This is a genomic window from Alkalihalobacillus sp. MEB130, from assembly GCF_032335535.1.
Classification (GTDB): domain Bacteria; phylum Bacillota; class Bacilli; order Bacillales; family Bacillaceae_D; genus Halalkalibacter.
Genome location: NZ_JAOANA010000013.1, coordinates 1 through 115,343 on the forward strand (window position 1 = coordinate 1; position 115,343 = coordinate 115,343).

At 37.2% G+C, this 115,343-nt stretch carries 106 protein-coding genes, 17 tRNA genes, 1 rRNA gene, 2 other RNA genes and 1 riboswitch; of the genes, 27 read left to right on the plus strand and 99 right to left on the minus strand.

The annotated features are described in order from the left end of the window. A 16S ribosomal RNA gene (locus N0O92_RS13755) occupies positions 1–64 on the minus strand; the annotation flags it as partial. 619 nt (positions 65–683) lie between these two features. Here N0O92_RS13755 and N0O92_RS13760 point away from each other — a divergent pair. Continuing rightward, complete coding sequence (locus tag N0O92_RS13760) at positions 684–1,637, plus strand: L-lactate dehydrogenase (RefSeq protein ID WP_315615245.1); 954 nt, start codon at positions 684–686, stop codon at positions 1,635–1,637. Between the two features lie 39 nt (positions 1,638–1,676). Here the strand turns inward: N0O92_RS13760 and N0O92_RS13765 are convergent, their stop codons facing one another. From N0O92_RS13765 to N0O92_RS13800, 8 genes are all read right to left on the minus strand, one after another. Then, a complete protein-coding gene (locus tag N0O92_RS13765) occupies positions 1,677–3,098 on the minus strand; it encodes an alanine/glycine:cation symporter family protein (protein WP_396334520.1) in 1,422 nt (473 codons plus the stop codon). 304 nt (positions 3,099–3,402) lie between these two features. Continuing rightward, positions 3,403–4,686, minus strand: a complete 1,284-nt coding sequence (locus N0O92_RS13770) for a homocysteine synthase (protein WP_315615247.1) — start codon at positions 4,684–4,686, stop codon at positions 3,403–3,405. 191 nt (positions 4,687–4,877) lie between these two features. Beyond that, positions 4,878–5,180, minus strand: coding sequence for a hypothetical protein (locus N0O92_RS13775; protein ID WP_315615248.1), 303 nt, complete (start codon positions 5,178–5,180; stop codon positions 4,878–4,880). Positions 5,181–5,262: 82 nt separating this feature from the next. Then, a complete protein-coding gene (locus tag N0O92_RS13780; protein WP_315615249.1) occupies positions 5,263–5,763 on the minus strand; it encodes a glycine betaine ABC transporter substrate-binding protein in 501 nt (166 codons plus the stop codon). Between the two features lie 468 nt (positions 5,764–6,231). Continuing rightward, positions 6,232–7,383, minus strand: coding sequence for an aromatic ring-hydroxylating oxygenase subunit alpha (locus tag N0O92_RS13785; protein WP_315615250.1), 1,152 nt, complete (start codon positions 7,381–7,383; stop codon positions 6,232–6,234). Positions 7,384–7,431: 48 nt separating this feature from the next. Continuing rightward, a complete protein-coding gene (solA, locus tag N0O92_RS13790) occupies positions 7,432–8,583 on the minus strand; it encodes an N-methyl-L-tryptophan oxidase (RefSeq protein ID WP_315615251.1) in 1,152 nt (383 codons plus the stop codon). 18 nt (positions 8,584–8,601) lie between these two features. After that, positions 8,602–11,025: a GcvT family protein gene (locus N0O92_RS13795; RefSeq protein WP_315615252.1), complete on the minus strand. Its 2,424-nt coding sequence runs from the start codon at positions 11,023–11,025 to the stop codon at positions 8,602–8,604. A gap of 290 nt (positions 11,026–11,315) precedes the next feature. Beyond that, positions 11,316–12,617 carry an MEDS domain-containing protein gene (locus N0O92_RS13800; protein ID WP_315615253.1) on the minus strand — a complete coding sequence of 434 codons (1,302 nt, stop codon included), beginning with the start codon at positions 12,615–12,617 and terminating at the stop codon, positions 11,316–11,318. 631 nt (positions 12,618–13,248) lie between these two features. On the opposite strand from N0O92_RS13800, the gene N0O92_RS13805 reads away from it, so the two are divergent. From N0O92_RS13805 to N0O92_RS13820, 4 genes are all read left to right on the plus strand, one after another. After that, positions 13,249–14,280, plus strand: coding sequence for an ABC transporter substrate-binding protein (locus N0O92_RS13805; protein WP_315615254.1), 1,032 nt, complete (start codon positions 13,249–13,251; stop codon positions 14,278–14,280). Between the two features lie 246 nt (positions 14,281–14,526). Next, positions 14,527–15,246 (plus strand): ABC transporter permease, encoded by a 720-nt coding sequence (locus N0O92_RS13810; protein ID WP_396334513.1) that lies wholly within the window; start codon positions 14,527–14,529, stop codon positions 15,244–15,246. A gap of 29 nt (positions 15,247–15,275) precedes the next feature. Then, positions 15,276–16,448, plus strand: coding sequence for a quaternary amine ABC transporter ATP-binding protein (locus N0O92_RS13815; protein WP_315615256.1), 1,173 nt, complete (start codon positions 15,276–15,278; stop codon positions 16,446–16,448). Between the two features lie 224 nt (positions 16,449–16,672). After that, positions 16,673–17,392, plus strand: a complete 720-nt coding sequence (locus N0O92_RS13820) for a lipase family protein (RefSeq protein ID WP_315615258.1) — start codon at positions 16,673–16,675, stop codon at positions 17,390–17,392. 178 nt (positions 17,393–17,570) lie between these two features. On the opposite strand, the gene N0O92_RS13825 is transcribed toward N0O92_RS13820, so the two are convergent. After that, the gene (locus N0O92_RS13825) at positions 17,571–18,359 is read right to left on the minus strand and encodes a class I SAM-dependent methyltransferase (RefSeq protein WP_315615259.1); all 789 of its coding nucleotides are present in this window, start codon (positions 18,357–18,359) and stop codon (positions 17,571–17,573) included. 192 nt (positions 18,360–18,551) lie between these two features. Between N0O92_RS13825 and N0O92_RS13830 the strand changes: the two genes are divergently transcribed. Then, entirely contained in the window at positions 18,552–19,322 is a 771-nt protein-coding gene (locus N0O92_RS13830) for a YwiC-like family protein (protein ID WP_315615260.1), read from the plus strand. 48 nt (positions 19,323–19,370) lie between these two features. Here N0O92_RS13830 and N0O92_RS13835 read toward each other — a convergent pair whose 3' ends face one another. Both N0O92_RS13835 and N0O92_RS13840 read right to left on the minus strand, forming a co-directional pair. Further along, on the minus strand, positions 19,371–20,438 hold the full coding sequence (locus N0O92_RS13835) for a TIGR04053 family radical SAM/SPASM domain-containing protein (RefSeq protein ID WP_315615261.1): 1,068 nt from the start codon (positions 20,436–20,438) through the stop codon (positions 19,371–19,373). 141 nt (positions 20,439–20,579) lie between these two features. Continuing rightward, positions 20,580–22,295 (minus strand): putative bifunctional diguanylate cyclase/phosphodiesterase, encoded by a 1,716-nt coding sequence (locus N0O92_RS13840; RefSeq protein WP_315615262.1) that lies wholly within the window; start codon positions 22,293–22,295, stop codon positions 20,580–20,582. 239 nt (positions 22,296–22,534) lie between these two features. Between N0O92_RS13840 and N0O92_RS13845 the strand changes: the two genes are divergently transcribed. Next, positions 22,535–22,678: a hypothetical protein gene (locus N0O92_RS13845; RefSeq protein WP_315615263.1), complete on the plus strand. Its 144-nt coding sequence runs from the start codon at positions 22,535–22,537 to the stop codon at positions 22,676–22,678. Between the two features lie 409 nt (positions 22,679–23,087). On the opposite strand, the gene N0O92_RS13850 is transcribed toward N0O92_RS13845, so the two are convergent. From N0O92_RS13850 to N0O92_RS13860, 3 genes are all read right to left on the minus strand, one after another. After that, positions 23,088–24,686, minus strand: coding sequence for an aspartate:alanine exchanger family transporter (locus N0O92_RS13850; RefSeq protein WP_315615264.1), 1,599 nt, complete (start codon positions 24,684–24,686; stop codon positions 23,088–23,090). A 180-nt stretch (positions 24,687–24,866) separates the two neighbouring features. Then, entirely contained in the window at positions 24,867–25,217 is a 351-nt protein-coding gene (locus N0O92_RS13855; protein ID WP_315615265.1) for an IDEAL domain-containing protein, read from the minus strand. 207 nt (positions 25,218–25,424) lie between these two features. Continuing rightward, a complete protein-coding gene (locus N0O92_RS13860) occupies positions 25,425–26,618 on the minus strand; it encodes an MFS transporter (protein WP_315615266.1) in 1,194 nt (397 codons plus the stop codon). A gap of 183 nt (positions 26,619–26,801) precedes the next feature. Between N0O92_RS13860 and N0O92_RS13865 the strand changes: the two genes are divergently transcribed. After that, the gene (locus N0O92_RS13865) at positions 26,802–27,230 is read left to right on the plus strand and encodes a GlcG/HbpS family heme-binding protein (RefSeq protein ID WP_315615267.1); all 429 of its coding nucleotides are present in this window, start codon (positions 26,802–26,804) and stop codon (positions 27,228–27,230) included. A 30-nt stretch (positions 27,231–27,260) separates the two neighbouring features. Here the strand turns inward: N0O92_RS13865 and N0O92_RS13870 are convergent, their stop codons facing one another. Continuing rightward, on the minus strand, positions 27,261–28,721 hold the full coding sequence (locus N0O92_RS13870) for an aldehyde dehydrogenase (protein ID WP_315615268.1): 1,461 nt from the start codon (positions 28,719–28,721) through the stop codon (positions 27,261–27,263). Between the two features lie 259 nt (positions 28,722–28,980). On the opposite strand from N0O92_RS13870, the gene N0O92_RS13875 reads away from it, so the two are divergent. Continuing rightward, positions 28,981–29,493, plus strand: coding sequence for an acyl-CoA thioesterase (locus N0O92_RS13875; RefSeq protein ID WP_315615269.1), 513 nt, complete (start codon positions 28,981–28,983; stop codon positions 29,491–29,493). 56 nt (positions 29,494–29,549) lie between these two features. On the opposite strand, the gene N0O92_RS13880 is transcribed toward N0O92_RS13875, so the two are convergent. From N0O92_RS13880 to N0O92_RS14000, 26 genes are all read right to left on the minus strand, one after another. Next, on the minus strand, positions 29,550–30,065 hold the full coding sequence (locus tag N0O92_RS13880; RefSeq protein WP_315615370.1) for an ABC-ATPase domain-containing protein: 516 nt from the start codon (positions 30,063–30,065) through the stop codon (positions 29,550–29,552). Continuing rightward, positions 30,025–30,249 carry an ABC-ATPase domain-containing protein gene (locus N0O92_RS13885; RefSeq protein WP_315615270.1) on the minus strand — a complete coding sequence of 75 codons (225 nt, stop codon included), beginning with the start codon at positions 30,247–30,249 and terminating at the stop codon, positions 30,025–30,027. The genes N0O92_RS13880 and N0O92_RS13885 overlap by 41 nt, the downstream gene beginning before the upstream one ends. Then, positions 30,246–30,644, minus strand: a complete 399-nt coding sequence (locus N0O92_RS13890) for a VOC family protein (protein ID WP_315615271.1) — start codon at positions 30,642–30,644, stop codon at positions 30,246–30,248. The genes N0O92_RS13885 and N0O92_RS13890 overlap by 4 nt, the downstream gene beginning before the upstream one ends. A 123-nt stretch (positions 30,645–30,767) precedes the next feature. After that, on the minus strand, positions 30,768–31,157 hold the full coding sequence (locus N0O92_RS13895) for a tautomerase family protein (protein ID WP_315615272.1): 390 nt from the start codon (positions 31,155–31,157) through the stop codon (positions 30,768–30,770). A gap of 172 nt (positions 31,158–31,329) precedes the next feature. After that, on the minus strand, positions 31,330–32,193 hold the full coding sequence (locus tag N0O92_RS13900; protein ID WP_315615273.1) for a VOC family protein: 864 nt from the start codon (positions 32,191–32,193) through the stop codon (positions 31,330–31,332). 105 nt (positions 32,194–32,298) lie between these two features. Beyond that, positions 32,299–33,123 (minus strand): histidinol-phosphatase, encoded by an 825-nt coding sequence (locus tag N0O92_RS13905; RefSeq protein ID WP_315615274.1) that lies wholly within the window; start codon positions 33,121–33,123, stop codon positions 32,299–32,301. Between the two features lie 175 nt (positions 33,124–33,298). Then, complete coding sequence (locus N0O92_RS13910) at positions 33,299–34,807, minus strand: tripartite tricarboxylate transporter permease (protein WP_315615275.1); 1,509 nt, start codon at positions 34,805–34,807, stop codon at positions 33,299–33,301. Between the two features lie 11 nt (positions 34,808–34,818). Beyond that, positions 34,819–35,304 carry a tripartite tricarboxylate transporter TctB family protein gene (locus N0O92_RS13915; protein WP_315615276.1) on the minus strand — a complete coding sequence of 162 codons (486 nt, stop codon included), beginning with the start codon at positions 35,302–35,304 and terminating at the stop codon, positions 34,819–34,821. 69 nt (positions 35,305–35,373) lie between these two features. Beyond that, positions 35,374–36,429: a tripartite tricarboxylate transporter substrate binding protein gene (locus tag N0O92_RS13920; RefSeq protein ID WP_315615277.1), complete on the minus strand. Its 1,056-nt coding sequence runs from the start codon at positions 36,427–36,429 to the stop codon at positions 35,374–35,376. Between the two features lie 322 nt (positions 36,430–36,751). Beyond that, positions 36,752–38,305, minus strand: a complete 1,554-nt coding sequence (locus N0O92_RS13925) for a class I adenylate-forming enzyme family protein (protein ID WP_315615278.1) — start codon at positions 38,303–38,305, stop codon at positions 36,752–36,754. Between the two features lie 88 nt (positions 38,306–38,393). Beyond that, positions 38,394–39,974 carry a class I adenylate-forming enzyme family protein gene (locus N0O92_RS13930; protein ID WP_315615279.1) on the minus strand — a complete coding sequence of 527 codons (1,581 nt, stop codon included), beginning with the start codon at positions 39,972–39,974 and terminating at the stop codon, positions 38,394–38,396. Positions 39,975–39,989: 15 nt separating this feature from the next. After that, the gene (locus tag N0O92_RS13935; protein ID WP_315615280.1) at positions 39,990–41,171 is read right to left on the minus strand and encodes an acetyl-CoA C-acetyltransferase; all 1,182 of its coding nucleotides are present in this window, start codon (positions 41,169–41,171) and stop codon (positions 39,990–39,992) included. 341 nt (positions 41,172–41,512) lie between these two features. Next, complete coding sequence (locus tag N0O92_RS13940) at positions 41,513–43,717, minus strand: helix-turn-helix domain-containing protein (RefSeq protein ID WP_396334521.1); 2,205 nt, start codon at positions 43,715–43,717, stop codon at positions 41,513–41,515. Positions 43,718–43,910: 193 nt separating this feature from the next. After that, entirely contained in the window at positions 43,911–45,233 is a 1,323-nt protein-coding gene (locus N0O92_RS13945) for a phenylacetate--CoA ligase family protein (RefSeq protein ID WP_315615282.1), read from the minus strand. 89 nt (positions 45,234–45,322) lie between these two features. After that, positions 45,323–46,462 (minus strand): acyl-CoA dehydrogenase family protein, encoded by a 1,140-nt coding sequence (locus N0O92_RS13950; protein WP_315615283.1) that lies wholly within the window; start codon positions 46,460–46,462, stop codon positions 45,323–45,325. Positions 46,463–46,512: 50 nt separating this feature from the next. After that, on the minus strand, positions 46,513–47,442 hold the full coding sequence (locus N0O92_RS13955) for an MBL fold metallo-hydrolase (protein WP_315615284.1): 930 nt from the start codon (positions 47,440–47,442) through the stop codon (positions 46,513–46,515). A 79-nt stretch (positions 47,443–47,521) separates the two neighbouring features. Next, positions 47,522–47,941, minus strand: a complete 420-nt coding sequence (locus N0O92_RS13960) for an acyl-CoA thioesterase (RefSeq protein WP_396334514.1) — start codon at positions 47,939–47,941, stop codon at positions 47,522–47,524. A 306-nt stretch (positions 47,942–48,247) separates the two neighbouring features. Next, positions 48,248–49,924: a ribonuclease J gene (locus tag N0O92_RS13965; RefSeq protein WP_315615286.1), complete on the minus strand. Its 1,677-nt coding sequence runs from the start codon at positions 49,922–49,924 to the stop codon at positions 48,248–48,250. A gap of 157 nt (positions 49,925–50,081) precedes the next feature. Beyond that, a complete protein-coding gene (locus N0O92_RS13970; protein ID WP_315615287.1) occupies positions 50,082–50,573 on the minus strand; it encodes a CBO0543 family protein in 492 nt (163 codons plus the stop codon). 89 nt (positions 50,574–50,662) lie between these two features. After that, entirely contained in the window at positions 50,663–50,929 is a 267-nt protein-coding gene (locus N0O92_RS13975; protein ID WP_315615288.1) for a hypothetical protein, read from the minus strand. Positions 50,930–51,128: 199 nt separating this feature from the next. After that, complete coding sequence (locus N0O92_RS13980) at positions 51,129–51,455, minus strand: DUF3895 domain-containing protein (RefSeq protein WP_315615289.1); 327 nt, start codon at positions 51,453–51,455, stop codon at positions 51,129–51,131. A gap of 92 nt (positions 51,456–51,547) precedes the next feature. Continuing rightward, complete coding sequence (locus N0O92_RS13985; protein ID WP_315615290.1) at positions 51,548–52,630, minus strand: NAD(P)/FAD-dependent oxidoreductase; 1,083 nt, start codon at positions 52,628–52,630, stop codon at positions 51,548–51,550. 144 nt (positions 52,631–52,774) lie between these two features. After that, positions 52,775–53,728: a PDR/VanB family oxidoreductase gene (locus N0O92_RS13990; RefSeq protein WP_315615291.1), complete on the minus strand. Its 954-nt coding sequence runs from the start codon at positions 53,726–53,728 to the stop codon at positions 52,775–52,777. 13 nt (positions 53,729–53,741) lie between these two features. Then, positions 53,742–54,728, minus strand: a complete 987-nt coding sequence (locus tag N0O92_RS13995) for a heme-dependent oxidative N-demethylase family protein (protein WP_315615292.1) — start codon at positions 54,726–54,728, stop codon at positions 53,742–53,744. A 36-nt stretch (positions 54,729–54,764) separates the two neighbouring features. Further along, positions 54,765–54,926, minus strand: a complete 162-nt coding sequence (locus N0O92_RS23840) for a hypothetical protein (RefSeq protein ID WP_396334515.1) — start codon at positions 54,924–54,926, stop codon at positions 54,765–54,767. Next, positions 54,868–55,299 carry a hypothetical protein gene (locus N0O92_RS14000; protein WP_315615293.1) on the minus strand — a complete coding sequence of 144 codons (432 nt, stop codon included), beginning with the start codon at positions 55,297–55,299 and terminating at the stop codon, positions 54,868–54,870. The genes N0O92_RS23840 and N0O92_RS14000 overlap by 59 nt, the downstream gene beginning before the upstream one ends. Before the next feature lie 362 nt (positions 55,300–55,661). On the opposite strand from N0O92_RS14000, the gene N0O92_RS14005 reads away from it, so the two are divergent. After that, on the plus strand, positions 55,662–56,075 hold the full coding sequence (locus N0O92_RS14005; protein WP_315615294.1) for a cupin domain-containing protein: 414 nt from the start codon (positions 55,662–55,664) through the stop codon (positions 56,073–56,075). Between the two features lie 119 nt (positions 56,076–56,194). Here N0O92_RS14005 and N0O92_RS14010 read toward each other — a convergent pair whose 3' ends face one another. The 23 genes from N0O92_RS14010 to N0O92_RS14120 form a co-directional block, all read right to left on the minus strand. Continuing rightward, the gene (locus N0O92_RS14010; protein WP_315615295.1) at positions 56,195–57,040 is read right to left on the minus strand and encodes a cytidyltransferase; all 846 of its coding nucleotides are present in this window, start codon (positions 57,038–57,040) and stop codon (positions 56,195–56,197) included. A gap of 113 nt (positions 57,041–57,153) precedes the next feature. Continuing rightward, positions 57,154–58,371: an acyl-CoA dehydrogenase family protein gene (locus N0O92_RS14015; protein WP_315615296.1), complete on the minus strand. Its 1,218-nt coding sequence runs from the start codon at positions 58,369–58,371 to the stop codon at positions 57,154–57,156. Between the two features lie 25 nt (positions 58,372–58,396). After that, the gene (locus N0O92_RS14020) at positions 58,397–59,131 is read right to left on the minus strand and encodes a hypothetical protein (protein ID WP_315615297.1); all 735 of its coding nucleotides are present in this window, start codon (positions 59,129–59,131) and stop codon (positions 58,397–58,399) included. A gap of 268 nt (positions 59,132–59,399) precedes the next feature. Then, positions 59,400–59,765 carry a DMT family transporter gene (locus N0O92_RS14025; RefSeq protein WP_315615298.1) on the minus strand — a complete coding sequence of 122 codons (366 nt, stop codon included), beginning with the start codon at positions 59,763–59,765 and terminating at the stop codon, positions 59,400–59,402. A 186-nt stretch (positions 59,766–59,951) separates the two neighbouring features. Next, a complete protein-coding gene (locus N0O92_RS14030) occupies positions 59,952–60,704 on the minus strand; it encodes an IclR family transcriptional regulator (protein ID WP_315615299.1) in 753 nt (250 codons plus the stop codon). A gap of 344 nt (positions 60,705–61,048) precedes the next feature. Further along, complete coding sequence (locus tag N0O92_RS14035) at positions 61,049–61,336, minus strand: hypothetical protein (RefSeq protein WP_315615300.1); 288 nt, start codon at positions 61,334–61,336, stop codon at positions 61,049–61,051. Between the two features lie 40 nt (positions 61,337–61,376). Continuing rightward, a complete protein-coding gene (locus tag N0O92_RS14040; protein ID WP_315615301.1) occupies positions 61,377–62,705 on the minus strand; it encodes an ammonium transporter in 1,329 nt (442 codons plus the stop codon). Between the two features lie 307 nt (positions 62,706–63,012). Beyond that, on the minus strand, positions 63,013–64,380 hold the full coding sequence (locus N0O92_RS14045) for an ammonium transporter (protein ID WP_315615302.1): 1,368 nt from the start codon (positions 64,378–64,380) through the stop codon (positions 63,013–63,015). A 41-nt stretch (positions 64,381–64,421) separates the two neighbouring features. Further along, positions 64,422–64,763: a P-II family nitrogen regulator gene (locus N0O92_RS14050; RefSeq protein WP_315615303.1), complete on the minus strand. Its 342-nt coding sequence runs from the start codon at positions 64,761–64,763 to the stop codon at positions 64,422–64,424. A 202-nt stretch (positions 64,764–64,965) separates the two neighbouring features. Beyond that, a complete protein-coding gene (solA, locus tag N0O92_RS14055) occupies positions 64,966–66,111 on the minus strand; it encodes an N-methyl-L-tryptophan oxidase (RefSeq protein WP_315615304.1) in 1,146 nt (381 codons plus the stop codon). Between the two features lie 33 nt (positions 66,112–66,144). Further along, entirely contained in the window at positions 66,145–67,497 is a 1,353-nt protein-coding gene (gene glnT / locus N0O92_RS14060; protein ID WP_315615306.1) for a type III glutamate--ammonia ligase, read from the minus strand. A gap of 29 nt (positions 67,498–67,526) precedes the next feature. Beyond that, entirely contained in the window at positions 67,527–68,885 is a 1,359-nt protein-coding gene (locus N0O92_RS14065; RefSeq protein ID WP_315615307.1) for an FMN-binding glutamate synthase family protein, read from the minus strand. Beyond that, positions 68,867–69,574 (minus strand): GltB/FmdC/FwdC-like GXGXG domain-containing protein, encoded by a 708-nt coding sequence (locus N0O92_RS14070; protein ID WP_315615308.1) that lies wholly within the window; start codon positions 69,572–69,574, stop codon positions 68,867–68,869. Before N0O92_RS14070 ends, N0O92_RS14065 begins: the two co-directional genes overlap by 19 nt. After that, positions 69,562–70,458, minus strand: coding sequence for a class II glutamine amidotransferase domain-containing protein (locus N0O92_RS14075; RefSeq protein WP_315615309.1), 897 nt, complete (start codon positions 70,456–70,458; stop codon positions 69,562–69,564). The genes N0O92_RS14070 and N0O92_RS14075 overlap by 13 nt, the downstream gene beginning before the upstream one ends. A gap of 179 nt (positions 70,459–70,637) precedes the next feature. After that, positions 70,638–71,387 carry an IclR family transcriptional regulator gene (locus N0O92_RS14080; protein ID WP_315615310.1) on the minus strand — a complete coding sequence of 250 codons (750 nt, stop codon included), beginning with the start codon at positions 71,385–71,387 and terminating at the stop codon, positions 70,638–70,640. Positions 71,388–71,426: 39 nt separating this feature from the next. Beyond that, positions 71,427–72,698, minus strand: a complete 1,272-nt coding sequence (locus N0O92_RS14085) for a Zn-dependent hydrolase (RefSeq protein WP_315615311.1) — start codon at positions 72,696–72,698, stop codon at positions 71,427–71,429. Between the two features lie 321 nt (positions 72,699–73,019). Beyond that, complete coding sequence (locus N0O92_RS14090) at positions 73,020–74,294, minus strand: TRAP transporter large permease (protein ID WP_315615312.1); 1,275 nt, start codon at positions 74,292–74,294, stop codon at positions 73,020–73,022. Then, positions 74,295–74,810 carry a TRAP transporter small permease gene (locus tag N0O92_RS14095; protein WP_315615313.1) on the minus strand — a complete coding sequence of 172 codons (516 nt, stop codon included), beginning with the start codon at positions 74,808–74,810 and terminating at the stop codon, positions 74,295–74,297. Positions 74,811–74,907: 97 nt separating this feature from the next. Continuing rightward, positions 74,908–75,969: a TRAP transporter substrate-binding protein gene (locus N0O92_RS14100; RefSeq protein ID WP_315615314.1), complete on the minus strand. Its 1,062-nt coding sequence runs from the start codon at positions 75,967–75,969 to the stop codon at positions 74,908–74,910. A 356-nt stretch (positions 75,970–76,325) separates the two neighbouring features. Beyond that, complete coding sequence (locus N0O92_RS14105) at positions 76,326–77,294, minus strand: sugar phosphate isomerase/epimerase family protein (protein ID WP_315615315.1); 969 nt, start codon at positions 77,292–77,294, stop codon at positions 76,326–76,328. A gap of 3 nt (positions 77,295–77,297) precedes the next feature. Further along, positions 77,298–78,332, minus strand: coding sequence for a Gfo/Idh/MocA family protein (locus N0O92_RS14110; protein WP_315615316.1), 1,035 nt, complete (start codon positions 78,330–78,332; stop codon positions 77,298–77,300). A gap of 4 nt (positions 78,333–78,336) precedes the next feature. After that, positions 78,337–79,428, minus strand: a complete 1,092-nt coding sequence (locus tag N0O92_RS14115) for a Gfo/Idh/MocA family protein (RefSeq protein WP_315615317.1) — start codon at positions 79,426–79,428, stop codon at positions 78,337–78,339. Between the two features lie 13 nt (positions 79,429–79,441). Continuing rightward, on the minus strand, positions 79,442–80,212 hold the full coding sequence (locus N0O92_RS14120; RefSeq protein WP_315615318.1) for a sugar phosphate isomerase/epimerase family protein: 771 nt from the start codon (positions 80,210–80,212) through the stop codon (positions 79,442–79,444). 205 nt (positions 80,213–80,417) lie between these two features. On the opposite strand from N0O92_RS14120, the gene N0O92_RS14125 reads away from it, so the two are divergent. The 6 genes from N0O92_RS14125 (at position 80,418) to N0O92_RS14150 (ending at position 84,074) form a co-directional block, all read left to right on the plus strand. Further along, the gene (locus N0O92_RS14125; RefSeq protein WP_315615319.1) at positions 80,418–81,188 is read left to right on the plus strand and encodes a helix-turn-helix transcriptional regulator; all 771 of its coding nucleotides are present in this window, start codon (positions 80,418–80,420) and stop codon (positions 81,186–81,188) included. A gap of 72 nt (positions 81,189–81,260) precedes the next feature. After that, positions 81,261–81,461 (plus strand): hypothetical protein, encoded by a 201-nt coding sequence (locus tag N0O92_RS14130; protein WP_315615320.1) that lies wholly within the window; start codon positions 81,261–81,263, stop codon positions 81,459–81,461. Positions 81,462–81,524: 63 nt separating this feature from the next. Then, on the plus strand, positions 81,525–81,929 hold the full coding sequence (locus N0O92_RS14135) for a (deoxy)nucleoside triphosphate pyrophosphohydrolase (RefSeq protein ID WP_315615321.1): 405 nt from the start codon (positions 81,525–81,527) through the stop codon (positions 81,927–81,929). Between the two features lie 183 nt (positions 81,930–82,112). After that, the gene (locus N0O92_RS14140; RefSeq protein ID WP_396334517.1) at positions 82,113–82,547 is read left to right on the plus strand and encodes a MarR family winged helix-turn-helix transcriptional regulator; all 435 of its coding nucleotides are present in this window, start codon (positions 82,113–82,115) and stop codon (positions 82,545–82,547) included. An 80-nt stretch (positions 82,548–82,627) separates the two neighbouring features. Further along, a complete protein-coding gene (locus N0O92_RS14145; RefSeq protein ID WP_315615323.1) occupies positions 82,628–83,188 on the plus strand; it encodes an FAD-dependent oxidoreductase in 561 nt (186 codons plus the stop codon). Positions 83,189–83,447: 259 nt separating this feature from the next. Next, on the plus strand, positions 83,448–84,074 hold the full coding sequence (locus N0O92_RS14150) for an FMN-dependent NADH-azoreductase (RefSeq protein WP_315615324.1): 627 nt from the start codon (positions 83,448–83,450) through the stop codon (positions 84,072–84,074). 47 nt (positions 84,075–84,121) lie between these two features. Here N0O92_RS14150 and N0O92_RS14155 read toward each other — a convergent pair whose 3' ends face one another. The 4 genes from N0O92_RS14155 to ssrS form a co-directional block, all read right to left on the minus strand. Then, entirely contained in the window at positions 84,122–84,277 is a 156-nt protein-coding gene (locus tag N0O92_RS14155; protein WP_315615325.1) for a hypothetical protein, read from the minus strand. 729 nt (positions 84,278–85,006) lie between these two features. Continuing rightward, a tRNA-Leu gene (locus N0O92_RS14160) sits at positions 85,007–85,092 on the minus strand. Between the two features lie 7 nt (positions 85,093–85,099). Further along, positions 85,100–85,364: signal recognition particle sRNA large type (gene ffs, locus N0O92_RS14165), an RNA gene on the minus strand. A 16-nt stretch (positions 85,365–85,380) separates the two neighbouring features. Next, positions 85,381–85,564: non-coding RNA, 6S RNA (gene ssrS / locus N0O92_RS14170), on the minus strand. Positions 85,565–85,826: 262 nt separating this feature from the next. Between ssrS and mgrA the strand changes: the two genes are divergently transcribed. Beyond that, positions 85,827–86,819, plus strand: a complete 993-nt coding sequence (mgrA, locus tag N0O92_RS14175; protein WP_315615326.1) for an L-glyceraldehyde 3-phosphate reductase — start codon at positions 85,827–85,829, stop codon at positions 86,817–86,819. 98 nt (positions 86,820–86,917) lie between these two features. Here mgrA and N0O92_RS14180 read toward each other — a convergent pair whose 3' ends face one another. Both N0O92_RS14180 and N0O92_RS14185 read right to left on the minus strand, forming a co-directional pair. Then, the gene (locus tag N0O92_RS14180) at positions 86,918–87,919 is read right to left on the minus strand and encodes an LLM class flavin-dependent oxidoreductase (protein WP_315615327.1); all 1,002 of its coding nucleotides are present in this window, start codon (positions 87,917–87,919) and stop codon (positions 86,918–86,920) included. Positions 87,920–88,055: 136 nt separating this feature from the next. Continuing rightward, positions 88,056–89,540 (minus strand): MDR family MFS transporter, encoded by a 1,485-nt coding sequence (locus N0O92_RS14185; RefSeq protein ID WP_315615328.1) that lies wholly within the window; start codon positions 89,538–89,540, stop codon positions 88,056–88,058. A gap of 189 nt (positions 89,541–89,729) precedes the next feature. Here N0O92_RS14185 and N0O92_RS14190 point away from each other — a divergent pair, with 189 nt between their 5' ends. After that, positions 89,730–90,623 (plus strand): TetR/AcrR family transcriptional regulator, encoded by an 894-nt coding sequence (locus tag N0O92_RS14190; protein ID WP_315615329.1) that lies wholly within the window; start codon positions 89,730–89,732, stop codon positions 90,621–90,623. Positions 90,624–90,711: 88 nt separating this feature from the next. Here N0O92_RS14190 and N0O92_RS14195 read toward each other — a convergent pair. From N0O92_RS14195 to N0O92_RS14270, 16 genes are all read right to left on the minus strand, one after another. Then, positions 90,712–90,793 (minus strand) — tRNA-Leu (locus N0O92_RS14195). A gap of 8 nt (positions 90,794–90,801) precedes the next feature. Then, positions 90,802–90,877: transfer RNA gene (locus N0O92_RS14200), tRNA-Thr, on the minus strand. A gap of 3 nt (positions 90,878–90,880) precedes the next feature. Beyond that, positions 90,881–90,956 (minus strand) — tRNA-Val (locus N0O92_RS14205). 7 nt (positions 90,957–90,963) lie between these two features. Next, a tRNA-Glu gene (locus tag N0O92_RS14210) sits at positions 90,964–91,038 on the minus strand. A gap of 20 nt (positions 91,039–91,058) precedes the next feature. After that, positions 91,059–91,149, minus strand: a tRNA-Ser gene (locus tag N0O92_RS14215). Between the two features lie 30 nt (positions 91,150–91,179). Beyond that, positions 91,180–91,256: transfer RNA gene (locus N0O92_RS14220), tRNA-Ile, on the minus strand. 16 nt (positions 91,257–91,272) lie between these two features. Then, positions 91,273–91,343, minus strand: a tRNA-Gly gene (locus N0O92_RS14225). Between the two features lie 329 nt (positions 91,344–91,672). Beyond that, positions 91,673–91,749, minus strand: a tRNA-Pro gene (locus tag N0O92_RS14230). 5 nt (positions 91,750–91,754) lie between these two features. Then, positions 91,755–91,831, minus strand: a tRNA-Arg gene (locus tag N0O92_RS14235). A gap of 9 nt (positions 91,832–91,840) precedes the next feature. After that, a tRNA-Leu gene (locus N0O92_RS14240) sits at positions 91,841–91,929 on the minus strand. Between the two features lie 25 nt (positions 91,930–91,954). Next, a tRNA-Cys gene (locus tag N0O92_RS14245) sits at positions 91,955–92,025 on the minus strand. Positions 92,026–92,038: 13 nt separating this feature from the next. After that, positions 92,039–92,110, minus strand: a tRNA-Gly gene (locus tag N0O92_RS14250). A gap of 2 nt (positions 92,111–92,112) precedes the next feature. Next, positions 92,113–92,187 (minus strand) — tRNA-Gln (locus N0O92_RS14255). A gap of 16 nt (positions 92,188–92,203) precedes the next feature. Next, positions 92,204–92,279: transfer RNA gene (locus N0O92_RS14260), tRNA-His, on the minus strand. A gap of 14 nt (positions 92,280–92,293) precedes the next feature. Beyond that, a tRNA-Trp gene (locus tag N0O92_RS14265) sits at positions 92,294–92,367 on the minus strand. Between the two features lie 3 nt (positions 92,368–92,370). Then, positions 92,371–92,446, minus strand: a tRNA-Ala gene (locus tag N0O92_RS14270). 311 nt (positions 92,447–92,757) lie between these two features. Here N0O92_RS14270 and N0O92_RS14275 point away from each other — a divergent pair. Further along, the gene (locus tag N0O92_RS14275; protein WP_315615371.1) at positions 92,758–94,155 is read left to right on the plus strand and encodes a protoporphyrinogen oxidase; all 1,398 of its coding nucleotides are present in this window, start codon (positions 92,758–92,760) and stop codon (positions 94,153–94,155) included. Positions 94,156–94,307: 152 nt separating this feature from the next. On the opposite strand, the gene N0O92_RS14280 is transcribed toward N0O92_RS14275, so the two are convergent. Continuing rightward, positions 94,308–95,138, minus strand: coding sequence for a DUF2935 domain-containing protein (locus tag N0O92_RS14280; RefSeq protein ID WP_315615330.1), 831 nt, complete (start codon positions 95,136–95,138; stop codon positions 94,308–94,310). 263 nt (positions 95,139–95,401) lie between these two features. On the opposite strand from N0O92_RS14280, the gene N0O92_RS14285 reads away from it, so the two are divergent. Further along, a complete protein-coding gene (locus tag N0O92_RS14285; protein WP_315615331.1) occupies positions 95,402–96,655 on the plus strand; it encodes an ATP-binding protein in 1,254 nt (417 codons plus the stop codon). A gap of 87 nt (positions 96,656–96,742) precedes the next feature. Here the strand turns inward: N0O92_RS14285 and N0O92_RS14290 are convergent, their stop codons facing one another. Continuing rightward, complete coding sequence (locus tag N0O92_RS14290; protein ID WP_315615332.1) at positions 96,743–97,078, minus strand: hypothetical protein; 336 nt, start codon at positions 97,076–97,078, stop codon at positions 96,743–96,745. 120 nt (positions 97,079–97,198) lie between these two features. Here N0O92_RS14290 and N0O92_RS14295 point away from each other — a divergent pair, with 120 nt between their 5' ends. Continuing rightward, positions 97,199–97,720 carry a DinB family protein gene (locus tag N0O92_RS14295; protein WP_315615333.1) on the plus strand — a complete coding sequence of 174 codons (522 nt, stop codon included), beginning with the start codon at positions 97,199–97,201 and terminating at the stop codon, positions 97,718–97,720. Between the two features lie 29 nt (positions 97,721–97,749). Here the strand turns inward: N0O92_RS14295 and N0O92_RS14300 are convergent, their stop codons facing one another. After that, entirely contained in the window at positions 97,750–98,619 is an 870-nt protein-coding gene (locus tag N0O92_RS14300; protein ID WP_315615334.1) for a DUF6671 family protein, read from the minus strand. 231 nt (positions 98,620–98,850) lie between these two features. Here N0O92_RS14300 and N0O92_RS14305 point away from each other — a divergent pair, with 231 nt between their 5' ends. Together N0O92_RS14305 and N0O92_RS14310 are read left to right on the plus strand one after the other, a co-directional pair. Continuing rightward, a complete protein-coding gene (locus N0O92_RS14305) occupies positions 98,851–99,672 on the plus strand; it encodes an alpha/beta fold hydrolase (RefSeq protein WP_315615335.1) in 822 nt (273 codons plus the stop codon). A gap of 22 nt (positions 99,673–99,694) precedes the next feature. Next, positions 99,695–100,906, plus strand: a complete 1,212-nt coding sequence (locus N0O92_RS14310) for a PP2C family protein-serine/threonine phosphatase (protein WP_315615336.1) — start codon at positions 99,695–99,697, stop codon at positions 100,904–100,906. A gap of 195 nt (positions 100,907–101,101) precedes the next feature. Here N0O92_RS14310 and N0O92_RS14315 read toward each other — a convergent pair whose 3' ends face one another. Both N0O92_RS14315 and N0O92_RS14320 read right to left on the minus strand, forming a co-directional pair. Beyond that, entirely contained in the window at positions 101,102–102,298 is a 1,197-nt protein-coding gene (locus N0O92_RS14315) for a phosphoglycerate dehydrogenase (protein ID WP_315615337.1), read from the minus strand. Between the two features lie 146 nt (positions 102,299–102,444). Then, a riboswitch (ZMP/ZTP riboswitch) is annotated at positions 102,445–102,523 on the minus strand. A 127-nt stretch (positions 102,524–102,650) separates the two neighbouring features. After that, positions 102,651–103,184, minus strand: coding sequence for a hemerythrin domain-containing protein (locus N0O92_RS14320; protein WP_315615338.1), 534 nt, complete (start codon positions 103,182–103,184; stop codon positions 102,651–102,653). 323 nt (positions 103,185–103,507) lie between these two features. Here N0O92_RS14320 and hmpA point away from each other — a divergent pair, with 323 nt between their 5' ends. Then, positions 103,508–104,740 carry an NO-inducible flavohemoprotein gene (hmpA, locus tag N0O92_RS14325; RefSeq protein WP_315615339.1) on the plus strand — a complete coding sequence of 411 codons (1,233 nt, stop codon included), beginning with the start codon at positions 103,508–103,510 and terminating at the stop codon, positions 104,738–104,740. 89 nt (positions 104,741–104,829) lie between these two features. On the opposite strand, the gene N0O92_RS14330 is transcribed toward hmpA, so the two are convergent. Beyond that, positions 104,830–105,519: a Crp/Fnr family transcriptional regulator gene (locus N0O92_RS14330; RefSeq protein WP_315615340.1), complete on the minus strand. Its 690-nt coding sequence runs from the start codon at positions 105,517–105,519 to the stop codon at positions 104,830–104,832. Between the two features lie 205 nt (positions 105,520–105,724). Here N0O92_RS14330 and ric point away from each other — a divergent pair, with 205 nt between their 5' ends. Next, on the plus strand, positions 105,725–106,432 hold the full coding sequence (gene ric / locus N0O92_RS14335; protein ID WP_315615341.1) for an iron-sulfur cluster repair di-iron protein: 708 nt from the start codon (positions 105,725–105,727) through the stop codon (positions 106,430–106,432). Between the two features lie 104 nt (positions 106,433–106,536). Continuing rightward, positions 106,537–106,992, plus strand: coding sequence for a DinB family protein (locus tag N0O92_RS14340; RefSeq protein WP_315615342.1), 456 nt, complete (start codon positions 106,537–106,539; stop codon positions 106,990–106,992). 110 nt (positions 106,993–107,102) lie between these two features. Here the strand turns inward: N0O92_RS14340 and N0O92_RS14345 are convergent, their stop codons facing one another. The 4 genes from N0O92_RS14345 to N0O92_RS14360 form a co-directional block, all read right to left on the minus strand. Beyond that, on the minus strand, positions 107,103–108,329 hold the full coding sequence (locus tag N0O92_RS14345) for a dicarboxylate/amino acid:cation symporter (protein ID WP_315615343.1): 1,227 nt from the start codon (positions 108,327–108,329) through the stop codon (positions 107,103–107,105). A gap of 391 nt (positions 108,330–108,720) precedes the next feature. After that, complete coding sequence (locus N0O92_RS14350; protein WP_315615344.1) at positions 108,721–109,986, minus strand: cytosine deaminase; 1,266 nt, start codon at positions 109,984–109,986, stop codon at positions 108,721–108,723. Continuing rightward, complete coding sequence (gene codB / locus N0O92_RS14355; RefSeq protein ID WP_315615345.1) at positions 109,987–111,252, minus strand: cytosine permease; 1,266 nt, start codon at positions 111,250–111,252, stop codon at positions 109,987–109,989. A gap of 314 nt (positions 111,253–111,566) precedes the next feature. Next, positions 111,567–112,478, minus strand: a complete 912-nt coding sequence (locus tag N0O92_RS14360) for a LysR family transcriptional regulator (RefSeq protein ID WP_315615346.1) — start codon at positions 112,476–112,478, stop codon at positions 111,567–111,569. Positions 112,479–112,726: 248 nt separating this feature from the next. Between N0O92_RS14360 and N0O92_RS14365 the strand changes: the two genes are divergently transcribed. Further along, positions 112,727–113,383 carry a phosphatase PAP2 family protein gene (locus N0O92_RS14365; protein ID WP_315615347.1) on the plus strand — a complete coding sequence of 219 codons (657 nt, stop codon included), beginning with the start codon at positions 112,727–112,729 and terminating at the stop codon, positions 113,381–113,383. Between the two features lie 129 nt (positions 113,384–113,512). Here the strand turns inward: N0O92_RS14365 and N0O92_RS14370 are convergent, their stop codons facing one another. After that, positions 113,513–113,818, minus strand: a complete 306-nt coding sequence (locus N0O92_RS14370) for a hypothetical protein (protein ID WP_315615348.1) — start codon at positions 113,816–113,818, stop codon at positions 113,513–113,515. Between the two features lie 109 nt (positions 113,819–113,927). Further along, complete coding sequence (locus N0O92_RS14375) at positions 113,928–115,274, minus strand: MATE family efflux transporter (RefSeq protein ID WP_315615349.1); 1,347 nt, start codon at positions 115,272–115,274, stop codon at positions 113,928–113,930. Between the last annotated feature and the right edge of the window lie 69 nt (positions 115,275–115,343).

A 115,343-nucleotide genomic window follows, 5' to 3' on the forward strand; every position in this document is an offset into this window, starting at 1 on the left:
CGACTTGCATGTATTAGGCACGCCGCCAGCGTTCGTCCTGAGCCAGGATCAAACTCTCCATAAAAGTGTTTGAGTTTCATCACTTTAGTGATGGAACATAGCTCAAAATGTATCGCTAACGATACTTTATCATTTTTAATAAAACGATGATAAAAATTGACGAGATTCAATAATCTCTTTAATTCGCTTGGCTTTTGTTCAGTTTTCAAAGAACTTGTCCGCTGCTCAATCAGCAACATTTAAGATCATAACACATCAATATGTTCCGTGCAACATCTTTTTCAATAACCTCTTGTGAATAAATAAAAGGCCAAGCAACAGAACATTGAATACTTTAACACACAATTCAATTCCACGCAAGGTCCTTCGAAATAATTATTCTCAGTATGTACCATACCCGAGATTTAATAATTTAACACATAACGACACCAAATGCAAACTTAAGAATCTAATTTTTTATTAGCTCTATTATAATAACAAAAAAACTGACAAGTTTCTTCTATAAATAAATCTGCATGACCAATAACACCTCCCTTCCTTCAACACACACAATTTAAGATTAACAAACACCCTTTTTGTGAAGAAGTTCACATATCATTCATAAATATTGTGATTATTTTCACAAAGTTTTGCTATAATAAATTTGTAAATAAGAATGGTGATAGAAAAAGGAGGCTTTATATATGAACGGAAAAGTAAATCGAGTAGTATTAATCGGAACAGGGGCAGTAGGTTGTAGCTATGCATATTCACTCATCAATCAAGGGGTAGCTGAAGAATTGGTTCTTATAGATGTGAACGAACTACGATCTGAAGGGGAGGCAATGGATTTAAATCACGGTCTTCCATTTGCTCCTACAGCAATGAAAGTTTGGAACGGTACTTATGCCGATTGCAACGAAGCAGATTTAGTAGTAATTACAGCAGGTCTCGCCCAAAAGCCTGGTGAAACTCGACTAGACTTGGTAACAAAAAATACAATGATCTTCAAAGAAATAGTTAGAAATATTATGGACAGCGGATTTGACGGGATATTTCTTGTCGCAACTAACCCAGTTGATATTATGACGTATGTAACATGGAAAGAGTCCGGATTACCGAAAGAGCGAGTCATTGGTTCAGGTACTACATTAGACTCAGCAAGATTACGCTACATGTTAGGCGATTATTTTGAAATTGATCCTCGAAATATACATGCCTATATTATTGGCGAACACGGTGATACCGAGTTACCCGTTTGGAGCCACACAACGATAGGGATTGACAAATTAGACTCTTATATAGAAAGAAATGAAATGTATACTAACGAGAAGCTCGAAGAAATTTTTAAAAACGTACGCGATGCCGCTTATCATATTATCGAGCGTAAAGGAGCCACTTATTACGGCATCGGAATGTCGTTAGTGCGTATTACAAAAGCGATTTTACAAAACGAAAATAGTATCCTTCCTATTTCCGCCTACCTTAATGGTGAGTACGGTCAGAAAGAAGTTTATATCGGAGTACCCGCCATCATTAATCGAAATGGAATTCGGAACATCGTAGAAATAGACCTAAACGAAAAAGAAAAAAAACAATTCGACCACTCCGTAAAAATACTACGAGAGACTATGCGAGGAATAACAGAAACGAACTAAAGAAACCCGACTTCCACTCCACGGAAGTCGGGTTCTTTGTCAACTAGACAATTTATCTTTATTCTTCTTTTGATCCTCTTCGTACTCATGTTCCCAATAATCAGCATTTTTAATGTTTAATTTTTTCGGATCAAAAACCGGATCAATTCCTTGCTTCTTTTGATCTTCGTAATCTTTCAATACACGCAACGCCGGTTTAGCAAGTATTAAGATCGCAATTAGATTTAACCAAACCATTAAACCTAATCCAACATCACCAAGCGCCCACGCTAAGTCTGCCTCTCGTATTGCACCAAAAAAGACTGCTAATAGTAAAACAACTTTTAATAGGAACATACCGTACTTCTTAAATTTCCCTCGTATTAAATAAGCAACATTGGTTTCGGCCATGTAATAATATGCCATGATCGTTGTAAAAGCAAAGAAAAATAGTGACACCGCAACAAAAGATGCACCAAAACCAGGAAGTACAGATTCAATAGCAGCTTGAGTGTACCCTGCTCCCGCAGGAATTTCGCTAATGTTATTAACAATGTAACCGCCGCTTGGACTTTCAACATTGTACATTCCTGTAAATAAAATCATAAATGCCGTAGCTGAACAAACGAGCAACGTATCAATGTAGACGGAAAATGACTGCACAAGCCCTTGTTTGGCAGGATGAGAAACTTCAGCAGCTGCCGCTGCATGTGGACCTGTACCTTGACCAGCCTCATTAGAATAGATACCTCGTTTAACTCCCCATGAAATCGCTAGACCAATTATACCTCCAAAAGCTGCATCTGCACCAAACGCACTGCTAAAAATCAAACCAATTACAGCTGGTAATTCTGTAATATTAACTAATACGATAATGAGAGATAACAAAATATAAGCTACAGCCATAAAAGGAACCACATACTGCGCAACGTTTGCAATACGTTTTACTCCACCGAAAATGATAATACCTATAATAGCAATTAAAATAAGTCCTGTTACATATGTGTTAACCGAAAATGCATTCTCCACAGCAATTGCAATAGAATTAGATTGAATACCCGGCATAAGTAAACTCATAGCTAGTAAGGTAGCAATAGAAAAAATAACAGCATACCATTTCCAACCTATTCCCTTTTCGATATAATAAGCTGGTCCACCTCGATATTGCCCATCTTGCTTTTGTTTATACATTTGAGCGAGAGTCGATTCTATAAAGGCACTTGACGCACCAATAAAAGCAATCATCCACATCCAAAACACAGCTCCCGGACCACCAAAAGCTATAGCCGTTGCTGTACCTGCGATATTCCCGGTACCAACACGTCCTGAAAGCGCAATCGCCAAAGCTTGGAACGAAGATATACCCGCTGCAGAACTCTTCCCACGGAACGTAAGCCGTACCATATCCTTTACATGTCTAACTTGTAAAAAACGAGTAAGAATAGAAAAAAGTAACCCTACACCTAAACAAAAAATAATCATAGGTGTACTCCACAATACTCCATTCAACCAATTAACAAGTTCGGTCACACAGATTCCCCCTAACTTATCGTTATATTTTTTTACATATCTTACTATTTCGAATTATAGGCGATCGGTCACTATATAACAATAGAAAAATGCGTAAAATTCTAAATTTTTTTTCATCATTATTCGCAATACATCGTCATGGATGCGTTTTCAAAAATAGTAACGTTCGTCAATTGGAATAGTAAGAATTACAACAAACCTCTTATATTGGAAAAATAAAGGCATCTCGAAATCTTTATCGAGATGCCTAAACTTTTTATAGCCGAAGTGCTCTTTCTAAATCTTGAATTATATCATCAATAGCTTCTGTGCCAATAGAGAGTCGAATCATTCCTGGAGAGACTCCTGCTTTGAGTTGATCATCTTCAGATAACTGCTGATGCGTTGTACTAGCTGGGTGAATAATGAGTGATTTTGAATCTCCTACATTGGCTAGGTGAGAGAATAGATTAACAGATTGAATAATCTTCTTCCCTTCCTCTAGTCCCCCTTTTATACCAAATGTTAAAATGGCTCCTTGTCCATTAGGCATTAGTTTTTTTGCTAAATCGAAGGATGGATGACTTTCTAATCCTGGATAACTGACCCACTCAACAGCTTCATGTTTCTCAAGAAATCTTGCTACCGCTAATGCGTTTGAGCTATGACGTTCCATCCTCAAATGAAGCGTTTCCAAACCTTGTAAAAGCAAAAATGAGTTAAATGGAGAAATAGCAGCCCCTAAATCGCGAAGCAACTGAACACGAGCCTTTGTGATATAGGCAATTGGACCAACAGCTTCTGTGTATACTACACCGTGATAGCTCGGATCAGGTTCAGTTAATCCTGGATACTTCCCACTTGTATTCCAATCAAACTTTCCACTATCAACAATCACTCCTCCAATTGAAGTACCATGCCCTCCTATAAATTTTGTTGCTGAATGTACAACAATATCAGCTCCAAACTTTATTGGCTGTAATAAATACGGACTAGGAAATGTATTATCGACAATTAGAGGAATGTGATGATCATGTGCAATCTTTGCAATTGCTTCAATATCTAGAACGTCTCCTTTTGGATTTCCGATCGTCTCCGCATAAATGGCTTTTGTTTTATTCGTTATCGCATTTCTAAAATTTTCCGGCTCTGACGGATCGACAAAGGTAACATTGATCCCCATTTTCGGCAAAGTGATTGAAAAAAGATTATACGTACCTCCATATAAACTAGATGCAGAAATAATTTCATCCCCAGCCTCTGCAATATTCAAAATAGAATACGTAATTGCAGCTTGTCCAGAGGCTGTTGCAAGGGCTCCTGCACCTCCTTCTAATGCAGCTACCCTCTTTTCAAACACATCTGTTGTCGGGTTCATTAATCTTGTATAAATATTCCCAAACTCTTTTAGAGAAAAAAGATTAGCTGCATGTTCTGTATCTTTAAAGCCATATGAAGTTGTTTGATATAAAGGAACCGCACGTGACATGGTTGTTGGATCAATCTCTTGGCCTGCGTGAATAGCTAGGGTTTCCAATTTAAAGGAATCTTCTAATGTCATAAACATTCACTCCCATTATTTTAATATGATACATTATCTACCAAATTACATTTTCATCATAGTAGTGAATAACTAGTCTGTCAATTGATTTTTCTGAAAATTCTATTACGAATTAGATCATAAAAAAAGCCTACCTCGTATAGACGTACAAGGTAGGGCTCACTATCCCTTCTATGTTCGTAACATGACATTTACATAGCTTGACCGCTATCACCTAACGATAGCGAATCATACACCGTAAAACCTTGATGATTGGAAAAATCAATGAGCAACGCCCCCTCAATATATAACACCGTAAAACGATCAATTCTTATGACAATATCATTGAACTCGAAATATTCATCTTTTTTGCGATATTCATCAAAGACGAGTTGAAGTGTAACCCCAATTTTAGGTCCTTCTAGTATTTTTGCATCTATTCTTGGGAGCATTTCTTTTTGCATTAACATTGTTTTCAGTTGACAGAGAGCTGCGTCAGTCATATGAATAACCATAAGTTTCTCACTTCTCCTTTATCAACAGGTTCTACAATTTGTTCACAAATCTGAAAAACTACTCGTGAGAGATTCGTAGCTATTACCTAAACCACTCATCTGTTACACTTTTATGATCTACCAACCAATTTTCGACACCTTCTACTTCATTTTCCGCTTTAATAATTTCAGCCTCTAGCAAAGCTAATTGTTCGGATGTAATAGAAAATTTACTTAACCACTCAGTAACCTCTGGATACTCATTAGCAAAACCTAAACGACCAATGGATTGAAGTTCCTCTACTCCATTTGGGTTCATTAAGCCTTTCGGATCTTCTAAATAGCGTAGATTAAATTCTTCAAAAGCCCAATGAGGGCTCCACAACGTCACAACAATAGGGTTTTTAGTGGAGACTGCTTTCTCTAATTCCGCTACCATACCTGGTGTACTACTTTCAACTAACTCCCAATCATTTAATCCATATCCCGGAATCGCTTCCTCTCTAGTAATTCTCATTAAACCAGCCCCTGGTTCAATTCCAATAACTTTCCCTTTAAATACTTCTTTCGCATCTAGTAACTCTTCTATGGACTGTGTTGCCATTTTTCCATCAATAACTAACTTGTGTTAGAACAAAGGTTTCCCCTTTATGGACTTCAAAACTTGCATTAAAAATAGCAACAGTCGTATTCGTCAAATTCTCTACCTCATACTTATTTTTCCCCTGACGCCGAAGAGTCAGTGCTTCGTCCAACTTTTTCCATAAACCTTTGATACTTGCTCAATTCGAATAAGTGGTTCAGACTCCTTTATTTTCGCTCTCATCATTGTCCTCCTCATGTAAAACGAATGGTTGAAACGAAGCAAGTGGATAGGGGCTCTTGCCTATCTTGATCACAATAAGTTTATACACGAGCCCCACCCTTTTAACATATATCCTGATTTGATATAATGGAAAAAGAATCTTCCTTGAATTAGATTGTATCCTTATGCCTGCCAGCTAGCGGATGTATGACATTTCAAGGGGATTCCAATTATTTCCTAGCACCCCCATTACAATATCTCCTTTCCTCATGTTGTTATCATTCCGATGGATTTCATTACATAATTGTAAAAAGCTGATACGTGATGTTCGATCGGTACCAAAATACCACCACTTTTATATGCTTTTGATCCCATATTTTCTTGACACCATTCACACGCTTCGAAATCTTGTTCATTTACACGGTGAAATAATTCAACAGCATCAGTTGGATCAAAATCCGACTTTTCTATTTCTTCAGGAGCAAACAACCAGTCACAAACTACTCTTGTTTTCGTTTCACTGATCGGAATTAATCGATGAATGATAACATGATCTGGTGTCAAATTAACAAACACGTGAGGCAATAGCGTTATACCAAAGTACGTACGATCATCTTCTGGGAGTAATCCTTTTAAAGGCTTGCGTTTTCCTTTTCCACTTAAGGAAAACGACTGTACACTTTCATGAAACGTAGCTCCTCCACCAACCGTATTTTGGGTTCCTACTCCAGAACGAAACTCTGGTAAAGTAGCTGTTAATTCGGGATGAATAGAGGAACAGTGGTAGCATTCTTGGAAATTTTCAATGATGAGCTTCCAGTTAGCATCAACCTCGTATTCTTTTTGCGCACCAATCTTCAAATCTTCAATTTGGTATCTAGCAAATGTTGAAAGCTCTCCGAACCTCTCAAATAATTGCGTATTCAATTGTTGTTCAACCGGAAGAGCCTGTTCGTCTAAATTAAGCCATATCATCCCATGCCATGTGCGTAAATGAACTTCATACAAACCATACTCGTCATTATTCACAAGTTCTTCTTTACAATCGCTCGTATTAGGGACAGCCATTAATGCTCCATTTAATCCATAACTCCAATTGTGATAAGGGCATCGAATGGTTTTTCCCACTTTCCCATTTTGTTCACTGCACAGAGTTGCACCACGGTGTCTACAAACATTTAAAAATGCACGAAGCTCACCATCCCTCCCACGAACAACCAAAACATTTTCATTTCCTATCTTTGTTGTCAAATATTGTCCAGGTTCTGTCACTTCATAAGAATAGCCAACAAACATCCAAGACTTAGAAAAGATATTTTCCTGTTCCAATTGAAACACATCCTGACTCGTATACAATTCCCCTGTTAATGTAGCAGCTAACTTTCCACGTTGATTTTCGTTATTTTCATTTAACAACATTAGATTTTCCTCCTTTAAATTCCCATCTTCATTTCGTGAACTTGTTCATTATTTATAAGCAAACCTTTGTGGCTGAAATAAATCAATTGGATGTTTTGTATTGCCTGTAATAACTAAATCTCCTATTACTTCACCCACAACGCTAGCAAATTTAAATCCATGACCAGAGAAACCTGCGGCTACGACTACTTGAGCATGTTCTGGATGTGGAGAAATAACAAAATGTTCATCTGGAGTATTCGTATACATGCATGTCTTGCCTTGTAAGAAACGACCATTTAACTGTGGCATTGCCTGTTGTAGATATTCTCGCATTCTATCCACTTCATAATCATAAACTTGCCGATCAATTGTCTCTGGAGTGCACGTTCGTCCTTTCCGAAAAAATGCTACCTTTGCCCCCTCTCCAGACATTCCGTATGATGGGAATCCATACAATTGGACACCATCTTCTGCTTCCCATATATAGATCGGGTGCTTTCCAACTTTAAACGGTTCAATCGTGTTAGTCGGTTCAAAAAACATTTGGATGTGTCTCTCTACTTCTAGACTCACTCCTAAATCTTGTAATATTTGTGGCGCCCATGCTCCCGGGGAAATAACTAGCTTGCCAGCTTCATAAACACCATTATTTGTAACAACACGAACCCCTTCTCCTGTTGGGGAAGCTTCCCATGTCTCTACTACTTCAAAAAACTTAAACTCCGCACCGTGTCTCTCTGCTTGCGAAAGGTGTGTGTATACACTGAGTTCTGGTCTGACAAAGCCTGCTTTTTCCTCGTACAGCCCGATCATCTGATCTGATGGGGTAAAAACAGGAAATCGTTGGCGAATATCCCTTGAATTAAGTACTTCATAAGATAGTCCCCATTTTTTCGCACTTTCAATACTACCTGAAACGGTTAAACTACTAGGGTTCCCTACCATGAGACCGCCCGTTATGGTTAAAATTTCTTCTCCGCTTTCTCGCTCGATTTCATCCCATAGTTCATAGGCACGTAATAATAAAGGAACATAAGCTGGGTCTTCAAAGTAAGATTGCCTTATGATTCTTGATCCTCCATGACTAGATCCTTGATCATGAGCCGGGGCAAATCGATCAATACCTAATACTTTCTGACCTCGTTTTGCTAATTGATAAACTGCAGTACTTCCCATAGCTCCTAAACCAATCACAATTACATCATATTTTGTTGACATTCGGTGTTCCCCTTTCTTTTAAATCGTTATAATTGATTCCGTTTCAATTGTGGCTTTAATTCGATTACCAAAATACTCAACCCACACTTGTTTCCCTCGCTCTACTTCCGCCTGCTCTAACCAGGCCTGTGCCACTCCCACTCCATTGCTATAGCCATAGTCCGCACTTGTGATAAACCCCTTCACTTCTCCATTAACATACACTGGTTCAAAGCCCATCACAGTCACTTTTGGATCTTGAAATGTAATAGCTATTAACAGTTTTTGTGAGCCCCTTTCTTTTCTTTTTTCTAATGCCTGCATTCCGATAAAGTTGGTCTTTCCGTCAGAAAGCATCTGAACTAATCCTGCTTCATATATATCGTGTTCACTCCAATAATCCTTTCCTCCTCTTGGGAGTTTTGATTCAATTCGTAAACTCTCATAAGCACGGTTACCAGCTGCTATAATTTGAAACGATTTCCCTATCTCGTCTATCAAATCCCACAAAGGTAGTCCATTATCCATCGTTACGATAAACTCCCAACCTTCTTCTCCTACATAGGAATCATGTATGGCAATTGCCAAGATAGATTGAATTGCCACCTCTTTTGCCTTGCCTTTATCCCATTTGGTAAGATCTAGCTCCGTTAGCAAAGCCGCTAACGCTGTCGACTTCGGTCCAACTAATCCAAATGAGCACGTTTCACTAGTAACATCGTTAATAAAAACGGAACTTCCTAGTTTGACGAAGCGCTTGATCCAACTTTCTTCTATTAAACTTGCACATAAGACGAGAAATTTCGTCACAGCCATTCGAATTACAGTTACCTCTCCTTTTATCGTCCCTCTATCTGTTAACATAACTGTATGAGTAACGTCTCCAATATTTGTATCGACATCGCTAACCGTTACCAATTGTAAAAGCTCAAGGGCATCCTCTCCGCTTATCTCGAGCCTCTTCTTCTTTGCTGTAAAATCATACATCGCAACATGTTTACGAGTATGCAAATGTTCAATTCCAATAGCTTGGGACCAATACTTCGCTTCCCACCCTTTACGCTCAGGAATGCAATCTTCATATTTCGGTAAAAGTACCTTATTAGCAGAGTACCATTGAGCTTGTTCCCATCCTGATGTTTCAGTAAAAGTAGCCTCTAGATCTTTTTGTCTAGTTAGATAGCTAGTTACTTGTATGTTTCTCGCTGTGTCCTGGGGCATAAACGGATGGTGGATATCGTATACTTTTTCAAATTGTTCCATTGAGCGTGTACGATAGTAGGCTGGCGTTAGGGCATATTGGTCAAAACGATTAATATCGCAGAATTCCAAATCAAGCGATGGAGTTCCATTTATTATCCATTCTGCCATAGCCTTGCCTACTCCAGCTGAATGAGTAACCCAAACTGCTTCCGCTACCCAAAAGCCTTTCACATTCCTTGATTCCCCTAAAAGCGGCATTCCATCTGGTGTAAAGGAGAAAATACCATTAATCCCTTTCTTTATTGCTGCTTTTTTTAACGACGGAAATAATGCTTTAGCATCTGTCCAAGGTTTTTCAAAGTCATTTACCGTAAAAGGTTTTACTGATGGCATGTCTTTTGTCTCTTCGCTCTTAGGAATCGTACTTAATTCAATTGGCATCGAACGATGTTGATAAGAGCCGATTCCGAGCCCAGAATAAATTTGACGGTAATATAACGCATGATCTTGCTGTCTTATGAGAGGCATTTCTACTTCCTCCGTTTTGTTTGTAAGTAATTCGAGATCACTTGTCATTACATATTGATGAGCCATTGGTAAAAGAGGGATTGTCACATTGACCATTTCGCCAATACGCGGACCCCAGAATCCCGCACAACAAATAATAAGATCTGCTTCAAACCTCCCTTTTGTTGTTTCTGCTGCTTTTACTTTCCCGTCAATAACTTCAACATCTGTCACCTCCGTGTTCCCGTAAAATGACGTTCCAGCTTTCTTTGTGTATTCGGCCATCTTTTCTATGGCTCTTAAAGGCTTAGCGATTCCATCTGTTGGTACGAACAATCCACCTTCAATCTGTTCTACATTTAAAAGTTCGCACTTTTCAGAACATTCTTCAGGTGTTAATAGCTTTGCTTGTATTCCCCATGACGCCGCTAAACCCGCTTTTCTTTTTAAGTCTTTCATTCGTTCCGGTGTACTAGCAATTTCTATGCTTCCTACTTGATAAAAGGAGGGTAAATCTTGTTCATTGCTTAAATTAAGAAAGCAATCTACTGTATCATTTGCTAGTTTCGTTAATAATTTCGATGAATTGAGTTGAAAGACAAGACCTGGAGCATGAGACGTCGAACCACCCGTTTCAAACAACGGACCTTGTTCTATAACTGTGATATCAGTCTGACCCATTTTACTTAAGTAGTAAGCTGTACTGCAACCAACAATTCCTGCACCAATGATGACAATCTTTTTTTGCTTCAAAGTTATTCCCTCCTTTTGGTAATTTTCATCTTGCTGAGCAAATTATAAATCTGAAATTTCTAAAAATAAATTGTTACTGTTAGAAAAAATAACACAAATTTTTCACCCCTTTTTTTTCTTTTGTTCGTGTTACTATGATTTATTGCTTTTTAATTACGTATTTCCAACACAGTCGTTATTAAATAGCGAATTTTATATAATTTATTAATAGTAAAAAAGACTCACACCACACAGCTACATAAATAGAAAGAAGCGTCTGCATATTGCAAACGCTTCTTTCTAGTCAAATTTCATAGTGAAAATGATACCTTAACTTCTGTTCCTTTTCCTAACTCACTTACAACATCAATAGAACCTTTAAAGTGTTTTACAATTTGATACACCATAAATAATCCTATTCCTTGCCCAGCAACCTCTTGATTGATTTTTTGATATTTTTGAAACAACCGTTCAAGATTTTCAGATGTCATTCCAACACCCTTGTCAGTAATATGTATATGCAAACGCTCCCCCTCAATGAAACTATTAATCGTAACTACTTCCCCTTCATGACTATATTTAATAGCATTACTTAGTAAATTAGAGATAATCAATTTAATTCCCATTATGTTGCCATTAATAATGGTATTAGGAGGCACTTGTAAATTAGCCCTCAGTTCAATATTCTGAGTTCTTGCCTTAATAGTCATCACTTCTACTACTTCTTCTATACAAGGCAATGCTTTAATTAATTTTGTTTTCCAAAATGTATCAATGGTAAGCATCTGTTCAGTCTGAATTATGTGATGAATTTCATGATCAATTGCCACAGAATAATCTTCAATTAAGCTTAACTTAGCTTGAATATCTTTGTCTGGTAATTCAGATTTTAATATTGCAGCAAATGACTTAATTACTGTCAACGGATTTCTTACTTCATGTGCGACGACATGAATAAAATCTAGCTTCTGACGATAAAAGTCCAATTCAGATTCTATCTTTTTTTGAGCGGCTAATGAAGGAAAAACCGTATGATCTTGATGATTATATAATGAAGATTTTACTAAATCAGTATCCGTCATTAAATATGGATGACTTCTCATCATATCTGTTTGAACAGAAGCCGGAACCTCTCGCCCGTCGTAAACACACACAGTCATATATCCAATCTCACTTACTGTCAAATCGCATTCATTTTCGTATTTATTTACATCACTTCTATCGTATGTTAAATCCTTCCATGCAACTTTCCCCCAAACCCGAATGGAAAGATCTTCATCAACGAATGGTTGAACTGCTATTTTAAAACTTTCCAACGCCCTTTCAAACTTAAAGTCTCCATATGTTTGGTAAAATTCTATGTTATTTTTGTAATGGAGAATTTCAGTAAGTCCTAATGATTCAATTTGAGTCCCCAGTTTTTCTAAAAGCGCATCATAACATTCATAGCTTTCAATAATAATTACATGTTGATTCATTGCTTTCGCAGAAAGTATATAGGAGACAAGATTTTCTAAATACCGTTCTTCTGATTCGTAAAAATATAGAATGTGCGATCCGTCTTGTACTTGTATATTCTTCGTTAGAGAAATGGATCTAGTTTGTATTGCCATAATCAACCGCCTTTCGATGCTCAAATCTATTGTAACGTAATTAAGAGAATAAAAGTATGAAAATCTATGCTTTTATTTCATTCCCTAAATGACATCCGACAAGCCTATTTCATCCCCTTCAAACTCATTATACTTACCCTCTTTTCAAATATTAAACTATATTATATACAAATTTTTAAACAATCAATGAAACTATGTCAGAAAACTTACTACACCACTCCTTACACGATTTCTACTTTCTAAAACACTACTTATTAGAAATCCTCTATATGACTCTAATACATCTGACAAAAACCATTAAAAATTGACTATGATGATATTAATTTAACTAGATTCAACTTTACTGAAACTACTAGTGCTTTAAGGTTTAAGTGAGATAATATACCGCTCATCTTTAAATCAAGTCTTTACAATTTTTTTAATTATGTTAAATTTATATTATTAAGAACGTTAAGTTTTTATTTAACGAATTTATTTTTCTTCATTCTATGCAAGTTAAACATGTCTTGCCCGGAACCTTTTCACACACGTACATAGTTTGAACTTTACAAAAGAGGTGATACGAATAGTACAGATAAAAAAGACAGTAAAAAACAAAAAATAGTTCATATTTCTAAGGAGGAGTTTAAAAATGAAAAGTATACGACATTTTAAAACTATCATTCTTACTTTCATGTTAGTAGGACTTATAGCTTTTATAGCTGCATGTGGTGGAAGTAATGAAACAGGACAAAGCGGTGGATCTGGATCAATCGATACGATCACATTCGCTGATGCTGGATGGGACAGTATTCGCATTCATAACACAATCGCTAGAAATATTATTGAAAATGGGTTTGAATACAACACCGAGTCAATGCCAGGATCAGAAACTGGTTCTCTTATTGGAATAGGAAACGGAAGTCTAGATGTCTATATGGAGATTTGGACAGGTAACTTTTACGACCAATATTCAGAAGCAATTGAAAGTGGGGATATTGTTGAATTATCCGTAAACTTTGACGATACAGCAGAAGGATTATATGTTCCTACGTATGTGATTGAGGGTGACGCAGAGCGAGGCATTGAGCCATTAGCACCAGGTTTAAAATCAATTCATGATTTACCTGATTACTGGGAAGTGTTTCAAGACCCAGAAGATGCATCAAAAGGGAGAATTTATGGCTCAATACCTGGCTGGGCAGCAGATAATGTATTAGAAGCAAAAATGGTCAACTACGGACTAGAAGATACATTCAATTATTTTCAACCTGGATCAGATACTGCACTGAACACATCATTAATTAATGCTTACGAAAATGGCGAACCTTGGGTAGGTTACTATTGGGAACCAACTTGGATTGCTGGAATGTATGACATTACTCTTCTTGAAGATGAACCTTACGATGAAACATTATGGAATGATGGATATTTAACAGAATTCCCTTCACAACGTTTGACTATCGCTGTCCAAAATCAATTGCCAGAACAAGCTCCTGATGTGGCTGAATTCTTAAGCAATTACGCAACAAGTGCGGCGATTACAAATGAGTTACTTGCTTACATGCAAGAGAACGATGCTGAAAATGAAGAAGTTGCCGAATTTTTTTTGAAAGAGTATGAAGATGTTTGGACAACGTGGGTTTCAGAAGAAGTAGTAGAAAAAGTGAAAGCAGGACTTTAAAACAAATATGGCTTGGCTAAAACGACTTTAGTCAAGCCTTTTGTATACCATTGATTTATCAACTTACTAGGAGGTGAATTGGTTGCATTTTTCAATGATTGCAACTGAAGAAGAATGAACAATTTCCCTGACTCGTTACGTTTTGAATTAGGAAAGTATATTGAAACATTTGTAAGGTGGCTAGAAGCCAATTTCTCTGGATTATTTGATGCGATTAGCGCTTCCCTATTATGGGTGATGGTCCACATGGAAAACTTTTTAATCATGATTCCTTGGTGGCTTGTTATTATTGTAATTTTTGTACTAGGTTGGCGTTGTGCATCCCTTGTTTCTGGTATCGTCTTTGCTCTTTTAATGATTTTAGTTGGCTCATTTGGTTACTGGGATTTTACAATGATGACTTTAGCGATCGTGTTAGCATCTGTATTTATTTCATTGCTATTTGGAATCCCAATTGGTATTGCTATGGCTTACAACCGTACTACGGAAGCAATCATGAAACCAATATTAGACGCAATGCAGACGATGCCAAGCTTTGTGTACCTAATCCCGGCTATGATTTTCTTCGGGCTAGGCAAAGTCCCTGCCGTCATTGCAACGATTATTTATGCAATCCCACCGGTTATTAGGTTAACAAACCTTGCTATTCGTAGAGTATCAAAAGACATGGTGGAAGCTGCCTATTCATACGGCTCCTCCCCAATGCAAGTACTAACGAAAGTCCAACTTCCTCAAGCTCTTCCAACCATCATGACTGGAATTAACCAGACAACGATGATGGCACTAGCTATGGTCGTTATCGCTTCAATGATTGGAGCTCAAGGTCTTGGAATGGAAGTATTGATTGCCATAAACCGAGTTGATATCGCTCGAGGTTTTGAAGCTGGTCTAGGCATTGTTATTTTAGCCATTATCATGGATCGTATTTCACAAGGTATCGCCAAAAATTCACAAGTGAAAGAATAAGAAGATATAAGGAAAGTAGGAGTTCGATTATGACAGAAAAAGTAAGAGTGGAAAACTTAACAAAAATATTCGGACGAAATCCCAAATCTGTATTACCGAAAGTAAAACAAGGCATATCAAAAGAGAAAATCCTAAAAGATACTAAGCACACGGTTGGTATTTACGACATTTCGTTACGTGTAAATGAAGGTGAAATGTTCGTGATCATGGGTCTTTCTGGTAGTGGTAAATCGACATTAATTCGCTGTTTAAACTTATTAAATAAACCAACAGATGGAAAGATTATTGTTGATGGTGAAAACATTGTAGAGTATTCAAAACAACAATTACGTACATTTAGACAGAATAAAATCGCGATGGTCTTTCAACATTTCGGTCTTTTCAGCCATAAAAACGTCATTGATAATGTTCAATATGGCCTTGAAGTCAAAAATGTAGATAAAGAAGAGCGTTATGAAAAAGCAAAGCAAGCTCTTGCCAATGCCGGACTAGCAGGATGGGAAGAAAAAATGCCTCATGAGTTAAGTGGAGGAATGCAGCAACGTGTGGGGCTCGCTCGCGCCCTAGCAACAGATCCGGATATTTTATTAATGGATGAGCCATTCAGTGCACTTGACCCTCTCATCAAGCGCGATATGCAATTAGAGTTAATGGAACTACAAGCAAAATTGAAAAAGACGATCATTTTTATTACGCATGATATCAACGAGGCATTTAAGATTGGGGATCGCGTAGCCGTTATGAAAGATGGTCAAATTGAACAAAGCGGGACACCGGAAGAAATTATCGAAAAACCGAAAAGTGATTATATTAAAGATTTCGTAAAAGATATTGATCGTTCGAAAGTTCTACAGGCAAGCAATGTCATGTACAAACCTTCTGCTGTCGTTTCTCTAAAAGAAGGGTTGAAATCAGCAGTAAATGAAATGCGTTCAAACGGTATTTCTAGTGTCTTTGTCGTTAATAGTGAGCGGAAATTACAGGGTCTCGTTACGATCGATGACACCGTAAAGGCCATTAAAGAAAACAAAACGTTAAAAGATATTTTAAATGATAATTACTTTACGACAGACCCTGATGCGTATTTACAAGATTTAATTCCAAAAGCTTCAGAGTCCAAATACCCTCTTGCCGTTGTTGATAATGATCAAAAACTTCTTGGCATTATATCAAGAGTATCGGTATTGTCTGCGCTGGTTTAATACAAAAAATCCCACAACCCTTTAATGTAGGTTGTGGGATTTTTTGTACAACGTTATCCCAAAGATTAATCAAGCTTTTGAGACACCCCTTGCCTTTTCTTCTCATCCCTCATAGATACACTTTAAATTAATTCATCCGGAAGACATTTTTAGCACGTCTAGATGGGGCGTATTGGGTCTTTTCAACATATGATATGGTATCCGTTTCTACAGGAGGAGCCGATATGACCTATACTCACTCTATCAAACGACAACTTCCATTGTTTTTAGCAAATTGTTGTTTACAAACTTACATTCAATATGCCAACCATGATGAGTTCACCATACCAAAAGGATTTAAGCTGCTGACTAGCTTCAAAGCCAACGCCTTCGGTTTTAAAGAATGGTTTGGATTTATTCTAGAGTCAAAAAAAAGCGTGATTATTGCGTTTAGAGGTACAGACTCAAATCCCGATTGGATGGTTGATGCAGAAGTCGCTCAAGTACCCTTTCCTTATACGAAAGAAACTTGTCACGTTCATGAAGGGTTTTCTGCTATTTACCAATCATGTCGAGATGACATCATGGACACTTTAGAAAACATTCCACTAAAAAAGCAAATCTATGTTACAGGACATAGTTTAGGAGCTGCACTTGCTACATTATGTTCAATGGATCTCACAACTCACGGCTATCATGTAACACTTTATAACTTTGCTAGTCCAAGAGTAGGAGACCCATTATTTGCTCAGCAGTTTAACGAAAAAATTGAAGAAAGTTACCGATTCGTTAACATTTATGATATCGTACCACTTTTACCACCAGAATCGATTTACAGTCCACTTACTGATCAAATGTATCAATACGAGCATATTAAAGGTGGACGCACGTTCGGTTTACAAACAGATACGTTAAGTGGAAATCATAGCATCTATACTTATATTAAAGGTGTAAAAGACTTGTAGCCACACTAAAAGAGGCCACTGAATTAGGTTTGGTTTTCACTTTTCAGTGGCCTCTAAACAATGAGCTAAACCGTTTCTTTTTTAAAACCTACTATGAGTGGGTTCCTGATTAGCAGGGACGCAACCGTGTGTAGCCATTACACTTCTCTCAATCTGCTAAAAGGAACTTTTTCTCTCATTATTCCTGAGGTTTAGTTGCTTTTAATAAAATAGCTTCCCCTTTAAACGTTTCTACTTTCTTGTTCCTTAAATGCAATCGAAACTTTTTATGAGCTGCTTCAGTCGCACCAATCATAAAATCCGATAAATGAACCCTCTTTTCATTTGCAAGATTCATCATGTCACACCATGTATCAAAATGAAACTTCTTATCAAACGAATAAGATTCCACTATTTCAAAACCTGTTACCTCTATTAGGTTATACCACTCTGATTTCTTCCACGCCCGAAAATGACTAGGGTCTCTATCCTTTTCAATTTTGTTATAAAAGAAGTCTAAATGATCTAACTCAGGGGCTACATTATCAATTAGTAACAACGTGCCTCCCTTTCTGGTAACGCGAAATGCTTCTTTAACAAAAGCATTCACATTAGGAAAATGATGAGCTGCAATTCGACATGTGACTACGTCAAAACACTCATCCTGAAACGGGAGTTGCTCCGCATCCCCTTGGATAAAGGAAACATTAGAATGTCCATTTTTTTCGATAAATTGTCTTGCTACTTTTAAAATCTCAGAGGTTAGATCAAGTGCGGTAACCTTTAAAACAAAAGGTGCTAAGAGATTGGCAACATGCCCCCCTCCTGTAGCGATATCAAGGCAATCTTCATCTCCGGTTATACCGGAAATATGTAATAACTTTTGGAGATCTTCCCCTTTGGCGTGAGTTTGACTCGTTACATAATTACTTGCATTATTACCAAATTGCGCTTGTACACTTTCTTTCATTCCATTGTCTTTCATCATCACCACATCCTCTTATTAAAATGGAAATAAAGTTACGATGATACTCTTCAAGATTATTCCACCTTTATCATATAGTAGGACAAATAATAAAATCAATTACAAGGCAGATTCTCTCCACCTGTGACTGAGTTAACAGAAAGAAATTTACACTCCATTTATAGTAATTATACGAAAACCAAAAGGGGTGCTTTTATGTTAGCAACAAAGTGTACACAGAAACCGTCTACCGCTAGAAAAAAAGTAAGAATCCTGTTGCCTAAAGAGCATGGCACTTGGATGATGTTCTTTTTACCTTATTTTTTAGGAACAATGATCATAGGTCTGACAACTTTTCATATTCCTTTTTTGATCGGATGGTTCTTTCTCTTTCTTGCCTCAACGCCACTTTTCTCTATTATCCGCAATCAAAAAGTAATAGGAAAAATGTTGCCTTGGCTTGTCTCATATTCAATTATTGCTCTTGTCATTTTGATTCCAATTATATGGCACTATCCTATCTTATTAGTACTTGGGATTATCCTTGTTCCTCTGCTTGCTATAAATCTATATTTTATTAAAAAGAAAAATGAAAGAAGTTTATTGAATAATATTAGTGGGATCATTACGTTTGGATTAGGGGGAGTAGCTGCGGTTATTCTCGGAGGAGGTTCAATTTTGGATGAAGCAATCTTTTTATTGCTTTATGTCACTTTTTATTTTACAGGAAGTGCCTTCTACGTTAAGTCCCTTATTCGTGAAAGAAAGAATCATCGTTTCAGAATAATATCACATACGTATCATGTTCTATTGTTACTCGTACCTGTCCTAATAGGGCAGCCGTTGCTTGCCGTTGCTTATTTTCCAGGATCCGTAAAAGATTGGATTACTACAAGAAAGAAACAAATGAAACCCATGCAAATTGGCATCATTGAAATTGTAAATGGCATCGTATTTTTTGTACTCAGTTTAGCCTTCTTTTTATGATCAAAAAAACAACCAGTGCACGTAGCATTTTCGTGACTGGTTGTTTGCTTATACTCGTTTGCGTTTGGGTACATAAATGCAGTATGGTTCTGCTTGTAAATAATCACCCGTTATAGCAAAGGCTCTTGCCCGTGACCCTCCACATATATGGCGATATTCACACACACTACACTTTCCCTTAAAAAGGTCAGGCTCACGTAACTGGGTAAACACCGGGTGTTCTCTATATATCTTTGCAAGAGGTTCTTCTCTTACATTGCCACAATGAATAGGAAGAAAGCCACTTGGAAATACGTCGCCGAGGTGAGAAATAAATAAAAAACCATTCCCGTCATTTACCCCTTTTGGCGCTCGTCCTAATATGTCGTGTTTTTTTCTTCCTTCCGCTTTTTTTGTTTTCTTTGATTGGCGCTGTAAGAGTACCCTTCTAAAATGTGGAGCTTCTGTCGTCTTAATATCAAACGAGGAAGTTTCTTTTACTTCTGCAAGCCAATGTAATACTTCTTCATGACGTTCTGGAGATATCGGCTCCATATTCGACGCTCGTCCAGTTGGAACCAAAAAGAATACACTCCAAAGTACAGTCTCTAATTGCTCCATTAATTTTGCCATATCTTTTAATTCATTTACGTTGTAGTGAGAAACAACTGTATTAATTTGAATTGGCATGCCTAATTCATGTAAATGCCGAATGGCTTTCATGGTTAAATCAAACGAACCCTTTGTTCCTCTAAAATGATCATGAATTTCTTTTGTTGGACCATCTAAACTAAATGCCCATCTTGATAACCCTGCTGCTTTCACTTTTTCAATCGCTTTTTTCGTCACTCTCGGAGTGGCACTAGGAGTCATAGAGACACGCACTCCCTTTTGAACAGCATACTCAATTAACTCGTAAAGGTCCTCTCTCATTAATGGATCTCCTCCTGTAAAAACAAGCAAAGGGTTATCCATCTCATATATTTGATTAATTAATTCCTTTCCTTCTTCCGTTGTTAGTTCCCTTGGATCACGAAGATGTTGAGCTTCTGCTCGACAATGCAAACATTTTAACGCACAGGCCCTCGTTATTTCCCAAATAACGATAAATGGATTTTCTTTATAATTACTTTCCATTCAACAGCTCTCCTCTAATTTTAACTAGTTTTAGAGTATCAAAACATATCAATTCCATAGGTGATAGATATCACAAAAAAAGAACGTTCATAAGTTTGTCATTATTTCAATAACACAAAAAACCAATTAATCCCTATGAGACTAATTGGTTAACACACGATTATAATCGAGATTAATAGGAAACTCATTTTCTCGTACCGGTTTGCTAAAGTAATACCCTTGCCCTTTATGACAATTTTGTTTCTTTAAATAAGCTAATTGTTTTTCGTTTTCAATCCCTTCAGCAATAACTGTAAAATTCAAATTAATACCCATTTGAATGATCGTATTGACGATCAATTCACCATCAAGGTCTAATTCATGAATGAATGATTTATCAATTTTAATTGTATCCACTGGTAAATGTTTTAGATAACTTAAGGATGAGTACCCAGTTCCAAAATCATCAATAGAAATCTTTACACCTAATTTCTTTAAAGCAGCTAATTTTTTTTGTGATGCTTCTATATTTAAGAGAATACCCTCAGTTATTTCCAGTTCCAAGCATGAAGGGTCAAGCTCCGTATCTGTTAAAATTTCTTTAATATCATCTACAAAATGGTTATTTCTAAATTGAACTGGAGAGACATTAACTGAAATTTTCCTGAAAAAACGGCCAGCATCTTGCCACTTTTTCAACTGTTGACAGGCAGACTGAAGGATCCACTTTCCAACAGGAACGATAGAACCTACTTCTTCTAGTACAGGAATAAATTCAGCAGGAGAAACAAAACCAAATGATGAGTTATCCCATCTTAGTAAGGCTTCAGCCCCTTCTATCTCACCGTTTGTTAAGTTTACTAGCGGTTGATAAACAAGATAGAACTCGTTACATTCAAGAGCTTGGGCTGCTTCTTGTTGCATTCTGTAGTATCTCTCCATTTCGAGACTATGTTTGGGTGTACTAAAACGATATGTATTCCCACCTTGTTGCTTTGCTTTGTACATTGCATGGTCTGCTTCCTTTACTAATGATTCAATAAACTTTTGATAATTATCAGTTTCAGCTGAAATACAATCCAAACTGACCCCAATACTAGTTGAAAGCAATATTTTGTTCTTGAGAATATAAAATGGCAAAGAAAGTTGATTCATTATTTTCTTAATGAAAGTGATGACTTCTTGTTTGTTTTTAACCTCATCTAAGATGATAACGAACTCATCTCCTCCTTGCCGAGTGATAAAGTCGTTTTTTCGAAGACAATCTTTTAATCGCTGCCCCGCTTCTTTTATTAACAAATCTCCAATATTATGTCCATATTGATCATTAATAGACTTAAAGCGATCTAAATCTAGAAATAAAATCGCGATTTGCTCATTTCTTTTTTGATCAATTTGAACATCACTTAGCCATTTATTTAATTTGTTTCTATTCGGCAACATCGTTAAGGGATCGAAGTAAGCCATGGATTTCATATTTTCTTCCATTTGCTTTCGATCTGTGATTTCATGACGGATTGATACATATTGATATGGAACTCCATCTTCACTTAAAAAAGGAACAATCGTTGTATCGACCCAATAATACGTTCCGTCCTTTGCTCTATTTTTAAATTCTCCCCTCCAGACACTTCCTTTTGTAATCGTTTTCCATAAAGTCTGGATGAACTCTTTACTATGGTAACCCGCGTTAATAATCCGGTGATCTTTCCCTATCAACTCTTCTCTACTATATTTAGAGATGTTACAAAATTTATCATTAACAAATTGAATGATCCCTCTGTGATCCGTAATGGCTACAATGCATGATTCATTTAACGCTGATTCAATGTTTCTCAGCTTTTTTAAAGCCTGATCTAGTTCAGTCTCTACACCCATCCTGTCCCCTCATTTCTGCTCAAGACTGCTTCTGTTATTTTACTTGATGAGGCTGTTTCTCGCTGTGACAAAAGTCACACTTTTTAGTGAAAGCTACATGTAGAAGTTTAATGTAGACTATTTGTCCAACCTTATCGCCCTTCTTCTTACTATCCTCATGAAAAAAGAAAAAAACTTGAACATAGTTTCATCCAACCAGGTAACTATAAGAAAATAGAATGCACATGGAGGAAGAATACATGAAAAACAAACATATAACGATAGCAGGTACAGATATAGATGAAGTGAAGAAACTCAACAGTCAATCAGGTCTAACTTATAACGAAGCGAAATTGTTGTTGGCTAAAAAACGAGGATTTACGACATATGATCAGAAAAAGTAATGAGCGTGGATTGCCAAGTGCTGATTAAATCAATAGAAGGACAACTATGGGCATAAGTTTATAATAAAGAATCCTCTTTAAAATAGTTGCACGGTTGATGTCACTTATTTTAAAAAGAGGATTCTTTACTGTATAAAAATAGCTTATTCTAACAAAATAATCATACAAAGATAATAGGAGGTTCATCAATATGGATGTAGCAGATACATTACTACTTGTAACATTTGGAGCATTCTTAGTTATTTGTATTTCATTAGCGATTTGGGTCAGTAAAAGAAAGAAGGGAAATAATTAGTTAAATATAATTCACAATCTTCCCCCAATACTCTATGGCATTTTGTTAACAAACAACATTATGCCCTCCGCTTTATAGCAACGTTTTTAATAACAAAAATCCTAAGTACCCATCTTACAAAAAGAATACAAGTAATTGGGCAGCAATCGCAACAAAAATAAGCGCAAAAGGGTAGGCGGCAGCATATGCGATGGACGCATCGTCTGTTTCGATTAATTGATTAACTGCACCCAGTCCGGGTGTACTAGTAAGCCCTCCACTCAAAGCTCCCAATGAATGAACCATACTTAATTTGAAAAATTTTCTCGCAAGCCAAAATCCTACAGCAATGGGGACAATTGTAATGAATGCACCCCCAATTATGAGACTTATTCCTTCTTTTTGTATTACCTCGACTAATCCTTGCCCAGCAGTCGTTCCTGCTCCAGCTAAAAACAAAACAAGTCCTATGTCGCGAATGACCTGATTGGACGGTTGAAAAAATCGAGCACGTATTGGACCTAATCGTCCAAAATGGCCAATAATTAAAGCCACAAACAAAGGACCACCTGCAACACCTAACGTAATTGTACCTAATTTTGGTAAATAAATAGGAACCATACCGACTATAATCCCCATTAACAATATCAAACTCAAAGAAAATATATGAACATTTGTGACCGTTAGCGTCTTTTTTGTAAATAACTTTTCGACAACATCCAACCGATCTTCGCTACTAACTAACGTAAGGATATCACCTCTCTCAAAACGCCATTTAGAATTTTGATTAAATTCAAAGCCTCCACGTTCAATACGCGTTACCGTTACACCGTACATGCGCCGCAGCTCCAGCTCCCTTACATTCTTCCCGATCATCTCTTCTGAATCAACCACTACTTTCCTGAGCTTTACATGATCTGCGTTCTGAAAGTTCGTATTAACCTCTCTTCCTATGTCTTGACAAAATGTATGCAAATCCTCTTTAATTCCAACAGCTACAAGATAATCTCCTTTTAAAATGACTGTATCGTTTAATGCAATAATATTACGATCTCCACGAATAACCCGACTGATAACGACCGATTTGTATTTATGAAAACGCAATTCCTTTAATGTACGCTTATTGACATTTGGATTAAGAACTTCAACAGTCATCACTTCAGGAGACCCTTCTGTTTTAGCCGGATCAATTGCAAGTTGTGCATCTTTCAACAGGTCTATTTTTAATAATCTTGGTAAAAGTTGAACAAACAGAACAACCGACACTACTCCAAACGGATAAGCAATCCCATATCCAACAGATGCTAATGGATCATTTGTCGCTTGAAGAGCAGCGGCTAAACCTGGTGTACTTGTTAAGGCACCTGTCATCAATCCAATACTTAATGCTGGAGATAAATCAAACAAATGCGAAACGACAATCGTGGTAATGGATGCAATAAGTACAATTAGAAGGCCAATCACACCAAAAATTAGTCCGCTTGAACGCATCATTCGAAAAAAACGTGGACCTGCTTGTAAACCGACAGCTACAATAAACAAACTAAGCCCAAGGTTTTGAACAGTCATAGAAACTTGATAGCCAAAATGACCAAATAACATGGCTACCAACAGGACCCCAGACGTCCCTAAACTTAAGCCTTTAATTTGGGCCTGCCCAAGCATGGAACCTAAAAACAATATAACAAATAATAACAGCAACGGTTCTTCCAATAAGGAAATAAGTAACTCCATGTTTCTTCCTCCACTTTCAAATGCAATTAATAAATGTTTTCAACTTATTATATATCTTCTTTCCCATTGAACCACCTCTTTATGCTCATCGTTTCACAATATATACTATTTTTTATTCATTATGTCAGTAAAAAAGCTTCTCTATTAGTAAGGACAAACCTTAAGAGAAGCTTTTTATACTTAATTATTTTTTTCTCGTTTACTAAAAGACAATGTATTCTGCTTCCGTTTTAACTTTATAGTTAATTCCATAAACCACTGTTCATCTCTTGTTGAAAGGGCCAAATCAATAAAGTTTAACAACTCTCCTTCAGAGTAATTGGTTAGTACTGTTTGTCTCTCAATATCTTTCTTATCAATCCGTATCGTTCTACCTATAAAATTCTTATTGTCGCTAAAGAGAACTTTCACTCTAGCTAATGGGTTAAATGATTCAATGCTTTCTATATATCCATGTACCCACTCATCGTTTCTCGTCTTCCCTTTAATCCAGTCACCAGGTTTATACCCTGTATTGTAGTTAGCTTCCATGCTATGTTCACCAACCTTTGTCATACCGACTTTAGCACTGACTGTATCCTTTGACTAAGTTGAGATCTTCATTGTTCATTTAAAATACAACGATCTGGCACAATCATTATATTCACTTTTTACCGTATCTTCTTGGGCTTTTTGGAATTTTGCAGTCCTTTTTTCGTTAGCCGTGCCCTCTATAAACATTTGTTCATGTATCTGTCATTATCCATTAACTCTACTTGATTCGTGATCTTGCGGTCGTACAGGCCTTTTTAACCTTTGAACTACCAAAATTAAAATACAAACAAATAAAAAAGCTGAAAAATAGAATTCAGTAAAAGGCCTCCAACTGTATAAAATAGTGCCAATCATAGGACCTGCCGCCATTCCGAGATATCTAGAAAAATTATAAGCACCAATCGCTGTTCCTCTTATCTGACTAAACGTTTGGACAAGGATGGTTGTTTGTATTGGCGAAGATACCCCCATACATAAGCCAAATAAGGCTGTCGTTAGCATAACAAATGGCAATGATAACGGTGCTAGTAAAACGTAAAGCAGGATGGAAAAAATATTACAGATAGAAGAAATAAGTAAGAGTTTACGCTGAGAAATCCATTCTTGAATTCTTCCTCCAAGAATGTTTCCCAAGACTACCGTCAATGTCAATGGAATAAATAACCAACCAACTTGACTTGTTGAGAGAACATAATTTTGTTGGAGCAAATGTGGCAAGAAAACAATGAAATTATAATACGTATAATATTGTATAAACCCATACAAAAGGACAACAGATCCTGTATGACTCATGAAAATGAGGCCAAAATCACCGAACCGGAATCGTTTGCTTGTAGCATTAGGCCTTCTAGTTTCAGGCAATAAATAGAAATTCGACAAAAATAAAATAATACCCATTATCGTCAAAAACCAGAAGACACCATTAAAAGTTGTATATCCTCCAATGAGTCCACCTGCAAGCGGACCCAAAACAGGTCCAAGCGACACACACATTTGAAAAGTCCCCATCGATCTTCCCAACATTTTCCCTTGAAATAAGTCACCAATAACCGTTGTTGCTACAACTGAACCAGCGGCAATACCCGCGGCTTGAACGACTCTAAAAAAGATTAAGACCCAAATTGTAGGAGAGAGTGCTGCACCTATTGAACCTACTATGTAAATGAATATAGCTGGAAGGAGTACCTTTTTTCGTCCATACCGATCAACCAAAGGTCCATAGACAATTTGCATGAAAGCCAGTACAAGAGTAAAAATTGAGATCGTTATGTTCACAACTAACTCGGACGAGCCAAAATGCTGTTGAACTTCAGGGATTAGCGGTACATAAATTGTCTGAGTAAACGGTCCAAAAAAAGCAGCAAGAGATACGAATAAGACAATCCATTTATTTTTCAATAGTTTCCCTTTCCTTTCTTATCAAAGTAATTACCATGTTCTTTTATAGGAAATTCCCGCATTTCTTCTCTTTTCTTAGTATGTTATAGTACTTTTACATACGTAAATAGATTGTTCTCCCTACATATGCAACAGTGAAAAAACAACTTAACTCTATGAATCAATTCTAGAAAGGAGATCGTAATGAGCCTTCCTCAAAAAAGTGTTTTAACACAACAATTAGTTTTGAAAATGCTTGAAAAAGCGATTGAAAAAGCAAAAGAACTAAACATCAAGATTAGTATTGCGATTGTAGATGACGGCGGGAATTTATTCGGTTTTTTGAGGATGGATGGGGCAAAGCTCCTTCCAAGTAACATTGCTCAAAATAAAGCTTACACTGCGGTAGGATTTGGTATTCCTACAGGTGATTGGTACGGTAGAATACAAGATAAACCAGCCTTATTGCATGGAATTGTTCATACCGAAAGAATGACGATTTTCAGTGGTGGGCAACCAATCTATGCTGGAGATGATCTTCTTGGTGGAATTGGTGTGTCTGGTGGAACCCAGGAACAGGACAACGAATGTGCGTTAGCTGCTCTAAGTGTGCTTCATACATTAAAAGACTGACTCCATTTATGCTGAGTCAGTCTTTTTCCTTTATAGTTTAATACAAATATTTTTCAATTCACTATAAAACTCAAAGCTGTGCATACCACCTTCACGTCCAATACCACTTTGCTTCATTCCGCCAAACGGCGTACGCAAGTCACGTAAGAACCATGTGTTTACCCAAATGATGCCAGCTTCCACTTCGTTGGCTACACGATGAGCACGGCGCAGATCATTTGTCCAAATCGATGCACTTAACCCGTAATGAGAATCATTAACTTGTTCTAGTACTTCTTCTTCCGTATCAAATGGGATAACCGTTACAACTGGTCCAAAGATCTCTTCACGAACACAACGTGCATTGCGATCGAGACCCGTGATGATCGTCGGCTCGATATAGTAGCCTTTCTCAAATCCTTCTGGACGACCACCACCAATTTGAATCGTTCCACCTTCTTCTCTAGCTAAATCTAAGAAACCTAGTACACGCTCATAATGCTCTTTTCCAATCATGGCACCAATTTTTGTTTTCTCGTCAAATGGATCTCCAACAACAAGCTCTTTCGTTTTCGCAACAAACTTCTCAACGAATTCATCGTAAGCAGCACGCTCAACATAAATTCTAGATCCACATAAGCAAACTTCCCCTTGATTAATGAAGCTTGATTTAATTGTTGTTTCTAGCACTTCATCAAGATCTGAATCGGCAAAGATAATGTTCGGGTTCTTTCCACCTAATTCATAAGAAAGTTTTTTTAGCGAATTCGCTGCTGCTTTCATAATTGCCGTACCTGTTGATGTTTCCCCAGTAAATGTTATGGCATCTACATCTGGGTGTTCTGTTAATGCAGCACCTGCTGATTCAGGACCGAATCCGTGAACAACATTTACTACACCATCAGGAACACCAGCTTCTTTACAAATTTCAGCAAGAACTGTTGCAGTCATTGGTGTCCACTCAGCTGGTTTCAAAACCGCCGTATTTCCAGCAGCCAAACAAGGAGCTAACTTCCAAGTTAAGAGAAGCATTGGTAAATTCCAAGGATTGATTAAACCAACAACCCCTACTGGTTTACGAACAGCATAGTTGATTGCTACATCATCATGCTGGTACGCTTCTGTTCCCATTGTAGTCATATAATCCGCGAAGAAATGGAAGTTATATGCTGCACGCGGAATATCAATTGTACTTGATAACCAGATTGGTTTTCCTGTATCTAAAGATTCTAAACGAGCAAGCTCATCTTTTCTTTCTAAAATTAAGTCACCAATTTTGCGCAACACTTTCGAACGCTCTGTAAGGGGCATCGTTTTCCATGGACCGTTTAGAGCCTCTCTTGCAGCAGATACCGCAAGGTCAATTTCTTCTTTACCACCTTCAGCTACGGAACCAAGCACCTCTTCATTAGCTGGATTGGTATTCAAAAAAGTTTTCTCATTTGCTGAATCCACATAGCGTCCATTAATAAAATGTCTACAATCAATTCCTGTTACCGTTACTGTTTCCATTCTCAATACCCTCCCATAACTATATTTATTTACTTCTTACGTATACCTTACTTTAAATTTGTACCATATAAAACACTCAAGTTCCTCTATACGCAACATCCGGAAAATTTAATAAATCTTTATAACAGCTATATTTCACACACTTATTAGCAGAAAAAACAAATAAAACAATTAATTTCCCTAATCAAATGAAATCAATCTGATATAATCTAGTAATAATAAAGTAAAATAAGATAAAAATGGATTGGTGGAATGAATGATGGAAAAGAAATTAATCAGTGAATCAAAAGTTGTTCGAACAAGTCGTGTATTTCCTAATGATGTTAATAACCACAATACATTATTTGGCGGGAAGTTAATGAGTGATGTTGATATGATTGCTTCAATATCTGCCACAAGGCACTCAAGGAAAGAATGTGTGACAGCTTCTACTGATTCAGTTGATTTCCTTTCTCCAATTACTCCTGAGGATTCTGTTAACTTTATTTCTTTTGTGACTTATACTGGAAAAAGTTCAATGGAAATTTTCGTCAAAATTATTGCGGAAAATTTGTTAACAGGACATAGAAAAATTGCAGCAACGGCCTTCTTAACCTTTGTCGCGCTTGATGAATCAGGAAAGCCTACTGAAGTGCCACAAGTTGTCCCTGAAACAGACGAAGAAATAAAATTACATGAAACTGGGAAAGAAAGAGCTGAGAAGCGGAAAGCTCATCGTGCAAGGAGTAAAGAGTTAGCTAGTTTTATTACAACAGCAAAGCCCTGGCAATAGATCTCTCAAAAAAAGGAAGGCGAACACACATGTGTCCCCTTCCTTTTCGTTTTATTTTAATGTGGAACAGAAATAGAAACCTCCATCTCTTTAGGACTTCTAAAAGGGATAGCATCACTAACCAATGGTTTGTCACTCACCCCACTCCCTCTCGGTAATATCGATCCATTCCCAATAAAAGCAACATATCCATATTTTTTTAATAATTCTCTAATAGCCTGTTGCTGATCAATTAATTCCACTGCTTCTTTTAATTCATTCTCCCTTATAACGAATACAGAGTTCATGATTACATCTGACAGCAATTGAAAAAAAAGTTTTTCTGCTTCTTTAGCTAAAACTCGTCGCCCATTCGCTGGCAGTCCTACCGACAAACAAATCGTCACTTCATTCTCTTCTATTTGAACAGCAGTCCTCTCCATCACCTTTTGATTTGGAATATCAATCGTGACGATTCCACTTTTCCCAGTACCAGCTACCCGATTTTTTATTTTCATTAATGCAGTATGAACTTTCCTTACAAGTAGGTCCTCACAACAAACTTTGCGATAAGAGGTGTTCTGTAAAATGATGAGAGATTTCTGTCTTTTTTCTAGGGATAACGATCCTTACTTTGGAGGGACTAGCAAATGGATCCCCTTGAACATAATCAATATGTAGCAGGTATGTTTGAAACGCATACTCTCCTTGAATGTCTTTATATGCTTTATATCCTTTTTGATCAATTTTATTTAATTTGTCTTTCAGTACGTTCACAATGATTCCTCCTGCTTTTCTTCAACAAATTGTAGCATTTCTTTATTTGGTCCTCTAAACCTCATTGTCTTTCGTCCGTTCATACCCTTTTTCACAGGACCCATTTCCAAATGTATTCCTTTTTTATTACACATCATGATCACTTCGTTAATATCGTCTACTACAAAGGCTACATGATTAACTAGTCCATTCTCGAAATAAATATCTGGTGTTTGGCGATCAAGAATAAGTTCAATGTCAAATTCACGTAACCCTTCATGACTTAAAAAGACAAGCTCTTTATCACCACGATCTAACCTAGCGCGAACACTAAAACCTAAAATATCCTTATAAAAAGAGACTGATTTTTCCATATCTTTTACCATTATCCCTACATGTTCGACTCTTTTAATCATTTCTTCACTCCTCACGTTTCCCTTTTTTACAATTAAGCAAGGATACAAGGAAAAAGTAAAGTAATTTGGATTTGGATGAAAAAAAGTACGTCTCTAGGAATGTAGACGTACTTGAATAGCTTATTATAGTTTTCCTGTTAGAAATTGAGCTTCACCCAACCCAAAGCTCCAATCTGCATCTCCATTAGTAACAATATTAATCATAATATCATTTGGTTGGATACCACACTTTTCACCAAGCTCTTGGACCAATAATTCATACAACTTTTGTTTTTGCTCTTCTGTTCTTTGCTTACTTGTTACACTGATAACTACGACATGTTTGCTACGCTCAAAACCTAACCCTGTATCTTCTATAATCATTTCATGAGCTCGGTGCTGATGAACAATTTGATAGCGATCTCGCTCAGGTACATTAAACGCTTGAACCATCGCACTGTGAGAAGCATCTAATAGCGTTTTAATTTCTTCTTCCGTTCTTCCTTCTATTAGATCAAATCTTAGTAAAGGCATGCGCCCTTCCCCCTTTTCTTCTTTGGATAAAAGCCTTATGCTGACAAACTTTTCTCTTCTTTGTTCATTTTTCCACGTACATAGTAAATTTATAACAAAATACTATGAAAAAGCACTGTAGAAAACGTTACCCTATTAACCGAAAAGACAAACATCTATATACGTATCTATTCTATTCTTTGCCTATTAGACGGATAGCAATACCTGTTGGATCTTGAACAAAACACTGTTTATCATTTTCCTCCAAGATAGGTATTCCATTTCCCTTCAACTGCCGTATAAGCTTTAACCATTCTTCTCTAGTAGGTAGTACAATCGTATAATACGAAATTCCAACGCTATTAGCTCTTGAGATTGCATTGGGTCCTGCCCATACATTCAAACCTATATGGTGGTGATAACCTCCAGCTGCCAGAAAAAGCATCCCCATTTTTGTCATATTTCCAACTGTCACATCAAAACCTAACTGTTTATAAAACTCTTTACTTTCAGCTAGATCATGTACATGAAAATGAACATGTCCAATCTTGGTTTTCTCAGGAAGCCCTTTCCATGTTAGATTTCCCGCTTCTCTTATTAACCCCTCCCCATCAATTCTTTCTGTCACCATCTTGTAATTCGTATCATCAACTTTTATCCAGCCTGTTTTTGGACGGTCCCAATAAATTTCAAGTCCATTGTGATCTGGGTCGGCTAAGTAAATCGCCTCACTAACAAAGTGGTCAGCTGACCCAATTTCTAATCTGTGCTCAATGACATGTTTTAAGAACGCACCTAAATTTTTGCGCTCCGGTAACAAAATCGCAACATGATAAAGACCAAGCGTTGAATTAGGAGGATAGATTTGAGCATTGGGCTCTTCTTGTAAAATAAGTAGTGGTTCTTTCCCATCAGCTGTTAGTTGCACAACATCCTCGTTCCTTGTCAAAATGGTCAAACCAATTATTTGCTCATAAAAAACTAATGAGCGTTCCAGATTACTTACTTTCAGTTGGACTGATCCCAACTCAGTATCAGGATGTAATTGAAAACCCATCATATCTCCTCCAAAGTTTCAGTTCGTATTAGTAGTATATAGATGGAAGGCACACAAAAGTCAATTAAAAAAGGGTTGTGCTTTTTTACACTACCCTTTCTTCACTTATATTTTAATTGACTGTTTCTTTCTTTGCCTAAAAAAGTAAAGTTCCGTAAAGCCAATTTCTTTTAACCGTTGCTGAACCTCTTCAAACTCGTCTCCTACTCGTTCAGGATCATGAGCGTCAGATCCGAATGTCACACCTACATTATGATAAAGAGCTCGCTCTAATATATCATCTTCAGGATACCAGCCGCCTGAATCTTTCGTTTTACCAGATGTGTTAATTTCGATAACTTTCCCATACTCTCCAACAATTTGAAGCGTTTGATCTAGAGTCTTAATCTCTATATTAGAAAAATCCGGATAAAAACCTTTCATCGCATCAATATGACCAAGTATATCAAACATATCACTACTTGCTGACTGCTCTATAAGAGAAAAGTACCTTTCTTTCAACTGTACCTTCTCTACATTCGTTAATCCATCCCAGCGACCTTTTCTAAAAATACTAATGTCATCCACGTAATGCACAGAACCTATAATATAATCCAATGGCTGCTCTATTAAATGACGCTTATACACATCAGCCTGTTTCGGAAAAAAATCACTCTCTATTCCAAGTAAGACCTCAATTTGATCTTCATATTTCTTTTTTAATCGTAACACTTCTTGAATGTACATGGAAAATTCCGATTTAGCCATTGTAATTCCGGGGTAAGGCTGGTCTTCACTTCTGTGAAAGTAAGGTGCATGATCTGATATCCCAATCATTTTTAACCCTTTATGTACCGCAGCTTTTATATAATCTTCAATCGTCCCTATCGCATGACCACACATTTTATTATGCGTATGTAAGTCAAACTTAGGCATATTTTCTGTTGTCATAATAACTCCTTTCCATTTTACCCTTATTCTATATTTGGCTATTGTACGTCAATTTTCCTTTCAGCATACAAGGGCTAACTTTGCTTTTCCAACATTGATATTTTTACCTCTAAAAAAATGCCTCATCCATATTTCAGGAGTTCGAGGCATTTTATGCGTTAGTATATCATTTTCATCATTTCGGAAGCGAAATACTATCATCTGGTTTTTCTTTGCTTTCCCGAAATTTTTTAATTAGCGGAAGAACGAGAGAAAGAACAATTAAGATGATGAAAAATAACGAAATAGGTCGTTGGAAAAAGATCAGCAAACTCTCATTTGAGAGAACGAGAGAGCGTCTTAATGACGTTTCTGCTAAAGGACCAAGTATAATTCCAATTAACATCGGTACAACAGAATACCCATATTTGGGAAGGATATATCCAACAATCCCAAAGAAAAGAGCAAACCATACTGATCGCATAGAATTATCATACGCAAATGATCCAACGAGACAACAAACGAGAACGATTGGAAATAGGATGGATGCTGGTACACGAGACACTTTTGCAAATTGCTTAATCGCTAACTTAGCAACAATAAATAAAATAATATTGACTAAGATAAAGCCAATCATGATCGTGTATACTAATCCTCCATGATTTTGAAATAACTGTGGTCCCGGTTGTAATCCTTGTATTAATAAAGCACCAAGTAGTACGGCTGTTACGACATCTCCTGGAATTCCTAACGTCATCATTGGGATAAGTGTAGCGCCTGTTGTACCGTTATTTCCTGCTTCAGAAGCTGCTACCCCGTCTAGATTGCCTTTGCCATAACTATCAGGATCTTTTGAAACCCGTCGCGCTTCATTCACAGCTAAAAAAGAAGAAATTGATCCTCCGGTACCGGGAATGGCCCCAATGATGACTCCTATTAAACTAGATTTTAAAATCGTTTTTCGAAACGGAATGACATTACGCCAGCCGAACCCGTTGTCATCAACATCCCCATTTACCGAGAGTTTATTTATTCCTATTTGACTTTGTTTTAATATTTCCGAAATTGCAAAGAGGCCTAGCAATGCAGGTATTAAGCTAATTCCAGCCATTAAAAACATCGTATCAAATGTCAATCTAGTATTTCCATTAATTGGATCAATCCCAACTGTGGAAATAAGAATTCCAAGACATGCCATGACTAAACCTTTTGCTAAAGACTTTCCACTAACCGCTGCAATAATCGTTAAACCAAATAGCGCTAATGTGAAATATTCTGGCGGCCCAAATCCTAATGCAAATTTAGCAATTTGTGGGGCAACGAACAGTAATACAACTCCACTAAGTAATCCTGCTATAACTGAGGCATATAACGACATCCCAAGAGCTTGGCCTGTTTTTCCTTTTTGAGTTAGAGCAAAACCATCCGCAGCTGTAGCTGCTGATGCCGCTGTTCCTGGTGTATTCAGCAAAATGGCTCCAATGGAACCACCATAAATGCCAGAGCAATAAACAGCTAGAAGCATTAAAATTGATAATGCAGGGTCCATGCCGAACGTAAAAGGTAGGATTAATGCGACGGCTATCGTAACACTTAACCCAGGCATTCCGCCTACGACAATCCCAACTACTACCCCTAGTATCATAAACAAGATAATCTTAAGGTCAAATACATGCGTTAGTGCATATAAAACATTGTCTAACATTTTATCCCTCCTTATAAAAAGATTCCTGATGGAAGATTTACCTTCATAAATACTTTTATCCCAAAGTAAACGACAGTCGTAACAGCAATTGGAACAATCAATATTTGGTATTTATTCCTATTACCGAGTAAAAGCATGACACCGAGAACAAAAAGATACGTTACGATAACAAAGCCTAAATACGGAATTAAAACTGCCCATAAAACTAACAAACTAAAAATAGCAAATACTTTTCCATATTGCTTTTGATCTAGTGTTCGAGACTTTTCTTCTTCACCTGTTTCCTCAGATGTCATATCTTTCTTTATAAATTCAATAACAATAGATATCACACTTAAAATGACAATGAACCATCCCATTAAATAGGGTATAAATTGCGGGTTAACGTAAGAGCGACTTCCCCCACTACTAATCTGGCCGGGTATAATTAAGAGCAACACGAAACCGAAAATGAGCATAACCAGCGGTGGTATGGCCGCTTTCACTTTTGTAGTCATTTCTTACCTCCTATAGAGGAAACCGCCAAACAAGTTGTTGGCGGTTTCTATTGATTTTGAAGAACGAACCTATTCGTCAGCTAACCCAGATGTTTCAACGACTTCTTTGTTCACTTCAAATTTCCCTTGAAGTAATTCAGCCAACCCATCTGAATCACGGTAATCAGGAGTAGCCATAATTTTCTTGAATGTTTCGTCTGCTGCTGGATCTTCCATTGCTTGTTTGAAGATATCGTGTATAATGTTACGGACTTCTTCTGGCATGTCACGTGGTCCCGCTACGAAGAAACTATTTGTAAAAGCTGGAATACCATATTCTGTTACAGATGGGATGTCCGGGAAGTCAGGGTGTCTTTCAAATCCAAAGTATAAAAGACCATTAAGTTCTCCACTTTCTAAATATGGGAGCACATCGCTTTCTACATTATGAACTGCATCTATGTGATCACCTAACAAGGCTGCTCTAGCAGGTGCAGTACCTTCAAATGGTACTTCAACAAAATCAACTCCTGTTTCTAGTGCGACTGATCTCATTGCCACAGAGGATACAGAACGGGCACCTGCTGTACCAAAATCAACATGATTCTCTTTCCCATATTCTAGTAAGTCTTCGTAACTTTCAATTTCAGATGTTCCATTCACGACAAGAAAGTAACTATCAGTTGTTATATTAATAATAGGAGTTAACCCTTCTAAATCTTTGTACGGCGTATCACCAAAATGTGGAGTAAGCGTTAGCGGACCACTAGGTGACATAAGAATGTTATAACCGTCTGGATTATGATTCATGACTTCGGCAGCAGCTACGACTCCACCAGCACCTGGCTGATTGACAACAACAATATTTTCATTATTAGGAATGTAATCTTGAGCTAGCTCCACAACAGCACGAGCTAAGACATCAGTTGCTCCGCCTGCTGCAAACCCTACATTAAGATTAATTGGTTTTGTAGGAAAATCTACCGTTACTTCTTCCTCTTCTGCCTCATTCGTTGTTTCACTAGGTGGCGCCTCAGCACTTTCTCCAGAGCTTGTTGATTCTGTTGATCCCCCACAAGCAGTTAGTACGAAAAGTAGCATCAAGACAAATGCTAATAATAATGTTTTGATTTTACCTTTTCCCATGGTATTTCCCCCTTGAAATATCAATTCTTTTTTACTTGCTATCCTTCCTTCTCTTTCCTTTCCTCCTTCTATTAAATTGTAGTCTATAAAACAATTTCTTAAAGCACCAAGTGAAAGCCCTTACATTTTCCATCAAATTAATAAGAATTTATTAAATCCCTTTCTATAAAAATAATACAATAATTCTGACATCTGGTTCTACCTTCACCGTGTAGGAACTCTCTATTCATTAGTCCTACATTTGTAGGGGAGGAACCTCTCAATCTTATTTTTCGAAGGCTTCTAATATAAAGCCTCAAACAATAATACTTTATTTTTCACTCTACTTCTTCTCTTGTTGTTGGCTAACTATGTCTTTAAGTTTTCCTTTTTGAATCTTGCCACTAGCAGTTACCGGAAAATCTTTAACAAATACAACTTCTGAAGGTACTTTATAACTAGCTATCTGCTCTTTCAAGAAAGATTTTATTTCATCAGATGAACACTGTTGACCGCTCTTCACCTTAACGATCGCATAAACAAGTTCACCTAGCACTTCATTCGGAACCCCTACAACAGCGCACTCCATTACTTTTGGGTGTTTAACTAATAATCCCTCTATTTCCTGTGGATAGATGTTATATCCACCACGTATAATCATTTCTTTCTTACGGCCTACAAATCGAAGATAGCCATCCCTATTTAACATACCTAGGTCTCCCGTATAATACCAACCATCATCATCCAAAACTTGTTCGGTTTGCTCTTTCATTTTGTAATACCCTTTCATCGTGCCAAAACTTTTACAAGCAATTTCACCAATTTCACCAATTGGCAATGGTTCACGGTTTTCATTTACAATTTTCACTTCAACCCCATCGATTGGCTTTCCAACTGTTTCAAAATTAGCTTCGTCTTCATGATAATCAGTTATTGTAACTGTACCGGTTTCCGATATTCCAAAAGAGATTAAGAGATTAAGGCCCATCTTCTCCCGAACAGCTTTTACCGTTTCTGGTGGACACGGAGCTGCGCCAACCATCCCTGTTCGTAACGTTGATAAATTGTAATTAGCAAAATTAGGATGATTTAATTCCATTACAAACATAGTAGGAACTCCTTGATGTATTGTCACCTTTTCTGATTCTATAAGTTCTAATGTATGTTCTGGTTTAAATCTCTCTTGCAAAACAAGCCTAGCCTGACACGAAAACGCAGCCATAAGATTACAAGCGATTCCAAATATATGAAAAAGGGGAGCAGGCACGATAAAAACATCCTCGGATGTACATTGTAAGCTCGTTGCAATTGCAATCCCAGATTGGACAATACTGCGATGAGGAAGCATAACCCCTTTGGGTATTCCCGTCGTACCTGAGGTATATAATATACAAAATATATCATTGTTTGCATCAATTACCGGAAGCTTGATCTCCTCTTTCTCTTCACTATGAAACAGAGAGTCATATGAAATCGTATGTTCACTCTCAAACCTAACGGAAATAATTTTATCTACCATTGATTGAAGAGAAGGCAGTTTAACCATTTCTGTAACCTTTTCACATAAGAATAGAAATTTAGGTTTGGCATTATTTATAATGTAGGTTATTTCGTGTTCTCTATAACCGGGATTAAATGGGACTACAATTGCACCTAGCTTCGCAACAGCAAAGAAAATAACGGGTGTTTCGTTCCAATTAGGTAAGCAGACGCCTATACGATCGCCCTTTTGGACTCCCAAGTTTGCTAAACAATAGACTAACTGTTTTACTTGATCATCCAACTGCTTATATGTGATTCGTTCATTTAGGTCATAAAGAGCTTCTCGATTCGGATTCGCTTCTACTGCTTGGGTTAAAAGTTGAGAAACAGAGATACTATTATCCTTTACAATCATTAACTTCCCTCCAGCCTCTCTTGGACTCTCCAAAAGAATTCGAAATACTCTGATAAAACAAACAAGATAGCAGAGCAAATTTGTTGATTCATTGGAACTTTACTAGTCGTCTTAACTTCCCGATAAGTGATTCCTCAAGATCTTTTTGTTTTATTTTCCCACTCCCTGTCATTGGAAGTTCGTCTAAGAAAACAATGTAATCAGGAATTTTGTATGATGCTACCTTATTTTGAATAAAGCTCTTCATTAATTGTTCATCTTCTTTGTGACCAGGTCTTAACTTAATTGCTGCACAAATAACATCACCTAGCACCTCGTCTTTAAATCCTATAACAACTGCCTCTAATATACTTGGGTGTTGACAAAAGTAGTGTTCTATTTCTTTTGTAAACACCCTCTCCCCCTCATGAATCATCATTTCATTCTTACGTCCTAAAATTCTTACATAGCCTTTCTCATTAATCGTTCCAAAATCCCCTGTATAAAACCAACCTTCATGATCAATGACTTCATTTGTTTTCTTAGGTAATTGAAAGTAGCCTTTCATCACACCAACACTTTTAACAGCTATCTCTCCTATTTCACCAAAAGAAACCTCTTCTCTTTTATGATTCACGATTTTGATTTCAATTCCTTGAAGAGCCTTTCCTACTGTTTTAGAGCGAAGGAGATCTTCATCATCAAAATTGGTCATTGTTACACCTGCTGATGTTTCAGTTAAACCATAAGACACAACAATGTCGCACCCCATGGCTGTACGAATTTGTCGAACGAGTTCTTCTGGACATGGTGCAGCTGCAATAATTCCCGTTCTTAGTGATGATAAATCGTACTTTTCTAAATTAGGATCGTTTAACTCAAGAACAAACATGGTAGGTACTCCATGATGAATAGTTACCTTTTCTCGCTCAATAAGTTTTAAAGCTTCACTCGCCTGAAATTTTTCCATTAAGACTATTTTCGCGTTAGCTATAATTGCCGATAAAATACCTGGAACGAAGCCAAAGACATGAAAAGCAGGTACGGCAACAAGTAAAACATCTTCCTTTTTACATCTCAAGGCTTCAGTAGTAAGTTTTGCAATATGAATCACATTTTGATGGGTCAACATCACACCTTTTTGTTTTCCAGTCGTTCCAGAAGTATAGAGGATTGTAAACACATCTTCGATTGGATCGATGTCCACTTCAGGAAGGTGCTTTGCTGAACCAAGTTCTAAGAGCTCGTTAAACGAGAGATAACCCTCTGTTTCTGAACGAACCGTGAATATATTTCTAAGAGTCAATTGGTCATTCTCTCTTTTTAAGTAGTGCTTAAACAGATCGATGTGTCCAAATTCATCTGTTAAAAATACCGTGTTAGCCCCACAGCTTTCTAGAATGTACTCTAATTCTTCATTATTAGATCGAGGGTTACAGGGGACAAAAACTGCTCCGATTGTTGCTAATCCAAAATAGATGACGACAAATTCGTACCAGTTTGGCAAACATGCCAAAACGCGGTCCCCTTTTTCCACTCCTTTTTGAGTTAGCGCTGAGGCTAATTTTTGGACATCATCACGAAGTTGTTGATAACAGATTCGCTTCGTGCCATCATATACGACCTCTTTACTTTGGTGAGATTTCGTTATTTGATCTAATAAGTTAGACAAAGAAAGACGTTCGTTCATAATGTCCCCCTATTTTTAGAGGCGCTCCCAAATTGCCGCAATCCCTTGACCACCACCAATACATAGGGAAGATACGCCGTACTTTTTCCCTCTACGTCCTAATTCACGAATTAAAGATAACGTAATCCTTGTTCCAGACGCTGCTAGTGGGTGACCTAGTGCGACAGCTCCTCCATTCACGTTTCCGATAGTAGGATCAAACCCTAGTTCTTTTTGACATGCTAGATACTGAGCAGAAAATGCTTCATTAATTTCAACTAAGTCCATATCTTCCATTCTCATTCCAGCTTTTTTCAAGGCTTGCAAAATGGCAGGTACAGGCCCAATCCCCATCACTTTTGGTTCTACTCCTACAACTGCATAAGAAACTAAACGGGCTAATGGCTTTAGTGCATTTTTCTCTGCATATTGAGAAGACGTTAAGACAGCTGCTGCTGCTCCATCATTGATCCCACTAGCATTTCCTGCCGTTACTACCCCATTTTCTACAAATCTAGCTTCTAGCTTACTTAACTCTTTTATTGTAGTGTTTCTCGGATGTTCATCCGTATCAATCACCACGTCACCTTTTCTCTTTTTGATGGTTACGGGGGCAATTTCTTCCTTGAAATAGCCTTTATCCATAGCTGATACTGCTCGTGCGTGGCTTAATTGAGCATGTTGATCTACTTCCTCGCGAGTTAATTCATACTGCTTTGCTAAATTTTCAGCTGTTACAGCCATCGTACAATCTCCATAGGAGTCGTAGAAGGAATCCCACAACCAATCCTCTGCTCCTGTTTGACCTAGCCCTAGACCCCAGCGAGCTCCTCGAATGACGTGAGGGACCTGACTTAAATTTTCCGCACCACCAGCTAAGGCCACTTGAGATTCACCTGTCTGAATAAGTCTTGCAGCTTGAACTATCGATTCTAATCCCGACCCACAGAGACGATTCACAGTTAAGCATGGTGTGGGAATAGAAACACCCGCTTTTAACCCTACATGACGTGCTATAACGTGAGCATCCGTACTAGATTGCATTACATTTCCAATAAAGACTTGATCTACTTCTGTTGCGTTAATTTGAGCACGTTTAATAGCTTCTTTAGCAGAAATTGCTCCTAGATCCGTAGCTGTAATCTCTCGAAAAGAACCACAGAACTTAGTAAAAGCTGTCCTTGCTCCATCAACTAAAACCACTTCATTTTTACTCAACTCTCATCATCTCCTCGTAGATCCTATAAAATTCAAGAAAAAACAGAATACATTCCTTTTCTTAACCAGCTCAATAAGGAAAGAATTTTTATTCTCCTGTGAGCAGTAAGGTTAGCCATTCACTAGTCCATTAATCCAGTCCTACTCCTCCTCAAATAGACATTTACCTTTCTATAGTTGCATTATAGGATAATCTGTTTTCTAAGAATACCTTCACTATGTAGGAAACTTTGATTCATTTTCCGCCTTTTTGTAGAAATTTTACTAGTCAGTAAGAAAAAGAAGCAAGCTCCCACTAAAAGGCCTGCCTCCTTGTTCAATACAACTTATGATTCCTGTTTCTACGTAAGAGCTGTATTTGAGTAGTAAAGGTCATATAATTTGTAAGCCATCATTAAATCAAAGCGGTGTTCAGCAAAATTAAGGGATACCTCCAATAAACTTTCAATTTTCTCTAAACGGTATAGAAGTGAACTTCTGTGAATATATAGTTCATCTGATGTTTCTTTAATGCTTCCATTATTGTTTAAATAAACTCTCAACGTATGAAATAGATCCATGCTTTTCCCTTCTGAATATTTAAGCAATGGTTCCAAGTGTTTTTGAATAAAAAGGGTAGCGATAGAGGAGTCTTTTAAATGGTGTAATAGCGTATAGGACCCTAATTCCTCAAACATCGCAAATCCTACATTCGAGAATCGGTGGGACACGACGTTAAGTGCTTGTACAGCCTGTTGATACATTATGAAGTAATCATTGATGACTTCGGTCTTCCCACTTATCCCTATTAAGATCTTGCTTTTGTCTCCTTCAAGCGCTAACCATTTTTTTATTTCTTCATATAACTTTGCCCAGTATACCTTTGGTTTCTCCTTTTCTTTTTCTATTGGAATAATTAAAATAAATTCCCCTTCTTTGTTCGCAAATAGAATATCTTGATCATAAAATAAAACTCTAGTTTTTATTTGATCCCATAACAATGATTTCTTCGCTTGATGTTCTAATATGTTATCCTTTGTTCCTTCTTCGAGAAGATCGATGGATAAGACAGCAACCCGGTGTTGATGAAACAAATTCCAATTAAATAGATTGGCATACTGAATAATACTTTCCTCATCTTCAATTTTCTCTACAAGCAACTTAGTAATAAAACTATCCTTCACTTGCTCCTTTGCATCTAAGACAATTTTCTGTTTAATAAATTGAATGGATGCTATGTTTCTAGCGAGATCAATGCTTAATTTAAAGAAATCATCGATCTCTTCTCCTGTAATGTCAATAGCTAAATAGCCTAATAAATCACTCCCACCATTAACTGACCATACCCCCATATTCCTATCATAATCTACCGAAAACCATAGATCTCTATTCTTTTTTTGATAAACCTCGAATGTTGCTAATTCCATGAGTGTATGTAATTCGTCTTCGGCTACATCAAATAATTCATAGGAAATCGGTCTCATAAATCGATCGAAAATCATAACGGTCTTTGAAAAGAGTCTGCTAAGAGTAAAAACAATTCCATCGAAAGTGTCTTTTTCTACAGTCTCCTTCACAAGAGCCTGTTGGTAGTCCAGTAAATGATGAAGTCGTTGCTTATGATCTTTTTCATTATTGTACAGGCGGGCATTTTCCAACATAGCAGCCACATGATTTGAAAGCAGCTCTAAAATTTCTTCATCCTCTTTTGTGAAGACTAAGCTTCCTTTGTTCTCTACATGTAAAACTCCAATCGTTTTTAAATCAATTACTAAAGGGACAGTGAGCTGAGGTCCCCCCGGAGTTTCTAAGTAAGGGAAATATTCTTTCAGAACATAGTTTTTTTCTATTAATATTTTGTTCAGTCTTGTTTTTTCTCCATATGCTGGTGTTTGGAGAATAAAACAGTTTTCTCGCTCATTATATAAATAGATACAAGCAAACTGTGCATTTGTACCTTTTCCAGCTCGCTCCACTAATTTCCCTACAATTTGGTCCATTTCGGTATCCAACGTTAGATTTTGACTAATCCACTCGACACCCATCATTTTGTTTTTTTGAACTTCCTTGCGCCTTGATAATGAAATTGCTACCGCAACATCCTTCCCAAACTCTTCGAACACCCTATTCATTTCATCTAATAGAGGGACATAATTCATAAAGCCGATAATACAAAAACCATAGGTGTTTGTATCGTCTTTTAAAGGAACAGTGAACCATGTCAGTATGTTTTCTTCCAACAGCAACTTCGAGAATTCACAAATGGTGTCCTTATCCACCTTATCAAAAGTAATGCTTTTATTTAAAAAAGTAGGAGAACAGTTCTCTATTTTGATTGGGAACGATTCTGAAATAGAAACACAACTGCCACTCCAAACTTTTGAGATTAAATAATTACCTTCTTTCAAAACAATTCCAACGAAATCACATTTTAATTCGGATCTGGATGAATCAATTAAATATTGTAATGTTTCTTCTTCTGTATCAAATTTCACGAGTTGACGGGCAGTGATTCGCAAATGGTTTTCTATTCGTTCAAATAGCTTTTCGCGTTTAGTGAGCTTCATCATCTTTTCGCCCCTTTTGATTAAAAATAAGAAATGCAAACTTATTAACCGCTTTCATTTTTTTCGTTCCAGCACATTACCTTAATCATACTATTCTTCTATTATAAATCTTTTCCTTTAATAATCTATATATAATAATTTCAACATACTGAAATAGTCCTTAGGATTTTTAGAATCCTAAGGACTAGAATATCTACTTTAATTGGTCTACTTGTTGAATGAGTTTGGCTTTCATTTCAAACCGTGGTAGTGAGCCTTTTGGTACTAGTTGAACGTCTGACGTAAAGGTTAACTTAGAGCGCAGCACTCCTTCTATTTCTTTTTTCAAAACGGTTAATTCATTCTCTTTCAAATCTGGTTCATGTTCAACTTTAATAGACAATGGAGGATGAACCAATGGTGGTTTTTCCTCAAGGATAATACTCATTTCACCGTTTGTTCTCGGTCTAAAACTATTTATGACATCTTTGATGGCTGATGGAAAGACGTTCACCCCTCGTATAATCAACATATCATCGGTTCTACCCACACATTTTAGTCTAAAGCTTTTTCGGCCACATTTACAAGGTCTAGTATCAACTTGAACGAGATCTCTCGTTCGAAATCTAAGTAGTGGGGAACACTCTCGATCAATAGCTGTATATACCAGTTCACCTTCCATATGATCAGATTGAGGCACAACTTTTCCTGTTTCAGGGTCAATAATCTCACAAATAACATAGTCGGATGCAACGAAGTGCATTCCTTCCCGTTCTTGACACTCACTAAATAAAACTGGGGCCATATCCGCATTCCCCATTGCCTCTACTACTTTCGCACCCCAATCTTGTTGAATTTTATTTCTCACCTCAGGGAGGCCACCACCTGGTTCTCCTCCCACTGAAATGATTTCCAATCCGAGATCACTAGGTTCAAAATCATAGTTTTGCCGAACATATTCTGCTAAATAACTAGCATAGGAAGGTGTACAAAACAACACATCAGCATTGAAATCTTGAATACTCTGTATCACCCTATCTGAAGCACCCGTTCCTATTGGTATAAACGTCGCACCTAGGCGCTCAATACCATCTTTCATTGAACTTCCAACAAAAAACGACAACCCCATTGCAAAGACAATTCTACTATCTTTCCGAATTCCATGAGTATACAAGACCCGAGCAAGTATTTCTGTCCATACGTCGTAATCATGCCTAGTTATTCCAACATAGGTTGGGCGCCCTGTTGTTCCCGAAGATGAGTGAACACGAATAACATCTTCTAAGGATACAGCTGCATGTCGCCCTAATGGTCCTTGTACACGCTGACTTTCTCTAATTTCATCCTTATACGTAAAAGAAAGTTTTTCTAGGTCTTCTATGCAAGTAATATCCCCAGGTGTTAAAGAAAGCTGCTCAAACTTTTCACGGTAAAAGGGAGAATGGTTATAAACATATTGAACTTGTTTCCTAAGTTTTTCCTCTTGAAGGTCGATTACATTTTGATAAGGTTCATTGAATTCCGTTTGTTTTTTCATATGGCGCCATTCCCTCCTTGTTTTGTTTGCGTTTTCATTTTAAGGATACTTTGTGGATTCTAATGAGATATTGATAGAATACATAGTGTCTACTTCAAGATCTCTTTCGCAATCACGACTCGCTGTATTTGGTTTGTTCCTTCATAGATTTGCATGATTTTTGCGTCTCTAAAATACTTTTCAACACCGTACTCACGAATATAGCCATATCCGCCAAATATTTGTACAGCATCCGTTACAACTTTCATCGCTGTATCTGAGGCAAAACATTTAGCAAACGAAGCAGCAGTAACAGATGGTACTCCTTCTTGTAATAAATAGACTGACTTATGAACAAGCAATCTCGAAGCTTCAATGGTCATCGCCATATCCGCCAACATAAATTGGATACCCTGAAAGTCCGATATTAGCTGACCAAATTGCTTTCTTTCTTTTGCATAAATTAATGCTTCCTCATAAGCTCCTTGTGCAACTCCCAGTGCCTGTGCACCAGCCATCGGTCGTGCGTGTGAAAGGGCCTGCATAAATATTTTAAATCCATCCCCCAAACTTCCAATGATGTTTTTTTCTGGCACTCGAACATCATTAAAAGTTACAGACGCTGTATCAGACGATCTTAACCCTAACTTCTTTTCTTTTGGCCCTATCGAAACTCCATCAGAATCTCGTTCCACAATCAAAGCATTAAAAGATTTTGATCCTCTTTCTCCTTTTAATTTTGCTAATACAACAAAAAAGTCCGAGTGCGTAGCATTTGTTATAAAACATTTCTCTCCATTTAAAACATACTCGTTTCCCACTTTTTCGATGTTTGATGACATCCCCATTACATCACTTCCTGATTGGGGTTCTGTTAAAGCAAAAGAAGCATACTTTCCATCATGTGTAAGGCGGCTTAAATATTTCTTTTTCAGCTCTTCACTTCCACCAACGAGAATAGGATAAGCTGACAACGAATTCGCATCAGCTGATGTAGCTATGCCTGCACAACCTCTTGCCATTTCTTCAATAATGAGGGCATGTGACAACTTATCGATCCCCGGTCCTCCATATTGTTCTGGAATTCCTAGATTGAATAAGCCATACTCTCTCAATTTCTCCATCACAACCACTGGAAAGGCTTCTTCTTCGTCATATTTTCTTGCCACTGGCACAATTTCTTTATTTACAAATTCTCTAGCCATTTTTTTTATAGCTACTTGTTCATCGTTTAAAGTGAAATTCATCATTCATTCCTCCACTAGCAAAATCTTACTAGTCAAACAAGTGTTTTAATTCCTTACATATTCTTGGAATAAACCCAATGTCCATTAACCAATTCCTTCTTACACTCACCTTTGTTTACTAAGTACTCAAGATGTGACAACGTTTCTCCTAACGCAAACCGTACTTGCTTCGTATGATAATGCTTAGGAAACATATCCTCACACACTTGAGAAGCCGTCCTAGGAACCTTAATAAGTTCCAATACCATAGCTAACCTATCCATATGATGATGCTCTAACTCTTCAATTCTATCTTTTACATTTTCAAAAGGATTTCCATGAGAAGGTATTACATAGTCAACCTCAAGTTCTTTCACTTTAGAGAGAGATTGAAAAAAACAAGCTAATGGATCTTGCTTTCCAAACAATTTATAGCAGATATTAGGACTTACTTTTGGCAAAATATGATCTGTGGAGAAAAGAATTTTTTTCTCCACATTATACAAACAAAATAATCCATCGGCATGTCCAGGCGTGAATATCGTTTCATATTCGTAGTTTCCAAACTGTATTTTCTCTCCTTCTTTCAAGTACGTCTCAACCTTAGGAATGTTAGTGATAAGAGGTGATATATTGGTAAGCTCTTGTACTTTATTTGGAGGAAGACCATTTTCTTCATAATATTTTGTTAAGATCTTCGTTCTTTCTGTTCCCCATAGTTGATCAATAAGGAGTGCCTCATCCTCGGTCATCGTTATTTGTGCATCCGTTAACTCCTGTAACTTTGCTGCACAGCCAAAGTGATCTGGATGACTATGGGTAATAACAATATTAGTCACATTCTTACCGTTAAGATTTTGTACCCATTTCCTTATTGTTTTCTCACTCTCCAAACCAGCATCAATGATAACCCACCCGTCACGACCTTTAGCTAGAAAACAATGAACATGATCTAACTGAAAAGGGAGATCAAATGTAATTTTTTCTATTCCTAATTGATTCAACAGCGAAATCACCTACTTTTGTTTAATGAAAAGAGACTAAACACACACCCATAAGGGATTGGCTAGTCTCTCCATTCCTTCACACTCTTTTCTCATCTAACAGCATGGCGTTCTCACGAAGTTTCTCTGGAACAGGAATTGCTTTTGGCTTGCCTTCGAAAGTAGTCCAAGCACGTACTTCACTGCCAATAGCAATGATAGTCTCGCCCCTTTTAAAGATATGTTCTAGTTTAATAACTTTATTGCGTAATTCTGTAATCGTAGAAAATATCGTTACTTGATCTTCAAAAAATAGTGGAGTCTTAAATTGACAATTTGCTTCTAGTAATGGCATGCCGATTTTTTGTTCTTCAAATAGAGTAGATGGTTTAAAGCCAAGTTTAGCAAAATAGTGATGGGATGCCTCGTTCATCCACTTATAAAAATTAGGAAAAAAAACAATTGCAGCTGCATCTGTATCTCCCCATTTTACTTCGAATGAATATTCAAATGTCTTCAACATTACCCCTCCGTTGTATTTATTTTGTATGTATTCTGATCCTTCGATAAGTAATTTTGTAAACGAATACACTATTTAGCATACTGTCTCTTCATTTAAAACTAAAATTACTGTCTATTCTTAAACTAATTATAATTTGTTTATTTTATATTTAATACCATCATAATGTAGGAAACCACCTGCTCTTTTTTCACTTTTTATCGGATAACTTCCTTACCAAAAACAAAAAAAAGAACGTTTTGACCGTCCTTTTCGTCATACAAAAACATCGTACGAGACTCTTATCTAGTACGATGTTTTCCTTCATTAAATTTCAATAATAATTGGAAGTACCATCGGCTTTTTCTTTGTATGCTTAAACAAATATTGTCCGACTGACTTTCTCAATGTTTGTTTCATGACATTCCACTGATATTTTTTAGCTTCTAATAACTCATTTACGTTGGTTCTAATAAGCCTGTTAACATTTTTTTGAATGTCCTCAGTATCAGCATCATATACAAAACCACGAGTAATAACATCTGGATTTGAAACCATTTTCCTATCCGTTTTGCTCATAGTTACGACAATCACAAGCATTCCGTCTTCAGATAGTTGCTTACGATCACGTAGAACTAGGTCTCCCACATCACCTACACCAATTCCATCAACATACGTATTCCCTGCCGGCACTTTCCTTGTTTTCCTTGCAACTGAGCCTTCAATCTCTATGACATCACCGTTATTTATAATAAGAGTGTTACCTTGCTCAACACCAACCGATTCGGCTAATTGTTGGTGTTGATAGAGCATCCGATATTCTCCATGAATTGGAATCAAATACTTTGGCTTCATTAACGTAAGCATTAATTTTAAATCTTCCTGATATCCATGACCGGACACGTGCATCCCCGATGAACTTCCAGATCCATAAATGACGTGAGCTCCAAGTGCAAAGAAGTTATCAACGATTGTTGTCACACTTCTTTCATTTCCTGGTATTGGACCTGCTGCAAAAATGACAGTATCACCTGGTAGTATATCAACCCCACGGAAGCTTCCCGTTGATAAACGAGAAAGAGCCGCCATTGGTTCCCCTTGAGAACCGGTGCACAAAATGGCTACTTTCTCAGGTGGTAGTTCATTAATCTGTTCTTGCTCAATCAACATTCCTTCTGGAACCGTTAAATATCCACGCTCGATGGCTACTTCTACGACGTTAATCATACTTCTTCCTAGTAATCCAAGCTTTCGATCCGTCTTTACCGCTGCATCCACAACTTGTTGAAGACGACTAACATTTGATGCAAAGGTAGAAAGAATTACTTTCCTTTCCGCTTTTATAAATGCCTCTTCAACATGCTTTCCAACCATTTGTTCTGATGGTGTTGCTCCCGGACGTTCTGCGTTTGTACTTTCTGATAAAAGCAGCAGAACACCTTCTTTTCCGATTTCAGCTATTTTATGAAAATCAGAACGCTCATCCTCTTTAGCTGGAGTTAAATCAAATTTAAAATCTCCTGTATGTACAATCTTTCCTTCAGGAGTATGGAAAACGATTCCTAGACAGTCCGGAATGCTGTGAGTGACTTTAAAAAATTCTACATCCATCTTTTTAAAACCAATGTTAGATGCCTCATTAATTTCAATTAATTCCGTTTCTGCTAATATTTTATGTTCTTTTAATTTTAATTCAATTAATCCTAGTGTAAAACGTGTAGCATAGACTGGAACATTTAATTTTTTCAAAAAGAATGGAATTCCTCCAATATGATCCTCATGACCATGGGTAACGAGTAACGCTTTAACTTTGTCTTTATTTTCTAATAAGTACGTCATATCAGGAATAATAAGATCAATACCTAACAAACTTTCATCCGGAAACTTGTTACCACAGTCAATGACGACAATTTCATCGCCACATTCAATTGCGTACATATTTTTCCCGATCTCATTTAAGCCACCTAATGCAAAAACTGATAACGGATGGTGGTTTTCACTCACTGTATATACCTCCCCTAATTGATCATATAATAGTAGTATGACCTTTATTTAGAGGCTTTATGAAAAAGTTGGTTGTATTTATCTAATGAAAAAGGACAACATTAACTCCATTTATTAACAAAAAGACCTCTAAAATTCATAAAGGTCTTTTTGGTTATTATGTTATTGATAAATCCCGATCATTCAATTTTCGTATGCCAGCAATGGTTGCTCTACATAATAAAAATTTAATTGCTAAACTTCCTAAGGAATGATACCAAGCCCACCCTTTTCTCCATGTAATCAGGTTCGTGTTTTTTTCTGCAATCGTTTCAATGATTACTTGTGGGATAATAAAAGCAAACAATTTCAATATTATACCTATAGGTTTGCTGTTTAACGTCCACTGGTTATAGTAAAGCAAAAATAAAGGATAAATAATATAGTCAAATGGCATATGAATGGAAAGTTTCTTTTTAAAAGGTCTTACTTTGTATTTAAGATAACCTTTTGAGATAAGCAATCTGTCAGCGTAAGAATTCCCGATACAGCTAACTAAATAAACAATAATCCAATCTTTTAATGAGCGTTTAACAATAGCAAAAGGCAATAAGACGATTGCAACTAAAGTTACGAACCCTAAAAACGTACGCTCTTGTATTCGATTCAATTGTAATAACACCTCCATTCTAATGGTCCAACTCACATTTTAAACATGTAAAAACATTCATATAATCAATTATTTACAGACCCCCACACTCAATGATACATCGGTTGTATTTTTTCAAGATCTGCTAATAAGGCTTTAATTTCATCTCTTGTTAAGGGAATTAACATTTGATCATACAATGTAATTACTTGATTTTCTGCACTATCCTGATGTTCTTGCAAATAACGATAAAGCCGTAAAAATTGTCTCTCTTTAATAACAGATGTAGTCGTTTGATTTTTGATTTTTTGTAATAAAAATTCATTTGCTGTTGTATCAAATTCTCCAGAGATAATTTGACCATTAATGTTTGGCATTCGTACCCGCTCCAAAAATAGATTATTTATAATTAGAATGCCCTTTGTTTCACAAAAATACATGAACTTTTTATTCAAGCACTGATGATTTAATCGTTTTATTCGTCTAACCAATTGTGAGGATTTGTAATCTAAGAATTTTAGAGTATAGAAAAAAGCATCCCTGACTAGAAATGCTTTGCATCGATTCTTCATTTTCCTAGAACAAACTAAGTTGCTCCATTCCATCTTCTTCTTTTTCGATTTTTACTTCCTTTTTCTCCTCTTTCTCTTCAGTCGTAATAGAAATAGGATTTTTCACTTTATATCTCACGTTCTTTTCAGTCAAAGTAATGTCCATTTCAATACTTGCTTGTAAAGACTCTAGATATATAGCAGCGTAAGGATATATTTTATAACGTCCCGTCGAATAGGTTTGCGAGCTTGAGCCGTTTTCAATTAGATACTCACATAACTCTGTTAGGTGAAACAATTGATTTCTCGTTATATACTCTTTTATTAGCTCTGTTTCTTTTGTTGAGAGCATCACTAATCTCTCCTTTCACCTGTCATTAATCAACTTCTATCGTATCATATTTTACTATCTTATTGGGTTTAACAATCTAAATTGCTTTTATTTTAATTCTTCAGTTTGTTCAGATCGTTACGGTCAAACATTGTTTTAACAAACCATGGGATCTTTCCAGTTAAAAACATTTCCCTGTAATAAATAATTCCTTTTTTATTCCCAATTGATGCGACCGAGATATCTTTTAAAGTCGGAGAAAAAGATACACCACTTCCTCTTTTGAAGAAATGAACTAGATTTTCAAACAGGACATGTGCTTGTTTCCGTATATACCGACTATTTTTAGGGGCCGCTTCATACCCTTCTACTGATACACATTCTCCTACTCCAAAAACAGATGGAAACTCGGTTGATTGCAAAAACTCATTAACAAGGAGGTGACCATCTTCATTCGTAGGAATAAGTGACTTAACAAATAAATCGTACGGTTGTCTACCTGCTAGCCATAAAAAATGATCAAATTCTATTTTTGCACCTTCACCAGTATCGATTAAGCCACTTTTTACACATTCAATTCTATTACTCTGAATGTAATCAATCCCTGTTGCTTGAAGTGATTTTTCTAGTTTGGTTAAAGGGAAGGTAATAACATCCTCTGTAGAGCCCGAGTGAACTAAAAAGGTAACAGGAGTGATAAATCCTTTTTGTTTTCTCGATTCTTGTAACGCCAGGGCTAATTCAAAACTATGCAATCCACAACCTGCAACTACAGGCTTATTGGATTTTTTAACTTGTTCTATTAATTCAACAAGTGTGTTAGGTTGGATCGTTTTCGATTCTGTTTGGTAGTCATAATATGACCCCATTGATTTAAAATCCAAGTCAAAAGAGACAGCATCATAAGATAAGACCCGTCCGTTTGTGGTTAACAAGCTCTTCTGAAGCGGATCAAAACTAAGAACAGCATCTTGAATAAAAGTTACATTATCACTTCCTACTAGCTGCTCAATTTCAATTCGAATATCTTCTACCTCAAATAAACCTTCAGCATAACCCGTTAACATGTTCTTAGAATAATAGTACGTATCTGGTGAAATCAACGTGATTTCAACCTCATGAATTGGATTTTTTCGTAATTTCTTTAAAAAATATAAGTGCCCATATCCAGCACCAACTAACAACAAGCGCTTCATTTTATCGCTCCAATCATTCATGCTCGTTCCATTGTAACAAATAATTCTCTCCTTCTCTCACACTAATACGAAAAAAGGAAACTCACCAAGTAAGTTTCCTCTCAAAAAATTCTTATAATCCTCACTCTAAAATAAACCTACTATCTATAAATTGATTTCGATACGATTTGACTTCGCTCTTGATACACAGGTCATCATCACATTCATCGACTTTTCCTCTTCACTCAAAAATGTATCCCTATGATCAACGTCGCCACTCAACACTTCTACTTGGCAGCTGCCACACCCCCCAACCTTACAAGAATAAGGCGCTTTGACTTGTTCCTTTAATAAAACATCGAGCAAGTTTTCTCCTTCAGAAATGAAAAACTCTTGTTTCGATTTTGCTAGTTTGACAATAAAAGGTTTTTTAGGTCCTGTATCCTTTGCAGCAAATAACTCAAAATGAATATTTTTCTTAGGATAGCCATACTCTTCTGCTTTAGATGCATATTCTTTAACCATCTCTTCTGGACCACAAAAGTATACGTGACTACCTATGCTTTGTCCTTTCATTTGTTCAGGGCTCATGCGGTTCCCCTCAGACGAAAAATAGAAATGGACATTTTCTTCGTAATACTCCACTAAAAAATCATAAAAAGCACATACCTCTTTGGAGCGAGCAGCATAATGGAGCTCAAATGTTTTTCCTTTTCTTTTTAACTCAGCGATCATAGTAAGAAAAGGAGTTATTCCGATACCGGCAGCAAAAAGAATATGATGTTTTGCTGCAAAGCTTAACATAAAATGATTCTTAGGGTAACTAATGTCGAGCTGGTTGCCAACTTTCACATGATCATGCCAAAATGTTGAACCACCTTTTGATTGCTCACTTCGACGAATTGCGATGCAGTAACTATTCGTAATAAGTGGATCGGCTGTTAGGGAATAGGAACGCTCAATGGTTTCTTCATTTTTCTTAATCATAGTTGTTATATGAGAACCACCACTGAATTTCGGCAATCGGTTCCCTTCAATAGGAACCAAAGTGAATTTTTTAATATGCGGTGTTTCTTCTACAATTTCAGAAACTGATACTCTAATTACTTCTGTACTCATTATGACCTCCTGTTCATTTAGTTGTTGTATTTACACTCTTTAAGTAATTTGTTATCTGTTCTTTATATGTTGAAAAACCTTTATACTCTGCCATGTAATCAGGGAGGTCAACCAAAACCTTCTCAAACCGTTCAGACCATTCACTTTTTTTTATTAAATCTTTCATTGAAATTAAGTCTGTATGGATGCTAAATAATATACCGTTACTTAAGGGCAATCTTGTAAGTCGTTGATCTTCTACACGCAAATGAACCATCTCTCCTACCTTTTCAGGCGTAAGTTCATATTTCTTCTTTCCCCATTCATCGTACGTTTCAGGAAATGTTTCAAGAATAGGATCTAATGTAATTGTCCAGTTGTATCTCGTAAACGGTTTGCCCACTTCCATTTGCAACAAAAAGTTCCGAACTTTCGCCGCCAGTCCACTCTCTGAAAAATGAGGTACCGGTGAGTGAAATTCTAAGTAGGACATTCCTAAATCAAAAGCAATTGACCAGTTTGCAGGAAAACAAAGCTGCCCGGCATCCATATATAGGTCACCGTCTCTTTGGCCTAAATAAATTAAATCTTCCTGCACATGCCTCCCTATAAAGTCCAACGGCTCACACGCTAAACTTTCCTTGTCTCCAAAGGTAAAGGTTTCCTTCTCATCTAGTAGATGATTATAAAATAGTATATGGTCTCCTCTTTTTTGGAGACTGAAATAACTTGGATAGACAGAAACAAGTTCATTCATCAACAGCTCAAGAATTTCCCATTGTGCTTCCATCGAGTGTGAGAATGATTGATATGCAAGATTCGGCTTTTCTAATAGGAGTTTTCTCTTTTTTCTAATTTCCTCATGATAATCAGGGGTAATTTGAATTACCTTACCAGACCTTAATGCTCTAGCATTATTTGAGTATCGATAAGAGTCTTCTTGAAATGGAAAAGGAAATCGGTCAACTACTGGTACATGCGGAATTTTGACTGTGATGGATCTTTCCGTAGAATCAGACATACGTTTTTCCTCCCTACTATATAGTAAATAAAATTATCAGATTGCCAAATACCCTAAGTACGCATCTAAACGATTGGAGTAATGTATCGAAACATCTAAATGGGATTGGCAATATGCACACACTATTTCATTAATTTGATCATTGGAAGAATTTAACTTTGAGCACTTGATACAATACACGTTTTTTTTTTTCTCCATATCCGGCTACATAAAGGTCTTCGTCTGTAAAACCCTCGTTTAAAGCTTCTCTTTTTATCGAATTTACCATATGCCAGTTACCGAATATGAAGAGCTTTGTACCGATCTTTTGTTTTGTTAAAAGAACATTCAACTCTTTTATAGTAAAATTTGTTTTAAACGTTTTCGGCTCAATTTCTTTAAAGTTGATAGTTAGGAGTTTAGACAAAAGGGGTAGTTTATTTGTAAATAACTGATATGGAATGCCTTGTTCATTCGCAGCATTCAGCAAACGAACTGCATCTATCGATGAAGGTTCTTCTACAAAAATAAGAGCGTTTTGACATCGAGATAGCAACTTAACCACATCGACTGTCTCTTTCACTTTATCCATTCATAAACCACTCCTTTGTTTTTCTATAAGCTTTATCTTAGGCATAAAATGACCATGTGTCCGCCTTTTTTTTTTGAATAATGGGATAATCTGTTATTTCCTGTTATGAGATCTTCCACGTTGTTAATCGTACTAACATTCCAGATTTTAATAGAATCAGAATCTCTTAGAGTAACTTTGTTGTAATGACTCACTCGACTGTTTTTACTTATCCACAAAATAAAAATACTTTTCCTAGATTGAGATAATTCCTTACAAAAAACTACTAGTTTATCCCAATATTTGCTATTTGTTGATTTCTCAATTTATTGTTCCATGTAACAATTGCATTGTAACAAAAAATAAAATATGAGGTGATGTACATGAGAGAACAAACATTTGCAAAAGCAGATTACACTTATTTAAGTCAGGAGCCAGGAGTCCAATTAATTAAAGCCGGAACATACGCACCAAAAGAGCTAGATGAAGTATTAGGAATTCCTGGTTTAAAAAGTCAGATCATTGATGTGCCAATCTGTTCAAATGAAAACGCCCTTTCTATGGGTTACTTTTCTATGCAACCATCAGAGGACTTTCTATTTACCTATACATACCTTGAGGTAAAGGTAGTCCTTAATGGTCAAATCATTGTATCGGATGATAAAGGCGTCAAATATGTTGCTGAAGCTGGAGATGTCTTGATTTTTACACCTGATACAGAAGTTACGTTCCATAAAGAAAGTAACGGCAATGCGATTTATACAGGTCACCGTCTTCCTGAACCAGATTTTATGTAATTCCTAATTGCAATAAACACTAGCCATCCTATCTCCTGAGATAAGATGGCTAGTGTTTTATTAGAACAAATAAAAAAAGATCCTTCATGATTGAAAGACCTTTTTTCACATTTATCACCTTATTCATTGCTTACTAAGAGTAGTTCTTCTCGACTAAGGAATTGAAAACATATGCTTTTGGGTATAACTAGGTGATTTGGCATTTTAACCCAAATAAAGATATCACCAAGTTCATCCTCTGGAATCATAATCGTTCCAAGATTGATTGTTTTACCTACTTTTATACTTACTTTATACGTACCCGGTTTTGGCAGAAATACATCTTGATTAACATCTACCATTAGCTTTATTTTTCTTTGATTTTGTTGATAGGACACTATATTCCCTCTCACTTTATAGTAGTCACCTAAGTAGAACGGGATACGACTGACATCACCTTTCATCAATAATTCTCGAATGTATGTGGAACTTATTTTATTATTATTTTCTTCCACTTTAGCCACAGTCGTAATTTCAAAATCTCCGTCGCTATCAATAATGAGTTGCTTCATATTCCCTTTCCCTCTATAACCATAAGAGAAGTCAAACCCCGCTACCGCATGCTTGCAATTCACTCCTTTCAAGTAATCATTAACAAAATTTGAATGAGATATTGTAGCAAATGCTTCGTTAAAATGAACCAAATACACTTTTTCTACCCCAACCTGCTCAAACATTTGTTGTTTAATAGGCAAAGGCGTCAAATACTTTGTAATTACCTTATCCGATGGAATAACTGTGCTAGGATGTGGAAAAAAAGTCATAACAGCAAACTCCAACCTTTGTTTTTCGGAAAGACGCTTCGTTGTTTCAAGTATTTGTTGATGACCGATATGGAAACCATCAAAAAATCCAAGTGCTAAAGCACAACCATTTCCTTTGATAAAGGTTGGTCTGTCTGGATACCGTATATGTTCAATTTCCAAGACAATAACACCTCTCTTTTTCATTCATTCCACTGAAATGTGCATCGGTACGCTAGAAGCTCTCTACTAACCCCTAGCGGCACTTCAGCTTTGTACACCCATTATAGAAAAAGTTATTCAAACCACGGAACTTCAACCAAAGTACGCCCAATCCACTCTCGTAATATCTCATTTGTGGGACCCATTAATGCACCCGCTCGACCATCCCGCAAATACTTCTCTACTTGCCCTGTTAAGTAGCCTCTTCCACCAGAAACTTGTAATGCTTGATTCGTAACTTGAATGACCATATCTGCTGAATGGGTTTTTAGTTCCCATAATGGGTAGAGACAATCCGATAGATCGTTGTTATTTGCTTCACAATTATCTAACGCATCAGCCACTCGGATTAACATGTTTCTTGCACTATCAATTGAAATTTGAGCTTTAGCTAACTCGTGTCGAATAACTTGGTAGCCAGATACCGACGAACCAGTATCTGCATGTACTTTCTTTTTCGCTCCGTCAATGGCTGCATTTAAAGCTCCTTGAGCAACACCAATCCAACAAGCGGATGTTCCTAATAAGAACAATGGATCAACTACATTATCATTATAGTAATTCATTCCCCCCTCATCCCCAATAAGATTTCCGCTCGGAACAAACACATTTTCAAATTTCATAGGACCACTAGAATTTCCTCGAAGTCCCATTGCTGAAAACGGATATTGCGTCACCCCTTCAGCTCCATTTTCAACAAGTAAAAACATAAGTTTATCTTCTTTCGTACTCTCCGGAAAATTGGTACAAACGATATACCAATCAGCTTCTCCTGCACTAGTTACAAACGATTTATCAGCATTTAATAAATACCCATTTTTATAACGCGGCGCACTACTCACTAAATTCCAAAAGTGGCCTCCTGTAGCAGGTTCACTAAATGCAAGTCCGCCGATGTCTCCTCTTAATACACCAGGGATAACTCGATTTCTTTGCTCTTCATTTCCTGCAGAAAAAAGGACATGAACAGCAGCTGTATGCATAACCCAACACATCGTTGATGATGTACAATATTGAGCAAAACTCTCTGCTAAAACAGCAAATCCTTTAAAACCTCTGCCTAGTCCTCCATATTCAAAAGGCAATGTAACCGCTCCAAATCCAGCATCCGCTATTGCTTTTAGGCTCTCACGCGGGTATATACTATTTTGATCAGAATTTGCAGCACCTGCTAACAAAGTCGACTTTCCTAATTCGTGAGCCTGCTCTTTTAATTCTTGAAATCCATCCGGACAAGTCCACCAGCTTGGAACTTTCATAATTCCTTCGTCGACGACCACTTGATTACTCATATTATTCCACTTCCTTTTTGGATTTTTAACTTAAAGCAATGTATTGTTTAGTTAGTTCACTTACATCCGTAGAAGGAGTTAACATCCGAACAGCTTCTTGAAAGGTGGCTGTTCGATATGTCTCTTTTACAAATCTACCTTCCTTTAATTGTTTCCTTTGTCGGAGTAACTCATCTTTTTTGTCCAAAGATAGATTATCTGATCCTGTTAGCGACTTTAGAACATAGTTCTCAGCCATTTCACAACTAGTAATGCTAATATCGGGATCCCTCACTCTACCTGTTTTAGAATAAACGAAGGCTGAGGTGATTCTATTTTTGGCGCTAGTCAACGTCTCAGGTAAATAAACTGGATTTATACAGTGGGGCATCTCTTCAATTAGCAACCGGGTAATCCCTCTGTCATTAACGGCTTGAAGAATTTGTTCTGATTCGTCTTCTACTACAACCTCTTTATGAGGTGGCCAAATGTCTAACCAATAGTGATCCATTTGTTTTTTTCCAACATGAAAAACAAACACTTCAGGATAAATTCTTATTTGACCCAGTCCATTTCCAAGCTGCGGTCGAAAAAAGTCATAAAATCGAGTGATCGTTGCTAACAGAAAAGCACTCGCTCCGATACTTCCACAAGGCTGTCGAACAATAATTCCAATTCGATCAAATTGACTAAAACGTTGAAGAACGTCGTCAAATTGGACTAATTCATTTTCTCGTTCAATTTGAAAATCAGTCGACTTCAGATCTTTTGTCGTATGCATTAGAACCACTCCATATCTTATTTATAAGATTCCTTGAAACCTGTTGCACATGGTTCTTAAATAGAAGCCTATTTCCCACAAATCAATCATTTTCCCGCTCCTTCCTTTGAATCTATATTTCTATTTACATCATTACAAAGTTTGTCACATAAAACAAACCTAATTAACTAAATATTGGGAAAATATAGATAAGTTTGTTACTAATTCTTACCTATTTCCTTTTCTCTATGTAAAAAAGGAAGTTCGTCTTATAAACGAACTTCCTTTCTTATATTACGGATTGATTCACCTCCTCTAGCATTTTCTCTGCAGACGGAGCTGGCGCAGTTAAATTTAATAAAAGAATTCCAACAATAATTAGTAAAATCCCTGCTAATCCTGGTATATTTAATTTTTCGTTATATAGCAATACCCCAATAAGTGTGGCTCCTGCAGTCCCAACACCTGCCCACGTAGCATAAGCAATATTTAATGGTATGGTCTTAAACGATAAGGCTAGAAAGTATAAAGCACACCCAAAACCTATTACACCACCAATGGCCGGCAGCAGCTTTGTAAATCCTTGAGAGGCTTTAAGCATAGTCGTCCCTATCACCTCTGATATTATCCCTATTGCTAAAAAAATGTAGGCCATCCTTTCCCCTTCTTTCTTTCTAATCTTATAATTCTATGATAAGACTTTACCGAAAGAATACCTTATTTGACATAGAATAAGGTGTAATGTGTTTCAGTAGTATAATAAAGGTATGTTCATTCCGCTGAGTAAACGTTAATAAGAAGCTAGCAACAGATAATCCCATATTTTGCATCAAACAATTACTTAAACACGAGCAAACCATCCAAGTTCTTCTGATATTTCACATGCAGATTTTGTTGTTAATTTAATAATTTCATTTAACCTTGTTCCTACAAATCTACCTTCCGGACCAGCAACACTGATCGAACCGATTACATCATCCTCCCATGAAAAAATCGGTGCAGCGATACTAACCGTTCCTTCAGTTGTTTCTCCGTATGAAATGGCAAACCCTTGTTCTTTAATGATTCTGATCTGCTCTCGTAACTCCTGTTCATTTGTAACATAACCCTTTGTAATTAACTCATCAATGATTAGACTTCTAGAAACTGGTTTTAAAAAAGCCAAAATTACTTTTTTCGATGCTGCAACACATAAAGGTCTCCGCATCCCGATTGGTTCAACAATTTTCAACAGATGTGGTGAATCAATGCAGTCTATGAAAATACCATCGGAGCCCTCTTGAACTGTTAAGTATACACTTTCTTTCGTATCAGACGACAACTGTTCCATGATTGGTAATGCAGTATTACGGACAGAAAGATTATCTCTGATTGATAATCCTAACTCCATTAAAGAGAGACCTAGCTTATACCTTTTATTTTTGTTATCTCTATACACGAAACCATATTCTGACAAGCAGCTGAGTATTCTATGAACCGTTTGAATTGGGATATTTAACTCCCTACTAATTTCAGTAACACTCCATTCCACTTTTTCTTCAGAAGGCTTAATCTTATTTAAAATATCGATAGATTTTCGAATTACCTCAGACATAGGCAACTTCCTCCTAGTGAATCATGAATTGTCCATTTACTGCATTAGAACCCAAAGTAGAAAGGCATGATTTTTCATAAGAATAATATGTCTATTTATAATTAAGTATAGTATGAGAGGAAAAATTAGCCTGGACCTATTTACATTTGATTCCCCACCTTTCATTGCTAACTAGTATGTTTTAATATTTACATACTTAAATCTCAAGAAAAACTCATTTGTTTTATATGCTGAGAAAACTTTATATTTTACAGTAGATAATCTACGTTATGATCTGGTAAAAATGTTATGTAAGCCTTTAGTTTAAAAACCCGTATCCTGAAGATTACGGGTTTTTTAAACTATTATAATTCATTAGCTTTTTGTGTCGGCATCATTGGTTCAACAAAAGAACTGATTCCTACACGTTGTGAAACTGGAGTGACATGATTCTCTTCTAATCCTTTTTCCAAACTTGGGTACAATTGAACAATAGAATCATATGCTTCTTTTTCATGATAATAGATTTTCGCAATGACAAAGACAAAGGTTGCAACAGATAACAACAATAAACCTAAAATCGCAAATGAGTTATCGGCAAAAGTAAAATAAGCTTCTGCACCTTCCCAACTAGAAATTGGTATTGTATTCACTCGTACCCACTCCTTCATTCCTTATTATATATTTCATCTTTTAGGATGACTTCTTAGAGGTTCTTTCTAATAGAGTAACCTTATCCTCTGTACTTGGAATTCCTTCTGGATAAGGCGATCCTGGAAATTTGGCAACATCGATCCCAATTTTCTCTACTTCCTCAGGAATCCTTAATGCATTCATTTTCTTTAGAACATAGGCAACCACATACCCTGGAATAAACCCAATAGCTACCATGACTATTGCACCTATTAATTGTCCAAAGAATGTAATGTCAGGACCCACTACATTCGGGAATCCAGAAGCAAAAATACCCACAGCAATGACTGAATACACTCCTATCACTCCATGGACAACAATAGCTCCAACTGGATCATCTAACCCTTTTTTCTCCATGAATTCTCCAATTTTCGGTGCAATCAAACCACCGATAAAGGCGATTAGGAAACCTAAACCTGGATAATATAAATCTAACCCTGCCCCAACTGAAATGATTCCAACTAATCCACCGGATACAGTCCAAAAAGGATCTGCTTTCGAAGCTATATAACAACCCATAATTCCACCTGCAAAGCCCATTAATGCATTGAACGCAAAGGCCGATAAATTTGTTGGTGTTCCATAAATCGTAATCCAGTTTCCATCTGTCATAAAAATAATACAACCACCTAAGAAACCAAAAAAACCAACAAAAATTAACATTAACCCTAGCAAAGCAGATGGCATATTATGTGGAAGGATTCTATTCGGTTTTCCTTCAGCTGTGTATTTTCCAATACGAGGACCTAAGTGAATAAGTACACCTAGAGCAAAGAATCCTGCAACGGCATGAACGACACCAGCAGCACCAACATCATGATAACCAAGCTGAGTGAGTAACCATCCTTCTCCATGCCATCCCCAAGATCCAGCTAAAATCCAAAGTACCGATCCTAAAAGAGTGGCTAAAACTAAAAAAGCACTTAAACGAATTCGCTCAATTAATGTTCCAGAAAGAATCGATCCAGTTGTCGCAGCAAATAAGGCAAATGCTCCCCAGAATATCCCACTTTCATTATCCATAATGTTAGGCCCCATATTTTGACTCCAAGGTAACGCGGCTAGTGATAACTCATCAAATCGTGGGATAAATCCATCTGGAAAGGCATTGTAGATCCACCAACCAAAGAAATAAAATGAGGGAATGATCACTGCAAGCGTCATAACATTTTTCATCGCAGCAGCCAAAACGTTTTTCACTCGAGAGACCCCAATTTCATATGAAAGAAATCCTGCATGAATGGCAAACATTAAAGCGATACACCACCAATAGTAAGCTTGCATACTATGAAGGCCGAATAATTCCATTTGATTTGTTAATTCTTCCATATGTTTGACCTCCTTTTTCATTTACTGTTTTCTGACCGCTCTTTTTAAATCACACTCCTTCTGATTGTTCTGCGTTTACCTTACACCTCCCATTCCAAATTTTATCTACATTCATTTTCACATAAATAAAGGCTCATACACACAGCACTTTAACGAATATTGGGAAAATTCCATTAATTACGAGAGGAAATCTGCCTTTCTTTGTTATTTATTTTCACTCCCCAATGTTACATTACAGCATCAAACCTTTTGTTTTTCAAAAAATTAAAGTAGAGGTAGTTTATTTCTACCTCTACAATGCATCTAATTAGACCACGTCACTTTTGCTTTTCCCTAAATTATTTAACCGATTTGCAAGGCCAAATGCATCCGTTCCATTAGTAGATTGAGGTCCCATTCTTGAACCAAAATCAGATCCCAAATCATAAGCGGCACTACCATGTTCAGTAATATCAAGACCTTCAATTTCAATGTCCCTCGGCACACGAATTGGGCCAAATAATTTTGCCAACCCTACAGCTAACGCAGCTGCAACGCCCACCCAAACAAGGACGGCCACGACACCAACCATTTGAATTCCTAATTGAGTAAATCCACCACCATTTATCAGCCCAACTTCATACGAAAAGATACCAATAGCTACTGTTCCCCAAATTCCACACACTCCGTGGACAGCTACTGCTCCTACCGGGTCATCTATTTTCAATTTCCGATCAATAAATTGAACAGATTCAATTAAAATAACACCGGCAATTGCTCCTACGATAACGGCACTAATTAAAGACATAGAATCTGCCCCGGCCGTAATGCCCACTAGTCCACCTAATGCCCCATTTAACGTTAGTGATGCATCGACACGCTTATATTTCAATTGCGAATATCCAGCTGCCCCAATCACACCTGCGGAAGCAGCTAGTAGTGTGTTTGTAATGACAATTGGAACTAATTCTGGATCAGCAGCTAGTACACTCCCGCCATTAAATCCAAACCAACCCCACCATAGAATAAATACACCTAAAGCGCCAAGTGGAATGCTGTGAGCTGGAATCGTATTTACTTTTCCATTTGTATATTTCCCTATGCGCCCTCCAAGAAAAGCAGCGACAACAGCAGCTCCAACTGCACCTGTTAGGTGAAGAACAGATGATCCGGCAAAATCAATAAATCCTAATTGATCAAGCCAACCTCCACCCCACGTCCAATGTCCAACAACTGGATAAATGATCACAACCATTGCAGCAGTAATGATTAAGTAACTTGATAAACGAATCCTTTCAGCTACAGCACCTGAAATAATCGTGGCACAAGTGGCTGCAAAAACAGCTTGGAACACAAAGAAAGACATATCAATCTCATTACCAGCAAGGAAAAACCCATCTGTCCCTATGAAGCCGTTTGCTGAGGTACCAAACATAATCGCATAACCTGCTACAAAATATAAAATAGTTCCTAATGAAATGGTAAGAAAGTTTTTCATTAAGATACTGAGTGCGTTTTTAGAACGGGTAAAGCCTATTTCTAGCATGGCGAAACCACCGTGCATAAGAAAGACAATAATGGTTGCAATAATAATCCACATACTATCTAATGTAACTGTTACAACCGGCTCTTCTGCACTAACAATGGTTGTGATCATCATAAAAAAGGTCAGCAATAACAAGATTTTCCCTTTCATAATTAAGCAGCTCCTTTTTGTTTTTATTTAGATTGCAATGTTTAAACGATTGCAGACACTCCACTCTCACCTGTACGTATCCGAATTGCTTGCTCAACCGATGAGATAAAGATCTTGCCATCTCCTGCTTCTCCAGTTGCGCAGCATTTCTGAATAATCTCTACTAGAGAATCCACTTTATCTTCATCAATAACAAGTTCAACTTTCACTTTAGGTAATAATGTTATCTCGAAAGTATTCCCTCTAAAAATTCCTTGTTTGCCTTTTTGAACCCCACATCCTCCAACTTCAGAAACGGTCAACCCTTTTATACCAAACGTTTCAATTTCTTCTCGAAGATACTGAAAATATTCCGGCCTTATAATAGCCTCGATCTTTTTCATATTCATCCCTCTTTCAATTAAGATACTATATATATACTCCCATAGAGAGTTATCAAAAAATACGAGATACTTTTATATCGTGAGAGAATGCCACATTATATGTAATGAATTCTTCCGACATATTCTCACAGTAGGAAACAAGATTTGATAGAAAAAGAGAACAACGAATTGTTCCCTCTCTCTCTTTGTCTTGCTGCACTACTTACATGGTTTTTATATTCGCAAAGCGGTTCAATCGTAAAAACGAGATATCGCTACTTGTTTCCCCGTCTATAGATAAGTCACTTAAAATCTTGCCTATTACACTAGCAAATTTAAACCCATGACCAGAGAAACCTCCAGCTACTATGACATGATCGTATTTTGGATGATAATCAATTATAAAATCGTGATCAGGCGTATTGGAGAACATACTAACCGCCCCTTTTAGTAAATCCCCTGGTGCATGTGGCATAAAATGTTCTAAAAACGAACGGATATCCCCCTCATCATCAGCATAATAACCAAATTCCCGATTAACAGTATCTGGATCACAATCGTATCCTTGGTCCATTCTTCCTAGTTTTAGCCCTCCTCCATCAAAGTCCGGAAATCCGTAATAATGACCAATTGAATCCGTGTCAAACACAAAGCAAGGAAAATTGTCTCCATATAAACGTTTCCCAGAAGGCTTAAACCATCCAATGGTTTTTCGCATAGGGGTTATAGGCAATTCCATCGGTTGCAATAATTTGGAAATCCATGCCCCAGCTGTAGCAACTAGCTTTGCAGCTGTATACACCCCATTGGGCGTTGTAACTTGAACTTCCTCATCCTGAACATCTATTGCAAGGACTGCTTGGTTTTCAAATACATCAGCACCAAGCTTCATTGCTTCTTCTTTATATGTTTGAATGCATTCTTCAGATAATAAAAAACCTGAATCTGGATCATAACTACCAATATAATCGCCTGGTATTTGAATACCCGGCCAACGTTGCATAATCTGTTCTGCATCCAATTTCTCATACGGCAAATTATATTGGATGGAACTATCGATTGCCTCTTTGACAAAGCGAGATTCAGAATGTCCAACTGTTAAAGCACCTGTTTTTTTGTATAATTCTTTTCCCGTTTCCTTCTCCAATTCATACCATAGCTTTAAAGATTCTTGTACAAGTGGAACATACTTGCCACCATTCCCATAGCCAATACGTAACATTCTCGTGTGACCGTGGTGGCTCCCAAATGTATTAGGAATAGAAAATTGATCAATCATTAACACGTTCTTTCCTTTTTTACTTAAATAATAGCAAGCAGCAGAACCCATTGAGCCTCCACCTACCACAATAACATCGTATTTACTCAAAACGATTCATCCCCTTAGATTCGTTTAGCAATATTAATTTTCTTTTAAGTACTTTTCGATTTCCCAAGAGCTAATTTTTTCGTTGTACTCTGCCCATTCTTCTTTTTTCCTCTTAATGTACGTATTCATAAAGTCATGACCTAAAGATTCTATTAAAACTTCATTTTCTTCTAATTCTATAATTGCCTCTTGTAACGTAGATGGTAACTTACCAATTTCATTACCTAATACACTTTCCAATTCTGAATTTTCTGAAATTATTAGATCTGGATTGACCTTTTTTTCAATACCATCTAAACCAGCTGCTAAAATTGCTGCTGAAGCAAGGTATGGATTGGCATGATTATCCATTGCTCGGAATTCAATTCTACCTGCGCCTGGACAACGAACAAGCTGAGTCCGATTATTCCCACCATACGAAATAAGATTCGGTGCCCACGTTGCTCCTGAACTCGTAGACATCGCTGTTAAGCGTTTATACGAATTAACAGTGGGGCAAACAATGGCTGTTAGAGATTTGGCATGTTTTAATATTCCACCAATAAAATGGTAACCAAGCTCTGATAATTCATTCCCCTTTGGATCTCCTGTATTCTTAAATAAATTCTGACTTCCATTCCACAGACTTAGATGCATATGACACCCATTACCAGTTAAATGAGAAAAAGGTTTCGGCATAAACGTTGCAACTAAATTTCTCTCTTCGGCCATACTCCTAACCATATATTTAAAAAACATTAATCGATCAGCAGACGTTAATACATCCGCAAATTCAAAATTCACTTCAAACTGCCCATTTGCATCTTCATGATCGGCTTGAGAAACGTCCCATTCTAACTCTTCCATATAACCAATTAAAGTACTAAGAAAGTCATAGTTTCGCATTAATGCTACTTGGTTGTAACAAGGCTTATTAGCTACATCAAATGGATCAGCAGGAGTAATAGTACCCTGATCACCTTCTTTTAAAAGTGAAAATTCTGGTTCAACCCCTGTCTTCATTTCATAACCGAGTTTCTTCGCTTTTTCCATTACATTTAATAGAATCGTTCTTGTACAATAAGACCAAGGAGATCCATCTTCTGTCAACGTCCCAGCAAACCAAGCTAAGTCCTTTTGCCATGGCAAAATTGTCATAGAACGTAAATCTGGAATACATAAAATATCAGGATCAGTTGGTCCATGCCCTAAATCCCCGACAGCAAAGCCGGCAAACCCGGCTCCACTCTCAAGAACAGTAGAAAGTCGTTTGGAAGGGACTAATTTAGCTCTTGATGATCCATTTATATCAGAAAAAGAAGCAAGTAAAAATTGGACATTACCCGTTTCCATTTTCTGTTTAATTTCCTCTACCATTAACGAATTACTTGTAACAACACCGTTCATTTTCTTCACCTTCCTAACCAATTTCTTTTTTATTTTGTTACTAATTCCTTTGTTTCTGTCGAATGTTCATATCTCGCCCAATATGGTTTGCGGCTCCCCATTCCAACGATAGGCACCCCAGTAATCATAGATGTATTCATTGTTAAAGAGCGCAAATCTGTTGGATCTAAATCTCCAACTTTGCTTTTTCCACACGAACGAGCAAAAATTTGCATTTCCATGGTGATGGAATTAATGTAGTTTTCGGCACGATCTGCAGCTTCTTCTGGATCTAGACGCTTCATTAGTTCAGGATCTTGTGTCGCAATTCCTACTGGACATTTCCCTGTATGACAGTGGTGACAAGCTGAAGGAATGGTTCCTAGCTCTTTGTAATCTTCCACATAAAGAGATTTATTACAGTTAAGAGCAACTAGCATTGCTGTTCCAATGTAAACGACATCAGCTCCTAATGCGATCGCTTTTGCTGCGTCGGCTCCGTTTGCAATTCCTCCTCCAATGATTAATTTCACTTCGTCTTTCATACCAATCTCATGCAACGCTTCGGCCGCTTCAACGACAGCAGCCACTGTTGGAATTCCCGTATGATCTAGTTGGATTTCTGGGGAAGCAGCGGTTCCACCCTCCATTCCATCAATAACAATCGCATCAGCTCCGGCTTTCGCTGCTAGTTTTACATCATCATAGACTCTTCCGGCCCCTACTTTAATAAAAATTGGCACTTCATAATTAGTAGCGATTCGGATTTGATCGATTTTCACACCTAAATCATCAGGACCCATCCAGTCTGGATGACGACAAGGACTTCTTTGGTCAACACCAAGTGGAAGATCACGCATATTGGCTACTTCTTCTGATACTTTTTGTCCAAGCAACGTTCCCCCAGTTCCTGGCTTAGCACCTTGACTCACAACAATTTCAACTGCATCTGCTCGTTTTAAATCATATGGATTTAAGCCGTATCGACTTGGAAGTAATTGATATACTAATTTTTCAGATGCTTCTCGCTCAACAGGGTGCATCCCCCCATCACCTGTACAAGTACTAATACCACAGCGAGTTGCTGCTATACCTAAAGCCTTTTTGGCATTGGCATTTATCGCTCCAAAACTCATGCCAGCTACCATAATAGGTGTTTCTAGTACAAGTGGTCGCTTCACCTTACCTTCTCCAATAACGACTCTTGTATCACATTTTTCTCGGTACCCTTCTAATGCAACTCTCGATAGTCCAGCAGGAGTAAATACCAAATCATCAAAAGACGGCAAATCAAGGCGCTTTGTTGCTTGGCCTCGTATACGATAACGACCAAGTTCAGCTTTTTCTTGGATTTCTTCTATTTTTTCTGCACTCCATACTTTGCTTTTTCTTATAATATTGTTTTCCATATGCCAAACTCCTTTTTATTAAAGTTATGAAGCATTCCGTTACAAATGATCTTCTTAAATGCAGGAGGCGCTTTTATCCCGTAGCTCTCAAGGAGTGCTTTAATCTCCATGTATTCTTCGTCAAGGAGCTCAACAATTTCCGTTCCATTACCCAGCTCTGAGATCTCACCAGCGACGTAAATTTCACCAGCATACATGGAATCACCAAGAGCTTTTCCTGCATTTCCACAGATAATCATTTTACCTTTTTGCATCATAAACCCTGTCATGTACCCAACATTACCTCCAACTATTAGCGTTCCACCTTTTAAGCCAATACCTGCCCGAGCACCGACACTTCCTTTGACAACCACCGTTCCGCCACGCATGGAAGCAGCTGTTGAAGAGGCTGCATTTCCTTCAACGACAATCTCTCCATGCATGAGATTTTCTCCGATTGCCCAACCTGCATTTCCTTCAACTTTTGCGGTTACATAATCACATAGACTTACAGCATAATAACCAACATCGCCTTTATAGATTAAGTTGATTGGGTTGGTAATCCCAACACCAAGATTATGACGAGCTTGGGGATTTTCTATAATGACTTCCTTTACACCTTGTTTTGCCGCCTCCGCAATTTGCTCATTTATTTCTTGTAAAGGCGTTACTTCACAATCAATAAAAACAGCTTCTTTTACAGATTCCATATCATAACCTCCTCTGATCCAGGCTCAAATACACTTAAATTTTTTCCAAACCCATTCGTAATGGCCATACTTTCCGATGCGAAAGCAACAAAGTCATCAGTTTCAGCAATGACCATCGGCTTCATGCCAAATGGCTCTTTCGCTAAACCAACTTGATTTGGAGTAATCGCGATGTAACTGAACGATCCATCCAAATCCTCTAATGACATCTCCATGGCTTCTTTCAAGTTCAATCCAGATTTGATTTTATCTACTAAATACACTGCAATCACTTCTGAATCATTTCCAGTGATGAATGTATATCCTTGGTTCTCATATTTACTACGCAGTTTTATATAATTGGTAATATGACCGTTATGGATAATGGTTAAATCTTTCCCTGTATGACAAGACAATGGTTGAGAATGAGAAATATCAACTTTGCTTTCTGTCGCCATTCTGGTATGTCCAATTGCTACTTGACCGTCATACTCTGAAATTTTAAACTGTGCTTCTAAATTTTCGGCTCCACCTAAAAACTTTAAAACTTCCAATTGATCACCGTAGCTTGCTACAGATACATCCTGATCAATATTGTTTATTGCTAATATCAATTCTTCTTCATTATCAACATCTTTTACGATGGCTCTTACATAGCTTCCATGGTCAGAAGATTGGTCAATCGTCACATACTCTGTTAATAGATTGATTACTTTCTCACCATTTCCCGCTTTGTCATAGTTCACATCAATGTATAATGTGTTATCAGCTTTTGGATGTAAGAGAGCTACGCCCGTTGAATCTGGGCCTCTTCTACATAAACTCTCAAGCATCTTTACAACAATTTCACCTGTCTTTTTCTCATGAACTGAATTTTTATAAATGAGTCCTCCAATACCACACATCTTCATCCACCTCATCCAAATTTTTTATGACTCTTTTATGTCTAGGTTTAGATTAACATTGATTATTCCCACTTTTCAGTTTTTTCGCTCATCATGTGAGAGAAGCTTTGTTTTGTTTGTTAGGTTTTCTCCTTTTTAACTTTTTTGATAATTTATAGAACGTTTCTATTAAAAATGTTTTACTGATCGAACCACCCTAATTCCTCTGAGACGTCACAGGAGGCTTTTGTTGTTAATTTAATAAATTCATGCAATCTAGTTCCAACAAATCGGTGCTCAGGTCCCGCTACACTAATCGAACCGACTACTTCATTTTCCCAAGAGAATATAGGAGCTGCGACACTCACTGTTCCTTTAGTAGTTTCACCATGAGATAAAGCAAACCCCTGGGCCTGAATGATGTCTAATTCTTCCATTAACTCATCTTTGTTCGAAACGAATCCTAATTCATCTAATTCTTTAATAATCTTCTGTCTTTTTCCCGTCTGTAAAAAAGCAAGTATAACTTTTTTGGATGCAGCAACACAGAGTGGTCTGCGCATTCCGACAGGTTCTGTAATTTTTAATAGTTGAGGTGAATCTATACAATCAATAAAGATTCCATCATGACCTTCGGGGACCGTTAAGTAGACACTTTCCTTCGTTTGCGATGCTAACTTTTCCATTATAGGTAATGCAGTATTTCGAACAGATAGGTTATCTCTAATTGATAAACCTAGTTCCATTATTGATAATCCTAATTTAAATTTCTTTGTCTCACGATCTCGTATTACGAATCCAACATCAGATAAGCAACCAAGAAGTCGATGTACCGTTTGTAATGGCATGTTTAGCTTTCGGCTTATTTCTGTAACACTCCACTCTTCTTTGTCTTCAGTAGGCTTAATAGCAGTTAAAATCGAAATGGTTTTTCTAATGACTTCAGCCAAAATAATCCCTCCCATTTCCAAAATAAGGATTAAAAACTATTAAGAAATTTCAGAATTTAATTCGCAATCTAAGGCTAAAAGTGTGTGAAGAAATACATTCGCTACCTTTTCTATGTCTTCCATCCTACTAAACTCCTCTGGACAATGACTCCTCCCGTCGATACTCGGTACAAAGATCATTCCACTTCTAGTAATAGAAGCCATATGAGTCGCATCGTGACCCGCCATACTGCCGAGTAACAGAGATTCATACCCTAAATGTTTTGCTGCTTCTTCCGTTTTCTTGATTAGAAGTGCATCCATTGGCGCAGGGTCTTGATTAAGAAGTACAGAGCGATCAATCCGAACGGAACGGTTTATTTGAATTTGTTTCACATCATTTTCCCATTTTTCTATAACATCTTTCATTTCTTCCTTTGTTTTTCCTCGAACTTCTAATGTAAATCGAACCTCTGCTGGAATAATATTTGCGGAGTTAGGTAACACCATTAATTTCCCAACTGTTCCGACTACTTCATTTTCTGGATATTCGGAGCAAATTTTTTCAAGTGCTAGCACCATTTCTGAGGAGGACGCTAATGCATCTTTTCGATCATCCATTAGTGTAGTCCCTGCGTGATTGGCTTCTCCAAAGACCGTCACTTCTTCACGATAAATTCCTGTAATCGCTGAAACAACACCGACTGGAATCTGATGGTTGAGTAGTCTTTTTCCTTGCTCAATATGTACTTCCAAGTACGCAGCTAGTTCATTTGGGCTTCGCACAGACCTTTCAAAATGTGTCGGATTTCCACCAGCACCCTTCAAAGCTTCTGTTAATACGTTCCCTGCAGAATCGATTACTTGTTCAATGTCCTTTGTTTTCAGTTTACCTGTTATCGCTCGACTTCCAAATGTCGATAACCCAAATGGATTTGGTTCTTCAGCACTAAACGAAACGAGCTCAAACGGATGTCTTGTTTTAATTTGGTTTTCTTCAAGCACTTGCATAACTTCAAGAGCCATTAACACTCCTAAAGCCCCGTCATACTTCCCACCATTTGGTACGGTATCAATATGGGAACCAAAAGTAATAACAGGCAAATCATTTAATTGCCCTTCTTTTTTAGCCCAGATGTTAGCAGCTTCATCTACCCTAACCTGAAGGTTTGCTTTTTTTAAAGATGTTTTTAGCCAATCCCTTGCCTCTAGTTCAGCTTCTGTAAACGTAGTTCGGTCCAATCCGCCGTTCTCATTCTTTCCAAAGGTAGCTAGTTTTTCAATCGATTGACGCAATCTCTCACTGTTAATACGATACTGAGTCATTTTCATTTTCTAAACCTCCCCTTTCCATCTAACTCAATTGCTTTAACTGGAATAATCTCACATCATTTTCTTATTACAAATAAATAATAACCATATATTGAGAGAATTAGAGTTTTTTTGTAATGTTATGTGACAGTGAAGTATTTTCCCTATTACAAGTTACAGACTAAGACTGTCTTATAAGATGGTAAAAAACAAAAATCACGGAGCCCCTGTCTACACCGGACTCCGTGATTTTAAGATTCAATTTTTATTTTACTTCCTTCATTTTTTCTCAGTGTATTCCGAAATGACCTTCCTAATATTTAATCTATACTAGAAACCCACTTATCCAAATAACTGTGGAATCCACGTTGTGACCGCAGGCACATATGTAATGATAAGCAGGATTAGAAGAGATATGGCAACAAACGGGATAATCGCTCGGACTAAGCGCTCATATTTCACCTCTGCTATAGAGCTAGTTGTAAACAAAACATAGCCAACTGGAGGTGTAATTAATCCAATCGTTGCATTAATGGCTATGATTACCCCAAAATGTATAGGATCAATGCCATAGGCTGACACAATTGGCATTAAGATAGGGACAAGGATAATAATAGCAGCCATCTCATCCATAAACATCCCGATAACAAGGAAAAGAATGTTGACTAACACCAAAAACATTAGCGGACTTGTTGCGATCGACATAATAAAATCCATGATTAAATGTGGAATACGTTCCATTGCCATTACCCAACTAAACAAGCTAGCATTCACGATAATAAATGTAATGATCGATGTATTTACAGCTGTATTGATGAAAACTTTCGAAAGATCACTCCATTTTAACTCTTTATAGACAAACATCCCCAGAATAAATGCAATTAAACAACCAATAGCTGCTGATTCAGTTGGTGTGAATACCCCCGTTAAGATCCCCCAAATTATAATCACAGGAATTGATAAGGATGGAATCACTTGAAGAAGATATTTAGCAATAACAGCAGCACTGGCCCGGTCTGTTTTTTTGAAATTATACTTAAACGACAATGCGTAAATCATTCCAACAAAGGCTAGAGCGAAGAGCAAACCAGGGATAATCCCTGCTAGAAATAACCCATTGATTGAAACACCTGCTAAGACACCGTACAAAATAAAAATCATACTTGGTGGAATAATTGGCCCCATTAGCGAAGATGATGCTGTGAGAGCAGCACTAAATTCCCGTTTGTATCCTTCTTTTTCCATTTCAGGAACCATCACTCGGTTCATAATAGCTGATTGGGCGTTAGCTGATCCTAAAATAGAAGCTAAGAAAACATTCGCTACAACATTAGCATAAGCCAAACCACCTTTTAAATGCCCCATTAATAAACTAAGAGATTTGATAATCCGATTAGACACTCCTCCTTGGTTCATTAATTCCCCTACTAACATAAAAAGTGGTATGGCTAATAATCCATACGTTTCCACACCATTAAACATTCGTTGAGGTGCAGAAGTCATTAGATTCAAACTATCCGTAGCAAGCATATAAATAACACTACTAATTCCTAATACGATTGCTATAGGAAATCCAAAAGCTAGTAAAATTAATAACGCTATCCCGGCTATCAGCATCTAATCACTTCCCATTTCAAGCTTCAAACTCTGTTTTGAATGCAAAATGTTGTGTAAGACAAATAAAACGTTAATAAACATCGTTAATGGCAATATGGAATAGGGAATCCACATCGGTACACGCATAGCCGCAGATACACGGTTTGCGACATTGTTTGATGTAATCCAATCAAACGTATAGTACAAAATAATAAATGAAAATAGTAAAATAGCAATTTGAATAATGATATATAAATACAATCTTAACGTAGTATTCAGTTTATCTTTTAGAATCGTAATGGCTGGTAGCCGATCATGCTTAATGCAAATACTAGCCCCTAAAAAAGTTATCCAAACTAACATGTATAAAGCAAATTCATCTGCCCAAAAAATGGGAGCACTGAGAACATACCGAAAGATAATATTCAAAGACATTACAATAACTAATGCAGCAACAGAAAATACAATAATGCCTTTTAACAATTTTTCAATCAACATCATGACGCGATCAAAATACACTATTGATTTTTTTACCATTCTCAACATCTCCCCCTTTCAAAAGTTATATATAATGGAATAGGTAAGCCGGCTTTACCTACTTCGCCGGCTTACCTGAATGTTCCAACTAAAATATTTATCTTCCAGAAATCTCATTCCCTTTATCAATAAAGGCTGCAATTATTTCACTTTCAGCATTATAAGCTTCTTGCATTTCTTGAGCTAGGGTAAGAATCTCATCTCTATTTTCTAATTCATGAATTTCTACACCATTTTCCTCGAGTTCTGCAATGTCCAAATCCGTCCGTTCTTTCGCAAGTTCCACATTAAATGCTTCCGTGTTCGCATATGCTTCTTGGAACAATAGTTGATCTTCTTCTGATAAAGTATTCCAAAAATCAGCATTTACTAGACTTGCTCCTCCCCATGCGAAATGGTTCGTTAACGTAACATGCTTAGCAACTTCATAATGCTTTCCACTTAAGATTGACGTTAAGTCATTATCGACGCCCTCAATGACTCCTTGTTGCAAAGCACTAAACACTTCTCCAAAGCTCATTGGCGTAGGTGATGCACCAATTCGATTATACCAATCCACAATTGTTGGACTCGGAACAACACGAATTCGTTCTCCCTGATAATGAGATAGTTCAGTAACCGGATCTACTGTATTTAGCTGCCTCATACCATTTAACACATAACCAAGTGAAACAACATTATCAGGCTCGACTAAATCTAAAATTTGTTTTGCTTCATCGGTTTGTCCCATTTCGTACGCCTGGTCTAAATTATCAAACAGATAAGGAACAAACCAAGCACCAAATTCTTCATATGAACCCGTTAAATTTGCTAAACTACTAAACATCAAATCAATATTTCCACTTCCTAATTGTTGATACATATCGGCTTCTGTACCAATCTCTCCATTTGGATAAATCTCTATCGTATATCGACCTTCAGATAATGTTTCAATTTCTTCTTTGAATTTCTCAGCTGTAATATGCCACACGTTAGATGTATCCATTAAATGAGCCATTCTCAAAACGGTTGTTTCTCCTACAACCGCATCATCTGAATCATTAGTAGACTCACCAGGTGTTTGGCCCGTATCTCCACTGGATTCACTTGAACCACAGGCAGCTAGTACAAGCATGCCAATAAAAACAAACATGAACAGCATTGTTCTACGAATTCCCATTAATTCCACCCCTATTTTTATATTGTTTCTTTTTAGGCTCTACTCCAACTCTCTCAATTCTAGATAGGAAAGAAACAAACAGAAGCCCTTTTTTAGTGTTTCAATAAACCCCTCTCCGATTAATAGTAACTTGTTTCCTCATAATAATTATCTCATAACTCTGAATGTTGTAAACTATTTAACGTTTTATTATTATATTTTTTTAGATTCCCTGCAAACAAGTTTTACAATAAACAAGTTAATTCAACAATGGAAGCGCGATGGTATAATTAAAAGTTCTCGATACAGATTGTAGATGTAGATCGAATTAAAAAAATGGCTGAGTGATAGAATCACTCAGCCATTTTTCTTCATAGTTACGCCCACCACATCTCGCCAGCAGACTCTCTAATCAACACATCATTTAGATTTTTAACTGCTCTTGAAAAACCTTCATCAATTGACATGATGGCATCTTCATGTTCAATGCTCACAACATAATCATAGTTATAAGTCCGTAATGCACTGATCATATCAGACCATTCTTGTAAACTATGTCCACACCCAACACTGCGGAATGTCCAAGCACGCGTTTGAACATTGCCATATGGCTGCATATCTACTAATCCATACATATTCACATTATCTTGATCAATGTACGTATCTTTTGCATGGAAATGATGGATCGCTCCTGCTTTACCTAAAATTTTAATCGCAGCAACTGGATCAATTCCTTGCCACCACATATGACTTGGATCAAGATTGGCTCCAATTGCATCACAGGTTGCTTCTCTTAGTTTTAACATTGTATATGGTGTATGAACAAGAAATCCTCCATGAAGTTCAAGACCAATCTTCACATTATGCTGCTCAGCTAATTGACCGATCTCTTTCCAATAAGGAATTAGTTTGTTTTCCCATTGCCAAGTCAAAATATCGGCATATTCTGTTGGCCACGGAACAACTGGCCAGTTCGGTTGCTTTGCATCCTCACTGTCTCCTGCTGTTCCAGAAAACGTGTTTACTACCGGAACCTCAAGTAGAGACGCTAATTTAATTGTCTTACGTAACACTGAGTCAGATTCTTCAGCAAAGGCTTTATCTGGAGAAATCGGATTACCATGACAGCTAAACGCACTAATCGTTAAACCACGTGACGTCACGGCCTCTAAGTAATCTTTTCTTTTTTGCTCATCCTCGAGCAGTTCATCAAGTGGGCAGTGAGCATTTCCGGGATACCCACCTGTGCCGATCTCAACTGCATCAAGCCCAGAGGCTTTTACGTGATCAAGCATTTCTTCAAATGACTTCCCAGCAAACAAAACGGTAAAAACGCCTAACTTCATAAATTACACACCCTTTCGAAGGGAAACAATTTGTTTAGATTCTTGTGATTCAATAGAGGCTAAAATAATTTCTAATGATTTCAAACCTTCTTCTCCAGTAATAAGTGGCTCTTTATTTTCAACGATGCAATTGACAAAATGGTCAATAACATGACTGCTAGTTTGTCCACCTTCTTCATTCGTTTGAATCTTATCTAATTTATGTTGAATAACATTCCCATTTTTATATTCTTCAATTAATGAGTACTCAGGATCTGCTTCTAAACGAAGTGTTCCCTTTTCACCATAAATAATAGTTGAATTATCACTACTTGATACATATGCCCAACTCGCTGCAAGAGTACCAATAATCCCGCTCTCTGTTCTTAGAAGACAAACGGCATTGTCATCAACTTCTGTGTTTTCTTTTGCGTTTGTTTCAATGAATGAAGCGACTTCCGAGAATTCTCCTAGAAGATAACGCATTAAGTCAGCTTTGTGAACTCCTAAATCTCCCATTGCTCCAATAAATGCTTCTTCTTTGTTAAAGAACCAGCTTTCAGCTCCATCAATGCTCCACTTTTCAGGTCCAGGATGCCCAAATGTTGTTTTAAAACTAAAAATCTTACCTAATTTTCCACTTTCAATGATTTCTTTTGCCGTTTGATGTGAGGAAACAAAACGTTGATTATGTGCAATCATTAATTTTTTGCCATTGTCTTTGGCTGCCTTAATCATTTCCTCAGCTTCTTCTTTCGATGTTGCCATTGGTTTTTCACATAATACATGTTTTCCTGCATTTGAAGCATCAATTGATACAGGTGCATGTAAATAGTTTGGCAAACAAACACTAATTGCATCGATTTCTTCTAGTTTTAAAAGCTCTTTATAATCAGTAAACGCCTTTGCACCATATTTTTCAGCCATTTCTTCTGCACGTTCTGCAACGATATCACATACAGCAACAATTTCTACTTGATTATTTGTCCCATATTCAGGTAGATGACGCAATCTTGAAATACTTCCACATCCGATAACTCCTACTTTAACTGTACTCATTGCTTTATTCCTCCGTATTGATGTATTTACTTTTTAATAAAAGTGGTTTTACACACGTAGTTTCCATCTCGTAATGTCTGCTTTGTTCTGATGATTGATGAATTCCGTGCATGACCTCAAGAACATGCAGGGCCAACTGGCCACTTGCTCTTGCCTCTGATTCATTTTGTATTGCTTCCACCATGTCCGCTAATCCGATTCCGCGTAAATTATCATCTGCGTCTCCTGCTGGCTTTAGCTCGTTCCATTCTTTTTCCCCATGTACTTTGAGTAATAGAGGTTGATTAAAGTGATTCGGATCAGGCAAACTGATCGTTCCCTTCTCCCCGTATATTTCAATAAACGGCGTTCTAGACGCAGCAACATCAAAACTCGTTGTAATAGTTGAAGTGGCTCCAGACGCAAAATCAACCATTCCACTCACATGAGTCGGAACATCTACTTTAAATGTTTCTCCGTAGTTAGCTTCACTCGTTTTCATCCGTGTTGGGAAAGAAATTTTGGTTGATCCAGCTATTCGTTTCACAGATCCAAGTAAACTCACAAGTGCTGTAATATAATAAGGTCCCATGTCATACATAGGTCCTCCGCCTACTTGATAAAAAAATTCAGGATTCGGATGCCATGATTCTGGTCCACGAGACATCATAAAAGCGGTTGCTCCAACTGGCTTTCCAATGATGCCTTGTTCTAGAAGCGAACCAGCAAGCTGGATGCTCCCACCTAAAAATGTATCTGGTGCCGATCCGACATAAACATTTTTTAACTTAGCAGCTTCTAAAATTCGTTTCCCGTCTTCAAAAGAAACGGAAAGCGGCTTTTCTGTGTAAACATGTTTTTTTTGTTCGATTGCTTGTAAAATCACTTCAGCATGAGCGTGAGGGACCGTTAAGTTTAAGATCACATCTATTTTAGGTGACGATAGTAAATCCGTTGTTGTCATCTGTTCAATTCCATATGAGTCTGCTACTTCTCGTGCTCTTGCTTCGTTTACATCTGCACAAGCAACAATATCAAACGCTGAAAATCGTTGACTGTTCTTTAAGTAAATTCCGCTTATGTTACCACAGCCTATAAGTCCTACTTTTAATGCCATGTCCCTTCCTCCTTTATTTTTCAGCTAAATGAGGAAGTTTTGTCTTTAGATAATTAATGCTCATTTCAATGCTTTCTAGTGGAGTACGACGACTTGCATCCTGCTCAACGATCCACCATTGAACATCTGCTTCTTCACCCGTAGCCAGTACCGCTTCAATATCGACCCCACCTGTACCAAGTTCTGCAAAAAATTTCTCTTCATCTGTTGTCATGTCTTTTAAATGAACCAAAGGTGTTCGTCCTTTGTATCGTTGAATCCATTCAACCGGATCTTCACCCGCTTTTGTTAACCAATACACATCAAGTTCTGTCTGAACATGATCTGCACTTGTGTCATCGAAAATCGCTTCAAGTGCTGTTCTCCCATCATGTAAACGCTCAAGTTCAAAATCATGATTGTGATAGCAAAGCGTAATGCCTTCTTGTTTACATTTTGAACCTGCTTCCTCTAAAAAAGAAATAAGAGACTGATAATGTGCTTCTGTACGCTCATCCGGCATTAAAAATGGACAAACAATATATTTACTACCAAGAATTTTTTGATCTTCTATTACTTTCTCTAAATTATCTTTTAATTCAACTAATGAGATATGGCTTGATGCAGCTTTTAAACCTAGTTCATCTAGTACCACTCGTACTTCTTTTGCCGAAAGTCCTCCGTAACCAGCAAACTCCACTCCCTCAAAACCTAGTTCCGCTACTTTTTTTAGTGTACCAACAAAATCTTGCTCACTTTCTTCGCGCAATGTATACATTTGAACTGCAACTGAAATGTTTGACATATCCAAAACCTCTTTCACCATTTATTTGTAAACGCTTTAATGTTCTCTAATAAAAAAAGCCTTTCTTACTCTCCCCTTACCTCCTTCATTCATACATTATCATCAATTTCCTTTATGATAATTGGTTTTTCCCTTCATGAAAATAAATGATATGATTAAAACATCAACTATTTTGCTATTTTTAATATAAAAAGGAGCACTCACAATGATTTCTATTGGCTTATGTAGTTTTTCTCATCATTCTAAACCGTTTTATTCTTCCTATAAATCAGGATTAAGTGACTATTTGTTTCGTCTTCAAACAGAAGGCTCTTGTGAAATCGTTATTAACGAAGATTCGATGTCTATTGAAAAAGGTCATCTCCTCCTCCTTAAACCAGGAGATTATTATGAATTAAAAATAGAGGAAGATCAGAATAGTAGTGATTTTTATGTTTTTTGTAAAGGAGATTGGATCGATCATTGGTGGGAGCGCTCCAAAAAACCAAGTATTTCACGTATTCATTTAGATGAGAAAATTCTAACACTATGGAGGCATATAATAGTTGAAGAACGCCGCCCTCCTACAAAAGAGAACCGTGAATTAGTAGAGTATTTAATGAAGGCCCTTTGCCTTTCTCTTGAACGAGCTGTCAATGAAACGACTGAATTCTTCGAGCGTCCACCTATCGTCAGCCGAATGATGCGCTTTATTGAAGAAGAAGCTTTAACCCCATTTAAAATTGAAGAAGTTGCACAGCACGTCGAACTAAGTGTCTCCCGGGCCGTGCACCTATTTAAAGAACATGTTGGAAAAACAATGATTGAATATGCGCAAGATATTCGCTTATCTGCAGCTAAAGACCAAATGAAATATACTCATTTGTCCCTTGAACAAATTGCTGAAAACTGTGGGTTTGGTAGCTATACGTATTTTCATAAAGTGTTTAAGAAAAAACACGGAAAATCTCCTGGGGTATTCAGGAGAAAGGAATAGGTTGTTTTTTCAACTTACTATGATCATAATAAGTAAACAAATCTAAAAAAAATTGAAAGGAGAGTGAAAAAAATGGAAAAAAACGCATTAAACCGAGTGAAAGCACAATTAGCGCAGTTAGACAAAGAAAATAAGTGGGTGGATATTGATCGCGACGAAGTCATTGACCAATTAATTTACGAAGAAATCAAGGCCGCTTCTTACGAATTAGATAATGAGAGGGTTGGACAATTAGTGAAACATCTAATAGAGGAAAGTGAGAAGTTGAAATAATGTTTACGAGTTTTACTATATTGTACCTCTCCACCATTCATAATACCTGACATAGGAGGCCCTATGAATAAAACCATCAATGTCGTTGCCGCTATTATTGAAAATGAAAAATTGGAAATCCTTTGTGCACTTCGTTCTCCCGTGATGAAAATTCCAAACATGTGGGAGTTTCCTGGGGGAAAGGTTGAAAAAGACGAAGATTGTTACTCTGCTCTGAAAAGAGAAATTACTGAAGAATTGCAATGCCAAATTGAACCTATCGATGTATTTCACGAACACACGCATACGTATGAGGAGTTTACGATTCACCTTATTGTTATTAGAGCAAAACTTATAGCAGGTCTCCCCATTGCAAATGAACATTCTAAATTACTTTGGCTCAAACGAGAACAGCTCTTATCACTACAATGGGCACCAGCAGATATCCCGGCAGTTCAAAAATTAATTCGGAAAAAAGAGGATATCTAGAGTAACATGGCTTTAGTTGTTCTCTTTCCTTAGTACATTATTTCTAAGCCCCCCTCTAGAGATGAATTGAATCCCCTTCCTTTTTTACATTTATTTTACAAACTCAAGTTGACAGAAGTATACAATTTTTCTATACTTAGTTTGAAATTAGTATGTATAGCAACTATTTGTGAGGTGCACATATTGAAATTATCCTTCCAAGATTATATTAGTATTAAACTACATAAAACCGATTTAACTTTAACTAGCTATGTTAAAGCTAAATTAGAGCCATATAACCTCGCTCCAGAGCAAAATTTAATTATGATGCTCCTGTGGGAACAAGATGGTCTGTCACAACACCAACTTGTGACTAAATTAGAAAAAGATAAGACTAACATTGCTAGAATGGCATCAAACTTAGAAAAAAAAGGGTTTATTAAAAGGAGCCATTGTCAAGATGACCGCCGTTCTCTCAAGCTTTACTTAACACCGTGTGGAAAGAAGCTTGGGGATGAGGTTATTCCTATTGCAGAACAATTTAATGATCTCGTTTGCAAAGGAATTTCAGAAGTAGAACTAATGCAAATGGAGAAGATCCTAGAAAAAATGAATAAAAATGTACAGGAGCAACTTTAAAGATTACAAATGTAATTGCTCTTTTACAGATATATATTTTAGGAAGCGCTTTACTATTATCATTTTTGGGGGAATGAACTATGTACGATATCGCCATAATTGGAGGAGGCCCAGCAGGTGCTAGTGCAGCCATTTTTGCAGCGAAGGCCGGGAAGAAAGTGGTTGTTCTTGATAACAGCAAAGGGATGACTCAACGAGCATGGGTTGAAAATCATTACGGGGTCAATGAAATAGCTGGTCCTGATTTAGTGGAAACAGGTAAAAATCAAGCCATTAAGTTTGGTGCTGAAATAATTGAAGACATTGTCGTTAACGTTTCTTCAGAAGCTGAAGGATATAAAATTGAAGGTGAGAACCAAGAAGTTCATGCAAAACATGTACTATTTGCAACTGGTGCATTGAGCAACTTAGCTGAAAAAATTGGGCTTACAGTTATAACGGCAACAGAACCTAGAATTAAATCCATCATTGAAGTTGATAAAGATGGGCGCACGAATAAAGACGGTATTTGGGCAGCGGGAACTATAGCGGGGGTAAGTGTACATACTATTGTCACTGCAGGAAATGGTGCAGCTGTTGCTATAAATATTATTAGCGAATTAAACGGTGAGCGTTATGTTGATCATGACATTTTAAAATAGATGATTCAAACAGGCCTCCTCCTCTGGAGACCTGTTTTTGCTCTCCCATTTTATTTTAAGTCGTATTGATTGACTTTGAGATTGACCTTAATTATACTAAGTTTTATGTAATTAGTATGTATAGCAACTATTTATTTTTAGCTTCTTTCTAAGATACAAAATAACGTGATGTAGTACTTCTTTGTAGTTACTAATAAAGTACTAGTTACATTTACACAATTTGTTGCTATAGCAACATTATTAAATGGAGGTATTTTTTATGGCAAACGTATTATTTGTTAAGGCAAATTCAAGACCTATCGAACAGGCGGTAAGTGTTAAACTTTATCACACTTTTTTAGATCAATATAAAGCATCTAATCCTAACGATACTATTACGGAGCTTGATTTATTCGAAGAGAACTTACCATATTATGATACGGATAAGATTAATGGTATGTTCAAGCTTTCAAAAGGATTAGAGTTAACTCCTTCTGAAAAAGAAACAACAGATATCGTAAATCGTTATTTAAATCAATTCCTTGAAGCAGATAAAGTTGTGATCGCATTCCCACTATGGAATTTCACAGTACCAGCTGTTCTCCACACATATTTAGACTACATGGCTCAAGCTGGTAAAACCTTCCGTTATACAGCTGAAGGTCCTGAAGGGTTACTACCAGACAAGGACGTTGTTCTTCTAAATGCAAGAGGCGGTGTTTACTCAGAGGGCCCTGCTCAATCAGCAGAAATGGCTGTTAACTTTGTAAAAACAATGTTTAGCTTCTGGGGTGTAGAAAAATTGCAAACGGTTATTATTGAAGGACATAACCAATTCCCTGATCAAGCTGAAGAAATCATCGAAAAAGGATTAGAACAAGCAAAAGAAGTGGCAAAAACATTCTAATGAACTTATGAACAGCAGGTTGGCTTCAATCCCAACCCGCTGTTCTTTTATTTTTCTAAAAATGGAAAATAAGGAGTTTGTACATGCTTCATATTTCCTTCTGGTTGAATGACATAATCTTTATATCCTTTTTTGTCTCCTGGGACTACCTTTTTCAATCCGCTTCCATCATAGTAAGTTGGCTTGTCTTGTAAACGATTCATGTTATCACTCCTCATTTTTTCACCGGCTTTTGTCACTAAGTAGTTAGTTAGAATTCAATAAATACGAGTCCTAATTAAAGAGAATAGCTCCCTCTTACTGCTGTCTCTTCGATGTTATGATAGGTATAAATTCACCCTCTAATCGAAATTACCTTCATATAATCTGCCCTTACCTCCTATTCCCTCCCTTTCATCATCCTAATAAGTAGGAGTTTAGTTACAAAACTATTTAACTAATATTTTAACTTATGATACTGAATTGGTAAACATTTCAATTCAATTTTTTCCAATTTATGTCTTAAAAACCAAAAATGAAACAATGCTTATAACTCTTCATACAGGAAAATCATCTGCCAGAATTACCTTTTCTAACTTCTTTTTTAGGTTGATAAAGACTGATGTTTCAAGTGGCAAACTCTCTTTTATTTCCTTACTTATTTTGTGAACAGCAAAAACCACAACCATTGTCGGTTGTGGTTTTTCATCTAGTAACGTCCTCCTCTTAAAGAGAGGAGGACGTTACTAGATGAGCCTTTATAGAAAACATTGTCCACACGTGGCTATCCAAAATCCCCATAATAATCTTTAATTAGTTCAAGTTACAACAAAATATTAAATTCCGCGCGACAATACACCAAAAAATTCACTACCTTCAGCAGTGAGAACATCAACATATCATAATTTATCAATATTACCAACACTTTTCAAAACAATTTCCTTGGTAATTTTTGGTGCGGTTAAGAGGACTCGAACCTCCACGGGGTCACCCCCACTAGGCCCTCAACCTAGCGCGTCTGCCATTCCGCCACAACCGCATTGTAACCGTGCACCTATCCTTGATATCGTTACATAAGTGTAACTAATGTAGCCAGCTCAATCAGGGTAACCCACGGCACACAGAATGATCTATTTATGGCTGCTTCCTTCCGGACCTGACCAGTTTCATAGGTTTCTGTTGCGTGGACCCCAATGGTCAACACCGCTTGCATAAGGCAAACCTTACATAAACGATACCGCAGATAGGAATTCAATCTCGCTAAGGCGGATTGCGAGTCACAGGGCACCGCCAACTCCCCATCTAGCACGGTATGTATTTTCTAAAATATATTCCCACTGATGCCGTCACCCTAACTGTTTTTATAACCCGCTCTGAGCAGGTGGGTTTCTTCATGGTAACATCTTGCGATCCTTCATAAATGAAGGCTTGGCATCAGTTATCAAATGTTAGAATCCCTAGAAAACAATACGGTTTAAAACAAAAAGGGTTTACGCACATCGTAGGATATGTCTCGGATTGTAATGCCGCCATAACCCGGCGACAAATATTATATTAACACGATAGATAATTCTACGCAATGTTTTCGGTGATTTCTTTACTTCCAATTTTTTTCATCAGTATTATTCTACATCTTTATCGCAGCTTACGGCTATATACAAAAAAATTTATAGTAACTTTCACTTTCATAATGCCCTTCTTTTATATAAAATAATGTATAACCCGCGAAAGGGCTTTCGTTAAGTGAGTATAATATAAAAGGAGTGTCATACAATGGTATATCAAGCTAGCCAAGACCGATATAACACAATGAAATACAACCGCTGCGGTCAATCTGGATTACTTTTCCCCGCTCTATCACTAGGTTTATGGCACAACTTCGGCGGAGTTGATCCATTCGAAAACGGACGAGCTATGCTTCGTCGCGCTTTTGATTTAGGCATAACCCATTTTGATCTAGCCAATAATTACGGACCACCTCCAGGTTCTGCCGAAGAAATGCTTGGCTCTTTATTAAAAACTGATTTCGCGCCGTACCGGGATGAACTTGTGATATCTACAAAAGCCGGTTACCACATGTGGGATGGCCCTTATGGAGAATGGGGTTCGAAAAAATATCTAATCGCGAGTTTAGATCAAAGCTTAAAAAGGATGGGACTAGATTATGTAGACATCTATTACTCCCATCGTCCAGACCCTAACACACCCCTTGAAGAAACGATGGGTGCACTTGATCAAATTGTTCGCCAAGGAAAAGCACTATACATAGGAATTTCCAGCTATAATGCGGAACAAACAGACCAGGCTGTTAAAATCTTAGATGAGTTAGGTACACCTTTACTTATCCATCAACCAAGTTACTCGATGTTAAATAGATGGATTGAAGATGATGGGTTACAAGACGTTCTTCAAAAAAATGGAGTTGGGTCGATTGCGTTCTGTCCACTTCAGCAAGGTTTGTTAACAAATAAGTATATTAACGGAGTACCGTCAGATTCTCGCGTAGCTAAATCTACAGGCTTTTTAAGTGAGGACCAAGTGACCGAGGACGTTATGAATAAAGTAAAGAAACTTGGCGCCATAGCTGCAGAAAGAAATCAAAGCCTAGCACAAATGGCTTTAGCTTGGGTTCTTCGCGAGGGAAGAATTACATCTGCTTTAATTGGCGCTAGTAAAGTAAGTCAAATTGAAGAGAACGTTAAAGCACTTGACAACCTTGATTTTTCAACTGAAGAATTAGAAAAGATTGAAGCGATTCTTAAATAGAATTGAAAGATGGCCAAGAGACTTCCCTCTTGGCCTAAAGGTTTTATAAAATAGTTCATTTACACTAAACTAACGGAAGCATCATAAATCATGTTCTTTTACCTTCCATCAACCACTTCTTTAAATATTTCGTAAGACCGCTTTTGTTTCCCCTCATCATAAATATACGAAACCGCCATAATTTCGTCAACGTTATACTTTTCTTGAAAACGCGTTAATTGCTCTCGGATTGAATCCTTCGAACCTACTAACGTGACACTAGACATCGATTTAGCCATTTCCTTCTCTGGCATACTCCAAATGTCATCCATATTATGAACCGGAGGACTTAACGGACTTTGTGTACCCCGCACTACATTTAAGAAAAATTGTTGCATTGTCGTTTCTTCAAAACGTGCCTCTTCATCAGTTTCAGCTGCAATGACATTCAAGCAAACCATCATATATGGCGCATCCAAATACGCAGAAGGTTGAAACTGTTTACGATAAATAGAAATGGCTTCTTCCATATATCTTGGTGCAAAGTGGGATGCAAAAGCATATGGCAAACCTAATTTAGCTGCTAACACAGCTGAATCCGTTGAGGACCCAAGGATATAAATTGGAATCCCTGTTCCAACTCCTGGAAATGATTTTACAAATCCTTGTTCCTCTTCTGGACCAAAATACGTCAACAAGGAGTTTACATCATCAGGAAACGTGTAGACAGAATCATTTTTCGAACGCCTTAATGCATTGGCCGTCCTCATATCTGTACCTGGAGCCCGACCAAGACCCAAGTCTAGTCGATCAGGGTAAATGGTTGCCATCGTACCAAATTGTTCTGCAACAACGAGAGGAGAATGATTCGGTAGCATAATCCCCCCAGAACCTACCCGGATGTGATTCGTATTTTCTAATGTATGCTTAATTAAAATTGGTGTTGCGGAACTCACTAAAGTAGATGTATTGTGATGTTCGGCTATCCAATATCTTGAAAAACCTAACTTTTCCGTCGCTTGTGCAAGATCCACCATGGAATCAATAGCCTCTTGTGAATTTTGTCCTTGACGAATAGGTACCAAGTTTAAGACGGAAACAGGAATGTTAATTTTTGACATAATTATGTGTCCTTTCTTGATCAGTTTCTACTCTATCCTACCAATTTACGCTTATGATTCAAAACTAATTGCTCAGCTGGCACGAACTCATTTGTGATCATGCCTGTTTTCGCATACTTTGTCTATTTTAAGGTTGTTAAACAACTACCTTAGTACCCGTTGGTTTTGTTTCGTATGAATCTTCCTCTTCTTCTTGTTTTACCCGCTTCATCAAAAACGCTAACGCTAGCGCAAAAATCACAATAAAAGAAGAAATAAAGAAGGCAAAATTAATTCCATCTAACATCGCTAAAACCGAAATATGTTCAAGAGAAGTTTCAGGTGATCTTTCCAAAAATGCAGCTGTTCTTGATTCAGTACGATTCGACATCAACGTAACGAGCAAAGCTGTACCAATGGCCCCAGACACTTGATTTAATGTGTTATTCATAGCCGTACCATGTGGGTAAAATCGTGTCGGCAACTGATTTAATCCATTCGTTTGAACGGGCATCATAACCATAGAAATGCCAAACATTCTTACCGCATGTAAAATCATTAAATATTGATAGGTCGTCTCTAATGTTAATGTACTAAACATATAGGTCGTCACCGTTATAATAGATAACCCGGTAATGGCTAGTATTTTCCCACCATATTTATCAAACAATTTTCCAGTGACAGGTGACATAAAAGCCATAACTAAAGCCCCCGGCAACATCATTAGCCCCGCATCAAATGGAGAAATACCTCTAATAGTTTGAACATAGATAGGCAAAAGTAGCATTCCAGAAAACATAGCCATAGTTAAGATCATAGAAATAGCTGAAGACAACGCAAACATCGGGTATTTAAAAATCACAAAATTTAACATCGGCCTTTCGAGCTTCGATTGACGAAAGATAAAAGAGACTAATGAAATCATTCCAATAATGATAGTTAAATAGACTAGAGGACTGCCCCACCCTTTGCTACCCGCTGAACTAAACCCGTACAAAACTCCGCCAAAACCAATACTTGATAACATAAGAGAGAAAACATCTAGTTTAAGATTTACCTTTTCTTTCTTATCTTTAAGCAAGAAAAACCCTATCGTTAACACTCCAACTGCAATAGGTGCAACAAAATGAAATAGCATCCTCCAATTGTAATGTTCGACAATCCAACCGGATAAAGTGGGACCTATAGCTGGTGCTGCCATTAAAATCAACCCGAAAATACCCATAGCAGTCCCCCTTCTTTCAATCGGAAAGCTTACTAACATAACATTCATTAAAAGAGGCATTAGGATAGCTGACCCTGAAGCTTGCAACATTCGACCTGCTAGAAGTAACGGAAATACATGAGCGAGTCCCGCAACGATTGTTCCAAAAGTAAACAAACACATTGCAATTAGGAATAAACGCCGCACTGAATATTTTTGAATGAAAAAAGCAGTGGTTGGAATCATAATTCCATTTACAAGCATATAGCCTGTTGTTAACCACTGAACTGTTGCTGGTCCTACCTGCAAATCCATCATTATTGATGGCAACGCAATATTTAATAGTGTGTTATTTAAAAATGCAATAAATGCTCCTATCATAAGTACGGATAAGACTCCGTAATTGGGACGAGTGCCTTTATCAATGGAATGTTCCATTATATTTCCCCTCTCTATACCATAGGTACATCTTTTATACCTTTAGTTCATCTTGACAATATATTATACTAACGGTTCAACTAATTCAACACTAAAATTTCTTTATAGTGATGGATTTGTCCAAATAAATAAAATAAGGTATGATTACTTCTATACTAGCAGTTCAACTTCAAATAAAAGGTGATGTATATGAACGACAGAAAACAACATGTCATAAACATGTCCCATAAACTATTTGTAGAGAAAGGATTTCAAGCAACGTCCATTCAAGACATTTTAGAATACAGTGGAATTTCAAAGGGAACTTTTTATAATTACTTTTCTTCAAAAAACGAGTTAATAATGGCTCTCTTTAGAACGTTTTATAAAAAGATGGAAAAAGAACGAAATGAATTGCTTATAGGTGAAGATCCTTCTGATATCGAAATTTTCGTTAAGCAATTTGAATTTCAATTAAATACAAACAAAAAGAACAAAGTTTTTACTCTGTATGAAGAAGTCCTCTTCTCAACCGACGAGGAACTCAAAGCCTTTATAAAACGAGGCCAAATTCGAACGATACAATGGGTCTATCGACGATTTCAGGATATTTTTGGTAAAGATAAGGAACCTTATTTACTCGATTGCGCGATTATGTTTTTAGGCATTCTCCATCAAAACATGAAGTATTACACAATGGAACATCAGTCCAATACGAGTACATATCAGGTTGTGCGTTATAGTGTAAAACGAATGGAAAAAATGGTTCAAGAACTAGCTCAATCAAATGAACAACTAAATAAACCTGAACTTTTAAATAAATGGCTTCCTTCTATAGAACTAGAGGGAACGAATCTCCAAGCACAGATTAGTGAAGTCATTACCGCTTTGAGGATTTCAATAATAAACCATGAAGAGAAAGAAAGAAATTTGGAACTTTTACATTTCCTCCAAGAGGAACTCACTCACAATTCTCCTCGTGAATTTCTTATTGAAAGTGTGATCGATTCATTAAAAAACACCTTATCTTCAGTTCATCAAGAGCAATTCGCTTCTCTTGACCGTCTCGTTTCTAAATACTTTAATTGTGAGAAGGGAAATTAGGGTAGGTATCGTTTCATGTTTAATTAGAGGAAATGAAATGAAAAAGAGCACAATCCAATTAGTTTGGATTGTGCTCTTTTTCTATGAATGCGGGTGAAGGGAGTCGAACCCCCACGTCAAAAGACACTAGATCCTAAGTCTAGCGCGTCTGCCAATTCCGCCACACCCGCGAAATAAGTGGTGCCGGCCAGAGGACTTGAACCCCCAACCTACTGATTACAAGTCAGTTGCTCTACCAATTGAGCTAGGCCGGCATATGGTGGAGGATGACGGGATCGAACCGCCGACCCCCTGCTTGTAAGGCAGGTGCTCTCCCAGCTGAGCTAATCCTCCATATAATTGGTGACCCGTACGGGATTCGAACCCGTGTTACCGCCGTGAAAGGGCGGTGTCTTAACCGCTTGACCAACGGGCCACTAGAAATAAAGCATGTCATGGCGGAGAAGGAGGGATTTGAACCCTCGCGCCGCGTAAACGACCTACACCCTTAGCAGGGGCGCCCCTTCAGCCACTTGGGTACTTCTCCATATCTCAGTTATTACGTTTTACTGTGGAATGGTGGGCCTGAGTGGACTCGAACCACCGACCTCACGCTTATCAGGCGTGCGCTCTAACCAGCTGAGCTACAGGCCCACAGTAATTTTATAAGAGCGGGTGATGAGAATCGAACTCACGACATCAGCTTGGAAGGCTGAGGTTTTACCACTAAACTACACCCGCATGTTAACTAGATTTGTATCATAAAATTGACTCCGCCCAAACATGTCTCTTCCTCTTCTAGCAATTCTCAGAAGCAAATGCGTCGAGACAACTCGTAGCTTATTCGGCAGAAGCGTTGCTCGTGGCTGAGGTTTTACCACTAAACTACACCCGCATGTTAACTAGATTTGTATCATAAAATTGAATCCGCCCAAACATGTCTCTTCCTCTTCTAGCAATTCTCAGAAGCAAATGCGTCGAGACAACTCGTAGCTTATTCGGCAGAAGCATTGCTCGTGGCTGAGGTTTTACCACTAAACTACACCCGCATATTACATTATTTGACTCTCTGGTCGGGAAGACAGGATTTGAACCTGCGACCCCCTGGTCCCAAACCAGGTGCTCTACCAAGCTGAGCCACTTCCCGTAATATGGCGCGCCCTGAGAGATTCGAACTCCCGACCTTTTGATTCGTAGTCAAACACTCTATCCAGCTGAGCTAAGGGCGCTTATTTAATTGGTGCCGAGGGCCGGACTTGAACCGGCACGGTAGTCACCTACCGCAGGATTTTAAGTCCTGTGTGTCTGCCAATTCCACCACCCCGGCAAGGCAGATACTTGTAAATTAATGAAGGCGGTACCCGGATTTGAACCGGGGATCAAGGTTTTGCAGACCCGTGCCTTACCACTTGGCTATACCGCCATTATTGTAAAAGAGCGGAAGACGAGATTCGAACTCGCGACCCCCACCTTGGCAAGGTGGTGTTCTACCACTGAACTACTTCCGCATTGGCTGGGCTAGCAGGATTCGAACCTACGCATGACGGAATCAAAATCCGTTGCCTTACCGCTTGGCGATAGCCCAATACATTGTAGTAATATGGGGCGACTGATGGGAATCGAACCCACGAATGCCGGAACCACAATCCGGTGCGTTAACCACTTCGCCACAATCGCCACGTTAATCATATTGGCAGGGGCAGTAGGAATCGAACCCACACCGGAGGTTTTGGAGACCTCTGTTCTACCGTTAAACTATGCCCCTAAATGGTGGAGCCTAGCGGGATCGAACCGCTGACCTCCTGCGTGCAAGGCAGGCGCTCTCCCAGCTGAGCTAAGGCCCCATTTACGAAAACAGTAAAAGTAATCACTCGAACAATTAATACTATACCACAGCATCTTATTCCACGCAACTATTTTTATTGTTTTTATTTTTTGTCCTTCACGAATTTTTATTTTATCATAAACTTAATAACATACAAGTCTTTAGTTAAAAAATCTTAATCAAACTGCCGGTATCCCATCCACTCTAACTAAATAAGTGGAGGGAAATCAAAAAATATGTCAGTATGTTGTACAGATAACTAATATAAGGAGAGAAATGAGTACATTACGTTATAATAAATAGAGAAACTGTCAAATAGGAGTGAGAACACTGAAAACTATAGCTGTTATAGGTGGGGGGATTACTGGCCTAACCACGATGTATTATTTACAAAAATTATTACGTGAACACCAAATACAAGCGAAGTTAACGTTAATAGAGAAAAAGGAATATCTAGGAGGGAAAATTAACACGGTTTTAAATGAGGAATTTATTATGGAGACAGGAGCGGACTCCATCGTTGCAAGACACGAAAGCGTCATGCCCTTAGTCGAAGATCTACAGTTACAAAAGGAAGTGGTCTATAATTCAACTGGGATATCCTATATTTATTCAAACAATGAATTACACCCTATTCCCGCTGACACTGTATTCGGTATCCCAACAAGTGTTGATTCATTATTTCAAAGTACATTGGTTTCAGCTGAAGGAAAACAAGTAGCACTTAAAGATTTAGAACTTAAAAATGAACATTTCACCAAAGACAGTTCAATCGGTGATTTCCTTGAGTATTTCTTAGGAAAAGAATTAGTCGAGAAACAAATTGCTCCAGTTTTATCAGGGGTTTATTCTGGAAAACTTAATAAACTAAGTATCGCCTCTACTCTTCCGTATTTATTGGAGTATAAAAATAAATACGGAAGCATTATTAAAGGATTAGAGAAAAACAAAGAAAAGTTCCGTTCCAACTCAAATAAAAAATTTCTTTCTTTTCAAAATGGACTCTCTACTCTCATACATTCACTTGAAGATCAATTACAAGATGTTCTAATAGTAAAAGGAGTAGAGACGACAAACATTTATAAAATAGGAGATCCTTATCAGATTTCTTTTTCGAATCATGAAACCATTGAAGCGGATTATATAGTGGTAACAACACCTCATCAGATTGCTCAATCTCTATTTAATCACAATGAATTAAACGAAGAATTTGCTAGATTAACAAACTCGTCTTTAACAAGCATTTATCTTGGTTTTGAGCTACCAGATGCTCTACTCCCCGCAGATGGAACTGGTTTTATTGTGTCAAATAGCGATCTACAATGTGATGCTTGTACATGGACAAGCAGAAAGTGGAAAAACACATCTAAGCAGCATAACCTCCTAGTTCGACTTTTTTATAAGAGTTCAAACTCGGCGTATTCATCTATAGAACAGATGAATGAAAGTGAGCTTATTGAAACAGCTTTAAATGATATTGAAAAAAGTCTTCAGATTAAAGGACAACCAAAAGCATTTGAAGTAACAAAATGGGATCAACTTATGCCTAACTATCATTTGAATCATAGTAAAGCTATTCAAGCATTAAAAGATAAATTGGATTCGACCTTACCTAATGTTACTCTTGCAGGTAGCTCCTATTATGGAGTTGGAATAGGTGCCTGCATCAAAAATGGCAAGGAGACAGCAGAGCAAATCGTTTATTCACTTTTGGATATTACCAACTAAGCCAATGCAACAGATTTAGGGTTGCCTGATCTTGTTACTAAATCTAATAATCACCTGGTTGCGATAGAAAGCGAATCTCCCCCTCCTCTTTTATGGGTCTAGAAAAAATGCGTGTGATATTTCGTTCACACGCATTTTTGTAGCATGAAATTCTAGTCAAAAGAGGGCTTGGTTAGTGGGCATTGTGCTGCTTTTGGACCGAGCTCTGGTGAGTAATAGCTTAATTTCCGAATAAAATAACAACTTTCTGGAAAGTGATGTTCGAGAAAACGTAATGTTGTTCGAGTAATGACTTCTGTGCCTCTATACATCTGGACAACCCCAACAATAAAATTATACATATCAATCGTTGTCTGACCAACCTCTCTTGAAAATCGTTGTTGTCTCTGTATTCCAGGCGGTGAAAAACGAAGAAATCCTTTCATCTGTTCATTTTGGACAATATAGGATTGAAACTGTTCAATATATCGATCTGTTTGAGCTGTAATTTTCAATTCAATAGGATCAAGGATATTCCTTAAAAGTACAGCATGACCTAATTGATCCTCTAACCACAAATCAAGAAGATCGACTAAAGATTGCGGAGGAAAGTCCTGGCCGTTCATATAGTAGGAAAGGATTCTCAAGTATTCTTCATTTTCACTCAACGTACCGTTTAAATATGTTGGACTTAAATTCAAGTTCACCAAGTTTTGAATTCGTAAGTTTTGCATATGACCTTCGAATTGATAATAACCTTCTGCAGTTGGATGAACGTCTTGAGCAAACTGAATTAACTTCTGATCTGCCACTCCTCCCATTTGCCCAACATTTTTTAGATTTTCTCGTAAATATTCAAATGATTGAATATACTGGTCCGCAACTGCGATATACTGCTGTTCAGTTGGTGCTAAATGATCTCTGATAAAGTAGGCATGGTCTTGTAAAACTTCAAGCCAAAAACTATGCTCATCAATCGGACGTAAAGTGAAATCTTGAACCATAAACTCCCCCCTTAAACATCACCCATTTCTTCAAAATATATGATTATAATTAAAATACATGCTGATACTTGCCCCATATTCCATTAAAATATTCAAAAAATGTTCTGCATGAATTTATACCTGGCTTGCAATCAACTTGTTCATAACGGAGAAGTTCGGGAGAGCATAATAATAAGAAAATTTAAAAACATAGAGTCTATCAGATCCAATTTGTGGTAGAATATCGATAAAACAAATATATTCATCTGCAGGGAGAGAAAGGTATGTTCAGCTTTGACAATTATTTGTTTGCATTATTAGTTGTATTAGTTCCCGTTTTTGTTTACTATTCTTTTCTTTATAAGAAAGGATCTCCACAAAAAAATGCTATTACCTTCGGGTTGCTTTGCTGCCTATCCATCTTTCTTTCTATGACATACCCATTAGAACTTTCTGGTGGACAGATTTATGATTTGCGAACGATCCCTTGGCTTCTTGCTTACCTTTATGGCGGGATTAATATGGGACTTGTTGCAACCGCATTCATTTTTTTGTATCGTTTTATTATTGGCTTGGATATAGGCTTCATTATTACTTTATTTGCTTACAGTCTATCAAGTATAACGGTCTATTTTTTCTTACAGAAATACAAAATGGTCGAGTTAACAGAGAAATTAAAAATAAGTTTTCTTTTAACTCTATTAAATACTATACTCGTGTTAATAGGATTGGGATACTCTTATCAACATTTTGACCAAACGATTGTATTTGATTTTGTGACTTATTTTCTTGTATCCCATTTACTTACCATATTAATTGTCATCTATATTATCGAGACCTTACAGGAGAAAGAACAAAATAAAAGTAAACTTTTACAAGCTGAGAGAGTCAAAATAATTGGAGAAATGGCCGCATCTGTCGCCCATGAAGTAAGAAATCCATTAACTGTTGTAAAAGGGTTTATATATATTTTTAAAACAGAGAAAAACTTAACCACTTCGCAAATAAGTTCTTTAGAATTAATGGATACCGAGTTACAAAGAGCCGAGACAATTATTCACAACTATTTATCATTGGCCAAATCAAAAACATCTGATATGGAAAAAATAGACGTGATCGAATTAGTTCAAAGCGTAGTTTGCGTCATGAATTCCTATGCTCTTTTAAAAGGAATAACGATCGTAAACAATCTTGAAGGCTCATACTATATAAAAGCAAATCGGTGTGAAGTGAATCAAGTTTTCTTAAATATTATTAAAAATGGAATTGAATCAATTGACGGGAAAGGCCATTTGATTTTACGCGCTAGTAAAAAAGGGAACTCTGTCACGATAAGCATCACAGATAACGGGAAAGGCATGACTGAAGAAGAAGTAAAACGACTAGGCTCCCCTTTCTATACGACAAAAGATTATGGAACTGGTTTAGGAACGATGGTCTGTTATAAGATCGTGGATAACCTACAAGGTGAAATTAAAGTAAAAAGTTCAGTAAATGTCGGCACAACATTTTCAATCTTTCTTCCATTAGTAAGATAGGGGCCTCCCAAAACGAAGTATCTAATATCAGGTACTTCGTTTTATTTAACGTTCTATTCGAAAAACCTACCAGTCAAAACATTATCCTTACGATTTCTTTACATACACCCATTTCATGTTCGCAATCTCTCTCTCTTTGCCTTCCATTCCCTTAATCAGGCCAAACTCTTCAATCTCTTTTAGTAACGTATACACTGTTTCTACATCCAGTTTACCTGAAAAGACCTTCTCCGTTAATGCCTCTGTGGTGAACGGTTCTTTCGGTTGATTTTCCCTAATTTGAAGCAATAACTTCACCCGTTTCTTTTGCCTTGCCTCCTCCTTGTATTTCCCTGTATAAAGTTTCTTTAAAGGATCACTAACGATCACCCCGAGAATGATCCCAAAAACAACTAAAAATAAATCGTATAAAATGTCACTCAATGCATTCACCTCTGTCAAAGAATCCAGCTTTTCTCCTTATTATCTCATTTTGACCATGTACTTCCTAATTATATGCTATGATCGTTTTTGAGAAGACTATGTAATGATAGGAGTGATAAGATGAACTTTGACATGAATGAAGCAATAGACATGTTACAAAGAACACCTCAAACATTAGAATGTTTTTTATCTAATGTAGCTGACGGTTGGTTGAAATGTAACGAAGGAGAAGATACGTGGAATGTATCAGAAGTGCTTAGTCATCTCATTGAAGGAGAAAGAACCAATTGGATTCCAAGGTTAGAATGGATACTTGAAAAAGGCGAACAAATTCCCTTTCCACCATTTGATCGATTTTCTCACTTACATCCCAAACAAGCCTGTACACTTGATCAAACACTACTTGAATTTAAAAGAATTCGCGAGGAGAACCTGACAAAACTTACTAACCTTATTGATCCCAACATTCATCTAGATCGAAAAGGTTCCCACCCTACCTTTGGAGTGGTGACTGTACGAGAACTTATTTCTACTTGGGTAGCTCATGATTTATCTCACATTGCGCAAATCGTTCGCGTTATGGCCAAAAGATACAAATCTGACGTTGGACCTTGGGAAGAATATTTACGTATTCTAAAGTAAGAAATCTAACAAGACTTCTCTTCATTTTATTATGGGTTACATCTGTTACAATAAGTGGGATCAGCAAACTCCATTCCATTAGGGAACAGATCCTCTTTTTCGTATTGGCACTTTTCACATTGGTACAAATGAGATCGAATAACGTCTGTAGGCATGCCGCAGTAGTGACAAGGCAGTCCCCTTTTTACTTCTTTTATGGCAAAGCCTGGGGTATCGCAGCTCGGGCAGAACGATCTCATTTTCGCTAACAAATCTTTTGTCGCTAATTGAATGTTCTTCATTCGAGTGGGATTATACATCGCCCTCATATCTGTTTCTAAGTACAGGGATTTCAAAGACCCTGGTGTTATAAAATCAGCGACTGCCTGCTTTAATTCTTCTACCGTCTGAATCCCTTTTCTAATCTCATTTGCTTCCTTTGTCTCCATACTCTTTTTTACAATGACACCGTGCTCCGGAAACCCAACAGACAAGGCAAATTTGTAGGCATCTTCAAAACCTTCAACTTCCTTTTGTGAAAAGTTAGTTTTTCCATTTGCTATATATCCTGTTATTTCTAACTGATGCTTTTTATCTAGTAACAAGATGAGCTCTCTATTAAAAGGAGAAAAAGTAAATACAGGATGAGGGCCAAATGATCCTTCACTTGCAACACCAATATCTAACCCACTTTGCTTCATCGCCATCTTCAACTTGTTTTTTGCAGCTTCTAATTGATTTCCAGCTCTTTCAACTTCATTAGTAAATGTCCCGAACTGATCCGTATTAAAATGTTTTAATACAGTTGTTTGTAATCCAAGCTCCCTTTCGAGCAGTGGCGCTATGACTTTCTCTTTTTGATGCATCGTTGCAATTACAGCTGTTCGATTTTGAAATAGTTGTTTTAATTTTGTTTCCACTTTTGAAACTCCTTTACACCCTTCTCTTTATCATTATTATAGTGCTAAAACTAATAGATTAGACATTTTTTAGCTTTTCAATATTAGAGGCTCTCAAAATGATATTCATAAAGTCGATTAACTATCAAATGTTCTTATGCAGTCAATAAACTCAACAAATTCATTCCGTAAAATGGTATGATAGAAAGATCAAGAACTGAAGTTAACACTTTCGAAGGAGTCCAGTCAGATATGAAGCAAAACATTATAAATCGCAATAATGTACAGATTCGTGGCAAAGGCACTCGCTCCATGTTATTCGCACCCGGATTCGGCTGCGATCAGAGCGTGTGGAACTCCATTACGAGAACGTTTGAAGACGAATTCCAAATAATCTTATTTGACTATGTTGGTTCAGGTCAATCCGACCTACAAGCGTACGATGTAGAACGCTATCGTACATTAGATGGCTATGCGCAAGATATTTTAGATGTTTGTTCCGCTTTAGACATTGAAGAAACTATACTAGTCGGCCATTCTGTTGGAAGTATGATTGGCATGCTAGCATCTTTAAAACAACCTGAATACTTTAAGCATTTAATTATGATTGCGCCTTCTCCATGTTATTTGAATGATCCTCCTCATTACTTTGGTGGCTTTGAAAAAGATCAACTAATTGGGTTAATTGACATGATGGAGAAAAATTATATAGGGTGGGCAACTATGTTTGCAGGTACGTTGTTGAACGATTCAAATCGCGTAGAAATAAAACAAGAGCTTGAGCAACGATTTTGCAGCACTGATCCGATTATTGCCAGGCAGTTTGCAGAGGCAACTTTCTTTTCAGACAATCGTCTTGATTTACCAAACGTAACCGTCCCCTCTCTTATATTACAATGTTCTGACGATATTATAGCCCCCTCTTTCGTTGGCGAATACCTACATGATCACCTTCCTTCTAGCACGCTTACGAAAATGGAAGCAACAGGTCATTGTCCTCACCTCAGTCATCCGGAGGAAACGGTAACAACTATTCGCAACTATTTAAAAATTCTTCTTTTAATAAGGCAATAGAGGTAAATTGAGGTGACCAGTTATGAATGAACAATTAAATAATGCACCATGTGGATTTTTAACATTAACAAAAGAGGGAACCATTTTATCAATCAACCAAACACTATTAATTACTTTGCGTTATAAACGTGAACAGATTCTAGGGGAACATATCAACACAATCCTTTCTGTTCCCGCTCAATTATTTTATCAACTATATTTTGTGCCACTTGTACAACTAGAAAACAAGATAGAGGAAATGCATACGTCTTTATTATCGATGGATGGTGAAGAAATCCCTGTAATTGTTAATGCACTGCCAAAAAATCGAAATGACCGAATTGAAATTGACTGCATTTTTATTCCTATACAAAAAAGAAGTCAATATGAAAGCGAACTTCTCCTTGCAAAAAAAGAGGCAGAAGCTGCATTACTCGCTAAACATCAAGCTAATGCAGAACTTCAAAAAGCTCTAGAAGAGCTTAAGCAAAAACAATCAGAATTACTTGAATTAAACGAAGAAAACCAAACGTACAAAATAAATACAGAAAAACAATTGGCACTTGCTAGAAAAATTCAAGAAACATCATTAACAGATTCTATTTATAACGAACAAATTGAGATTGCTTCATACTATGAGGCTTCTAATGATTTATCTGGAGACATTTACGGATTATACCAAATAGATTCGTATCGTTATGGAATCATCCTTCTCGATGTAATGGGGCATGGCATTTCTTCTGCGCTAATTACTATGTCTTTGCAATCTTTATTTCAACGCCTTATCTCAAAAGGAGTTAAGACCGACGCCGTCATGAAGGAACTGGATAACCATCTTCACAACCTGTTTCAAAACAACAAAGAAGCATGGCATTATTGTACAGCTATCAATTTATTTATTGATACAAAAGAAAAACGAATCGAGTACATTAACGCTGGGCATCCCCCTGCTTTTTGGCAAAATATGAACGGACAAATGGAAGAGCTGCATTCTACTACTCCTCCGCTCGGAACATTCGAAGGAATAAATTTTCAAACAAAGACCTTTACTTACCATGAAGGTGGTAGATTATTTCTCTATACGGATGGAGTCACTGATCCACTTGGTACAGATTTTGTCTGTTCGTTATTACATGAGAACTCTTCTATGACGATTGCTAAACTTAAAGATCAGATAATTGGATCGCTCGAGAGTAATTTGAAATCATATGATAAAAGTGATGATCAATGTTTTATTCTAGTAGATTTGAAATAACCTTTAATCGACAAGGCCAAGGGTATCCTTTGTGATTCTTCGGCCTTAAACTGATTACAACTAGGTGATTCTCATCTAATTTAAGCTAGATCCTATTGTTTTGCTTCCTAGACCAAAGAAATTCAACTTTACGACTTAAACAAAAAAAACGAGCGAAAGACCAACGTCCTTTGCCCGTTTTTTTGTTCAGATGAATTAGATTACACGAGTTGAAACAATACCTTCAATTTGAGTGATTTTCTCAACCAATCCAGGAATTACCTCACCGTTTACTTTATTTTCAATATCGATCATAGTATACGCATAATCGCCACGGCTGCGGTTTACCATGTCCGCAATATTTAAATTGTATTCAGAAATCGCTGTTGTAATTTGCCCAACCATATTTGGTACATTTTTATGAAAAGCAGCTACACGGCGTTTACCCGTGTAAGGAATCGCGGCATTTGGAAAATTGACTGAGTTTTTAATATTCCCAGTTTCCAAAAATTCTTTTACTTGACGAGCTGCCATTATCGCACAATTTTCTTCTGATTCATGTGTAGAAGCACCCAGATGTGGAATTGGCACCGCGTTTTTCATCGTTAACACATTTTCATTTGGAAAATCTGTAATGTATTTGCCAACTTTTCCACTTTCAAGAGCAGACGCAATATCTTCTTCATTTACCAAACCATCGCGTGAGAAGTTTAAAATGTGCACTCCTTCTTTCATGATACTGAATGTTTCTTTATTGAACATTCCTTTTGTATCTTCCGTTAAAGGTACATGAACTGTAATAAAATCAGAGTTTGCAAACAACTCCTCTATAGACATCGCACGTTGAACGTTTCGAGATAAGTTCCAAGCAGTGTTAACAGAAATGAATGGGTCAAACCCAATAACATCCATATCTAAATCAAGTGCATCGTTAGCTACAAGAGCACCGATCGCCCCTAGTCCGATCACTCCTAGTGTCTTACCTTTAATTTCTTTTCCAACAAACTGTTTTTTTCCTGCTTCAACAAGTTTAGGAACTTGGTCGCCTTCACCTTTTAATGACTTAGCCCATTCTACACCAGCAAACAGATTTCGAGATGATGCCATTAATGTTGTTAATACAAGCTCTTTTACAGCATTCGCATTAGCACCTGGCGTATTGAAAACAACTATCCCTTGTTCAGTACATTTATCAACAGGGATATTATTCACACCTGCACCTGCCCGCGCGATTGCTTTTAAATCATTGCCAAATTCAAGTGAATGCATGTTAAAACTACGAACAAGAATCGCATCCGGATTGTCGCTTTCATTATCGATTGTATACTGATCCTTAAATACATTTAACCCGCTTTGTGCAATATTATTTAATGTTTTGATTGTTTTTACTTTTTTTAACGTAGTTGTGCTCATATTGTTCTCTCCTCTTTCTCTTTTTATATGATGATCAAATTGTACATGTACTATTAGCTAAATTTCAAGAAAATTCTCGATTTACGTCAAAGTAATATCGAATATCGCCTCCTATAAACAGAAAGAGGCAAGGGAAATAACTCCCTTACCTCTGCCCAGGCGAACGGCTACGACACTATGTGCTCCCTCACGGTAATCCGTGTTTCGCCAGTTACACATAGCCTTTTGATTTGATTTCATCATAACAAATTCAGACAAAAGCTTCAACCTAAAATATCATCTAGCTAAAAAATTTAAAGGAGAGAAACTAATAACAATACAAGTTATGTCAATCTTTTCACTAGGGTAACCGTTATAATCTACCTATCCTCTCCTCTAGGCTCAATTTCTCTTCATCTGACAGCAAACGTTGAGCTAATGGAAAAAGAATTTCCTCTTCTTTTAAAAAGTGGCCTTGCAGAATCTTAAAAGCATCATTGTAACGTTTCGTGATTGTGACTAACTCATCTCTAGTGAGGCTTTCTTGAAGATTCGTTGTTTCTTCTAAAAATTGACGCAAATGTGCTTTTGCTTGGTCATGTTCATATTCCATAACTAGTATAGGACCAGTATCTTTTCCAATATATCGCGCAACCATTGGAAATAACACTCCCTCTTCCTTTTCAGAATGGGGGTCTAATTGGCTCACAAACTTAACAACTCCTTGACGCAAGTACAATATACGCTCTTTTATCTGTCCAATCCCCTTTTCTTCTTCTATCGAATGAGACAATCTATACAACTTCTCCATTTGTTCTCGTAATGGTTGATGCTCCTCTTTTAAACTCTGAAGAGGCGAACATAATATAAGTGACCTAGCCCCTGCTATATTACAAAAATGATCCATACTAAACTACCTCCTTTTTTTAAAATAGTAGCAAACAACCAGCCTTACCATATGTGATTGAACTCACATAATGAATGTGTTTTTGCTCACTTGTCTTTGTTAGACCTAAGTAAAAAAACTTTTTCTCGCCTTTTACAATTTGTCATTATAAATCTTATCTGTGCCTTCCCTAAGTTTTATAATCAGAAGTCGTAAAATTTTAAATCACTGTGAGTTTTGTCTAATTTTAGAAAGGTGTATTTTAAATATTGCTTTTAAACGCAAACGCTACCATAATTAAATATGTATTTAAAATACATCTTTCGGAAATGGAGGAGTCTTACATGTCAACAAAGACATTGGATTCTAATACTATTGAAATTATTAAGTCAACTGTACCAGTTCTAGCAGAACATGGAACTTCTATTACTACGCGTTTTTATCACCTGTTATTTACTAACCATCCAGAATTACTACATATTTTTAACCATGTAAATCAGAAACAGGGCAAGCAGCAACAAGCACTCGCGAACACGGTTTATGCTGCTGCACAGCACATTGATAACTTAGAAGCCATATTACCAGTCGTTAAACAAATCGCGCATAAGCACCGTAGTCTTGGAATCCAAGCCGAACACTATCCTATTGTAGGTGAATATTTATTGTTGGCAATTAAAGATGTATTGGGTGATGCAGCAACGGATGAGATCCTTAACGCATGGGGAGAAGCTTATGGCATAATTGCGGAGGTGTTTATTTCCGTTGAAAAAGAAATGTATATGGAGGCAGCTTCCCAAACTGGAGGATGGGATGATTTCCGTGAATTTCTTGTCTCTAGAAAAGAAGTTGAGAGTGATGTTATTACTTCTTTTTATTTAAGCCCAAAAGACGGTAATCAAATTTCTGTCTACCAACCTGGACAATATATCACAATAAAAGCCATTATTAATGGAGAGACATATACTCATTTAAGACAATACAGTTTATCAGATACATCAGGAAAACCTTACTATCGCATCAGTGTAAAGCGAGAGGATCAGAAAGGTAATACACCAGCTGGCCTTGTTTCTACCTTCTTACACAATCAAGTTTCTGAAGGCGATATTATTGAAGTCTCTGCACCTGCTGGCGACTTTGTTCTTGATACAAAAAGTGATCGTCCCCTTGTTTTAATCAGCGGAGGTGTTGGCCAAACTCCTTTATTAAGTATGCTTAAAACATCAGCTAGCAAACAACCCAAAAGAAAGATTGCCTATATTCATGCTGCCATTAACAGCCACTATCATGCATTCAACGATGAAGTGACAAATCTAGCGAATCAATCAGAGCACATTCGTTACTTCGTCTCGTACGAATCGCCGACTGAGAATGACAAACAAACGAAGATATACCATAAAGAAGGTTTTATTGATCTTCCATGGCTTCAGTCAATATTACAAAACAACGAAGCTGATTTTTACTTCTGTGGACCCCTGCCTTTTATGAAAGCTATGAACAAAGCATTGCAAGAATGGAACGTACCTGCAGAACGGATTCATTTTGAATATTTTGGACCAAAAGGGAGTTTGGAAGAGTAGGTATTTCAGATAAAAGGTGCTGTCCCATTGGGATAGCGCCTTTTATTTGAGTTAACTGCAACTATACACAGGGGGTGAGAAAGACATGTTTATAAGGTTTCAGCTTTTAATTTATGTACGTTTATAACAAAGAATCCCTCCTCATCCAAAGCAATAACATTCTTCTTTCGTAACTGACTAATTGTTCGATTAATTGTCTCTCTTGATGTACCAATCATGTTAGCTAATTCTCTGTTTGTAAAATGAGAAGTGAATTTATAATTACCACCAAGCATAACACCATTGGACTTACATAACCGCAGAAGCAACATAACAATTTGTTCATAGGTATCACGAAGGATTTTCTCTTCCAGTCGATTTTGAAGATCTACGATTTTTTCCCCTAACATCTTAAACATTTTGACACACAGCTCTGGATACGTAAGAAGGATTTTTTCAAAACTACCAACAGGAATCACGATCAACTCGGCCGTCTCAATAATTTCGGCATGTGCCGGGAAATCTCCTCCGCGGAAAAAACCAGCATGTGGAAACATATCACCTGCCTGCAAAATGGACACAATTTGTTCTTTCCCAGCTACATCAGTTTTGTGAATTTTCACTTTTCCAGAATAGATGAAAAACACCCGATCAAGTAGATCCCCTTGCATAAAGACAAAGGATCTTGCCGCATATGGTCGCAACTGGGCAATGCCAACAATCTGTTCAAGCTCTTCTTCAGATAACCCCTTAAAGAGCGATACTCCTTGTAAATGCCTTTTTATTGCTGCTGCTTTCATCTATAAAACTCCTTAGCACTCATTTTACCCCTATTTTACTAATACTCTGCTTCAAGAACTGTGATTAACGTCATAACATCCATAACCTTAAAAATAGTAAGAACAACAAATATCATTACATTGGTGATTTGTATCACAACCTAACTGTTCAGTCATTGTTATCCTTTACGTAGAAACAAAAATTAAATAAATGGAGGAATATAAAATGACACAAACGTTTACAGAAACATCAGTTGTAGGAGACATCGTCACGAAATTCCCAAAATCTAGTGACTTGTTTAAATCATATCGGATCGATTTTTGCTGCGGAGGAAACCGTCCACTTATCGAAGCAATTCAAGAGAGAAATTTATCAGCAGCAGAAGTGTTAGCAAATTTAAATGCACTCTATGAAGAAACAACGGCATTACATGAATCACGAATTGAATGGGAACACGCTTCCTATAGTGAACTAATTGATCATATTATTCATAAACACCATCGTTATATTAATGAAGAATTACCGCAATTAAGTCCATATGTCACAAAAGTATTGCGAGTTCACGGGGAAAATCAACCTCACCTAGCGCAAATACATCGCTTATTTCACGAATTACGTATCGAGTTAGAACAGCACTTAATTAAAGAGGAAACGGTCGACTTCCCACTTATCTTACAAGTTGAGAAAAATCGTACCGAAAAAAACGTTCAACAATTACAAAACGTTGTTGATGAACTTGAAAATGAACACAATCATGCAGGAAACATTCTAAAAGAACTTCGCGAAGTAACAAATGACTTTACTCCACCACCAGGAGCTTGTGGTACGTATCGCCTCGTTTATCAACGGCTTGAGGATTTAGAATCTGACTTATTCCAGCACATTCATTTAGAGAATAATGTGTTGTTTCCAAGAGCAGTTTCAGGAAAATAAATGGCTTTAGGCCCTCTTAGTGGCGAAGTTCTCCTGCTTGACTATTGATTCAATAGCACGTAAGTTTAATATGAAAATAATAACAACAAGTAGGAGGATTTAAGATGAGTAAAAACAGTCATTTCAAAGGTTATTTTCTATCACATCGTTTAATAACAAATGAATTAATCAACAAGATAGATAAGGAACATTATGATTTCAAACCGACCGAAACATCCATGTCAGCGAAAGAGTTAGTCGTTCATATGCTAACATCTTTTTACCAATTTGCTTCTGCAGCAGCAAAGCAAGCTCCTAAGCCTCTACATGACGAAAAGGCAGAAATTGATTTAGCTAATCTAGCTACATTGTATACAGATGAAACCGTAAAAATTTTCGAATCACTAACTGACGAGCAATTTGATGAGATTATTGACTTAACAGCCATTCTAGGTGTGAAACTTCCAGCAGAGCAAATTATTAATTTAGCAATTGACCATGAGATTAATCATAAAGGAAACTTATTTGTCTATGTGCGTGAAATGGGACACACTGACTTGCCAATGTTTGTGAAAAAGTAGGATTTACTGCTGAATACCCATCTTGATTACTAAGCTTCAGCTTACCTACTCAAAAAAGAGCGTTATGTCAGTGTAAATTCCCACCAAACATAACGCTCAAACAAAGACTGTTAAGCCGTCTCTACCTTATCCTTTCCACCTTCACTTCGTTCCACAAATACAGCACATGCTGCATCACCTGTAATATTCACTGCAGTACGAAGCATATCGAGAATGCGGTCAACAGCTAATACAAGTGCAATCCCCTCAACTGGCAATCCAACCGATTGTAAAACCATCGCAAGCATGATCATCCCAACTCCAGGTACTCCTGCTGTTCCGATACTTGCAAGGGTAGCTGTTAATACAACCGTTACTAATGCACCTACAGATAATGGTTCCGCAAACACTTGTGCAATAAACACCGTTGCAACAGCTTGCATGATCGCCGTACCATCCATATTAATGGTTGCTCCAAGCGGTTGTACGAAGCCGGAAATCGGTTTGGAGACCCCTAATTTATCCTGTGCGGTTTTCATCGATAGCGGTAGTGTTGCGTTACTGCTTGATGTACTAAACGCTACTGTCATAGCTGGTGCGAAATTTTTAAAGAAATGAAGAGGATTCATTTTCCCTAAAGCATAAACAACACCAGAATACACGACCGCCACGTGGAGAATCAATGCGAGTATAACACAAAGCATATACATCGCCATTGAAGATAAAGCATCTAAACCAAGTTTACCAATCGCTGATGCAATCAAACCAAAGGCTCCGTATGGCGCAAGCTTCATCGCAATAGTAACTAGGAACATCATAATCTCATTCCCTTGTTCGATTAGCTTATGAATTCCTTTTGTCTTTTCACCAAGATGCGCTAGAGCAAAACCAATAAAAATGGCAAAGAAAATAATTTGCAACATCTGACCAGTAGCAAGTGCATCAATTGGATTTCTAGGTATGATGTTCAGCAAAGTCTCAACGACTGGAGGAGGTTCTGTTGCTTCGAAATTAGCCTGATCTGTACCCATTAGTCCCTCTTGTCCAGGTTGAATCGCTAAGGCCACTCCAAAAGCAATACATAGAGCCACCACAGTAGAGATCAAATAGAAGCCAATAGTCTTAATACCAATCCTCCCTAATTTCTTCGTATCTCCCATTCCAGCTGTTCCAAGCACAATAGAAAAGAAGACAAGTGGTACAACCAACATCGTTATTAACCTTAAAAAGATTTGCCCTAACGGTGTAAGAACGTACGTGTCTAAAGGCACAAAAGCTTCAGGTGCAAGAAGGTTAAACCCTAGCCCCACAGCAACCCCTGCTATTAGCGCAATAATAATTTTCTTTGTTAATCCCATATTGCTACTCCTCTCTTGATGTAGTTTGTCATTCAATTGACACTACATTCTTTATTTTTCGATAAATACTATAATTCCATTTTATTTATGATACGTCAAATGTTATTTCCCGAACTTCCTTGGAAATCGATTTTCTTATAGATATTTTTCTAAGCTATAGACGAATATAGTATATGAAGCTGTAAGAATTTAAATCTATATAAAAAACACGAAACAGAATTATCCGATAAACATATAACAATCTCACCCTTTTCAAAAAAGGATGAAAGAACAAATTAGCTTTTTCTATTGTATTCTTTCATGCTTTTATTAAACGTAATTCCCCTTACATGTTCAATCCATTAAATTAAGAGGAAATAGGCTCGACATGAATGCCGAACCTTCATAATCCTTATTTATTAAACGTAATTTGCTGTTTTTCTTCATTGAATTGTACAAATGTCTCACTCGGTTTTGTTTCAGAAATGATTTTTCCATTGCGGATCGAGTAACGTACCGAAGCTTGGCGTCGAATCGCATCATACTCATCTTCTGCACTCAGAACAATAAAGTTAGCGACTTTCCCCTCTTCTATTCCATACTCGTCTTCAATGTGTAATGTTTTTGCACTGTTAGTTGTAATTAGATCTATTGAATTTACAATTTGATCATACCCTAACAGCTGACAAACATGAATACCCATATGAAGTACTTGTAACATGTTTCCTGTTCCAAGTGGATACCATGGGTCAAAAATATCGTCATGTCCAAAACAAACATTGATACCAGCCTCTTGTAATTCCTTCACCCGCGTTATTCCACGACGTTTTGGATACGAATCAAAACGACCTTGCAGATGAATATTTACAAGTGGATTAGCAACAAAGTTTATGTTTGATAGTTTAAGCAATCGGAATAGTTTAGATGTATATGCATCATTATAGGAATGCATCGCTGTCGTATGACTTGCCGTCACGCGCTCCCCCATTCCGAAACGATATGCCTCAGCTGCCACTACCTCTACAAAACGAGATTGCTCATCGTCAATTTCATCACAGTGAATGTCCACAAGTCGATCGTATTTCTCAGCTAAAGCAAAGGCTTTTTTCATCGACTCGACTCCATATTCACGTGTGAATTCAAAATGGGGAATCCCTCCGACTACATCGGCTCCCATCCGAAGGGACTCCTCAAGTAGCTCTTCCCCGTTGGGATAAGACAATATCCCTTCTTGAGGAAAGGCTACAAGTTGCAAATCAACATGAGCAGCCATTTCTTCTTTCACTTCTAATAGGGCTTCTAATGCTACCAACGATGGATCTGTCACGTCTACATGGGTACGTACATGTTGAATGCCTTGAGCAATCTGCCATGTTAATGCTTTTTGCGCACGCGTTTTTACATCTTCTTTTGTTAACAACGGTTTCCGCTCCGACCAACGTTGAATGCCTTCAAAAAGCGTTCCACTTTTATTCCACTCCGGTTCACCTGCTGTAAGTGTCGTATCAAGATGAATATGTGGTTCCACAAATGGAGGAAGAACTAGATTCCCCTCTACATCAAGAGTCTCTCCTTCATACCCTTCAATATTTTCAGCAATCTTTTCAATTTGGTTCTCACGAATGAGAATGTGCCAAAGACCTTCTCGGCCTCGTAGTTTTGCGTTTTTTACTAACAATTAGCTCACCTTTTTCTCTATGACTACCTCTTCTTGTTTGTTTCTTTGGTTCTTAATCCATGTTAAGACAACATACGCAATTGCCGAAGCTAAAAGAGCATTTAACGGTGCAATTCCAGGAATAAATGTTGCTGCGAACACACCAATTCCCCAAGCCGCTAAAGCCAACCAATTTACAACTTTAATTGCACTTTCTTTTAATTCTTTCCCACGTCGAACAATAAAATAATCAGCTAGGATAATGGCACCAATTGGCGGCAATGTTGATCCTAAGAATGTTAACCAATCAACAAAGTTATTATACAACCACATAGCTAATACGGTACCAACAATCCCGTTAAAAATGACTACCTTATTTTTAGTTATTTTTGTGATATGTGAAAAACCTAAACTTGATGCATATAAAGCATTGTCGTTTGTTGTCCAAATGTTAAGACCTAGGATAATAATAGCAGGAATGATTAGCCCTTGTAAAAACATCACTTCCGAAATATCTGACTCGCCAGTTGCAATTGCCCCAACCGCTCCGAAAAGAAACATTAATGAATTCCCGATGAAAAATGCAATGACGGTTGTAAGGAAACCCGTTTTTTTAGTTTTTGCAAAACGAGCAAAGTCTGGAGTTAAAGTGCCAGCACTTATAAAAGAACCAATACAAATCGTTAACGCAACAGCAAGTGCCATACTTTCAGCTGGTTGATATTCAAGTAAGCCCCCAAGCCCTCCAACACTATGTGCTGCTTCAAATGTAGAATAACTACCTAAAATGGCAATCGATGGTACGGCAATCATACTTAAAATCGTTAAAGCTTTCATTCCAAAATAAGCTGTAGCTGTCATCAATACCCCTGCGATGGCAATGAGAATTGTTGAATCGATCCCTGTTATTTTTTGAACAGGCAATGCAAACATTGCAACCCCGACACCAAACCAACCTACTTGTGTTGCAGCTAACATAAAGGAAGCAACATAGGATCCTTTTTCACCAAACGCATAACGTGCTAAAAGATGTGTTGATAACCCTGTTTTTGCTCCAATATAACCAAGTGCCCCCGTATAAAGACCAAGAATTAAATTTCCTGCCAACACAATTAAGATGAATTGTGCAAATGTTAACCCTGCTCCAAGACTCCCCCCAGACCACATACTCGCTGAGAAAAAGGTTAATCCTAGCATGACAGCGAACATTTTCCAAAAACCTTGCCTCGCTGATTGTGGTACTGGTTGTAATGCATAATCACGATCGACTGATTTTGTTTGTTTCATGATGATTCCTCCAATGTTTTAGTTTCTGGCACCATGGAGGTTTACGATCAATAGTTTAATGTACACAAAAAAGGTTTCTCATCACCTTTTCTGCTGACAAGAAACCTAGATACGCATAAATATAGATAAGGCCCCCCGTAAAAAGACGAAGTACTCCCCTATCTGTAACGACCTACCTTGTCAGCCTCACAGGACTGAATTAAAGGTACCAGTATTAAGTTAAAATCATTATCTATGAATCTATTTATTTTGTCAATATATTATATTTAACTATTAGTTTAAACGTTCGTTAGTCGATTAGAACCTAAAGCATATTAAGAAGCATAATAATTAATAATGTTCTTCAACTCTTGTAAATAAAGGTTAGCCATTCTTGTTAACTGTGTCTTTTTATGAACAATCCACCCTACTGAAATCGTCTCATCTTCTTCTAGTGGAACTGATACAATGTTCGAACCATTTAAATCTGAGTTTAAAATACCTGTTGAAATCGTATACCCATTTAAGCCGATTAATAAGTTAAAGAGCGTGGCCCGATCGCTTACTTGAATGCTTTTTTTATGAGGGATTGTACTGAAAATTTCTTCTGAGTAATAAAATGAATTGAATTCTCCCTGTTCAAATGACAACCTAGGATACGCTTCTAAATCTTCTAGAGAGACTGTTTTTTTAGAAGCAAGTGGATTCTCAGAACTAACAAAAATATGAGGGGCTGCCTCAAAAAGCGGATGAAACTCTAACCCCTCTTCCTTCAGCATTTGTTTCATGACCTTCTCGTTAAATGAACTTACATACAAAATTCCAATTTCACTTCGCAAATTCTTAACATCCTCAATAATTTCATAAGTCCTTGTCTCTCTTAATGTGAACTGATATTCTTCGGCACCATGCTTTTTAATCATTTCGACAAATGCATTTACAGCAAACGCATAATGTTGTGTCGAAACTGAAAACAACTGTTGTGCTGGAGCTGTATTAAAATAACGACGCTCAAGTAACTCGGTTTGCTCGACTACTTGTCTAGCATATCCTAGAAATTCAGCTCCATCTGGAGATAAAGTGATCCCTCTAGTCGTTCTCGTAAAGATCGTGATCCCTAATTCTTTTTCTAATTCCTTTACTGCTTTTGATAAACTTGGTTGCGACATATAAAGTCTACGTGCCGCTTCATTTATTGAACCACAAAGGACGATTTCAATTACATATTTTAATTGTTGTAATGTCATTATCTATACACCTCTACCTACTTCACATCATGATGCTTAATTATTCATTATACAGGAAAAAAATGAGATGAACATAATCGACCTTCTATTCTAAAAGAGACCTCCTCTGGGACTCAAGTTCAAACTATACTTTCTTCAGTGCCATTAAACTACATATTGCTAATAGATAGTTTATTAGCATCTTTCTCTAGCGACCGAGTGATGGTATAATGGGCACTTACGCTGACATACAGAAAGAGTGACTTTTGATGAAGAACACAAACAAGAAGTATTTGATTATAACAATTTGTTCGCTTCTCCTATTTATTTTCATCTCCATTTTGTCCCTAAAAGATAGACTGATTTCAATAGATCAGGCTATCATATCTTGGTTCACTGAGAGTTCCTCATCTTTTGTTGTCACTCTCATGGAAGCAATTACGAAAATCGGCTCTGGTGAGTTCATACTAATATTATCCCTTATTATTGGATTGTGTTTATCTGTATACAAAAAATGGGGATATGTCATCTTTTTATTTGTACTTACTTCTGGCGGGATTGCTTTAAATTTCTTTTTGAAGGTCCTCTTCCAACGAGAAAGACCTGGTGAGATGAGTGTCATCGAAGTATTTGGTTACTCTCTTGAAATTGCATCTTATAGTTTTCCAAGTGGCCATACAATGAGAAGTGTTATTTTGTTTACATTTTTAATTTTTTTATGCTATCGTTTAATCCGAAATTCATTACAGGTGATTACGTTTTCGAGCCTTTTTATTTTCATGATTATTTCCGTTGCTTTAAGCAGAATTATTGTTGGAGCGCATTTTCCATCGGACATTTTTGCAGCTATCACCATTTCACTCTCATGGTTTTATTTTTGTTTGATTGCGTTTCAATCTTTTTTTAGAAACAAATTTGTAATTTGATAGCTTTGTAAAAACCCATAAAAATAGCATCCGATATAGGATGCTATTTTTATAGGTTTTATAAAAGCTATATAATGGTCATATCGCCACACACTAAGTTATTTTTTGATACAGTCAGTCATTAAACTACTACCTATTAAGATTAATCTTCGGTAATGAATCACGACACTCTTCTAATATCCAGATATCTTCATCCGAGACGTTTTTCATTCTTGACACTTTCTCTCTAACCGTATTAGCCCGAATTAACTTATCGACACTTTCACCAGTGTCTACTAATGTTAACTTTGAAACAACCGACACTACATCTTTATACGTTTTCAACTTCATTTTGAGGCCATTCATATCATAAGTTTGAATCAGTTCACGTAGTTGCATTTCAATCTCATAACATAATTGATAAGCTAGCAGCTGACGTTCAGGGACTTGATACATGTTTTACACCTCCAAAGTATTTATACATATACTTCGACCTAGTGTTCAACTTTTCCTTTATTTTCTTGAAAATTGAGCTAATATATCAATGTCCTTTTTTACAAAATCATTATCGAAATTGAGTACGAGTTAATTTCGGTACATAGAAAGATAAAAAGATTGAGCGGGATAAGCTAAATAAAACAAATGCAATCCAGATTCCATGCTCTTGGTATAGTGGAACAAGTAACCAGATTGCTCCGATAAAGACAATTAAAGCAAGAGCAATCGAATCTCTTATGGATTTTGCCTCTGTAGCACCTGAAAAAATCCCTTCTAACTGCAAACCCCAAAACCCGACAAATGGAAAAATAATTAGCCATATGAGTACATCCAAAGCAATAACCCTTACCTCTACGATCGTTGTGAATAATTCAACTATTTGTTGCCCGCTTACGACTATAATTAAAGACAATCCTATAGCAGACACAAAGCCCCATTGTGCCGAAAGAGAAAAAGCACGTTTATAAAGAGAAAGATTATTACCTCCTATTGCTCTTCCAACAAGAATACTTGATGCATTCGCAAACCCACCAAACAAATATGCCATTATATAATGAATTTGCAACAGTATGGCATTTGCCGCCAATGTTACTTCTCCCATACTTGCTCCCTTTGCCGTGAAAATACCCGTCATAGCCAATAAACACACTGTCCGCAAAAATAAATCTCTATTCACTTGTAACAATTTTATGAGTGTTTTAGAGTTTGCTAATAATCTTACGCTTATTTGGCCAATCTTATCTTTATTCGCTCGAAAAATAACCCATGCCCCAAACATAACTGCACTAATTTCAGAAATTACTGTTGCATACGCCACCCCGTTTACACCCATCCCAAACCTTAAAACAAAAACAAGATCTAATATAATATTTAACACATTCATTAAGATTTGAGTTGCTAAAGCTAATCGAACCTTTCCCATTCCGATCAGCCAGCCAATCATGACATAACTTAATAAAATAAATGGAGCACCCCAAATTCGAATAGAAAAATACGCCGCCGCAAAACTCGATACGGCTTCGCTCCCTCCAAGTAAACGTAGTGCTAATTGTAAAATTGGTTGCTGAAAAAGGATAAAAAACAAACCAAAAAAGATCGCCATGATCATCGGTCGTAGGAAAGATAAGAATACTTCCGTTTGGTTATTCGCCCCTTCTGCTTGTGCTGTAAATCCACTTGTACTAACTCTGAGAAAACCAAGCAACCAATACATCGTATTAAATATTACGGCACCAATCGCTACTCCACCGATGGAGGCAGGATTCGGGATTTGACCTACCACAGCTGTATCAACTGCACCTAAGATCGGGGTTGAAATTCCTGAAATAATTAGTGGTACCGCCAATACTAAGTACTCTTTATGGCTTATAGTCTCAGCTTGCTTTAATTGTAGTGCCGATGTAGCTGCTTTCATATGAATCTCCTTTTTTCCTCAGGTGTTACATTCTGCAATTATTTTATAAATTACTATACTTTTAGAAAG

Bases quoted from the DNA above. Each gene is read 5' to 3' on its own strand.
- N0O92_RS13760 (WP_315615245.1), top strand. From the start codon at position 684: ATGAACGGAAAAGTAAATCGAGTAGTATTAATCGGAACAGGGGCAGTA.
- N0O92_RS13765 (WP_396334520.1), bottom strand. From the start codon at position 3,098: ATGATTATTTTTTGTTTAGGTGTAGGGTTACTTTTTTCTATTCTTACT.
- N0O92_RS13770 (WP_315615247.1), bottom strand. From the start codon at position 4,686: ATGACATTAGAAGATTCCTTTAAATTGGAAACCCTAGCTATTCACGCA.
- N0O92_RS13775 (WP_315615248.1), bottom strand. From the start codon at position 5,180: ATGGTTATTCATATGACTGACGCAGCTCTCTGTCAACTGAAAACAATG.
- N0O92_RS13780 (WP_315615249.1), bottom strand. From the start codon at position 5,763: ATGGCAACACAGTCCATAGAAGAGTTACTAGATGCGAAAGAAGTATTT.
- N0O92_RS13785 (WP_315615250.1), bottom strand. From the start codon at position 7,383: ATGTTGTTAAATGAAAATAACGAAAATCAACGTGGAAAGTTAGCTGCT.
- solA (WP_315615251.1), bottom strand. From the start codon at position 8,583: ATGTCAACAAAATATGATGTAATTGTGATTGGTTTAGGAGCTATGGGA.
- N0O92_RS13800 (WP_315615253.1), bottom strand. From the start codon at position 12,617: ATGGCAATACAAACTAGATCCATTTCTCTAACGAAGAATATACAAGTA.
- N0O92_RS13805 (WP_315615254.1), top strand. From the start codon at position 13,249: ATGAAAAGTATACGACATTTTAAAACTATCATTCTTACTTTCATGTTA.
- N0O92_RS13810 (WP_396334513.1), top strand. From the start codon at position 14,527: ATGGAAAACTTTTTAATCATGATTCCTTGGTGGCTTGTTATTATTGTA.
- N0O92_RS13815 (WP_315615256.1), top strand. From the start codon at position 15,276: ATGACAGAAAAAGTAAGAGTGGAAAACTTAACAAAAATATTCGGACGA.
- N0O92_RS13820 (WP_315615258.1), top strand. From the start codon at position 16,673: ATGACCTATACTCACTCTATCAAACGACAACTTCCATTGTTTTTAGCA.
- N0O92_RS13825 (WP_315615259.1), bottom strand. From the start codon at position 18,359: ATGATGAAAGACAATGGAATGAAAGAAAGTGTACAAGCGCAATTTGGT.
- N0O92_RS13830 (WP_315615260.1), top strand. From the start codon at position 18,552: ATGTTAGCAACAAAGTGTACACAGAAACCGTCTACCGCTAGAAAAAAA.
- N0O92_RS13835 (WP_315615261.1), bottom strand. From the start codon at position 20,438: ATGGAAAGTAATTATAAAGAAAATCCATTTATCGTTATTTGGGAAATA.
- N0O92_RS13840 (WP_315615262.1), bottom strand. From the start codon at position 22,295: ATGGGTGTAGAGACTGAACTAGATCAGGCTTTAAAAAAGCTGAGAAAC.
- N0O92_RS13845 (WP_315615263.1), top strand. From the start codon at position 22,535: ATGAAAAACAAACATATAACGATAGCAGGTACAGATATAGATGAAGTG.
- N0O92_RS13850 (WP_315615264.1), bottom strand. From the start codon at position 24,686: ATGGAGTTACTTATTTCCTTATTGGAAGAACCGTTGCTGTTATTATTT.
- N0O92_RS13855 (WP_315615265.1), bottom strand. From the start codon at position 25,217: ATGGAAGCTAACTACAATACAGGGTATAAACCTGGTGACTGGATTAAA.
- N0O92_RS13865 (WP_315615267.1), top strand. From the start codon at position 26,802: ATGAGCCTTCCTCAAAAAAGTGTTTTAACACAACAATTAGTTTTGAAA.
- N0O92_RS13870 (WP_315615268.1), bottom strand. From the start codon at position 28,721: ATGGAAACAGTAACGGTAACAGGAATTGATTGTAGACATTTTATTAAT.
- N0O92_RS13875 (WP_315615269.1), top strand. From the start codon at position 28,981: ATGGAAAAGAAATTAATCAGTGAATCAAAAGTTGTTCGAACAAGTCGT.
- N0O92_RS13890 (WP_315615271.1), bottom strand. From the start codon at position 30,644: ATGATTAAAAGAGTCGAACATGTAGGGATAATGGTAAAAGATATGGAA.
- N0O92_RS13895 (WP_315615272.1), bottom strand. From the start codon at position 31,157: ATGCCTTTACTAAGATTTGATCTAATAGAAGGAAGAACGGAAGAAGAA.
- N0O92_RS13900 (WP_315615273.1), bottom strand. From the start codon at position 32,193: ATGGGTTTTCAATTACATCCTGATACTGAGTTGGGATCAGTCCAACTG.
- N0O92_RS13905 (WP_315615274.1), bottom strand. From the start codon at position 33,123: ATGACAACAGAAAATATGCCTAAGTTTGACTTACATACGCATAATAAA.
- N0O92_RS13910 (WP_315615275.1), bottom strand. From the start codon at position 34,807: ATGTTAGACAATGTTTTATATGCACTAACGCATGTATTTGACCTTAAG.
- N0O92_RS13915 (WP_315615276.1), bottom strand. From the start codon at position 35,304: ATGACTACAAAAGTGAAAGCGGCCATACCACCGCTGGTTATGCTCATT.
- N0O92_RS13920 (WP_315615277.1), bottom strand. From the start codon at position 36,429: ATGGGAAAAGGTAAAATCAAAACATTATTATTAGCATTTGTCTTGATG.
- N0O92_RS13925 (WP_315615278.1), bottom strand. From the start codon at position 38,305: ATGATTGTAAAGGATAATAGTATCTCTGTTTCTCAACTTTTAACCCAA.
- N0O92_RS13930 (WP_315615279.1), bottom strand. From the start codon at position 39,974: ATGAACGAACGTCTTTCTTTGTCTAACTTATTAGATCAAATAACGAAA.
- N0O92_RS13940 (WP_396334521.1), bottom strand. From the start codon at position 43,717: ATGAAGCTCACTAAACGCGAAAAGCTATTTGAACGAATAGAAAACCAT.
- N0O92_RS13945 (WP_315615282.1), bottom strand. From the start codon at position 45,233: ATGAAAAAACAAACGGAATTCAATGAACCTTATCAAAATGTAATCGAC.
- N0O92_RS13950 (WP_315615283.1), bottom strand. From the start codon at position 46,462: ATGATGAATTTCACTTTAAACGATGAACAAGTAGCTATAAAAAAAATG.
- N0O92_RS13975 (WP_315615288.1), bottom strand. From the start codon at position 50,929: ATGCCAAACATTAATGGTCAAATTATCTCTGGAGAATTTGATACAACA.
- N0O92_RS13980 (WP_315615289.1), bottom strand. From the start codon at position 51,455: ATGCTCTCAACAAAAGAAACAGAGCTAATAAAAGAGTATATAACGAGA.
- N0O92_RS13985 (WP_315615290.1), bottom strand. From the start codon at position 52,630: ATGAAGCGCTTGTTGTTAGTTGGTGCTGGATATGGGCACTTATATTTT.
- N0O92_RS13990 (WP_315615291.1), bottom strand. From the start codon at position 53,728: ATGAGTACAGAAGTAATTAGAGTATCAGTTTCTGAAATTGTAGAAGAA.
- N0O92_RS13995 (WP_315615292.1), bottom strand. From the start codon at position 54,728: ATGTCTGATTCTACGGAAAGATCCATCACAGTCAAAATTCCGCATGTA.
- N0O92_RS23840 (WP_396334515.1), bottom strand. From the start codon at position 54,926: ATGGAGAAAAAAAAAAACGTGTATTGTATCAAGTGCTCAAAGTTAAAT.
- N0O92_RS14000 (WP_315615293.1), bottom strand. From the start codon at position 55,299: ATGGATAAAGTGAAAGAGACAGTCGATGTGGTTAAGTTGCTATCTCGA.
- N0O92_RS14005 (WP_315615294.1), top strand. From the start codon at position 55,662: ATGAGAGAACAAACATTTGCAAAAGCAGATTACACTTATTTAAGTCAG.
- N0O92_RS14015 (WP_315615296.1), bottom strand. From the start codon at position 58,371: ATGAGTAATCAAGTGGTCGTCGACGAAGGAATTATGAAAGTTCCAAGC.
- N0O92_RS14020 (WP_315615297.1), bottom strand. From the start codon at position 59,131: ATGCATACGACAAAAGATCTGAAGTCGACTGATTTTCAAATTGAACGA.
- N0O92_RS14025 (WP_315615298.1), bottom strand. From the start codon at position 59,765: ATGGCCTACATTTTTTTAGCAATAGGGATAATATCAGAGGTGATAGGG.
- N0O92_RS14030 (WP_315615299.1), bottom strand. From the start codon at position 60,704: ATGTCTGAGGTAATTCGAAAATCTATCGATATTTTAAATAAGATTAAG.
- N0O92_RS14040 (WP_315615301.1), bottom strand. From the start codon at position 62,705: ATGGAAGAATTAACAAATCAAATGGAATTATTCGGCCTTCATAGTATG.
- N0O92_RS14045 (WP_315615302.1), bottom strand. From the start codon at position 64,380: ATGAAAGGGAAAATCTTGTTATTGCTGACCTTTTTTATGATGATCACA.
- N0O92_RS14050 (WP_315615303.1), bottom strand. From the start codon at position 64,763: ATGAAAAAGATCGAGGCTATTATAAGGCCGGAATATTTTCAGTATCTT.
- glnT (WP_315615306.1), bottom strand. From the start codon at position 67,497: ATGAACGGTGTTGTTACAAGTAATTCGTTAATGGTAGAGGAAATTAAA.
- N0O92_RS14065 (WP_315615307.1), bottom strand. From the start codon at position 68,885: ATGGAAAACAATATTATAAGAAAAAGCAAAGTATGGAGTGCAGAAAAA.
- N0O92_RS14070 (WP_315615308.1), bottom strand. From the start codon at position 69,574: ATGGAATCTGTAAAAGAAGCTGTTTTTATTGATTGTGAAGTAACGCCT.
- N0O92_RS14075 (WP_315615309.1), bottom strand. From the start codon at position 70,458: ATGTGTGGTATTGGAGGACTCATTTATAAAAATTCAGTTCATGAGAAA.
- N0O92_RS14085 (WP_315615311.1), bottom strand. From the start codon at position 72,698: ATGAAAATGACTCAGTATCGTATTAACAGTGAGAGATTGCGTCAATCG.
- N0O92_RS14090 (WP_315615312.1), bottom strand. From the start codon at position 74,294: ATGCTGATAGCCGGGATAGCGTTATTAATTTTACTAGCTTTTGGATTT.
- N0O92_RS14095 (WP_315615313.1), bottom strand. From the start codon at position 74,810: ATGGTAAAAAAATCAATAGTGTATTTTGATCGCGTCATGATGTTGATT.
- N0O92_RS14100 (WP_315615314.1), bottom strand. From the start codon at position 75,969: ATGGGAATTCGTAGAACAATGCTGTTCATGTTTGTTTTTATTGGCATG.
- N0O92_RS14105 (WP_315615315.1), bottom strand. From the start codon at position 77,294: ATGAAGTTAGGCGTTTTTACCGTTTTGTTTGCTGGGAAGTCATTTGAA.
- N0O92_RS14110 (WP_315615316.1), bottom strand. From the start codon at position 78,332: ATGAGTACAGTTAAAGTAGGAGTTATCGGATGTGGAAGTATTTCAAGA.
- N0O92_RS14115 (WP_315615317.1), bottom strand. From the start codon at position 79,428: ATGGCATTAAAAGTAGGACTTATAGGCTGTGGTAACATAAGCGGAATT.
- N0O92_RS14120 (WP_315615318.1), bottom strand. From the start codon at position 80,212: ATGTCAAACATTTCAGTTGCAGTTCAAATGTATACATTGCGCGAAGAA.
- N0O92_RS14125 (WP_315615319.1), top strand. From the start codon at position 80,418: ATGATTTCTATTGGCTTATGTAGTTTTTCTCATCATTCTAAACCGTTT.
- N0O92_RS14130 (WP_315615320.1), top strand. From the start codon at position 81,261: ATGGAAAAAAACGCATTAAACCGAGTGAAAGCACAATTAGCGCAGTTA.
- N0O92_RS14135 (WP_315615321.1), top strand. From the start codon at position 81,525: ATGAATAAAACCATCAATGTCGTTGCCGCTATTATTGAAAATGAAAAA.
- N0O92_RS14145 (WP_315615323.1), top strand. From the start codon at position 82,628: ATGTACGATATCGCCATAATTGGAGGAGGCCCAGCAGGTGCTAGTGCA.
- N0O92_RS14150 (WP_315615324.1), top strand. From the start codon at position 83,448: ATGGCAAACGTATTATTTGTTAAGGCAAATTCAAGACCTATCGAACAG.
- N0O92_RS14155 (WP_315615325.1), bottom strand. From the start codon at position 84,277: ATGAATCGTTTACAAGACAAGCCAACTTACTATGATGGAAGCGGATTG.
- mgrA (WP_315615326.1), top strand. From the start codon at position 85,827: ATGGTATATCAAGCTAGCCAAGACCGATATAACACAATGAAATACAAC.
- N0O92_RS14180 (WP_315615327.1), bottom strand. From the start codon at position 87,919: ATGTCAAAAATTAACATTCCTGTTTCCGTCTTAAACTTGGTACCTATT.
- N0O92_RS14185 (WP_315615328.1), bottom strand. From the start codon at position 89,540: ATGGAACATTCCATTGATAAAGGCACTCGTCCCAATTACGGAGTCTTA.
- N0O92_RS14190 (WP_315615329.1), top strand. From the start codon at position 89,730: ATGAACGACAGAAAACAACATGTCATAAACATGTCCCATAAACTATTT.
- N0O92_RS14280 (WP_315615330.1), bottom strand. From the start codon at position 95,138: ATGGTTCAAGATTTCACTTTACGTCCGATTGATGAGCATAGTTTTTGG.
- N0O92_RS14285 (WP_315615331.1), top strand. From the start codon at position 95,402: ATGTTCAGCTTTGACAATTATTTGTTTGCATTATTAGTTGTATTAGTT.
- N0O92_RS14295 (WP_315615333.1), top strand. From the start codon at position 97,199: ATGAACTTTGACATGAATGAAGCAATAGACATGTTACAAAGAACACCT.
- N0O92_RS14305 (WP_315615335.1), top strand. From the start codon at position 98,851: ATGAAGCAAAACATTATAAATCGCAATAATGTACAGATTCGTGGCAAA.
- N0O92_RS14310 (WP_315615336.1), top strand. From the start codon at position 99,695: ATGAATGAACAATTAAATAATGCACCATGTGGATTTTTAACATTAACA.
- N0O92_RS14315 (WP_315615337.1), bottom strand. From the start codon at position 102,298: ATGAGCACAACTACGTTAAAAAAAGTAAAAACAATCAAAACATTAAAT.
- N0O92_RS14320 (WP_315615338.1), bottom strand. From the start codon at position 103,184: ATGGATCATTTTTGTAATATAGCAGGGGCTAGGTCACTTATATTATGT.
- hmpA (WP_315615339.1), top strand. From the start codon at position 103,508: ATGTCAACAAAGACATTGGATTCTAATACTATTGAAATTATTAAGTCA.
- N0O92_RS14330 (WP_315615340.1), bottom strand. From the start codon at position 105,519: ATGAAAGCAGCAGCAATAAAAAGGCATTTACAAGGAGTATCGCTCTTT.
- ric (WP_315615341.1), top strand. From the start codon at position 105,725: ATGACACAAACGTTTACAGAAACATCAGTTGTAGGAGACATCGTCACG.
- N0O92_RS14340 (WP_315615342.1), top strand. From the start codon at position 106,537: ATGAGTAAAAACAGTCATTTCAAAGGTTATTTTCTATCACATCGTTTA.
- N0O92_RS14345 (WP_315615343.1), bottom strand. From the start codon at position 108,329: ATGGGATTAACAAAGAAAATTATTATTGCGCTAATAGCAGGGGTTGCT.
- codB (WP_315615345.1), bottom strand. From the start codon at position 111,252: ATGAAACAAACAAAATCAGTCGATCGTGATTATGCATTACAACCAGTA.
- N0O92_RS14360 (WP_315615346.1), bottom strand. From the start codon at position 112,478: ATGACATTACAACAATTAAAATATGTAATTGAAATCGTCCTTTGTGGT.
- N0O92_RS14365 (WP_315615347.1), top strand. From the start codon at position 112,727: ATGAAGAACACAAACAAGAAGTATTTGATTATAACAATTTGTTCGCTT.
- N0O92_RS14370 (WP_315615348.1), bottom strand. From the start codon at position 113,818: ATGTATCAAGTCCCTGAACGTCAGCTGCTAGCTTATCAATTATGTTAT.
- N0O92_RS14375 (WP_315615349.1), bottom strand. From the start codon at position 115,274: ATGAAAGCAGCTACATCGGCACTACAATTAAAGCAAGCTGAGACTATA.